This is a genomic window from Jejubacter calystegiae (assembly GCF_005671395.1).
In the GTDB taxonomy this organism is placed as follows: domain Bacteria; phylum Pseudomonadota; class Gammaproteobacteria; order Enterobacterales; family Enterobacteriaceae; genus Jejubacter; species Jejubacter calystegiae.
On the sequence record NZ_CP040428.1, the window covers coordinates 402,967 to 512,406 of the forward strand.

General features: G+C 55.5%; 130 protein-coding genes, 1 tRNA gene, 2 pseudogenes and 1 riboswitch (2 of these 134 cut by a window edge). Of the genes and pseudogenes, 38 read left to right on the forward strand and 95 right to left on the reverse strand.

What is annotated here, in order from left to right; translation table 11 throughout:
* Nucleotides 1–29, reverse strand: partial view of a TonB system transport protein ExbD gene (gene exbD, locus FEM41_RS01655; RefSeq protein ID WP_138093811.1) — the 5' end (the start) only. The gene continues 394 nt to the left of window position 1, outside the view; 29 of the gene's 423 nt are visible here — the first part of the coding sequence; it begins with the start codon at nt 27–29; its stop codon lies beyond the left edge, outside the window.
* A 6-nt stretch (nt 30–35) separates the two neighbouring features.
* Nucleotides 36–770, reverse strand: coding sequence for a tol-pal system-associated acyl-CoA thioesterase (gene exbB, locus FEM41_RS01660; protein WP_138093812.1), 735 nt, complete (start codon nt 768–770; stop codon nt 36–38).
* Nucleotides 771–1,001: 231 nt separating this feature from the next.
* Between exbB and metC the strand changes: the two genes are divergently transcribed.
* Entirely contained in the window at nt 1,002–2,189 is a 1,188-nt protein-coding gene (gene metC / locus FEM41_RS01665; RefSeq protein WP_138093814.1) for a cystathionine beta-lyase, read from the forward strand.
* A 138-nt stretch (nt 2,190–2,327) separates the two neighbouring features.
* A complete protein-coding gene (locus tag FEM41_RS01670) occupies nt 2,328–2,987 on the forward strand; it encodes a DedA family protein (RefSeq protein ID WP_138093817.1) in 660 nt (219 codons plus the stop codon).
* On the opposite strand, the gene FEM41_RS01675 is transcribed toward FEM41_RS01670, so the two are convergent.
* Nucleotides 2,972–3,916 (reverse strand): AraC family transcriptional regulator, encoded by a 945-nt coding sequence (locus FEM41_RS01675; RefSeq protein WP_138093819.1) that lies wholly within the window; start codon nt 3,914–3,916, stop codon nt 2,972–2,974. The two genes, FEM41_RS01670 and FEM41_RS01675, sit on opposite strands and share 16 nt — an antisense overlap.
* A 175-nt stretch (nt 3,917–4,091) precedes the next feature.
* Here FEM41_RS01675 and yqhD point away from each other — a divergent pair, with 175 nt between their 5' ends.
* Together yqhD and dkgA are read left to right on the forward strand one after the other, a co-directional pair.
* Nucleotides 4,092–5,255 carry an alcohol dehydrogenase gene (yqhD, locus tag FEM41_RS01680; protein WP_138093821.1) on the forward strand — a complete coding sequence of 388 codons (1,164 nt, stop codon included), beginning with the start codon at nt 4,092–4,094 and terminating at the stop codon, nt 5,253–5,255.
* 217 nt (nt 5,256–5,472) lie between these two features.
* Nucleotides 5,473–6,303 (forward strand): 2,5-didehydrogluconate reductase DkgA, encoded by an 831-nt coding sequence (dkgA, locus tag FEM41_RS01685; RefSeq protein ID WP_138093823.1) that lies wholly within the window; start codon nt 5,473–5,475, stop codon nt 6,301–6,303.
* 36 nt (nt 6,304–6,339) lie between these two features.
* Here dkgA and FEM41_RS01690 read toward each other — a convergent pair whose 3' ends face one another.
* The 5 genes from FEM41_RS01690 to parC form a co-directional block, all read right to left on the reverse strand.
* Nucleotides 6,340–6,732, reverse strand: coding sequence for a barstar family protein (locus tag FEM41_RS01690; RefSeq protein ID WP_138093825.1), 393 nt, complete (start codon nt 6,730–6,732; stop codon nt 6,340–6,342).
* Nucleotides 6,733–6,748: 16 nt separating this feature from the next.
* The gene (locus tag FEM41_RS01695; RefSeq protein WP_138093827.1) at nt 6,749–8,893 is read right to left on the reverse strand and encodes a YgiQ family radical SAM protein; all 2,145 of its coding nucleotides are present in this window, start codon (nt 8,891–8,893) and stop codon (nt 6,749–6,751) included.
* A 113-nt stretch (nt 8,894–9,006) separates the two neighbouring features.
* Nucleotides 9,007–10,419, reverse strand: coding sequence for a cell division protein FtsP (gene ftsP / locus FEM41_RS01700; RefSeq protein ID WP_138093829.1), 1,413 nt, complete (start codon nt 10,417–10,419; stop codon nt 9,007–9,009).
* 41 nt (nt 10,420–10,460) lie between these two features.
* The gene (locus FEM41_RS01705) at nt 10,461–11,216 is read right to left on the reverse strand and encodes a 1-acylglycerol-3-phosphate O-acyltransferase (protein WP_138093831.1); all 756 of its coding nucleotides are present in this window, start codon (nt 11,214–11,216) and stop codon (nt 10,461–10,463) included.
* A gap of 218 nt (nt 11,217–11,434) precedes the next feature.
* Nucleotides 11,435–13,705 (reverse strand): DNA topoisomerase IV subunit A, encoded by a 2,271-nt coding sequence (parC, locus tag FEM41_RS01710; protein WP_138093833.1) that lies wholly within the window; start codon nt 13,703–13,705, stop codon nt 11,435–11,437.
* 192 nt (nt 13,706–13,897) lie between these two features.
* On the opposite strand from parC, the gene FEM41_RS01715 reads away from it, so the two are divergent.
* The 3 genes from FEM41_RS01715 to FEM41_RS01725 all read left to right on the forward strand — a co-directional run bounded on the left by FEM41_RS01715 (nt 13,898) and on the right by FEM41_RS01725 (nt 15,408).
* Nucleotides 13,898–14,479 carry an NAD(P)H-dependent oxidoreductase gene (locus FEM41_RS01715; protein WP_138093835.1) on the forward strand — a complete coding sequence of 194 codons (582 nt, stop codon included), beginning with the start codon at nt 13,898–13,900 and terminating at the stop codon, nt 14,477–14,479.
* A 120-nt stretch (nt 14,480–14,599) separates the two neighbouring features.
* Nucleotides 14,600–14,914 (forward strand): putative quinol monooxygenase, encoded by a 315-nt coding sequence (locus FEM41_RS01720; RefSeq protein ID WP_138093837.1) that lies wholly within the window; start codon nt 14,600–14,602, stop codon nt 14,912–14,914.
* A 179-nt stretch (nt 14,915–15,093) separates the two neighbouring features.
* A complete protein-coding gene (locus FEM41_RS01725; protein WP_138093839.1) occupies nt 15,094–15,408 on the forward strand; it encodes a DUF2623 family protein in 315 nt (104 codons plus the stop codon).
* A gap of 26 nt (nt 15,409–15,434) precedes the next feature.
* On the opposite strand, the gene parE is transcribed toward FEM41_RS01725, so the two are convergent.
* The 5 genes from parE to nudF form a co-directional block, all read right to left on the reverse strand.
* Entirely contained in the window at nt 15,435–17,327 is a 1,893-nt protein-coding gene (parE, locus tag FEM41_RS01730; protein ID WP_138099085.1) for a DNA topoisomerase IV subunit B, read from the reverse strand.
* A gap of 43 nt (nt 17,328–17,370) precedes the next feature.
* Complete coding sequence (yqiA, locus tag FEM41_RS01735) at nt 17,371–17,946, reverse strand: esterase YqiA (protein WP_138093841.1); 576 nt, start codon at nt 17,944–17,946, stop codon at nt 17,371–17,373.
* Nucleotides 17,946–18,773, reverse strand: coding sequence for a 3',5'-cyclic-AMP phosphodiesterase (gene cpdA / locus FEM41_RS01740; RefSeq protein WP_138093843.1), 828 nt, complete (start codon nt 18,771–18,773; stop codon nt 17,946–17,948). The genes yqiA and cpdA overlap by 1 nt, the downstream gene beginning before the upstream one ends.
* A gap of 189 nt (nt 18,774–18,962) precedes the next feature.
* Entirely contained in the window at nt 18,963–19,388 is a 426-nt protein-coding gene (locus tag FEM41_RS01745) for a DUF1249 family protein (protein WP_138099086.1), read from the reverse strand.
* A gap of 118 nt (nt 19,389–19,506) precedes the next feature.
* Nucleotides 19,507–20,148: an ADP-ribose diphosphatase gene (gene nudF / locus FEM41_RS01750; RefSeq protein WP_138093845.1), complete on the reverse strand. Its 642-nt coding sequence runs from the start codon at nt 20,146–20,148 to the stop codon at nt 19,507–19,509.
* 208 nt (nt 20,149–20,356) lie between these two features.
* On the opposite strand from nudF, the gene tolC reads away from it, so the two are divergent.
* The 3 genes from tolC to FEM41_RS01765 all read left to right on the forward strand — a co-directional run bounded on the left by tolC (nt 20,357) and on the right by FEM41_RS01765 (nt 23,837).
* Entirely contained in the window at nt 20,357–21,844 is a 1,488-nt protein-coding gene (gene tolC, locus FEM41_RS01755) for an outer membrane channel protein TolC (RefSeq protein WP_138093847.1), read from the forward strand.
* Between the two features lie 160 nt (nt 21,845–22,004).
* Nucleotides 22,005–22,673 (forward strand): DUF1190 family protein, encoded by a 669-nt coding sequence (locus FEM41_RS01760; protein WP_138093849.1) that lies wholly within the window; start codon nt 22,005–22,007, stop codon nt 22,671–22,673.
* Between the two features lie 3 nt (nt 22,674–22,676).
* Complete coding sequence (locus FEM41_RS01765; protein WP_138093851.1) at nt 22,677–23,837, forward strand: glutathionylspermidine synthase family protein; 1,161 nt, start codon at nt 22,677–22,679, stop codon at nt 23,835–23,837.
* A 36-nt stretch (nt 23,838–23,873) separates the two neighbouring features.
* On the opposite strand, the gene ygiD is transcribed toward FEM41_RS01765, so the two are convergent.
* The gene (gene ygiD / locus FEM41_RS01770; protein WP_138093853.1) at nt 23,874–24,665 is read right to left on the reverse strand and encodes a 4,5-DOPA-extradiol-dioxygenase; all 792 of its coding nucleotides are present in this window, start codon (nt 24,663–24,665) and stop codon (nt 23,874–23,876) included.
* 197 nt (nt 24,666–24,862) lie between these two features.
* On the opposite strand from ygiD, the gene zupT reads away from it, so the two are divergent.
* Complete coding sequence (gene zupT / locus FEM41_RS01775; protein ID WP_138093855.1) at nt 24,863–25,630, forward strand: zinc transporter ZupT; 768 nt, start codon at nt 24,863–24,865, stop codon at nt 25,628–25,630.
* 11 nt (nt 25,631–25,641) lie between these two features.
* Here the strand turns inward: zupT and FEM41_RS01780 are convergent, their stop codons facing one another.
* The 3 genes and pseudogenes from FEM41_RS01780 to ribB all read right to left on the reverse strand — a co-directional run bounded on the left by FEM41_RS01780 (nt 25,642) and on the right by ribB (nt 27,072).
* The gene (locus FEM41_RS01780) at nt 25,642–25,935 is read right to left on the reverse strand and encodes a helix-turn-helix domain-containing protein (protein ID WP_138093857.1); all 294 of its coding nucleotides are present in this window, start codon (nt 25,933–25,935) and stop codon (nt 25,642–25,644) included.
* Nucleotides 25,936–26,248 (reverse strand): annotated as a pseudogene (locus FEM41_RS01785) (type II toxin-antitoxin system RelE/ParE family toxin).
* 170 nt (nt 26,249–26,418) lie between these two features.
* Nucleotides 26,419–27,072, reverse strand: coding sequence for a 3,4-dihydroxy-2-butanone-4-phosphate synthase (gene ribB, locus FEM41_RS01790; protein WP_138093859.1), 654 nt, complete (start codon nt 27,070–27,072; stop codon nt 26,419–26,421).
* A 108-nt stretch (nt 27,073–27,180) separates the two neighbouring features.
* Nucleotides 27,181–27,342: riboswitch (FMN riboswitch) on the reverse strand.
* 152 nt (nt 27,343–27,494) lie between these two features.
* Here ribB and ubiK point away from each other — a divergent pair.
* On the forward strand, nt 27,495–27,776 hold the full coding sequence (ubiK, locus tag FEM41_RS01795; RefSeq protein WP_138093861.1) for a ubiquinone biosynthesis accessory factor UbiK: 282 nt from the start codon (nt 27,495–27,497) through the stop codon (nt 27,774–27,776).
* Between the two features lie 35 nt (nt 27,777–27,811).
* On the opposite strand, the gene hldE is transcribed toward ubiK, so the two are convergent.
* The 3 genes from hldE to FEM41_RS01810 all read right to left on the reverse strand — a co-directional run bounded on the left by hldE (nt 27,812) and on the right by FEM41_RS01810 (nt 33,587).
* Nucleotides 27,812–29,248: a bifunctional D-glycero-beta-D-manno-heptose-7-phosphate kinase/D-glycero-beta-D-manno-heptose 1-phosphate adenylyltransferase HldE gene (hldE, locus tag FEM41_RS01800; RefSeq protein WP_138093863.1), complete on the reverse strand. Its 1,437-nt coding sequence runs from the start codon at nt 29,246–29,248 to the stop codon at nt 27,812–27,814.
* A 181-nt stretch (nt 29,249–29,429) separates the two neighbouring features.
* Nucleotides 29,430–32,267 carry a bifunctional [glutamate--ammonia ligase]-adenylyl-L-tyrosine phosphorylase/[glutamate--ammonia-ligase] adenylyltransferase gene (gene glnE / locus FEM41_RS01805; RefSeq protein ID WP_138093865.1) on the reverse strand — a complete coding sequence of 946 codons (2,838 nt, stop codon included), beginning with the start codon at nt 32,265–32,267 and terminating at the stop codon, nt 29,430–29,432.
* Nucleotides 32,268–32,285: 18 nt separating this feature from the next.
* Nucleotides 32,286–33,587, reverse strand: a complete 1,302-nt coding sequence (locus FEM41_RS01810) for a CYTH domain-containing protein (RefSeq protein ID WP_138093867.1) — start codon at nt 33,585–33,587, stop codon at nt 32,286–32,288.
* 292 nt (nt 33,588–33,879) lie between these two features.
* Between FEM41_RS01810 and FEM41_RS01815 the strand changes: the two genes are divergently transcribed.
* Together FEM41_RS01815 and FEM41_RS01820 are read left to right on the forward strand one after the other, a co-directional pair.
* Nucleotides 33,880–34,494 carry a TIGR04211 family SH3 domain-containing protein gene (locus FEM41_RS01815; protein ID WP_138093869.1) on the forward strand — a complete coding sequence of 205 codons (615 nt, stop codon included), beginning with the start codon at nt 33,880–33,882 and terminating at the stop codon, nt 34,492–34,494.
* A 107-nt stretch (nt 34,495–34,601) separates the two neighbouring features.
* Nucleotides 34,602–35,843, forward strand: coding sequence for a multifunctional CCA addition/repair protein (locus FEM41_RS01820; RefSeq protein WP_138093871.1), 1,242 nt, complete (start codon nt 34,602–34,604; stop codon nt 35,841–35,843).
* A gap of 15 nt (nt 35,844–35,858) precedes the next feature.
* Here FEM41_RS01820 and bacA read toward each other — a convergent pair whose 3' ends face one another.
* Together bacA and folB are read right to left on the reverse strand one after the other, a co-directional pair.
* Complete coding sequence (gene bacA, locus FEM41_RS01825) at nt 35,859–36,677, reverse strand: undecaprenyl-diphosphate phosphatase (RefSeq protein ID WP_138093873.1); 819 nt, start codon at nt 36,675–36,677, stop codon at nt 35,859–35,861.
* Nucleotides 36,678–36,791: 114 nt separating this feature from the next.
* Nucleotides 36,792–37,154: a bifunctional dihydroneopterin aldolase/7,8-dihydroneopterin epimerase gene (gene folB, locus FEM41_RS01830; RefSeq protein WP_138093875.1), complete on the reverse strand. Its 363-nt coding sequence runs from the start codon at nt 37,152–37,154 to the stop codon at nt 36,792–36,794.
* A 222-nt stretch (nt 37,155–37,376) separates the two neighbouring features.
* Here folB and plsY point away from each other — a divergent pair, with 222 nt between their 5' ends.
* On the forward strand, nt 37,377–38,009 hold the full coding sequence (plsY, locus tag FEM41_RS01835; RefSeq protein WP_138093877.1) for a glycerol-3-phosphate 1-O-acyltransferase PlsY: 633 nt from the start codon (nt 37,377–37,379) through the stop codon (nt 38,007–38,009).
* A 53-nt stretch (nt 38,010–38,062) separates the two neighbouring features.
* Here the strand turns inward: plsY and tsaD are convergent, their stop codons facing one another.
* Nucleotides 38,063–39,076: a tRNA (adenosine(37)-N6)-threonylcarbamoyltransferase complex transferase subunit TsaD gene (tsaD, locus tag FEM41_RS01840; RefSeq protein ID WP_138093879.1), complete on the reverse strand. Its 1,014-nt coding sequence runs from the start codon at nt 39,074–39,076 to the stop codon at nt 38,063–38,065.
* A 250-nt stretch (nt 39,077–39,326) separates the two neighbouring features.
* Here tsaD and rpsU point away from each other — a divergent pair, with 250 nt between their 5' ends.
* From rpsU to rpoD, 3 genes are all read left to right on the forward strand, one after another.
* Nucleotides 39,327–39,542, forward strand: coding sequence for a 30S ribosomal protein S21 (gene rpsU, locus FEM41_RS01845; RefSeq protein WP_005295814.1), 216 nt, complete (start codon nt 39,327–39,329; stop codon nt 39,540–39,542).
* A 115-nt stretch (nt 39,543–39,657) separates the two neighbouring features.
* Nucleotides 39,658–41,403 (forward strand): DNA primase, encoded by a 1,746-nt coding sequence (gene dnaG, locus FEM41_RS01850; protein ID WP_138093881.1) that lies wholly within the window; start codon nt 39,658–39,660, stop codon nt 41,401–41,403.
* 152 nt (nt 41,404–41,555) lie between these two features.
* Nucleotides 41,556–43,388: an RNA polymerase sigma factor RpoD gene (gene rpoD, locus FEM41_RS01855; RefSeq protein ID WP_138093883.1), complete on the forward strand. Its 1,833-nt coding sequence runs from the start codon at nt 41,556–41,558 to the stop codon at nt 43,386–43,388.
* A 127-nt stretch (nt 43,389–43,515) separates the two neighbouring features.
* Here the strand turns inward: rpoD and mug are convergent, their stop codons facing one another.
* Nucleotides 43,516–44,022, reverse strand: a complete 507-nt coding sequence (gene mug, locus FEM41_RS01860; protein WP_138093885.1) for a G/U mismatch-specific DNA glycosylase — start codon at nt 44,020–44,022, stop codon at nt 43,516–43,518.
* 120 nt (nt 44,023–44,142) lie between these two features.
* On the opposite strand from mug, the gene FEM41_RS01865 reads away from it, so the two are divergent.
* Nucleotides 44,143–44,218, forward strand: a tRNA-Ile gene (locus FEM41_RS01865).
* 681 nt (nt 44,219–44,899) lie between these two features.
* Here the strand turns inward: FEM41_RS01865 and FEM41_RS01870 are convergent.
* Genes FEM41_RS01870 through FEM41_RS01975 form a run of 23 tightly spaced genes read right to left on the reverse strand, consistent with a single transcriptional unit; the run spans nt 44,900 to nt 61,556 of the window.
* Nucleotides 44,900–46,552, reverse strand: a complete 1,653-nt coding sequence (locus tag FEM41_RS01870; protein WP_138093887.1) for a hypothetical protein — start codon at nt 46,550–46,552, stop codon at nt 44,900–44,902.
* Nucleotides 46,539–47,117 (reverse strand): baseplate complex protein, encoded by a 579-nt coding sequence (locus FEM41_RS01875; RefSeq protein ID WP_138093889.1) that lies wholly within the window; start codon nt 47,115–47,117, stop codon nt 46,539–46,541. Before FEM41_RS01875 ends, FEM41_RS01870 begins: the two co-directional genes overlap by 14 nt.
* Entirely contained in the window at nt 47,110–47,811 is a 702-nt protein-coding gene (locus tag FEM41_RS01880; RefSeq protein WP_138093891.1) for a hypothetical protein, read from the reverse strand. The genes FEM41_RS01875 and FEM41_RS01880 overlap by 8 nt, the downstream gene beginning before the upstream one ends.
* Nucleotides 47,801–48,322 (reverse strand): tail fiber assembly protein, encoded by a 522-nt coding sequence (locus FEM41_RS01885; protein WP_138093893.1) that lies wholly within the window; start codon nt 48,320–48,322, stop codon nt 47,801–47,803. The genes FEM41_RS01880 and FEM41_RS01885 overlap by 11 nt, the downstream gene beginning before the upstream one ends.
* A complete protein-coding gene (locus FEM41_RS24795) occupies nt 48,319–50,070 on the reverse strand; it encodes a phage tail-collar fiber domain-containing protein (RefSeq protein WP_138099087.1) in 1,752 nt (583 codons plus the stop codon). The genes FEM41_RS01885 and FEM41_RS24795 overlap by 4 nt, the downstream gene beginning before the upstream one ends.
* Before the next feature lie 4 nt (nt 50,071–50,074).
* Nucleotides 50,075–50,653, reverse strand: a complete 579-nt coding sequence (locus FEM41_RS01895; protein ID WP_138093895.1) for a phage tail protein — start codon at nt 50,651–50,653, stop codon at nt 50,075–50,077.
* Nucleotides 50,646–51,830 (reverse strand): baseplate J/gp47 family protein, encoded by a 1,185-nt coding sequence (locus FEM41_RS01900; protein ID WP_138093897.1) that lies wholly within the window; start codon nt 51,828–51,830, stop codon nt 50,646–50,648. The genes FEM41_RS01895 and FEM41_RS01900 overlap by 8 nt, the downstream gene beginning before the upstream one ends.
* Entirely contained in the window at nt 51,827–52,153 is a 327-nt protein-coding gene (locus tag FEM41_RS01905; protein WP_138093899.1) for a DUF2590 family protein, read from the reverse strand. The genes FEM41_RS01900 and FEM41_RS01905 overlap by 4 nt, the downstream gene beginning before the upstream one ends.
* Complete coding sequence (locus tag FEM41_RS01910; protein WP_138093901.1) at nt 52,150–54,063, reverse strand: phage tail tape measure protein; 1,914 nt, start codon at nt 54,061–54,063, stop codon at nt 52,150–52,152. Before FEM41_RS01910 ends, FEM41_RS01905 begins: the two co-directional genes overlap by 4 nt.
* Complete coding sequence (locus FEM41_RS01915) at nt 54,063–54,200, reverse strand: DUF6890 family protein (RefSeq protein ID WP_241666561.1); 138 nt, start codon at nt 54,198–54,200, stop codon at nt 54,063–54,065. The genes FEM41_RS01910 and FEM41_RS01915 overlap by 1 nt, the downstream gene beginning before the upstream one ends.
* 50 nt (nt 54,201–54,250) lie before the next feature.
* On the reverse strand, nt 54,251–54,520 hold the full coding sequence (locus FEM41_RS01920; RefSeq protein WP_421804807.1) for a putative phage tail assembly chaperone: 270 nt from the start codon (nt 54,518–54,520) through the stop codon (nt 54,251–54,253).
* 1 nt (nt 54,521) lies between these two features.
* Nucleotides 54,522–54,695: a hypothetical protein gene (locus tag FEM41_RS25130; RefSeq protein WP_421804809.1), complete on the reverse strand. Its 174-nt coding sequence runs from the start codon at nt 54,693–54,695 to the stop codon at nt 54,522–54,524.
* On the reverse strand, nt 54,640–55,005 hold the full coding sequence (locus tag FEM41_RS01925; protein ID WP_138093905.1) for a hypothetical protein: 366 nt from the start codon (nt 55,003–55,005) through the stop codon (nt 54,640–54,642). Before FEM41_RS01925 ends, FEM41_RS25130 begins: the two co-directional genes overlap by 56 nt.
* Nucleotides 55,005–55,346: a M15 family metallopeptidase gene (locus tag FEM41_RS01930; protein WP_138093906.1), complete on the reverse strand. Its 342-nt coding sequence runs from the start codon at nt 55,344–55,346 to the stop codon at nt 55,005–55,007. The genes FEM41_RS01925 and FEM41_RS01930 overlap by 1 nt, the downstream gene beginning before the upstream one ends.
* Nucleotides 55,336–55,635 (reverse strand): phage holin family protein, encoded by a 300-nt coding sequence (locus tag FEM41_RS01935; RefSeq protein WP_138093908.1) that lies wholly within the window; start codon nt 55,633–55,635, stop codon nt 55,336–55,338. The genes FEM41_RS01930 and FEM41_RS01935 overlap by 11 nt, the downstream gene beginning before the upstream one ends.
* A gap of 16 nt (nt 55,636–55,651) precedes the next feature.
* Nucleotides 55,652–56,104: a phage protein gene (locus FEM41_RS01940; protein WP_138093910.1), complete on the reverse strand. Its 453-nt coding sequence runs from the start codon at nt 56,102–56,104 to the stop codon at nt 55,652–55,654.
* Nucleotides 56,105–56,106: 2 nt separating this feature from the next.
* Complete coding sequence (locus tag FEM41_RS01945; RefSeq protein WP_138093912.1) at nt 56,107–57,234, reverse strand: DUF2586 domain-containing protein; 1,128 nt, start codon at nt 57,232–57,234, stop codon at nt 56,107–56,109.
* A complete protein-coding gene (locus tag FEM41_RS01950) occupies nt 57,231–57,935 on the reverse strand; it encodes a phage virion morphogenesis protein (protein WP_138093914.1) in 705 nt (234 codons plus the stop codon). Before FEM41_RS01950 ends, FEM41_RS01945 begins: the two co-directional genes overlap by 4 nt.
* Entirely contained in the window at nt 57,932–58,414 is a 483-nt protein-coding gene (locus FEM41_RS01955) for a phage tail protein (RefSeq protein ID WP_138093916.1), read from the reverse strand. Before FEM41_RS01955 ends, FEM41_RS01950 begins: the two co-directional genes overlap by 4 nt.
* Complete coding sequence (locus FEM41_RS01960) at nt 58,411–58,863, reverse strand: head completion/stabilization protein (RefSeq protein ID WP_138093918.1); 453 nt, start codon at nt 58,861–58,863, stop codon at nt 58,411–58,413. Before FEM41_RS01960 ends, FEM41_RS01955 begins: the two co-directional genes overlap by 4 nt.
* Before the next feature lie 46 nt (nt 58,864–58,909).
* Nucleotides 58,910–59,650, reverse strand: a complete 741-nt coding sequence (gene gpM / locus FEM41_RS01965) for a phage terminase small subunit (RefSeq protein ID WP_138093920.1) — start codon at nt 59,648–59,650, stop codon at nt 58,910–58,912.
* Between the two features lie 3 nt (nt 59,651–59,653).
* Entirely contained in the window at nt 59,654–60,679 is a 1,026-nt protein-coding gene (locus FEM41_RS01970; protein WP_138093922.1) for a phage major capsid protein, P2 family, read from the reverse strand.
* Nucleotides 60,680–60,701: 22 nt separating this feature from the next.
* Nucleotides 60,702–61,556 carry a GPO family capsid scaffolding protein gene (locus FEM41_RS01975; RefSeq protein WP_138093924.1) on the reverse strand — a complete coding sequence of 285 codons (855 nt, stop codon included), beginning with the start codon at nt 61,554–61,556 and terminating at the stop codon, nt 60,702–60,704.
* A gap of 145 nt (nt 61,557–61,701) precedes the next feature.
* Between FEM41_RS01975 and FEM41_RS01980 the strand changes: the two genes are divergently transcribed.
* The 3 genes from FEM41_RS01980 to FEM41_RS01990 are packed head-to-tail and all read left to right on the forward strand — an operon-like array spanning nt 61,702 to nt 64,813.
* The gene (locus tag FEM41_RS01980) at nt 61,702–63,474 is read left to right on the forward strand and encodes a terminase large subunit domain-containing protein (RefSeq protein ID WP_138093927.1); all 1,773 of its coding nucleotides are present in this window, start codon (nt 61,702–61,704) and stop codon (nt 63,472–63,474) included.
* Nucleotides 63,471–64,496 (forward strand): phage portal protein, encoded by a 1,026-nt coding sequence (locus FEM41_RS01985; RefSeq protein WP_138093929.1) that lies wholly within the window; start codon nt 63,471–63,473, stop codon nt 64,494–64,496. The genes FEM41_RS01980 and FEM41_RS01985 overlap by 4 nt, the downstream gene beginning before the upstream one ends.
* On the forward strand, nt 64,496–64,813 hold the full coding sequence (locus FEM41_RS01990; protein WP_138093931.1) for an Ogr/Delta-like zinc finger protein: 318 nt from the start codon (nt 64,496–64,498) through the stop codon (nt 64,811–64,813). Before FEM41_RS01985 ends, FEM41_RS01990 begins: the two co-directional genes overlap by 1 nt.
* Before the next feature lie 289 nt (nt 64,814–65,102).
* On the opposite strand, the gene FEM41_RS02000 is transcribed toward FEM41_RS01990, so the two are convergent.
* The gene (locus FEM41_RS02000; protein ID WP_138093933.1) at nt 65,103–67,127 is read right to left on the reverse strand and encodes a replication endonuclease; all 2,025 of its coding nucleotides are present in this window, start codon (nt 67,125–67,127) and stop codon (nt 65,103–65,105) included.
* 34 nt (nt 67,128–67,161) lie between these two features.
* Between FEM41_RS02000 and FEM41_RS02005 the strand changes: the two genes are divergently transcribed.
* Nucleotides 67,162–67,458 carry a hypothetical protein gene (locus tag FEM41_RS02005; RefSeq protein WP_138093935.1) on the forward strand — a complete coding sequence of 99 codons (297 nt, stop codon included), beginning with the start codon at nt 67,162–67,164 and terminating at the stop codon, nt 67,456–67,458.
* Nucleotides 67,459–67,533: 75 nt separating this feature from the next.
* Here the strand turns inward: FEM41_RS02005 and FEM41_RS02010 are convergent, their stop codons facing one another.
* The 9 genes from FEM41_RS02010 to FEM41_RS02050 all read right to left on the reverse strand — a co-directional run bounded on the left by FEM41_RS02010 (nt 67,534) and on the right by FEM41_RS02050 (nt 70,935).
* Complete coding sequence (locus FEM41_RS02010; RefSeq protein WP_138093937.1) at nt 67,534–68,391, reverse strand: DNA adenine methylase; 858 nt, start codon at nt 68,389–68,391, stop codon at nt 67,534–67,536.
* Entirely contained in the window at nt 68,388–68,639 is a 252-nt protein-coding gene (locus FEM41_RS02015; protein ID WP_138093939.1) for a hypothetical protein, read from the reverse strand. The genes FEM41_RS02010 and FEM41_RS02015 overlap by 4 nt, the downstream gene beginning before the upstream one ends.
* Nucleotides 68,630–68,863, reverse strand: a complete 234-nt coding sequence (locus FEM41_RS02020; protein WP_138093941.1) for a DUF2732 family protein — start codon at nt 68,861–68,863, stop codon at nt 68,630–68,632. Before FEM41_RS02020 ends, FEM41_RS02015 begins: the two co-directional genes overlap by 10 nt.
* A gap of 68 nt (nt 68,864–68,931) precedes the next feature.
* Nucleotides 68,932–69,330 carry a hypothetical protein gene (locus FEM41_RS02025; RefSeq protein WP_138093943.1) on the reverse strand — a complete coding sequence of 133 codons (399 nt, stop codon included), beginning with the start codon at nt 69,328–69,330 and terminating at the stop codon, nt 68,932–68,934.
* A 2-nt stretch (nt 69,331–69,332) separates the two neighbouring features.
* Nucleotides 69,333–69,743 carry a hypothetical protein gene (locus tag FEM41_RS02030; protein ID WP_138093945.1) on the reverse strand — a complete coding sequence of 137 codons (411 nt, stop codon included), beginning with the start codon at nt 69,741–69,743 and terminating at the stop codon, nt 69,333–69,335.
* Nucleotides 69,736–69,933 carry a phage filamentation protein Fil family protein gene (locus FEM41_RS02035; protein WP_138093947.1) on the reverse strand — a complete coding sequence of 66 codons (198 nt, stop codon included), beginning with the start codon at nt 69,931–69,933 and terminating at the stop codon, nt 69,736–69,738. Before FEM41_RS02035 ends, FEM41_RS02030 begins: the two co-directional genes overlap by 8 nt.
* The gene (locus FEM41_RS02040) at nt 69,926–70,165 is read right to left on the reverse strand and encodes a hypothetical protein (RefSeq protein ID WP_138093949.1); all 240 of its coding nucleotides are present in this window, start codon (nt 70,163–70,165) and stop codon (nt 69,926–69,928) included. The genes FEM41_RS02035 and FEM41_RS02040 overlap by 8 nt, the downstream gene beginning before the upstream one ends.
* 10 nt (nt 70,166–70,175) lie before the next feature.
* A complete protein-coding gene (locus FEM41_RS02045) occupies nt 70,176–70,682 on the reverse strand; it encodes a phage regulatory CII family protein (protein ID WP_138093951.1) in 507 nt (168 codons plus the stop codon).
* Between the two features lie 31 nt (nt 70,683–70,713).
* On the reverse strand, nt 70,714–70,935 hold the full coding sequence (locus FEM41_RS02050) for a regulator (RefSeq protein WP_138093953.1): 222 nt from the start codon (nt 70,933–70,935) through the stop codon (nt 70,714–70,716).
* Nucleotides 70,936–71,081: 146 nt separating this feature from the next.
* On the opposite strand from FEM41_RS02050, the gene FEM41_RS02055 reads away from it, so the two are divergent.
* From FEM41_RS02055 to FEM41_RS02065, 3 genes are read left to right on the forward strand one after another with little or no spacing between them, the layout of a single operon-like run.
* Nucleotides 71,082–71,663 carry a phage repressor protein CI gene (locus tag FEM41_RS02055; protein WP_138093955.1) on the forward strand — a complete coding sequence of 194 codons (582 nt, stop codon included), beginning with the start codon at nt 71,082–71,084 and terminating at the stop codon, nt 71,661–71,663.
* 15 nt (nt 71,664–71,678) lie between these two features.
* Nucleotides 71,679–72,179 (forward strand): BRCT domain-containing protein, encoded by a 501-nt coding sequence (locus FEM41_RS02060; RefSeq protein WP_138093957.1) that lies wholly within the window; start codon nt 71,679–71,681, stop codon nt 72,177–72,179.
* Nucleotides 72,176–73,228, forward strand: coding sequence for a phage integrase (locus FEM41_RS02065; protein WP_138093959.1), 1,053 nt, complete (start codon nt 72,176–72,178; stop codon nt 73,226–73,228). Before FEM41_RS02060 ends, FEM41_RS02065 begins: the two co-directional genes overlap by 4 nt.
* 270 nt (nt 73,229–73,498) lie before the next feature.
* On the opposite strand, the gene FEM41_RS02070 is transcribed toward FEM41_RS02065, so the two are convergent.
* The 14 genes from FEM41_RS02070 to FEM41_RS02135 all read right to left on the reverse strand — a co-directional run bounded on the left by FEM41_RS02070 (nt 73,499) and on the right by FEM41_RS02135 (nt 84,238).
* Nucleotides 73,499–73,720, reverse strand: coding sequence for an ogr/Delta-like zinc finger family protein (locus tag FEM41_RS02070; RefSeq protein ID WP_138093961.1), 222 nt, complete (start codon nt 73,718–73,720; stop codon nt 73,499–73,501).
* Nucleotides 73,721–73,788: 68 nt separating this feature from the next.
* A complete protein-coding gene (locus tag FEM41_RS02075) occupies nt 73,789–74,874 on the reverse strand; it encodes a phage late control D family protein (RefSeq protein WP_138093964.1) in 1,086 nt (361 codons plus the stop codon).
* Complete coding sequence (locus FEM41_RS02080; RefSeq protein WP_138093966.1) at nt 74,871–75,356, reverse strand: phage tail protein; 486 nt, start codon at nt 75,354–75,356, stop codon at nt 74,871–74,873. Before FEM41_RS02080 ends, FEM41_RS02075 begins: the two co-directional genes overlap by 4 nt.
* Nucleotides 75,353–78,031 (reverse strand): phage tail tape measure protein, encoded by a 2,679-nt coding sequence (locus FEM41_RS02085; protein ID WP_138093969.1) that lies wholly within the window; start codon nt 78,029–78,031, stop codon nt 75,353–75,355. The genes FEM41_RS02080 and FEM41_RS02085 overlap by 4 nt, the downstream gene beginning before the upstream one ends.
* Complete coding sequence (locus FEM41_RS02090) at nt 78,024–78,143, reverse strand: GpE family phage tail protein (protein ID WP_138093971.1); 120 nt, start codon at nt 78,141–78,143, stop codon at nt 78,024–78,026. Before FEM41_RS02090 ends, FEM41_RS02085 begins: the two co-directional genes overlap by 8 nt.
* 14 nt (nt 78,144–78,157) lie before the next feature.
* The gene (locus FEM41_RS02095) at nt 78,158–78,460 is read right to left on the reverse strand and encodes a phage tail assembly protein (protein WP_138093973.1); all 303 of its coding nucleotides are present in this window, start codon (nt 78,458–78,460) and stop codon (nt 78,158–78,160) included.
* A gap of 53 nt (nt 78,461–78,513) precedes the next feature.
* Nucleotides 78,514–79,029 carry a phage major tail tube protein gene (locus FEM41_RS02100; RefSeq protein ID WP_138093975.1) on the reverse strand — a complete coding sequence of 172 codons (516 nt, stop codon included), beginning with the start codon at nt 79,027–79,029 and terminating at the stop codon, nt 78,514–78,516.
* Nucleotides 79,030–79,038: 9 nt separating this feature from the next.
* Nucleotides 79,039–80,211 carry a phage tail sheath protein gene (locus tag FEM41_RS02105; RefSeq protein ID WP_138093977.1) on the reverse strand — a complete coding sequence of 391 codons (1,173 nt, stop codon included), beginning with the start codon at nt 80,209–80,211 and terminating at the stop codon, nt 79,039–79,041.
* Nucleotides 80,212–80,364: 153 nt separating this feature from the next.
* Nucleotides 80,365–80,586 (reverse strand): hypothetical protein, encoded by a 222-nt coding sequence (locus tag FEM41_RS02110; protein WP_138093979.1) that lies wholly within the window; start codon nt 80,584–80,586, stop codon nt 80,365–80,367.
* Nucleotides 80,587–80,598: 12 nt separating this feature from the next.
* Nucleotides 80,599–81,810: a phage tail protein gene (locus FEM41_RS02115; RefSeq protein WP_138093981.1), complete on the reverse strand. Its 1,212-nt coding sequence runs from the start codon at nt 81,808–81,810 to the stop codon at nt 80,599–80,601.
* A complete protein-coding gene (locus FEM41_RS02120; protein WP_138093983.1) occupies nt 81,807–82,412 on the reverse strand; it encodes a phage tail protein I in 606 nt (201 codons plus the stop codon). The genes FEM41_RS02115 and FEM41_RS02120 overlap by 4 nt, the downstream gene beginning before the upstream one ends.
* On the reverse strand, nt 82,405–83,313 hold the full coding sequence (locus FEM41_RS02125; protein WP_138093985.1) for a baseplate assembly protein: 909 nt from the start codon (nt 83,311–83,313) through the stop codon (nt 82,405–82,407). The genes FEM41_RS02120 and FEM41_RS02125 overlap by 8 nt, the downstream gene beginning before the upstream one ends.
* On the reverse strand, nt 83,313–83,663 hold the full coding sequence (locus FEM41_RS02130; protein ID WP_138093987.1) for a GPW/gp25 family protein: 351 nt from the start codon (nt 83,661–83,663) through the stop codon (nt 83,313–83,315). The genes FEM41_RS02125 and FEM41_RS02130 overlap by 1 nt, the downstream gene beginning before the upstream one ends.
* Nucleotides 83,660–84,238: a phage baseplate assembly protein V gene (locus tag FEM41_RS02135; RefSeq protein ID WP_138093989.1), complete on the reverse strand. Its 579-nt coding sequence runs from the start codon at nt 84,236–84,238 to the stop codon at nt 83,660–83,662. The genes FEM41_RS02130 and FEM41_RS02135 overlap by 4 nt, the downstream gene beginning before the upstream one ends.
* Nucleotides 84,239–84,345: 107 nt before the next feature.
* Here FEM41_RS02135 and FEM41_RS02140 point away from each other — a divergent pair, with 107 nt between their 5' ends.
* The gene (locus tag FEM41_RS02140) at nt 84,346–85,038 is read left to right on the forward strand and encodes a DUF6216 family protein (RefSeq protein ID WP_138093991.1); all 693 of its coding nucleotides are present in this window, start codon (nt 84,346–84,348) and stop codon (nt 85,036–85,038) included.
* Between the two features lie 2 nt (nt 85,039–85,040).
* On the opposite strand, the gene FEM41_RS02145 is transcribed toward FEM41_RS02140, so the two are convergent.
* From FEM41_RS02145 to FEM41_RS02195, 11 genes are all read right to left on the reverse strand, one after another.
* Nucleotides 85,041–85,487 carry a phage virion morphogenesis protein gene (locus FEM41_RS02145; protein WP_138093993.1) on the reverse strand — a complete coding sequence of 149 codons (447 nt, stop codon included), beginning with the start codon at nt 85,485–85,487 and terminating at the stop codon, nt 85,041–85,043.
* Nucleotides 85,480–85,911, reverse strand: coding sequence for a phage tail protein (locus tag FEM41_RS02150; RefSeq protein ID WP_138093995.1), 432 nt, complete (start codon nt 85,909–85,911; stop codon nt 85,480–85,482). Before FEM41_RS02150 ends, FEM41_RS02145 begins: the two co-directional genes overlap by 8 nt.
* Nucleotides 85,874–86,122: an Rz1-like lysis system protein LysC gene (gene lysC / locus FEM41_RS24800; RefSeq protein WP_241666606.1), complete on the reverse strand. Its 249-nt coding sequence runs from the start codon at nt 86,120–86,122 to the stop codon at nt 85,874–85,876. The genes FEM41_RS02150 and lysC overlap by 38 nt, the downstream gene beginning before the upstream one ends.
* On the reverse strand, nt 86,007–86,435 hold the full coding sequence (lysB, locus tag FEM41_RS02160; RefSeq protein WP_168198861.1) for an Rz-like lysis system protein LysB: 429 nt from the start codon (nt 86,433–86,435) through the stop codon (nt 86,007–86,009). The genes lysC and lysB overlap by 116 nt, the downstream gene beginning before the upstream one ends.
* A complete protein-coding gene (locus tag FEM41_RS02165) occupies nt 86,432–86,947 on the reverse strand; it encodes a lysozyme (protein ID WP_138093999.1) in 516 nt (171 codons plus the stop codon). The genes lysB and FEM41_RS02165 overlap by 4 nt, the downstream gene beginning before the upstream one ends.
* Nucleotides 86,928–87,143 carry an HP1 family phage holin gene (locus FEM41_RS02170; protein WP_138094001.1) on the reverse strand — a complete coding sequence of 72 codons (216 nt, stop codon included), beginning with the start codon at nt 87,141–87,143 and terminating at the stop codon, nt 86,928–86,930. Before FEM41_RS02170 ends, FEM41_RS02165 begins: the two co-directional genes overlap by 20 nt.
* Before the next feature lie 3 nt (nt 87,144–87,146).
* On the reverse strand, nt 87,147–87,350 hold the full coding sequence (locus FEM41_RS02175; RefSeq protein WP_138094003.1) for a tail protein X: 204 nt from the start codon (nt 87,348–87,350) through the stop codon (nt 87,147–87,149).
* Nucleotides 87,350–87,814 (reverse strand): head completion/stabilization protein, encoded by a 465-nt coding sequence (locus FEM41_RS02180; RefSeq protein WP_138094005.1) that lies wholly within the window; start codon nt 87,812–87,814, stop codon nt 87,350–87,352. The genes FEM41_RS02175 and FEM41_RS02180 overlap by 1 nt, the downstream gene beginning before the upstream one ends.
* Nucleotides 87,815–87,910: 96 nt before the next feature.
* The gene (locus tag FEM41_RS02185; protein ID WP_138094007.1) at nt 87,911–88,558 is read right to left on the reverse strand and encodes a phage terminase small subunit; all 648 of its coding nucleotides are present in this window, start codon (nt 88,556–88,558) and stop codon (nt 87,911–87,913) included.
* Between the two features lie 3 nt (nt 88,559–88,561).
* Nucleotides 88,562–89,653 (reverse strand): phage major capsid protein, P2 family, encoded by a 1,092-nt coding sequence (locus tag FEM41_RS02190; RefSeq protein ID WP_138094009.1) that lies wholly within the window; start codon nt 89,651–89,653, stop codon nt 88,562–88,564.
* A gap of 16 nt (nt 89,654–89,669) precedes the next feature.
* Nucleotides 89,670–90,500, reverse strand: coding sequence for a GPO family capsid scaffolding protein (locus FEM41_RS02195; RefSeq protein ID WP_138094011.1), 831 nt, complete (start codon nt 90,498–90,500; stop codon nt 89,670–89,672).
* Between the two features lie 142 nt (nt 90,501–90,642).
* On the opposite strand from FEM41_RS02195, the gene FEM41_RS02200 reads away from it, so the two are divergent.
* Together FEM41_RS02200 and FEM41_RS02205 are read left to right on the forward strand one after the other, a co-directional pair.
* Nucleotides 90,643–92,409, forward strand: coding sequence for a terminase ATPase subunit family protein (locus tag FEM41_RS02200; protein WP_138094013.1), 1,767 nt, complete (start codon nt 90,643–90,645; stop codon nt 92,407–92,409).
* Complete coding sequence (locus tag FEM41_RS02205) at nt 92,409–93,443, forward strand: phage portal protein (protein WP_138094015.1); 1,035 nt, start codon at nt 92,409–92,411, stop codon at nt 93,441–93,443. The genes FEM41_RS02200 and FEM41_RS02205 overlap by 1 nt, the downstream gene beginning before the upstream one ends.
* Here FEM41_RS02205 and FEM41_RS02210 read toward each other — a convergent pair.
* The 11 genes from FEM41_RS02210 to FEM41_RS02255 form a co-directional block, all read right to left on the reverse strand.
* A complete protein-coding gene (locus FEM41_RS02210) occupies nt 93,422–94,198 on the reverse strand; it encodes an MAE_28990/MAE_18760 family HEPN-like nuclease (RefSeq protein ID WP_241666562.1) in 777 nt (258 codons plus the stop codon). The two genes, FEM41_RS02205 and FEM41_RS02210, sit on opposite strands and share 22 nt — an antisense overlap.
* 25 nt (nt 94,199–94,223) lie before the next feature.
* Nucleotides 94,224–95,372 (reverse strand): DUF262 domain-containing protein, encoded by a 1,149-nt coding sequence (locus FEM41_RS02215; RefSeq protein WP_138094019.1) that lies wholly within the window; start codon nt 95,370–95,372, stop codon nt 94,224–94,226.
* Nucleotides 95,373–95,724: 352 nt separating this feature from the next.
* Nucleotides 95,725–95,901, reverse strand: coding sequence for a hypothetical protein (locus FEM41_RS24470; protein WP_168198752.1), 177 nt, complete (start codon nt 95,899–95,901; stop codon nt 95,725–95,727).
* A gap of 122 nt (nt 95,902–96,023) precedes the next feature.
* Nucleotides 96,024–98,252: a replication endonuclease gene (locus FEM41_RS02220; protein ID WP_138094021.1), complete on the reverse strand. Its 2,229-nt coding sequence runs from the start codon at nt 98,250–98,252 to the stop codon at nt 96,024–96,026.
* Nucleotides 98,245–99,099, reverse strand: coding sequence for a DNA adenine methylase (locus FEM41_RS02225; RefSeq protein ID WP_138094023.1), 855 nt, complete (start codon nt 99,097–99,099; stop codon nt 98,245–98,247). Before FEM41_RS02225 ends, FEM41_RS02220 begins: the two co-directional genes overlap by 8 nt.
* Nucleotides 99,096–99,323, reverse strand: a complete 228-nt coding sequence (locus tag FEM41_RS02230) for a TraR/DksA family transcriptional regulator (protein WP_138094025.1) — start codon at nt 99,321–99,323, stop codon at nt 99,096–99,098. The genes FEM41_RS02225 and FEM41_RS02230 overlap by 4 nt, the downstream gene beginning before the upstream one ends.
* Nucleotides 99,323–99,553, reverse strand: coding sequence for a DUF2732 family protein (locus FEM41_RS02235; RefSeq protein WP_138094027.1), 231 nt, complete (start codon nt 99,551–99,553; stop codon nt 99,323–99,325). Before FEM41_RS02235 ends, FEM41_RS02230 begins: the two co-directional genes overlap by 1 nt.
* Nucleotides 99,554–99,621: 68 nt before the next feature.
* The gene (locus tag FEM41_RS02240; RefSeq protein WP_138094029.1) at nt 99,622–99,963 is read right to left on the reverse strand and encodes a DUF5347 domain-containing protein; all 342 of its coding nucleotides are present in this window, start codon (nt 99,961–99,963) and stop codon (nt 99,622–99,624) included.
* The gene (locus FEM41_RS02245; protein WP_138094031.1) at nt 99,927–100,124 is read right to left on the reverse strand and encodes a phage filamentation protein Fil family protein; all 198 of its coding nucleotides are present in this window, start codon (nt 100,122–100,124) and stop codon (nt 99,927–99,929) included. The genes FEM41_RS02240 and FEM41_RS02245 overlap by 37 nt, the downstream gene beginning before the upstream one ends.
* 7 nt (nt 100,125–100,131) lie before the next feature.
* Nucleotides 100,132–100,641 carry a phage regulatory CII family protein gene (locus tag FEM41_RS02250; protein WP_138094033.1) on the reverse strand — a complete coding sequence of 170 codons (510 nt, stop codon included), beginning with the start codon at nt 100,639–100,641 and terminating at the stop codon, nt 100,132–100,134.
* A 34-nt stretch (nt 100,642–100,675) separates the two neighbouring features.
* Nucleotides 100,676–100,912: a regulator gene (locus tag FEM41_RS02255; protein WP_138094035.1), complete on the reverse strand. Its 237-nt coding sequence runs from the start codon at nt 100,910–100,912 to the stop codon at nt 100,676–100,678.
* Between the two features lie 99 nt (nt 100,913–101,011).
* On the opposite strand from FEM41_RS02255, the gene FEM41_RS02260 reads away from it, so the two are divergent.
* Genes FEM41_RS02260 through FEM41_RS02275 form a run of 4 tightly spaced genes read left to right on the forward strand, consistent with a single transcriptional unit; the run spans nt 101,012 to nt 103,899 of the window.
* Complete coding sequence (locus FEM41_RS02260) at nt 101,012–101,638, forward strand: phage repressor protein CI (protein WP_138094037.1); 627 nt, start codon at nt 101,012–101,014, stop codon at nt 101,636–101,638.
* Between the two features lie 17 nt (nt 101,639–101,655).
* Complete coding sequence (locus FEM41_RS02265; RefSeq protein ID WP_138094039.1) at nt 101,656–102,309, forward strand: WYL domain-containing protein; 654 nt, start codon at nt 101,656–101,658, stop codon at nt 102,307–102,309.
* The gene (locus tag FEM41_RS02270) at nt 102,299–103,315 is read left to right on the forward strand and encodes a phage integrase (RefSeq protein WP_138094041.1); all 1,017 of its coding nucleotides are present in this window, start codon (nt 102,299–102,301) and stop codon (nt 103,313–103,315) included. Before FEM41_RS02265 ends, FEM41_RS02270 begins: the two co-directional genes overlap by 11 nt.
* Before the next feature lie 8 nt (nt 103,316–103,323).
* Entirely contained in the window at nt 103,324–103,899 is a 576-nt protein-coding gene (locus tag FEM41_RS02275; protein WP_138094043.1) for a hypothetical protein, read from the forward strand.
* A gap of 1,135 nt (nt 103,900–105,034) precedes the next feature.
* Here FEM41_RS02275 and FEM41_RS02280 read toward each other — a convergent pair.
* Entirely contained in the window at nt 105,035–105,262 is a 228-nt protein-coding gene (locus FEM41_RS02280; RefSeq protein WP_138094045.1) for a hypothetical protein, read from the reverse strand.
* A gap of 163 nt (nt 105,263–105,425) precedes the next feature.
* Between FEM41_RS02280 and FEM41_RS02285 the strand changes: the two genes are divergently transcribed.
* The 3 genes from FEM41_RS02285 (at nt 105,426) to FEM41_RS02295 (ending at nt 106,803) form a co-directional block, all read left to right on the forward strand.
* Complete coding sequence (locus tag FEM41_RS02285) at nt 105,426–105,905, forward strand: Hcp family type VI secretion system effector (protein ID WP_138094047.1); 480 nt, start codon at nt 105,426–105,428, stop codon at nt 105,903–105,905.
* A gap of 107 nt (nt 105,906–106,012) precedes the next feature.
* The gene (locus FEM41_RS02290; protein ID WP_241666608.1) at nt 106,013–106,309 is read left to right on the forward strand and encodes a tlde1 domain-containing protein; all 297 of its coding nucleotides are present in this window, start codon (nt 106,013–106,015) and stop codon (nt 106,307–106,309) included.
* Complete coding sequence (locus tag FEM41_RS02295; protein WP_138094051.1) at nt 106,306–106,803, forward strand: hypothetical protein; 498 nt, start codon at nt 106,306–106,308, stop codon at nt 106,801–106,803. Before FEM41_RS02290 ends, FEM41_RS02295 begins: the two co-directional genes overlap by 4 nt.
* 470 nt (nt 106,804–107,273) lie before the next feature.
* Here the strand turns inward: FEM41_RS02295 and FEM41_RS24805 are convergent.
* A pseudogene (locus FEM41_RS24805) lies at nt 107,274–107,423 on the reverse strand (Fic family protein); the annotation flags it as partial.
* Between the two features lie 271 nt (nt 107,424–107,694).
* Between FEM41_RS24805 and FEM41_RS02305 the strand changes: the two are divergent.
* The gene (locus FEM41_RS02305; protein ID WP_138094055.1) at nt 107,695–109,074 is read left to right on the forward strand and encodes an MFS transporter; all 1,380 of its coding nucleotides are present in this window, start codon (nt 107,695–107,697) and stop codon (nt 109,072–109,074) included.
* A 13-nt stretch (nt 109,075–109,087) separates the two neighbouring features.
* Nucleotides 109,088–109,440 carry the 5' portion of a sugar phosphate isomerase/epimerase family protein gene (locus FEM41_RS02310; protein WP_138094057.1) on the forward strand. The gene runs 493 nt beyond the window's last position, so the window shows 353 of its 846 coding nt (coding positions 1–353); the start codon lies at nt 109,088–109,090; the stop codon falls past the right edge of the window.

The window sequence follows — 109,440 nt, forward strand, 5'->3', positions numbered from 1 at the left end:
TCGACGTTTTCGTTAAAGTGCATCGCCATAGCGCATCAACCTACACGCAGTTTACGGGCGGACTGTACCGGACGATTTGCCGCGGTGGCCTCCAGGTCAAGGTCACGGCTTTGCAGCAGCAGAACCTGCGCCGCCACGTCACCCAGCGAGGCTTTAAAACCACCGATGACGCGGGCGAAGATGTTGTAGATAACCACCGCCGGAATCGCCGCCACCAGGCCAATGGCCGTAGCCAGCAGCGCTTCCGCGATACCCGGTGCCACGACGGCCAGGTTGGTGGTCTGGGTCTGGGCGATACCGATGAAGCTGTTCATGATTCCCCATACAGTACCGAACAGCCCGACAAACGGAGAGATAGCGCCGATAGTGGCAAGGTAGCCATTGCCGCGCCCCATCAGGCGGCCAACGGAAGCCACGCGACGTTCCAGACGAAAGCCGGTACGCTCTTTAATCCCTTCGTTATCTTCACTGCCCGCGGAGAGTTCGAGCTCATTCTGCGCTTCCTGAAGCAGCAGAGCAGAGAGACTGCCGTTTCCGAAAGAGGCCGATTTTTCATTCGCTTCTTCCAGTGAACGAACCCCATCCAGAGCCTGCTGTTCACGCTTAAGGCGGCTCTTCTGCTTCAGCATGGTCACACCCTTGCTAAAGAAGATGGCCCAGGTGACCACTGACGCCAGAATCAGGCCGATCATCACTATCTTCACAACGATATCGGCATGATGATACATACCCATGACGGAGAGATCCGTCTGCATCAAATTCTCTGTCACACTAACTCTCCAGGACGAAATTTAGAGAAAAACTGTTCGTAATAATACCAAAACGGCTTCGAATTGATAGTCGTTCTCATTAGTATTTACATGCTGACGCACTTTGTCCTCATTTTCCTTGCGTTTACGCAGTAAAAAAAGAGAGGCGTTCACCCTTTCGACTTCTTGCCCATTGCGCTAAGAGGCCCAGTGGCTTATTTTGGACATCCAGACGTAAAGATGGGGATGACAATGACAAAGCAGCATATCGAAACTACCCTGGTGCATGCCGGTCGGCGTAAACGCTATACCCAGGGCTCGGTCAACAGCGTGATTCAGCGCGCATCGTCGCTGGTTTTCGACAGCGTCGAAGAGAAAAAACGCGCCACCAAAGGCCGGGCCAGCGGCGAACTGTTCTATGGCCGTCGCGGCACCCTGACCCACTTTTCGCTCCAGGAAGCGATGTGCGAGCTGGAAGGGGGCGCAGGCTGCGCGCTGTTTCCCTGCGGCGCAGCGGCGGTAGCCAATACGGTTCTCGCCTTTGTGGAACAGGGCGACCATATTCTGGTGACCAACAGCGCCTATGAGCCCACTCAGGACCTGTGTACCCGAATTCTGGCGAAGCTGGGGGTGACTACCAGCTGGTTTGATCCCATGGTAGGGGAAAACATCGCCGATCTGGTCCAGCCCAACACCCGCATCGTCTTCCTGGAATCCCCTGGCTCTATCACCATGGAAGTGCAGGACATCCCCGCGATTGTACGCGCCGTACGCAGCAAAGCGCCGGACGCCATCATTATGATCGACAATACCTGGTCCGCCGGGGTGCTGTTTAAGGCGCTGGAGTTCGGAATCGATATCTCGATTCAGGCCGGGACCAAATATCTGGTGGGCCATTCGGATGCCATGATCGGTACGGCGGTAGCGAACGAGCGCTGCTGGGAGCAACTGCGGGAAAACGCCTATCTGATGGGTCAGATGGTGGATGCCGATACCGCCTACGTTACCAGTCGCGGTCTGCGTACCCTGGCGGTGCGCCTGCGCCAGCATCAGGAGAGCAGCATCGCCGTGGCGCAGTGGCTGGCCGAACAGCCCCTGGTGGCGCGGGTGAACCACCCTGCCCTGCCGCAAAGCCCAGGCCATGAGTTCTGGAAGCGCGACTTCCTGGGCTGTAGCGGCCTGTTCTCCTTCGTACTGAACAAGCGGCTCGATGATGCCGCCATGGCGCAGTTCCTCGACCACTTCCAGCACTTTTCAATGGCCTACTCCTGGGGCGGTTTTGAATCGCTGATTCTCGCCAATCAGCCGGAAGAACTGGCAGCTATTCGCCCGGGTGGTCAGCCAGACTTCAACGGAACTCTGGTCAGATTACACATCGGTTTAGAAAACGTTGAAGATTTAATTGCGGATTTAGCAGCGGGATTCGCCCGTATCGCGTAAGGTTTCCGGCGGTGGACGCGGTGATGAACACTCTGGGTCAAAGTTTCTGCATTTTATTGCCCCAGGGCCACCGCTCCCGGGGTTTTTCCGGTTACAATAGCCCCCGATACGCAGTTCGCTCTTTCCACAGGAACACCCATGACCGTTATAGAGAATATCGTCGCCGCGCTCTGGCAACATGACTTCACCGCGCTCGCGGATCCCCACGTGGTGGGTTTCGTTTATTTCGTCATGTTTGTCACGCTGTTTCTGGAAAACGGTCTGCTGCCCGCTTCCTTCCTGCCGGGCGATAGCCTGCTGATTCTGGCGGGCGCCCTGATAAGCCAGGGCGTCATGGGCTTTATTCCTACGATTATGCTGCTGACCATTGCCGCCAGCCTGGGCTGCTGGCTGAGCTATTTTCAGGGACGCTGGCTGGGGAATACCCGCCTCGTCCAGAGCTGGCTGGAACAATTACCTCTGCACTACCACCAGCGCGCCACCCGAATGTTTGACAGGCACGGGCTGCTGGCGCTGTTGGTGGGTCGTTTTCTGGCTTTCGTCCGTACTCTGTTGCCAACCCTGGCGGGGCTTTCTGGTCTGCCGAACCGCCGTTTCCAGCTTTTTAACTGGCTGAGCGGCCTGCTGTGGGTGGTGTCTGTCACCAGTTTCGGTTATGCGCTGGGTCTGGTGCCCTTCGTACAGCGTCATGAAGAGCAGGTGATGACCTTCCTGATGGTACTGCCGGTGATACTGCTGGTCGCAGGCCTGGTCAGCGCTCTGGCGGTGGTTCTGAAAAAACGCTACGCCCGTTCCTGACGGCCTCTGCCTGCCGTCGCTTCGCCTTCCGGCAGCGGCGGCAGGCTGCGCATCTTTTCCACTTCCCGCTGCGGCGTGGCGCCAAAATAGCGCTTAAATTCACGACTGAACTGGGAAGGACTTTCATAGCCCACCTGTATTGCCGCCGCGCTGGCCTTCACGCCATCGTGCAGCATCAGCATTCGCGCCTTATGCAATCGCCAGCTCTTCAGATACTGAAGCGGCGACGTGCTGGTTACCGCCTTAAAGTTGTGGTGAAACGCCGAGATGCTCATATTGGCCTCCGCCGCCATCTGATCGACGCTCAAACTTTCCATATAGTGGGTTTCTATCCGCCGCAGTACCCGACCAATCAGACTGAAATGGCTCTGACGGCTGGAAAGTTGGATCAGCGCCCCGCCGCTGGGGCCAGTCAGCACATAGAACAGGATTTCACGGATAATCTGGCGCCCCAGAACCCGGGCCTGCAGCGGATTTTCCAGCACGTCCAGCAGTCGCTCCGCGGCGCAGAGAATATCTTCGGTGAGCGGGGTCGGATTAATACCGCTAACTACCGGCCGTGGCTGGAAAGCCGTGTCTTCGCCAATCTCGATCAACAACTCCTGGAGCTGGGCAATATCCACGTTGATACGCATTCCCGCCAGGGGCTGTTCCGGCGTGGCCTGAGTTTCACATTCAAACGGCAGCGGCACTGTTAGCAGCAGGTAGTCGCTGGCGCTGTACTGAAACACCCTACCATTGAGATAGCCTGTTTTATGTCCGGAAAAGAGAAAAATGATACCGGGCTGATACACGACCGGCGCCCTGGGATGCGGCGCAGTACCGTACATCAGCGAAAGCCCTGGCACGCTATCTTCAATTATTTTTTCATTTTGTTTCAGTCTATTAATTCTTTCCGTCAGTTGCTGACAGATTGCCATATGCGCCATTGCCATCCCCCCTTTACCGCCGTTCATTCTCGATAGCCATTGTGCATAACTCCAGACACTTTCTCCACAATTATGGAGAAACAGGCAAGACAAAGGCAGGAATGAGCATTGAGGCTCGGGGGCCCGTCGTCGCAGAATAATGCCATACCCTTTTTGAACCAGACGGAGTTCACCCATGAATAATTTTAACCTTCATACCCCGACCCGCATCCTGTTCGGCAAAGGCGCTATTGCCGACCTGCGCGAACAGATTCCGGCCGACGCCCGGGTGCTGATTACCTACGGCGGCGGCAGCGTGAAGAAGAACGGCGTGCTCGATCAGGTGTACGATGCGCTGACAGGGATGGAAGTCCACGAGTTTAGCGGTATTGAACCGAACCCAACCTATGAGACGCTGATGAAAGCCGTGGATCAGGTCCGCCAGCAAAAGATCGACTTCCTGCTGGCGGTGGGCGGTGGTTCGGTGCTGGACGGCACTAAATTTATCGCTGCCGCGGCTCGCTACCCGGAAAATGTCGATCCGTGGCAGATTCTGGAAAACTCTGGCAGTGAGATCCACAGCGCCATTGCGCTGGGTTCCGTTCTGACGCTGCCAGCCACCGGCTCTGAATCCAACCAGGGGGCGGTTATTTCACGGCGCACGACCGGAGATAAGCAGGCCTTTAAGTCACCGTATGTACAACCACGCTTCGCTGTGCTCGATCCGGTCTACACTTATACTCTGCCGCCGCGCCAGGTTGCCAACGGCGTGGTGGATGCCTTCGTTCACACCGTGGAGCAGTATCTGACCTGGCCTGTGAACGCGAAAATCCAGGATCGCTTCGCCGAAGGTATTCTGCAGACGCTGGTCGAAGAAGGCCCACGCGCGCTTGACGAGCCGGAAAACTACGATGTACGCGCCAACCTGATGTGGGGCGCCACCATGGCGCTGAACGGTCTGATCGGCGCCGGGGTTCCCCAGGACTGGGCCACCCATATGCTGGGCCACGAACTGACCGCCATGCACGGGCTGGATCACGCCCAGACTCTGGCTGTCGTATTGCCGTCGCTGCTGAATGAAAAACGCGACAGCAAGCACGCCAAACTGCTGCAGTACGCAGAGCGAGTCTGGAATATCCGCGAAGGTAGCGACGAACAGCGTATTGATGCCGCTATCGCCGCCACCCGCGACTTCTTCGAGCGGATGGGCGTTCCAACCCGGATGCGCGACTACGATCTGGACGGTAGCAGCATCCCGGCACTGCTGGCAAAGCTGGAAGAACACGGTATGACCGGGCTTGGCGAGCATGGCGATATCACCCTGGATGTCAGCCGCCGTATCTATGAGGCGGCCCGTTAAGATACTTTCGTTTTTGGGTATTTGGTCCAGAATTAATAATCAGGCAGGTATGTTTCCCCTCACCCTTGTGGAGAGAAGGAACTCACTGGTTTTCCTCTCACCCTTGTGGGGAGTGGGAACTCACTGTTTTTCCCCCTCTCCCTTCGGGAGAGGGCCGGGGTGAGGGGAAATCCTGCCGCCGGACACCTTCCGGCTCCGATGCTTACAGGAGGAACAGATGGCAAATCCAACCCTAATCAAACTAAAGGACGGGAATCTGATGCCGCAGTTGGGGCTCGGCGTATGGAAAGCGAGCAACGACGAGGTAATCACGGCCATACATAAGGCGCTGGAGGTCGGCTATCGCTCCATCGATACCGCTGCCGCCTATCACAACGAGGAAGGCGTGGGGCAAGCTCTGAAGAGCGCTGACGTAGCGCGTGATGAACTGTTCATCACCACCAAACTGTGGAACGCCGACCAGCAGGATCCCAAACAGGCGCTGGAGACGAGTCTGGAAAAGTTACAGCTCGACTATCTCGATCTGTATCTGATGCACTGGCCGGTTCCGGCAAAAGACCATTACGTCAGCGCCTGGAAAGGCATGATCGACCTGCAAAAACAGGGTCTGGTGAAAAGCATTGGCGTCTGCAACTTTAATATCCCGCATCTGCAGCGGCTGAAAAAAGAGACCGGAATACTGCCGGTCATCAACCAGATTGAGCTGCATCCTCTGCTCCAGCAGCGCGAGCTGAACACCTGGAACGCCACGCACAATATTCAGACCGAATCCTGGAGTCCGCTGGCTCAGGGCGGCGAAGGAGTCTTCGACAAGAAGGTCATTATCGACCTTGCGAAAAAGTACGGTAAGTCGCCGGCACAGATTGTGATTCGCTGGCACCTGGATAACGGGCTGGTGGTGATTCCCAAATCGGTCACGCCGTCGCGCATCGCCGATAACTTCGACGTCTGGGACTTCCGGCTGGATAAAGACGAACTGGGCGATATCGCACAGCTCGATAGCGGCAAGCGACTGGGCCCGGATCCCGATACCTTTAGCGTCCAGTAACCCTCACGGCCCGGCTTCCCGCCGGGCTTTTACCACTCAGGCCGGAACCAGCGTGATGTTGGGATGGTCAGCGATAATTTCCAGGATGATATCGAAGTAAGTCGGACCTTCGCCACGCTCCAGTAAGGCCAGCTCCTGCCTGATACGCGCCTGATGATAACGCTGCGGCTGGGCCAGTTTATCCTGGTAGTAACGACGGGTGGCGTCACGCCCCAGGGCCGCCCTGCTCTGCGCTATATCCCGCCATATCAGCGTTAGCGGTTCATTGCCCTGCAGGACACCGAAACCGCCGTACAGCAGATCGTTCAGGGCATCCAGGCTCGGCCCAAGCTGCCAGCTCTCATCCGCCATAAACAGGCCGTTAATCTGGTCGTAGAAGCTGCCGATATCGTGAATCCGACTGCCTTCCAGGATCAGTGTCTTACTCATTCGGCCTCCTCACGAATTAGCGGGCGCGCGGTTTCGGCTTGCGATGCTGTTTGTTCATTGGCGTATGACGGGTCAGCGCCGCCTGACCGCGTGGCGCCTTACGCTGAGCGTTGCGCAGTTCATCTACCGTGGGGGCCGGAACCAGGCAGCCCGGGCGGGCGCCTATCAGATGTTTTTTACCCATCGCTTCCAGCGCGCTGCGAATCAGCGCCCAGTTGGCAGGATCGTGGTAGCGCAGCAGCGCCTTATGCAGACGACGCTGGCGATCGCCGCGCGGCACCACCACCTCTTCGCTCTTATAGCCTACTTTGGTCAGCGGGTTTTTACCGGTGTGATACATCGTGGTGGCATTGGCCAGCGGCGACGGATAGAAGTTCTGCACCTGATCCAGACGGAAGCGGTGTTCCTTCAGCCACAGCGCCAGATTCACCATATCTTCATCCCGGGTGCCGGGGTGGGCCGAAATAAAATAGGGGATCAGATACTGCTCTTTTCCGGCCTCGCGCGAATATTTATCGAACAGGTCACGAAAACGGTGATAGCTGCCCATACCCGGCTTCATCATCTTCGACAGCGGCCCCGATTCGGTATGTTCCGGTGCGATCTTCAGGTAGCCTCCCACATGGTGGGTCACCAGCTCTTTAATATAGCGCGGATCTTCTACCGCCAGATCGTAGCGCACCCCGGAGGCGATCAGGATCTTTTTGACCCCCTTAAGCGCCCGGGCGCGGCGGTACAGATCGATAGTCGGCTGATGATCGGTATCCATGTGCCGACAGATATCCGGATAAACGCAGGAGAGACGGCGGCAGGTCTCCTCGGCCCGTGGCGACTTGCATCCCAGCATATACATATTGGCAGTCGGGCCGCCAAGATCGGAGACAACACCGGTAAAGCCCGGCACGCTATCGCGGATCGCTTCGATCTCATTGATTATCGAATCTTCGGATCGACTCTGAATGATCCGCCCTTCATGCTCGGTGATCGAACAGAACGAACAGCCGCCAAAGCAGCCGCGCATGATATTGATCGAGAAACGGATCATATCGTATGCCGGGATCTTTCTGCGGCCATAGGAAGGATGCGGCACCCGCTGGTACGGCAGGCCGAAGACGCCGTCCATCTCTTCGGTGGAAAGCGGAATCGCAGGCGGGTTAAGCCAGATATAGCGATCGCCATGCTTCTGCATCAGCGCCCTGGCGCAGCCGGGGTTGGTTTCATGGTGCAGAATGCGCGAGGCATGCGCGTACAACACCTTATCGTTTTGTACCTTCTCGTAAGAGGGCAGCAGCACGTAGGTGCGATCCCAGGGTTTGGGGCGCGGCGGCTGTATCGTGACCGGCTGAGCTTCATCCGGCTGAACCGGCACTGCGCCATCGGCACAGGGCAGATCCTCGCCATAAGGATGCGCAATGGGATCGATACGCCCCGGCGTATCAAGGCGTGTGGAATCAACGCCGGTCCAGCCCGGCAGCGCTGTCTTACAGATAAAGGCGGTATTACGCACATCGGTGATATCGGTAATGGATTCCCCCGCCGCCAGGCGGTGTGCCACTTCAACCAGCGGGCGTTCACCGTTGCCGAACACCAGCATATCCGCCTTGGCGTCAATCAGCACCGATCGCCGAACTTTATCCGACCAGTAATCATAGTGGGCGATGCGCCGCAGGCTGGCCTCGATACCGCCCAACAGGACAGGTACATCGCTCCAGGCCTCTTTACAGCGCTGGGTGTAGACCAGCGTGGCGCGATCGGGCCGCTTGCCCCCTTCGTTACCCGGGGTGTAGGCGTCGTCTTTTCGCAGTTTACGGTCCGCGGTGTAGCGGTTGATCATCGAATCCATATTGCCGGCGGTCACGCCAAAAAACAGATTCGGTTTACCAAGCCGCATAAAATCCTGCTTACTCTGCCAGTCCGGCTGAGCGATGATACCCACCCGGAAGCCCTGAGATTCCAGCATTCGCCCGACAATCGCCATCCCGAAGCTCGGGTGATCGACGTAGGCATCCCCGGTCACGATGATAATGTCGCAACTGTCCCAACCCAGTTTATCCATCTCGGCCCGGGACATTGGCATAAAGGGCGCGGGCGTATGGTCATCCCGGTAGCGGGGCCAGGAGAAAAGCGTGCGTTCAGGCTGGATCAGGGTGGTACGGGACATGGGGATTCCGGGCAACAAAAAGGGCGGAAATTATACGCCGTATTCCGGCAAAACCAGAAGGGATATTGTCAGGGATTGCGGCCTCCCCCGGAATCGGGGAAGGCCATAGCGCATCAGGGGGCCGGGTTTGCCAGGATCTGGCCAATGGAGCCGCGATCCGCCAGCTCCAGGGTCTGGCTGGAATAGAGGAACGGGAAATGCGGCCAGGAGGGCTGCTCGAAGTAAACCAGCAGCTCGACCTGGCCATCCACCCACACGGTATCTTTCCAGCCGCGATCCTCGCCAAACGGCAGCGCGCCATTAACATCCTGAATCAGGAAGCGCGCTCCTTCCACATGGAAGGACTGGGGAGAATCGGCGCGTACCGTCCAGCGCTCCCAACTGCCTTGCTGGGTAGTGATATCAATACGCTTCATATCCCACAGCTGGCCATTAATGCCCGGATCGCTGCCCAGCGCGATATCGCGGCTGCGCACCGCTGCGCCGTTGAGAATCTCATCCGGCAGCAGGCGCATCGGCAGGTTATCGGTCACCAGAGGCAGCAGCCCGGTGGGGCGCAGCGTCAGTACCAGGCTGGAGACCAGAATCGACGAGGGCTCGAAGAAGCCGCGAATGCGATCCATAATGCCGGCCGCCTCGCCGCAGGTCAGGGAGACCTCATCGCCATCGGTCATATCCACCAGCACCTCGCGCCGTTCACCAGGCGCGAGCGACAGCTGACGCACCGACACCGGCGCCGGTAAAAAGCCCTGATCGCCAGCAATGACGTGCAGCGGACGGCCATCGCTCAGTTGCAGCTGATAGCGTCGGGCGTTAGAGGCATTCAACAGGCGCAGACGTACCCAGCCGCGGGAAACTTCGACATAAGGGCCCTGTACGCCATTCACCAGCAGGCGATCGCCCACAAAGCCGCCGCTGCCGGGTTCGCTGTATTCCGGCGCGCCAAAGTTATCCAGTCGCTTGTCCTGAATGATGACCGGGAAGTCGTCCACCCCATAATGATTAGGGATGGGCAAAGACTTGCTGACTTCGTCCTCCACCAGCCACATGCCCGCCAGACCGTTATACACATGGCGCGCCGAGCGATTCGGCGTGTTGGCGTGATACCAGAGGGTCGCCGCCTGCTGGCGAACCGGCAACACCGGCGCCCAGTCGGCATTGGGGCCCATCATACGCGGCGCGCCCCCCATCAGGGGACCAGGCACCAGCAGACCACTGACCGTCATCGCCACATTTTCCTGCAGACGATTGCTGTAGATAAGTTTGACATCGTCGCCGTTCCAGACCCGAACGGTCGGCCCCATATAGCGGCCGTTAAAGCCCCATACGGATACCTTGCTTCCGCCGGTGAAGGACCAGTGGGTACGCTGTAGCGTTAAGAAAAGCGGTTGTCCGCGGCGGGATTCCAGCAGCGGCGGAACCGGCAACACAGGCTGTTTCCCTTCCGCTTGTGCCCTCAGTGGCACCGCACCCGCACAAAGTGCTATTCCGGATGCCTGAATAAACTGACGCCGACTGAGTGACATATTTGCTCCCTGTAAAACCCGGCAAAATCGTCCGGTAAAAGTTAATTCGTCTGTTTCTTTTCCACAGTCCCGGCGCGCTCCCGCTCCGCAACCTCTTTATTCAGTTCGTCGATCTTCGCCTGCATCAGCGCACGGCAGTGATCGGAAAGTTCACGCACCTGATCTTTGCCATACTGGCTGACATCCACCGGCGGCAGCATTTCGACGATCACCAGACCGTTATTCCAGCGATTCAGCTTAACCTTATCATTGGTATTGGAAACGCAGACCGGAATAACGGGCACCCCCGCAGCAATAGCGGCGTGGAAAGCGCCGGTCTTAAAGGGCAACAGGCCGCGCCCGCGGCTACGGGTGCCTTCCGGAAACATCCAGATAGAGATTTTACGTTTATGGATCTGGCGCACCATTTCAGCGATGGTGCCATGGGCCCTGGCCCGGTTATTACGATCAATCAACAAGTTACCCGTCAGCCAGTAAATCGGGCCGAAGAAGGGGATCCAGACCAGGCTCTTTTTCCCAACCGTTACCGTCGGCGGCTGCACAATATAGGCGGCCGTGACCATATCGTAGTTATTCTGGTGGTTGGCAATATAGACCGCATTACCGTAGTTTTCCGCGCCTTCGGGTTTACGGGTTTCCACTTTCAGGCCAAAAACGCAGGAAAGCCGGGCGAACAGGTGGCCAAAAGTCGCCACGTGGCGCGGGTTACGCGGGCTGAACAGGCACCAGATCGAACCGAATATGCATACCAGGATGCTGTAAACGACAACGATAATAAAGCGAAAAATAAATAACATAACAACCTCTGAAACCGCAGCCACTGACAAGTCATACCGACAAATGCCGACTGACGTATGATGAATGGCGCGTTAGAACCAGGTTCTTAGAGTGGGAATCCCAGGGCCACTATTGTTATGCGCATTGCGCCAACAAACAATGGCCCTGTCAGGAAAAATAGTAAGCGAGATTTGCGCGGGGAAACAAGACCTTCCCCGCACAACACGGCGCACGCGAACTACTTCTCGCCGCTGGTATCCTGCCTACCCGCAGGCGCATCCACCTCAATGCGGTCGATGCGTTGCAGACCACGCATCAGCGTACCGCGGCGACCCCGCTCGGCGCGCACCTTCTGCAGCTCTTCCGGGCGCAGTTTCAGCTTACGTTTGCCGACATGAATGGTCACCCCGCTCTGCGGCGGCAGAATCAAAAGGTGTGCCAGACGATCTGCCCCCTTCGCCGCGTCAGCGGCAGGAATGGAGATGATTTTGTTCCCCTTGCCGCGAGACAATTCGGGCAGATCGCCGACCGGGAACATCAGCATACGGCCCGCGGCAGTGATCGCCAGCAGCATATCATCCTGACGGGCCACCTCCAGTGGCGACATCACGCGCGCGTTTTCCGGTAGCGTAATCAAGGCTTTACCAGCCCGGTTACGCGCGACCAGATCGCCGAAGGTACAGATAAAGCCGTAGCCAGCATCCGATGACATCAGCAGCTTCTGGTCGTCTCCGGCCATCAGCACCTGTTCCACGAACGCCCCTGGCGGCAACGTCACCTTACCGGTCAGCGGCTCGCCCTGACTACGCGCCGACGGCAGCGTGATGGGATCGATAGCATAGCTGCGTCCGGCAGAGTCCAGGAACACAGCCGGTTGGTTGCTCTTGCCCTGAGCCGATGCCAGATATTCATCACCGGCCTTATAGTTCAGCCCCGTGGGGTCGATATCATGCCCTTTGGCGCTACGCACCCAGCCCATCTTCGACAGCACCACGGTAATCGGCTCGGAAGGCAGCATATCGTGTTCGCTCATGGCCTTCGCTTCTTCGCGTTCATGGAGCGGCGAACGACGATCGTCACCGAAGGCCTCGGCATCGGCCTGAATCTCTTTCTTCAGCAGGGTGTTCATCCGACGCTCGGAGCCCAGAATCGCCTGCAACTGGTCGCGCTCTTTTTCCAGTTCGCTCTGCTCGCCGCGGATCTTCACCTCTTCGAGCTTCGCCAGGTGGCGCAGTTTCAGTTCCAGAATCGCTTCGGCCTGAGTTTCGCTGAGTTCAAAGCGTGACATCAGCACCGGCTTCGGTTCGTCTTCACTGCGGATGATGTGAATCACCTCATCGATATTGAGGAAGGCAACCAGCAAACCTTCCAGAATATGCAGACGATTCAGCACTTTCTCCAGACGATAGTTCAGGCGGCGACGCACGGTATCGCGACGGTAGACCAGCCACTCGCTCAGAATCTCCAGCAAATTCTTCACCGCAGGACGGTTATCGAGCCCGATCATATTGAGGTTAACGCGGTAACTTTTTTCCAGATCGGTAGTAGCGAACAGGTGGTTCATGACCTGCACCATGTCCACGCGATTGGATCGCGGCACAATCACCAGACGAGTCGGGTTTTCGTGGTCTGATTCATCGCGCAGATCGTCCACCATCGGCAGCTTTTTGGCGCGCATCTGGCTGGCAATCTGCTCCAGTACCCGGGCGCCGGAAACCTGGTGCGGCAGCGCGTTAATGACTACCGCGCCGTCTTCTTTGCTCCACACCGCGCGCATACGCACCGAGCCACGGCCGGTCTGGTAGATTTTGCGGATGTCGGCACGCGAGGTGATGATTTCTGCCTCGGTAGGATAGTCCGGCCCCTGGATGATATCCAGTAGCTGATCGAGCGTGGTTTTCGGCTGCTCAATAAGCGTAATGGCTGCCTGCGCTACCTCTTTCAGGTTGTGGGGCGGGATATCGGTCGCCATCCCCACCGCAATACCGGTGGTGCCGTTCAGCAGAATATTGGGCAGACGCGCTGGTAGCATCTTCGGTTCGCGCATCGTGCCGTCGAAGTTGGGCACGAAATCCACCGTCCCCTGTCCCAGCTCGCCCAGTAGCACTTCCGCGTACTTAGAGAGTCGCGATTCGGTATAACGCATCGCCGCAAAGGATTTGGGATCGTCCGGCGCCCCCCAGTTCCCCTGGCCGTCCACCAGCGGGTAGCGGTAGGAGAAAGGCTGCGCCATCAGCACCATGGCTTCATAGCAGGCGCTATCGCCGTGGGGATGATATTTACCCAGCACGTCACCCACGGTGCGCGCCGACTTTTTGAATTTCGCGCTGGCGCTCAACCCCAGTTCCGACATGGCATAGACGATACGGCGCTGTACCGGCTTAAGGCCATCGCCGATGAACGGCAGCGCACGGTCCATGATGACGTACATGGAGTAGTTCAGATAGGCGTTTTCCGTGAATTCATGCAGGGCAAGACGCTCTGCGCCATCATGAGTCAGATCGCTCATTAATAATCCTCAGACTGGCTTTCCATGAGTGAAGCGGGACAATGGCGGTGATAATACAGTATCTCGCGCTCAGGGTCACAAGGAAGCCAGATTGTTGCTTAAAACGCAAAAGTCTTTGCCGATTTTGGCTGTTTTTCCGTGATTCATATCACTATATGATCGTTTTCAAACATGACAGTTCAGGAACAAATTATGAGCAACATTCTTATTATCAACGGGGCCAAAAAATTTGCCCATTCCAACGGCCAGCTTAACGATACCCTGACCGAGGTGGCAGACGGTTTCCTGCGCGATGCCGGTCACAACGTGAAAGTCAGCCGCGCCGATGCAGATTACGACATTAAAGCCGAAGTGGAGAAATTCCAGTGGGCTGACGTCATCATCTGGCAGATGCCTGGCTGGTGGATGGGCGCGCCCTGGACGGTGAAAAAATATATGGATGATGTCTTTACCGAAGGACACAGCACCCTGTACGCCAGCGATGGCCGCACTCGCTCCGATGCCTCGAAGAAATACGGTTCCGGCGGCCTGATGCAGGGCACCCGTTATATGCTCTCGCTGACCTGGAACGCCCCGATGGAAGCCTTTACCGACGAAGAGCAGTTCTTCCACGGCGTTGGAGTGGATGGCGTTTACCTACCGTTCCACAAGGCTAATCAGTTCCTCGGCATGGAAAGCCTGCCGACCTTTATCGCCAATGACGTCATCAAAATGCCCGATGTTCCACGTTATATCGCAGAATACCGCAAGCATCTGAGCGAAATTTTTGCTTAACTGTATCCCGGTATTCATTCCAACGTTGCAGTTGCCAGGCCGCCATAGCGCGGCCTGACGTGTGATGAATTCAGGATAAGAGCCTGTTTTGCAACACAGGCATTAAGGAGTTAATCAAACATGCTAACTATCATTGCCGACATCCGTACCCGCCCCGGCCAGCACCATCGCCAGGCGGTACTGGACGCCTTCAGGGAAATCATTCCGACCGTGCTGAAAGAGGACGGTTGTCACGGCTATGCGCCGCTGGTGGATACTCATGCCCAGGTCGATTTCCAGACCTGCGCGCCGGATTCCATCACCATGGTGGAAAAGTGGGAAAGCGTCGCTCATCTACAGGCCCACCTGCAGACTCCACACATGAAGGCCTGGTCTGAAAAGGTGAAAGAGGACGTGCTGGAAACCCGTATTCGCATCCTCGAAGAGGGCGTATAAGCCCTGCTGCAAACCAAAAGCGATGCCTGGCATCGCTTTTTCTCTTCCCGGTTTAGTCCGAAAGTTCCCCCTTCGCTCTTCGCTATAAAAAAGAGATGCCGCTCTTATTCTAAGGTAGATATATTCTCACACCTTCGTTATATATATAACTATACAGCGAATAAGGGGAGGCAACAGAGATGAAAAATGAATTTGCCAGGGGCGTTATGGACGGAATGAAGAGCCAACATCCCCAGGAGATTGCCGCTTTCACCGACTATCGGGCCGACTACAAACGCGGTTTTATTTTGGGTTACTGCCATCAGCTGGAACGGCGGTATGGTGAAATGGCGCTGGCAGCCTGGAAGGCGGGAATTCTAACCCGACGTTACGGGCTGGATCAGGCCCTGATGAGAGAATTTTTTACCGATTTTCGTTCAGAACGTCTGGTGCGCAGCTTTAATCGGGGCTATCAGGAAGCCGCAGCACTGCCTGCGCCAGGCGCTGCCGCATAATCGCGACAGCGCCCGCAGAACATGGCTTAGACGTCGATATCCGCCAGGTCGCCCTTCTCCTGCAACCAGTGGCGGCGATCTTCGGCGCGCTTCTTGGCCAGCAGCATATCCATCACTGCGCGGGTGCGCTCATCGTCATCGTCACTGATGGTTAGCTGCACCAGACGACGGGTGTTAGGATCGAGAGTGGTTTCCCGTAGCTGCATCGGGTTCATCTCACCCAACCCTTTAAAGCGCTGTACGCCCGGCTTACCGCGCTTACGCTTAAGCTGCTCCAGGATACCGGCTTTCTCCTCTTCATCCAGCGCATAATAAACCTCTTTCCCCAGGTCGATACGGTACAACGGCGGCATCGCCACATACACATGACCGCCCTTCACCAGCGCGCGGAAATGACGCACAAAGAGCGCGCACAGCAGCGTGGCGATGTGCAGACCGTCCGAGTCGGCGTCCGCCAGGATACAAACCTTGCCGTAGCGCAGTTGACTCAGATCCTCGCTGTCGGGATCGATGCCGATAGCCACCGAAATATCGTGCACCTCCTGAGAGGCCAACACTTCGTCGGAAGAGACTTCCCAGGTGTTCAGGATCTTACCCTTAAGCGGCATGATCGCCTGATATTCACGATCGCGCGCCTGCTTGGCAGAGCCGCCCGCCGAGTCCCCTTCCACCAGGAACAGTTCGGTACGGCTCAGGTCCTGCGCAGTGCAGTCTGCCAGCTTGCCTGGCAGCGCCGGGCCGCTGGTCAGCTTTTTACGCACCACTTTTTTGGCCGCACGCAGGCGGCGCTGGGCGCTGGAGATCGCCATTTCGGCCAGTTGCTCCGCAGCCTGGACGTTCTGGTTGAGCCATAACGAGAAAGCATCTTTCACTACGCCGGAAACAAAGGCCGCGCACTGGCGCGAAGAGAGACGCTCTTTGGTCTGACCGGCGAACTGCGGATCCTGCATTTTCACCGAAAGCACATAGGCGCAGCGTTCCCAGATATCCTCCGCGGTCAGCTTCACGCCGCGTGGCAGGATGTTGCGGTATTCGCAGAATTCGCGCATCGCGTCCAGCAGCCCTTGTCGCAGCCCGTTAACGTGGGTTCCCCCCTGCATGGTGGGAATCAGGTTCACGTAGCTTTCGGTCAGCAGCTCGCCCCCTTCCGGCAGCCAGAGCAGCGCCCAGTCCACCGCTTCGGTTTCGCCGTGGAAGTCACCGATAAAGGGCTGTTCCGGCAGAGTGATCAGGCCATTTACCGCTTCGCACAGATAGTCTTTCAGACCGTCCAGGTAACACCAGCGCTGTTCGGTTTGATTTACTTCGTCCTTAAAGACGATCTCCACGCCGGGGCACAGTACTGCCTTCGCTTTCAGCAGATGCGACAGGCGCGAAACGGAAAAACGCGGGCTGTCGAAGAACTGTTCGTCCGGCCAGAAGTGCACGCTGGTGCCGGTGTTGCGCTTGCCACAGGTACCAATCACTTCCAGATCCTGCACCTTATCGCCATTTTCAAACGCAATCCGCCATACCTGCGCATCGCGCTTCACGGTCACTTCCACCCGTTTTGACAGGGCGTTAACCACCGAGATCCCGACCCCGTGCAGGCCGCCAGAAAACTGGTAGTTCTTGTTGGAAAATTTGCCCCCGGCGTGCAGCCGACAGAGGATCAGCTCAACGGCCGGAACCCCCTCTTCCGGGTGAATATCCACCGGCATGCCGCGACCGTCGTCAATCACTTCCAGCGACTGGTCAGCATGCAGGATAACCTCCACGCGCTTTGCGTGGCCCGCCAGCGCTTCGTCCACGCTGTTATCGATAACCTCCTGACCCAGATGGTTAGGGCGAGTGGTATCGGTGTACATGCCCGGGCGGCGGCGCACAGGCTCCAGCCCGGTCAGTACCTCAATGGCATCTGCGTTATAGGATTGCGTCATGGTCTGTTCGTTCAGGTAGTCAAGCGTCGTGCTTTCCAGGAACTCAATGGAGCCCCAGAAAATCGACAATCTGTGTGAAATAACGCTCAAAGCCCACAAAAGCGTGGTTACCGCCCTCTTCCACGCTCTGGCGGCAGGCATCGTAATATGCCACGGCCTGGCGGTAATCCAGTACCTCATCACCGGTCTGCTGTAGCAGCCAGATGAGGTCCGGCGCCTCAAGCGGGTCGATCTGCATGACTTTAAGATCGTAAATATGGCGAGACTCTAGCACATATTGCTGCCCCGTCCACGGGTTCTCGTTATTCCCCAGGAAGTTAGTCAGCAGCTCGAACGGACGTACTGCCGGGTTGATCACCACGGCAGGCAACATAAAACACTGGGACAGCCAGGTGGCGTAATAACCGCCAAGGGAAGAGCCGACAAGGCCAAGATTTTCCCCTCCGTGGGCAAGAACCAGACTTTCCATGAGCTGTGCCGCCTCTTCGGGGTAAGGAGGCAGTTCAGGCACCAGCATCTCGATATCGGGATGCTGTTCCGCCAGCCACGCCGACAACGCCATCGCCTTGGCGGAATGCGGCGAACTGTTGAAGCCGTGCAAATAAAGCAGCTTAGCCATCAGTAGCCTTCTGACTCGGTATCCGGGCTGAAGTCCTGGGTCTCAAGACGGCAGACTTCGGTGGTGAGTGTACCGTCCGGCGCCAGCTCCAGCCATCGCCAGCCGGGGGGAATGGTATCCAGCGTAAAGTTGGCGCAGTGCGGCTTGAACTGTACGCAGGTGGAAGGCGTCGCCAGCAGACGACGACCGTTCCAGTCAAGATCCAGTTCCTGGTGAATATGGCCGCACAGTAGCGTCTTGACCCGCGGCCAGCGCGCCAGTACGTCGTCCAGCGCCGGAGAGTTGCGCAGGCTGTGTTGATCGAGCCAGCTACAGCCCGACGGCAAAGGATGATGGTGCAGCAGAAGCAGGGTATGGCGTTCCGGCGCCCTTGAGAGTTGACGCTCCAGCCATTCGAGCTGGTAGTCGCTGAGTTCGCCGTGGGGCACACCAAATACCTGGCTGTCCAGCAGCAGGATTTGCCAGGCATCACCAGCGTAAACCACCTTCGCAGGTGAAATACCCGCATCCTGCAACGCGCTGTACATTGCAGGCTGAAAATCGTGATTGCCGGGCAGCCAGACGCAGGGCACGGAAAAACCCGCAATACCATCAGCGAAGTGCTGGTAAGCCTGGGCGCTCTGATCCTGCGCCAGATCGCCGGTCGCCACAATCAGATCCCAGGAGTTCTGCCGGGCATGAATAGCCGCGACGACCGCCTGATAACTCTCCCAGGTATTTACCCCTAACAGGGTGCCGCTCTTGTCGGCAAACAGGTGAGTATCGGTAATTTGTAAAATCCTGATGCTGGCCCCACCGGCCACAGGAAGGTTTAACTGGCTTTCCAAATGGTGTCCTTCAGCTTTCACGACGCTAACATACCCGTCATACTTCAGGCCGCATACTCGTTGGCACTGTCCTCATACCCAGGACCTGCCCTTTCAGGGTTGCTACCAGCAGCGTTATCTCCGCGCCCCCCCTGATATAAGGTAGTGAATCACCTTAACCACATCGCTGCCCCAATATCCCCAAACCCGTTAGGGTAACACCGGCACCGCCATCGCTCCATGTGCCAGGCAGTAACGTAACCAGTCAGCAAGGAACTGATTAATCTGATGCTTTTCGTCGCGTTGGTGCAACCTGTTATTAGGATAATCATAACGTGCTTTAAAGCGGAAGATCTGCTGACTCGAACACACTTCCGCGACCATGGCGTCATGATACAGTCGCACCGTCATCGATGGCAGGCTCCAGTAACTGACCGCCGGCCACGTCTGATCGATTTCCACCAGCGTAGTGTAGCGGGTGGATTCAAGAATCGTTATCCGATATTGCGCATCCTTTACCCGGTAGCTAACGGTCTCGCCAGGCGAGTCCTGGCGCGGGAGCAGGCGCCGCAGCTGAGCGAAGTTGGTTTCGTTCAGCCTCATCATTTCCGGAAAATCAGGCACATAGCGCTTCATACCTGGGGGTAACCTCTTTTTGTATAGCCGCATTGCCGCCCCCTGTCGGTAACAGTGGGCTAACAGCGCGGAAAACTCAACGTCACTGCTGAAGCGACCGTCGCGATATCGCGCACGATTAATGCGCACCGCTATTCCAGTCGGCTTTCAGCGTCTCGTGGTGCAGTTGCAACCACTGCAAGGCAATGATCGAAGCTGCGTTATCGATAACTCCCTCATTGACCCATTGATAAGCCTGCTCCCGACTTACCACATGGACGCGAATATCCTCATTTTCTTCCGCCAGGCCGTGAATACCTTTCGCCGTGGAAGCGTCCACTTCGCCGACCAGCACCGACAGACGTTCACTGGTTCCGCCCGGACTTGCCAGATAGCTCATCACCGAACGCACCTGGCCGACGCTTAATCCGGCTTCTTCCTGCGCCTCGCGGCGGGCCACGTCTTCATGACTTTCACCCTCTTCGATCATACCCGCCACCAGTTCCAGTAGCCATGGACTGTCACTGGTGTCATATGCGGCGATGCGAATTTGTTCGATCAACACCACTTCATCACGCACAGGGTCATAGGGTAGCAAGACCACGGCATGACCGCGCTCAAAAATTTCACGCGCAATCTCTTCGCTCATACCGCCGCTGAACAAGCGATGACGGAAACGGTACCTCTTTAACGAAAAAAAGCCGCTGTATGCCGTTTCGCGTGCAATAATTTCTACATCGTTTTTACCAAAAGAGACTGCCGGTTTTGTCGGTTTACTCATGATGTCGTCCGCATGTAATGGTGGTTAAATGATCGTTTTGCAACCGGATAGCTACCGTTTCCGCCATGCTATGGTAGATTGACGGGTATTAGTGACCGATGGCACATTACGCCAAGCCCGTCCGCAGGCGGGCTCTGTTAGAATCTGCGATCATTTTCGGCACTTGTCAGCGCTAACAAAAAATTCAGCTTCACAACAAGGAATGCAAATGAAGAAACTGCTCCCCATTCTTATCGGCCTGAGTCTGACAGGATTCAGCGCCATGAGCCAGGCTGAAAACCTGCTTCAGGTTTATCAGCAGGCTCGTCTGAGTAACCCGGACCTGCGTAAATCCGCCGCTGACCGTGACGCAGCGTTCGAGAAGATCAATGAAGCACGCAGCCCGCTGCTGCCTCAGCTTGGTCTGGGTGCGGATTATAGCTACAACTCCGGGTACCGTGACAACAACGGCGTTAACTATAACTCGACCAGCGCGTCGCTTCAGTTAACCCAGGTAATTTTCGATATGTCGAAATGGCGTTCGCTGACGCTGCAGGAAAAAACCGCTGGTATACAGGATGTGACCTGGCAGGTTGACCAGCAGGAGCTGATCCTCAATACCGCCACCGCCTACTTTAAAGTACTGAGCGCCATCGATTCGCTCTCCTACATTGAAGCAGAGAAAAAGGCGATCTATCGCCAGTTGGATCAGACTACCCAGCGGTTTAATGTGGGCCTGGTGGCAATTACCGACGTACAGAACGCCCGTGCTCAGTACGACAGCGTACTGGCTAACGAAGTGACGGCCCGTAACGATCTGGACAACGCGCTGGAAGATCTGCGCCAGATCACCGGTAATTTCTACCCGGAACTGGCATCGCTGAATGTCGATCGCTTTAGCTCCGCGAAGCCCGATACGGTCAATAATCTGCTGAAGGAAGCGGAAAAACGTAACCTGTCGCTGCTGCAGGCACGTCTGAACCAGGATCTGGCCCGCGAGCAGATCCGCTACTACCAGGCCGGCCATATGCCGACTGTCGATCTGAATGCCTCTTCCAGCGTATCCGATCAGGACTACAATGCCAAAGGTCGTCAGCTTGGCGGTAATAACTCTCATACAGGTCAGAACCAGATCGGTCTGAGCTTCAACCTGCCGCTGTATAGCGGCGGCGCGGTCACCTCCCAGGTGAAACAGGCGCAGTACGCCTTTGTGGGCGCCAGCGAGCAGTTGGAAGGCGCACACCGCAGCATGGTGCAGACCGTTCGTTCCTCCTGGAACAACGTGAATGCCTCTATCAGCAACGTGAAGGCCTATGAGCAACTGGTTGTCTCTTCCCAGAGCTCTCTGGATGCCATGGAAGCCGGCTATTCGGTGGGTACCCGTACCATCGTCGATGTGCTGGATGCCACCACCACGCTGTATAACGCCAAGCAGCAGCTGTCCAACGCGCGTTATAACTACCTGATTAACCAGTTGAACATCAAGTATGCGCTCGGCACCCTGAACGAACAGGATCTGCAGACGCTGAACAATACGCTGGGTAAACCGGTTGCTACCAGCCCCCAGAGCCTGGCGCCGGATAATCAGCAGCAGAACGCCTATGCCGACGGTTACAATACCGCCAGCGCAAGCGCCTCTGCGCCCGCCGCGCAGCCAGTTGCCCGCCCGGCGACGGCCACCAACAGTACCAGCGGTCGCAACCCGTTCCGCAACTAGTACTGATACAGGGGCGCCGCACGGCGCCCCTGTTACGTAAGGCAACGTAAAGATCCCGTCTCCGCTCACTCCTCACGCTGCTTGCGCTTTAAATTCAACCAGTCATCCTCTATCCTTTAGCCCACAATATTGTGTATACCTCGGGATTCAGGAAGACAGGATGAAACGGACAAAAACAATTAATCACGCCGCTTTCCGTAAGAACTGGCGTGCGCGCCATTTAACGCCGGTCGCACTGGCCGTCGGCGCGGTCTTTATGCTGGCTGGCTGCGAGCAGAGCGATGAAACTGTCTCGCTCTATCAGAACGCCGATCAGTGTGCACAGGCCAATCCCGGCAAGAACGCCGAATGCACCACGGCTTATAACAATGCCGTGAAGGAAGCCGAACGTACCGCGCCTAAATATGCCACTCGCGAAGACTGCGTGGCGGAATTTGGCGAAAACCAGTGTCAGCAGACCCCAGCTCAGGCCTCTATGGCTGGCAGTGGTGAAAATCAGGCCGAAGCACAGTCCAGCGGCAGTTTCTGGATGCCGCTGATGGCGGGCTACATGATGGGCCGAATGATGAGCGGCGGCGCAGCCCAACAGCCGCTGTTCTCTTCCCGTAACCCGGCCAGCCCGGCCTATGGCCAGTACACCGACGCCAGTGGTAAAAATTACGGCGCTGCGCGCCCCGGCCGCACTATGACGGTACCGAAAACTGCCATGGCGCCGAAACCGGCCACCACCTCCACCATTACCCGCGGCGGCTTTGGTGAATCCGTGGCGAAGCAGTCCGCAATGCAGCGTAGCGCGACCGGCACCTCCAGCCGCTCCATGGGCGGCTGATCCATGGAAAGAGTCGCCATTAGCGAGCGCCCGGACTGGCGCGAGAAAGCCACCGAGTACGGCTTCAACTTTCACACCATGCACGGCGAGCCCTACTGGAGCGAAGAGGCATACTACCGATTGACGCTGGCTCAGGTCGAAAAGCTGGAAGAGGTCACCGCAGAGCTGCACCAGATGTGTCTGCAGGTTGCGGAGCGGGTTGTGGCAAGCGATGCGCTAATGGATCGCTTCCGCATTCCAAAGCACGTGCGCGAATTTGTCCGCCAGTCCTGGAACAGTCGCCAGCCTTCGCTCTATTCGCGTCTGGATCTGGCCTGGGACGGCACCGGCGAACCCAAACTGCTGGAAAACAACGCCGACACGCCAACCTCGCTGTACGAAGCCGCCTTCTTTCAGTGGATCTGGCTGGAGGATCAGATCGCGGCCGGTAACCTGCCGGCTGACAGCGATCAATTCAATAGCCTGCAAGAGAAGCTAATTGAACGCTTTGCACAGCTTAAAGCCCAGCACGGCTTTAACCTGCTTCACTTCACCTGCTGTCGCGACACGATCGAGGATCGCGGCACCGTGCAGTATCTTCAGGATTGCGCCAACGAAGCCGACGTTGCCAGCGAGTTTCTCTATATCGAAGACATCGGTCTGGGAGAAAAGGGCCAGTTTACGGATATGCAGGATCAGGTGATCGGTAACCTGTTCAAGCTCTATCCGTGGGAATTTATGCTGCGTGAGATGTTCTCTACCAAGCTGGAAGACGCTGGCGTTCGCTGGCTGGAACCTGCCTGGAAGAGCATTCTGTCCAATAAAGCGCTGCTGCCGATGCTCTGGGAAATGTTCCCCAATCACCCGAACCTGCTACCGGCGTACTTCGCCGACGAGGATCATCCGGAACTGGAAAAATACGTGGTGAAACCGATCTTTTCCCGAGAAGGCGCCAACGTGCGCATTATCGAGAAAGGCCAGGAGATAGCCCGGGTGGACGGCCCCTACGGGGAAGAAGGCTATATTATCCAGCAGTTCCAGCCGCTACCGAAGTTTGGCGATAGCTACACCCTGATCGGCAGCTGGCTGGTGGACTCTCAACCCGCCGGAATCGGCATCCGTGAAGACAGAGAGCTGATCACCCAGGATCTGTCGCGCTTCTATCCTCACAGCTTTACCGGCTAGTAAGCCCTGGTGCCGGAGGAGGAGAGTCCTCCGGCGCTATTCGCCTATCTGTACCGACAGCATACTCAAAGACCCCATCTCCATGCCTTCTATCGGTAGCGTCACCGGCTCTTCGCCGTTCCAGGCCCCCAAAATATAGAGCAGCGGCAGGAAATGTTCCGGCGTCGGGTTCGCCAGCGCGCCCCCTTCATGTTCCAGATAATGCGCCAGCGGGTGCTGAGCCGCGGGTCCGCGCCAGGTCAGGTTCTGTTTGACAAACTGGTTAAAAGATTCGGCCCAGGGATAAGCCGTTTCCCCCTCCTGACGGCGCGCCATCCGCAGGTTATGCACCACGTTGCCGCTGGCCACCAGCAGAATCCCCTGCTCGCGCAGGCCCGCCAGTCGTTTCCCCATCTCCAGATGCCATTCCGGAGGCTGAGTAGCATCGATACTTAGCTGCACCACCGGTATATCCGCTGCGGGGTACATCTTAATCAACACGCCCCAACTGCCGTGGTCGAAACCCCAGGCTTCTTCATCAAGCATGACGGGAACCGGCGCCAGCCGCGCCGCAATCTCACGCGCCAGAGCCGGACTACCGGGAGCCGGATATTGAGTATCGTACAGCGCCTGCGGGAAACCGCCGAAATCATGAATGGTGCGTGGCTGTTCCATGGCTGTCACCCCCGTACCACGGGTGTACCAGTGGGCGGAGATCGCCACAATAGCTTTGGGACGCGGCAATATCTCTGCCAGTTGACGCCAGCAGCGAGTATATTGGTTATCTTCCAGCACGTTCATCGGGCTGCCGTGGCCAAGAAAAAGTGCCGGCATTGGGCGAATCGTCATAAACAGACATCCTGAAAATGGTAAGGTTGTTATTAACACCTTACCCATTTTCGGCCAGTGAAGATGCCGGAGAAGCGTGATGGAGACTGTCAGGAAATTTGAATGTAAGCGTTCTGTAAAACACCGGCCGCGGTGTCGCTTTTTGTGCGGCCTCCCGATAATATGAATAAGAATCATTATCATCAAGGAGCTTTGAGATGTCTGCCCCTCTGATCCTGACCCTGCTGGCGGGTGGCGCTACCTTCATTGGCGCTTTCTTCGGCGTGATCGGCCAGAAGCCTTCCAATCGGGTACTGGCTTTTTCACTCGGCTTCGCCGCCGGAATTATGCTGTTAATATCCCTGATGGAGATGCTGCCAGCCGCGCTGGATACGCCGGGAATGTCGCCGGTTATCGGCTACGGCATGTTTATGCTGGGGCTGCTGGGCTACTTTGCGCTGGATCGCACCCTGCCCCACGCCCATCCTCAGGATCTGCTCGACGGCACCCTCAAGAAGCGCAACCTTAAACGCACCGCGCTGCTGCTGACCTTGGGCATCAGCCTGCACAACTTTCCCGAAGGTATCGCCACCTTTGTGACCGCCAGCAGCGATCTGGAACTGGGCGCGGGCATCGCTCTGGCCGTGGCGCTGCATAATATTCCTGAGGGATTAGCGGTGGCTGGCCCGGTCTATGCCGCCACGGGGTCGCGGCGTAAGGCTATTTTCTGGTCAGGCATTTCGGGCTGCGCCGAAATTCTGGGCGGGGTACTGGCCTGGCTTATCCTCGGCAGCCTGGTCTCACCGGTGGTGATGGCCGCGATTATGGCCGCCGTGGCCGGTATTATGGTGGCGCTGTCGGTAGATGAACTGATGCCGCTGGCCAAAGAGATCGATCCGCATAACAACCCAAGCTATGGCGTGCTGTGCGGTATGTCGGTCATGGGATTCAGCCTGACGCTGTTACAGAGCACCGGCATCAGCTGAATTCAGGATGATTATTCGGCAGCCAGCGCCAGAAGCACATGTTCAGGGTCCCGCTCAATGGCACGCAGCAATGCCCGGGCGGGGCCAGTCGGCTCACGTCTTCCCTGTTCCCAGTTCCGTAAGGTACCGATATTGACGGAGATAAGCCGGGCAAAACCACTTTGCGATAAGCCGGTCGCCTGACGTATTTTTTTCACCTGTACCGCAGCCACCATAGCTTCCCGGGAAGGGCATGCCTTTCCTTCCAGGATATCATTCATCTGAGCCATGCTTTCAGTTAACCGATTGAATAATTTCTCGTCCATTTACCACCTCTCATTCATGGCCCGTAAAATTTGCTTCTCTTTTGCGCTCAGATCGTCTTTTACGCCTTTCTTATAAATCAACAGTAGCCGAATTTGTAAATCACTCACTTTATAGTAATAAATAATCCGCACACCACCCCGTCGCCCCTTACCGCCACAGGCCCAGCGTACTTTCCGTAGTCCGCCTGTATCCTGAATCACTTCACCTGAATGTCGGGTTGTCCGCCAGGTACTGCTGAAACCGACGATACTCATCATCGCTCAGCAGTATCTGAACATCCTCGGTAAAGACAGGCGTCTCAATAAATAACATCGATGTGCGTCCGTGGCGTATGTTATTGCCGTAGTGTATCCGGCACAGCGAATGTACGTCAATGACGCATGATGGGAGATTAAAGAGGACAAAGAAAAACAGCTTCCGGAGATGGAAGCTGTTTTTAGCGCCACCACGCTTTCGGGCAACGTAATCAATAACAACGCAGGTTAGCTGGCCTTGCGCTCATGTTCCCGGCGGTATGCCACCAGATCTTCGATAGTGACCACGGCCATATTGTGCTGGCGGGCAAAGGCTACACACTCCGGCGCGCGCGCCATAGAGCCATCATCATTGGTCAGTTCACACAGCACGCCTGACGGCTTCAGGCCTGCCAGGGTCACCAGATCGATGGTCGCCTCAGTATGGCCGCCGCGAGTCAGCACTCCGCCTTCGCGAGCGCGCAGCGGGAACACATGGCCCGGGCGATGAAGATCGGAGGGTTTGGCGTTATCGGCAGTGGCGGCGCGTACCGTGGTCAGACGGTCGGCGGCGGAAACCCCGGTCGTTACGCCTTCGGCAGCTTCGATGGTCACGGTGAACCCCGTACCATAGGCGCTGGTGTTATTTTCCACCATCATAGGCAGATCAAGCTGCTGACGACGCTCTTCGGTCAGGCACAGGCAGACAATACCGCTACCGTGACGGATGGTCAGCGCCATCTGCTCCACGGTCATATTTTCAGCGGCAAAGATCATATCGCCTTCGTTTTCGCGATCTTCATCATCCAGCACCATCGCGCCACGCCCTTCGCGCAGTGCGGCCAGTGCATTTTCGACACGCTGGAAAGGAGTGCCAAATTCGGAAAGCAGAGTCTGATTCATGGTAAGTTAACCTCATTAAAATTATGGATTACCAGAACCAGGGCTGTCTTAGGAGTGTGCCGAAAAATCGGCAATACAATAACGTGAGCGGGTAGCGCCCGACAGAATCGTTATCCTCTCCCATCCGGACTTTAACCGTCGGCTCCGGAATTACACCGGATCTGCTAACCTCCGGATGGTATCCGGAGTGCTCGCGGGCTTTCAGTCATCCTGCTGGATTCGAACTGATTTACCGCCGGTGGGGAATTTCGCCCCGCCCTGAGAATAAGCAGGATCACTATAACGCTAATTACCGTACCCGGCAACGACGTTTCGGGATCGCGGTTTGCGGTTAATGGCGAAAGCATGATTATTGGTTTATCCGCCGCGCATCAGGCATTACAATTAACGCAATACACCTTATTTACCTCAGGGAAACCGCTATGATTGACCCGAAAAAAATTGAACAGATCGCCCGCCAGGTCCATGAGTCGATGCCGAAAGGGATTCGCGAATTCGGGGAAGATGTGGAAAAGAAAATCCGTCAGGTCCTGCAGTCACAGCTGAATCGCCTGGATTTGGTCAGCCGCGAAGAGTTTGATGTGCAGACTCAGGTACTGCTGCGTACCCGCGAGAAACTGACCGCGCTGGAGCAGCGCCTGAATGAGCTGGAAAACAAGGATAAGGCGCCTGCCGCCGACGACCAGCAGGCGCCTCAGGCCTGAATCTATAAGCGGGAGGAGCGCCTCCCGCCATTAGCTTATTCGCCTTTTGCGTCCTGCTGAATCCGGCGAATGATGTTGGTTGTGGAACAGCCATCTTCGAAGTTCAGAACCTTCACTTCACCGCCGTTAGCCCACACCTCTTTACTGCCCGCAATCTCTTCCGGCTTGTAATCGCCGCCTTTCACCAGCAGATCCGGCAGGATCTCCGCGATCAGGCGCTGCGGGGTATCCTCTTCAAAAGGCACCACCCAGTCTACCGCCTCCAGCGCGGCCAGAACGTCCATTCGCTGATCCTGCGGGTTCACCGGGCGGCTGTCGCCTTTCAGACTACGGGTGGAGGCATCGCTGTTCACCGCCACAATCAGCCGATCCCCCAGCTTACGGGCATTGGCCAGATAGGAAACATGGCCGGCGTGCAGAATGTCGAACACGCCGTTGGTCATCACCACCTTCTCGCCGCGCTTGCGGGCATCGGCAACGGCATGTTTCAGCCCCGCTTCGCTCATGACGCCGAATCCGGTTTCCGAACGACCACGCACCGCGTTTTCCAGTTCGACCGGTGATACGGTGGAGGTGCCCAGCTTGCCGACCACGACGCCCGCCGCCGCATTGGCGAAGAAGCAGGCCTCTTCCAGCGAGTTCCCTGCCGCAAGTGTCGCCGCCAGCACGCCGATAACCGTATCTCCGGCGCCGGTCACGTCATACACTTCCTGCGCCTGGGTTGGCAGATGCAGCGGCGCCTTACCAGGCTGCAGCAGCGTCATGCCCTGCTCGGAGCGAGTCACCAGCAGCGCTGAAAGCTCAAAATCGCTGATAAGCTTCATGCCCCGTTCGACGATCTCCTCCACGCTGCGGCACTTACCTGTCACCGCTTCAAATTCAGAGAGATTCGGCGTCAGTAGCGTCGCCCCGCGATAACGTTCAAAATCGGCCCCTTTCGGGTCGATCAGCACCGGAACCCCTGCCTTACGCGCCAGCTGAATCATCTGCTGAACGCTGCACAGCGCCCCTTTGGCGTAGTCGGACAGCACCAGCGCGCCAATCTGCGGCAGCGCCTGATTGATGCGTTCATGCATCGGCTCGGCGTCCACCCCTTCGAATCCCTCTTCAAAATCCAGACGGATCAGTTGCTGGTTGCGCGACAGCACCCGCAGTTTGGTAATGGTGGGATGGGTCGGAACCGAGACGAAATCACACTTCACATTAACATCGGCCAGCGCTTTGCTCAGAGCGCGGGCCGCGTCGTCGATCCCCGTCAGACCCACCAGCCGCGAAGAAGCGCCAAGCGAGGCAATGTTCATCGCCACGTTGGCCGCGCCGCCGGGGCGCTCTTCAATCGTATTCACCTTCACCACCGGGACCGGGGCCTCCGGGGATATACGGCTGGTGGGGCCATACCAGTAGCGATCCAGCATGACATCCCCAACCACCATGACGCCTGCGCGTGTGAATTCGGGCAGCGTTACTTTCATTTCTGACTCTCCAGCGAGAAACTTCGAATCTGGCGCGATAATAGCATATACCCTAAATAATTCGAGTTGCAGGAAGGCGGCAAGCGAGTGAATCCCCGGGAGCATAGCCGTACTATGTGACCGGGGTGAGCGAGCGTAGCCAACGCATCTGCAGCTTGAAGTATGACGGGTATTTACACCATCAGGCCCCCAACCACCTCTGCCAGCAGGCAGCAACCTGCGCCCGTTCGCGTTCGAAAAGCGCAGGCTCCACGTGGCCGGGCAACTCCTGCAACGCCAGGTGATGCAGCTCGTCGCGCAGATGCGTATATGCATTGGTCAGCGCCTGCGCCTCTTCCTGCTCCATGACCCCGCTTCTGGCCAGCAGCTCCAGAATTCGCACGTTGTCGGACCAGCGCGTTAACAGCGGCTGGGTATGGGCATGGGCCAGTACCAGGTACTGAGTGATAAATTCGATATCGGTGATACCGCCTTCATCGGCTTTGATATCGAAGCGGCCCCGATGCTTATTGCCCAGATGAGCGCGCATTTTTTCCCGCATGTTGCGTACTTCTTCACGCAGGGCGGCGGGATCGCGCGGCTTTTCCAGCACCTGACGGCGGATCGCGTCGAAACCGCCAGCCAGGGTAGAGTCGCTCCAGACCGTTCTGGCGCGCACCAGCGCCTGATGTTCCCAGGTCCAGGCCTCGTTCTGCTGGTAGTCGCTAAAAGCGTCCAGGGGAGTGACCAGCATGCCCGCCGATCCGGAAGGCCGCAGCCTGGCGTCCACCTCGTACAGCACGCCGGATGAGGTACGGGTGCTGAACAGATGCATCACGCGCTGAGCCAGTCGCAGGTAGAACTGACGCCCGTCGATCTCCCGCTCGCCATCGGTCATCACCGTCGCCGGGCAGTCGTGCAGAAACACCAGATCGAGATCGGAGCCGTAGCCCAGTTCCCAGCCGCCCAGCTTGCCATACCCCACCACCGCAAAGCCACGCCCATCGCGATCGCGCAGGTGGGTGGGCTGACCATAGCGTGCCACCATCTGATTCCAGGCCATACGCACCACTGAATCGATCATCGCCTCGGCCAGCCAGGTTAGATGATCGCTCACCTTCATGACCGGCAGCGTGCCGGCGATATCGGCGGCAGCCACCCGCAGTAGCTGAGCCTGCTTAAACTGGCGCAGCGCTTCGAGCTGCTGCTCTTCATCCTCTTCCGGTACCCGCAGCAGATACTGACGCAGCTCGTCGCGATAGGCGTCGGTGGCGGTGGGTTGATAGAGGGTGTTGGGATCCAGCAGTTCGTCGAGCAACAGCGGGTAGCGCCCCAGCTTGTTGGCCACCATCGGCGATGCGGCACACAGCCGAATCAGATGCTTCAGGGCGCCGGGAAACTCGGTCAGCAGCTCCAGATAGGTGGTACGCGAAACGATGCCGCTCAATAGCGGCGTGATGCGCGCCAGGGTCGGCGCCGCATCATCGCGCACGCAGATCTCGCTTAACAGGCGCGGCATCAGCTGATCCAGCACCTGACGCCCCCGTGGGCCGATGGTACGCTTATCCGTTTCGCGCCGGAAACCTGCCAGTTGCTCAAGCAACTGATGACGCGCCTCTTCGCTCAGATGCGCCAGCTCCGGCATGCCGTCATCGGCGTCCAGCGCATCCAACCACAGCCCACGCCAGCACTCGGCCACCGTCTCTTCTTCGCCATTAGGTTCATCATCGCCAATCAGCGCATCGAAAATACGGCGTACCGCAGCCATATGCAGTTCCAGACGGGCGTGCAGGGTCTGCCAGTCATCCATGCCCATCCCCCAGGCCAGACGGGCGCGATTCAGCGCATCCTGCGGCAGGGTCTGGGTCTGCTCATCGTTGATACTCTGTAACAGGTTTTCAAGACGCCGCAGGAACAGGTAGGCTTCGCGCAGCGCTTCAACGCTTGCAGGCTCCAGCAGATGTAGGCAGCCAATGGCCGTCAGGGTGGGCAACAGGGAACGCTGCTGCAACTGCGGCTCCCGACCGCCGCGAATCAACTGGAAAACCTGGGCGATAAACTCAATCTCACGGATGCCGCCCGCCCCCAGTTTGATGTTATCGGTCAGGCCACGGCGCCGCACTTCACGGGCGATCATCCCCTTCATGCTGCGCAGGGATTGGATCACGCTAAAGTCGATATATCGCCGGAATACGAAGGGCCGCAGCATGGCACGCAGCTCCTGGCTGGCGGAATCGTCACGATCGCCCATCACCCGGGCCTTCACCATGGCATAGCGCTCCCAGTCGCGCCCCTGCTCCTGGTAGTAATCCTCCAGCGCCGCGAAGCTTAGTACCAGCGGGCCACTGTCGCCAAAGGGGCGCAGCCGCATATCCACCCGGTAGACAAAGCCATCCGCCGTAGGTTGATCCAACGCTTTAATCAAACGCTGCCCCATACGGGTAAAAAACTGGGCGTTATCCAGCTCCCGCCGACCGCCCTGAGTCACGCCGCCTTCCGGCCAGGCAAAGATCAGATCGATATCCGACGAGAAGTTAAGCTCGCCGCCCCCCAGTTTCCCCATGCCCAGCACCAGCAGCGGCTGAGGCTCGCCACTGGCGTTGCAGGGCGTTCCCCACTCCCGGCAGCAGGCGGCGTACAGCCACTCGCGGGCGCTGACAATCAGGCATTCCGCCAGTTCGCTCAACTGGGTCAGGGTTTGCTCAGTGCTGGCGTGATGCAGAATCTGGCTCCAGGCGATGCGGGTCAGTATCCGGCGCCGAAAACGGCGCAGCTCGCGCATCAGCCCGGCTTCGTCTTCCACACCCGCAAGCCCGGCGGCCAGCCAGTCGCCATATTCCCGCCACTCATCGGGCCGGGGCGGCGACTGCTGTAGCTCAGCCAGTAGCGGCGGTTCCGCCATCAGGCTGTTAAACAGAAAGTCACTAAAAATCAGCGCTCCCCGGGTCTCTTCGTTAAGAGATTCGGGATCGATATCCTGAGGGAAAAGCGCCGTCAGAGTCTGCCAGTGTTGCTGCAAAATGGGGGAAAGCGGCGTCATAACGTGGTCCTTGTCCGGTTAGTGTTGCCCGCTATGGTTCCAGAACGGCGCCTGAGCCAGCGCCTGTCTGCGTGTGTGTTCAATATCGCCCACCCGACCGTGGGAGATGGCATCCGCCAGCGCCTGCCAGCTCCCCACCCACGGCTGCCAGCGAACTTCTTTATAGCCGCCAGCCAATATTCGAGCCATATCCAGGCAGCGCTCCAGGCGAAGTAACTGCTCACCAGCCTGTTCGTTTCCGCTACGGGAAAAAGCCGTTTTCAGCTCCGCCGCCAGCCGGGAGAAGTGGGTATCCGCAAAGCGCTTGAAGGAGCCGTCCAGCTTATTGCGCATTTTGGTATCCAGCCAGGGGCGCCAGCCGCGGGTCGCCAGCCACTCGGTTAGCGCCAGCTGGGCGCTGCTGCTCTTCAGACTCCAGGGCAGAGATGTATCCAGCGGCCGTGCCGCCAGCGCTTCTTCCAGCTGACTTAACTTGTCACGTAAGTGGGTACTTGCTTTTCTTGGGATCGCGCCGCCAAACAGCGCCAGGGTATGACGCACCAGCGCAACGCTATGTAACACCTGACGCGCCGCGCCGTCGTGACCCCGAGCCCACAGCTCTTCGTGATACTGCCAGTGGCAAAGCGCCAGCGTCAGCGCTGCTTCCAGCCCCTGCTCAAGGCTGGCCTTCGGTAGCCATGCCATCCCCGGCAGTTCGCGCACCTCGCGCAGGGCATTCCCGCGCGCCAGGTGGTAACCCCGGGCCGCTTTGCTCAGGCTTCCCTGACGTAAACCCTCACGCAATAGCTTTTCACGGGCCAGGCTCAGTACGTCCTCCACTCGCCCCTCCAGCAGTTCCAGTTCCAGCTCGCACAGCGGTTCCTGATGCTCGCCAGCGACGATATCGCCCTGATCGAGTGCAACCTCAATGCGGCTTTCCCCGTAAGTGACCACCCACTTTTCACGCTGAAAATCGGTGCGGAATAACGGCTCCAGCATTTCTGACAGCGCATCAACATTCAGCCCCTGGGGCCACATCTCCGTCGGGAAGCGCGCCAGTTCCAGTTCGGGGCTTTCCAGCGCCACATTATACTCCGGGCGCTGATGCAGGCCGCCAATGGTCTGCCCCGCCGTCTTCATGGTCATCTCATAACGCCCATTGTCGCCGCGCACCCGCAGTCCCATATCGTGGCGACGCAGCTGTAAATCCGGGGTTTCATAATAGATATTCAATAGATTACGAGCGCTGGCGTGTTCACCTTCCAGCGTATCCAGCGCCGTGCGCAGCGGCGCCAGTGCATCCTGATGAACGATAAATTTTAATTCGATTTCCTGGGACATAATCTGTTCCGTCACCCTGCTGTTAGTCGCTGGCAAAATACCTGCGAACTTGTGATTCAATTACTTGTCTTTTAGAAAGGCTGCATTCCGTCATTATACATGGCAGGATACAGCCTGACATTTTGCGCCAAATTGCCGCGTTATGCGCGATTTGACGGGCGTAAAACCTGAGGCGGTGACAGCGGTCGCGGGGCAAACACACCAGGATAATTCTCATTCAGGTTTGTCATCCGCCTCGTCAGACTGATGTCACCATAACTTTTTCACGTTCTATGACAATAACGACGATCTAATGCAGAAATTACGCCTGATTAGCCTGATTTTGCTCTCTTTGAGCGCAGCCACAGCGGCCCATGCGGAGGAAAAACGCTTCGTCTCTGACGAGCTGACAACCTGGATCCGCAGCGGCCCCGGAGACAACTACCGTCTGGTGGGCACTGTTAATGCCGGCGATGAGGTTGCGCTGCTTCAGACCAACGGCAAATATGCTCAGATCCGCGAAGCTGACGGGCGTACCGCCTGGATCCCGGTGGACCAGCTCAAGAGCGAACCCAGTCTGCGTACCCGGGTTCCGGACCTGGAAAACCAGGTGAAGACGCTGACCGACAAGCTTAACAATATCGACACGACCTGGAACCAGCGTACCGCCGATATGCAGCAAAAAGTCGCGAAAAGCGACGGCATTATCAACGGCCTGAAAGATGAGAATCAGCAGTTGAAAAATCAGCTGGTTGTCGCCCAGAAGAAGGTCAATGCCGCAAATATTCAGCTGGATGATAAGCAGCGCACCATCATTATGCAGTGGTTTATGTACGGCGGCGGCGTCGCCGGCGTCGGTCTGCTGTTGGGTCTGCTGCTCCCGCATATGATCCCCAGCCGTAAACGCAAAGACCGCTGGATGAACTAATCCTTACCAAACGGGCGCCCTACGGCGCCCGTTGCTCAGCTTTCCTTAGCCTTCTCCTCTACACTTACGTATCATCGGCTGAACAACAGCGGTAAGGAGAATGGCAGGTGAAGATTTATCTGGTCGGTGGCGCGGTACGTGATGGGTTGTTAGGTCTGCCGGTCAAAGACAGAGACTGGGTGGTGACCGGCGCTACGCCGCAGCAGATGCTGGACGCCAGCTACCAGCAGGTCGGTCGCGATTTTCCCGTCTTTCTTCATCCGGATACCCACGAGGAGTATGCCCTGGCGCGTACCGAGCGCAAAGCCGGGCATGGCTATACCGGTTTTATCTGCCACGCCGCGCCAGATGTCACCCTGGAGCAGGATCTTAAGCGCCGCGATCTGACCATTAACGCTATCGCCATGGATCAGTACGGAGAGATTATCGATCCCTGGGGGGGGCGTGAGGATATCGAACGCCGCGTGCTGCGCCATGTCTCCCCCGCTTTTAATGAAGATCCGCTACGGGTGCTGCGGGTCGCGCGCTTCGCTGCCCGATATGCCCATCTGAATTTCCGCATTGCCGACGAAACCCTGGCGCTGATGCGCTCAATGACCGATAACGGCGAACTGGCGCATCTGACGCCGGAACGAGTGTGGAAAGAGACCGAAGGCGCCCTGACCAGCCGTAATCCTCAGGTCTATTTCCAGGTGCTGCGTGACTGCGGCGCGCTGGCGGTGCTGTTTCCAGAAGTGGATGCCCTGTTTGGCGTACCGGCGCCGGAAAAGTGGCACCCGGAGATCGATACCGGCGTTCATACCCTCATGACTCTGTCCATCGCCGCCCAGCTCAGTCCAGAAGTGGATGTACGCTTCGCCGCCCTGACCCACGATTTAGGTAAAGGGTTAACCCCAAAGCACCTATGGCCGCGCCACCACGGACACGGTCCGGCGGGCGTTAAGCTGGTCGAACAACTGTGCCTGCGTCTGCGGGTACCGAATGAGATTCGCGACCTGGCAAAGCTGGTGGCCCGCTATCACGATCTGATCCACACGCTGCCGATACTGCGACCCGAAACTCTGGTGAAGCTGTTTGACGATATCGATGCCTGGCGTAAACCCCAGCGCGTGGAGCAGGTCGCTCTGACCAGCGAAGCAGACGCTCGCGGGCGTACCGGATTTGAGTCGAGCGACTATCCGCAAGGACGGCTGCTGCGTGACGCCTGGCAGGTCGCTCAGGCGGTACCGACCAAAGCGGTAGTCGAGGCGGGCTTTAAAGGGGCGGAGATTCGCGATGAACTAACGCGCCGCCGCATTCAGGCGGTCGCGCAGTGGAAGGCGCAGACCTGCCCTCAGCCCGCAGGCTGAGGGCAAAGCACGGTCTTACATAAAGACTGCCCAGACCGCCGCCGCAACGATAAAGCGGTAGATGGCGAACGGGATAAACGAAATGCGCTTAATCAGCTGCAGGAAGGTCTTAATGGCGATCAGCGCCACGATAAAGGCGGTAACGAATCCCACCGCAAACATCGGCAGATCGCCCATGCTCAGGAATCCCCAGCTCTTGTAGAGATCCAGCACCGTCGCCCCCATCATCATCGGCACAGCCAGGATGAAGGAGAACTCAGAGGCGGCGTAGCGGCTCACGCCCATCAGCATACCGCCGGAGATAGTGGCGCCGGAGCGCGAAAAGCCGGGCCATAGCGCCAGGCACTGGAAGCAGCCGATGATAAAGGCCTGGCGATACGTCATATCGTCGATACCCACGGCGCGCGGCTGCTTTGGCTTCAGGCATTCGGCGGCAATCAACAACAGCCCCCCCACCACCAGGGCATACATCACATTCACCGGATTAAACAACGACTTGATGGTATCGTGGAAGACCAGCCCCAGCACCACGGCCGGGATCATCCCCAGCAGAATATGGATAAGCGTCAGCCGCCCGCTGCCTTCGCCTTCGTGGGGCGGCTTACCGAAGTGAATGCCGATAAGTCCGAACAGGCGGCGCCAGAACATCACCACCACGGCCAGGATCGATCCCAGTTGAATAACCACCTCGAAGGTTTCCGCCTTGTCGCCCTCAAAACCCAGCAGGTGGCCCACAATAATCATATGCCCGGTGCTGGAGACCGGCAGAAACTCAGTCAGCCCCTCCACCACCCCCAGAATGGCGGCAATCACCAGCGAATGAACATCGCCCATCAGCATTAACCCTCTAAATGATAAACAATAAAATAGCCGCAACCCGCAGCTCAAAAAAGGTGCACGCAGTATGACCTGTCATACCGCGTTTGGTTTACCCGAATAACCCTAAAATTAGCCTTTCAGATTTGTGCCACGCTCGATAACCACCCCGACGCTGGCGGCTCTGGCCACGGCGCCGGGCTTGCTGACTTTAATGCGCACCCAGGGCGAGTTAAAGCGGCTCAGCAGTAATTGAGCCACCTCTTCCGCCACCCGTTCGACCAGCGCAAAACGCCCCCCTTCAACGTGGGCGACTATCGCATCGCTGACGTCTGCATAGCTCAGGCAGTCATTCACATCATCACTTGCCGCCGCCTTTCGGTTATCCCAGCCCATTTCGATATCGAAAATCAGCTTCTGCTCAATGGTCTGTTCCCAGTCGTAAACGCCAATGGTGGTAATTACCGAAAGTTGCTCTATAAATACAATATCCATCACGACCTGCCCGTTACGTTGTTCGCACCATAAATAATTTATGTTACAGAGAAGCGACAAGCGCCACCCCTTTTATCCCGCTCCGCGGCTGGTTTCAGGCCGGTCCGGTGCTATCAGAAGCCCGGCGCAGGGAGCATCATCGGGGATACCACTTGCAGCGAAATATGCGTATTATCCACAGATGCAGAAAATAAAACGACATTTTCACAACGGAACAGCGTTATGAGTGCAATCGCGCTTGGGATGATCATCCTCGCGTATCTTTGCGGCTCAATTTCCAGCGCCATTCTGGTCTGCCGACTTGCCGGCCTGCCGGATCCCCGCCAGAGCGGCTCCCATAATCCGGGAGCCACTAATGTGCTACGCACCGGCGGCAAGGGCGCTGCCGCAGTGGTACTGGTTTTCGATATTCTGAAAGGTATGCTGCCGGTGTGGGCCGCCTGGGGACTGGGCGTTCCCCCTTTCTGGTTGGGCATTGTGGCGATTGCCGCCTGTCTGGGCCATATCTGGCCGGTCTTCTTCGGTTTTCGCGGCGGTAAAGGCGTTGCTACCGCCCTTGGCGCCATCGCCCCCATCGGCTGGGATCTGACCGGCGTCATGACCGGTACCTGGCTGCTGACGGTGCTGCTGAGCGGCTACTCTTCGCTGGGCGCTATCGTCAGCGCGCTGATCGCTCCCTTCTATGTCTGGTGGTTCAAACCGCAGTTCACCTTCCCGGTGGCGATGCTTTCCTGCCTGATCCTGATGCGTCATCACGACAATATTCAGCGCCTGTGGCGGGGGCAGGAGACAAAGATCTGGAAGAAGCTGAAGAAAGGGAAGAAAGAAAAGGACGAGGAACAGCAGCCGAAGTAACCGTCTGTTCCTCACCCCGTCCCTCTCCCTGAGGGAGAAGGAGAGGCATGAAGTCAGGCGGCGGGTAATTCCGCCAGCGGCCAGCGCGGCCGTACGCTCACGCTCAGATCCGCCACGCAATCCGCCTTTAGACGCACCATGCCAGCATAGGCGATCATCGCCCCGTTATCGGTACAGAATTCAGGGCGCGCGTAGAAGACTTCGCCATTGCGTTTGGTCATCATCTCCGCCAGCTTTGCCCGCAGGGTACGGTTGGCGCTCACGCCGCCCGCCATCACCAGGCGCTTAAAACCGGTCTGATCCAGCGCCCGACGGCATTTAATCATCAGGGTATCCACCACCGCATCCTCGAAGGCGCGAGCGATATCGGCGCGAGCCTGCTCGTCACCGGCGTGGTCACGAATGGTATTGGCCGCAAAGGTCTTTAAACCCGAGAAGCTAAAATCCAGCCCCGGGCGATCGGTCATTGGCCGCGGGAAGGTAAAACGTCCCGGGGTGCCCTGAAGCGCCAGCTTAGAGAGCATCGGCCCGCCGGGGTAGTCGAGCCCCAGCAACTTGGCGGTCTTATCGAAGGCTTCACCTGCCGCATCGTCAATAGATTCGCCCAGCAGCTGATACTGACCGATGCCGGTCACGCTAATCAGCTGGGTATGACCGCCGGAAACCAGCAGCGCCACAAAGGGGAACTCCGGCGGCGTCTCTTCCAGCATCGGCGCCAGCAGATGCCCTTCCATATGGTGAACCGCAATAGCCGGAACCTGCCATGCGAAGGCCAGCGAACGGCCAACGGTAGCGCCAACCAGCAGCGCCCCAACCAGTCCGGGCCCGGCGGTATAGGCCACGGCGTCGATATCTTTTGCCGTTAACCCCGCCTCGCTCAGCGCCGCCTGAATAAGGGGCACCGTCTTGCGCACGTGGTCGCGGGAGGCCAGCTCCGGCACCACGCCGCCGTAGTCGGCGTGCAATTTCACCTGACTATACAGCTGGTTGGCTAACAGCCCCTGGCTGTCGTCGTAAATGGCGATGCCGGTCTCATCGCAGGATGTCTCTATACCCAGTACACGCATGGTCTTTACTTTTACCTCTGTTGATAGCGCGCAGTGTATGCCCCAGGGCGCCCGAAGTAAAACTTTGCTCAACTTCTGTCCGCCCATGGTGTATACTCTTGCCCCTTGCGAGTAATGCCTGTAAAAGGCAGCATTCTGCCGTTGGCGGTGCTTTACAAAGCAGCAGCGGTTGCAGTAAAATTCCGCACCATTTTGAAACAAGCTGGCGAGCTGCCAGCGGCAAACCGAATTAATCAAAGGTGAGAGGCACATGCCGGTAATTAAAGTACGTGAAAACGAGCCGTTCGACGTAGCACTGCGTCGCTTCAAACGTTCCTGCGAAAAAGCGGGCATCCTGGCGGAAGTTCGTCGTCGTGAGTTCTACGAGAAACCGACCACCGAACGTAAGCGCGCTAAAGCTTCTGCAGTGAAACGTCACGCGAAGAAACTGGCTCGCGAAAACGCACGCCGCACTCGTCTGTACTAATTAGTCTTTGAGGGTGCGCTACCCTCATAATCAGACAGAGTTATTGTTGTAAGGCCGTGCTTCCGAAAGGAATGCGCGGCTTATTCTCGTTTATGAGCTGACAAACCGGGGGCCTATGGCTGGACGAATCCCACGCGTCTTTATCAATGACTTGCTGGCTCGTACCGACATCGTCGACCTCATCGACGCGCGGGTAAAGCTGAAGAAGCAGGGCAAGAACTATCACGCGTGCTGTCCATTCCATAACGAGAAAACCCCGTCATTCACCGTAAACGGCGATAAACAGTTTTACCACTGCTTCGGCTGCGGGGCGCACGGTAACGCCATCGACTTCCTGATGAACTACGACAAACTGGAGTTCGTCGAATCTGTGGAAGAGCTGGCCTCCATGCACAACCTGGAGATCCCCTATGAAGCGGGGAACGGGCCGAGTCAGATTGAACGCCATCAGCGCCAGAGCCTGTACCAGTTGCTCGATGGCCTGAACGGCTTCTACCAGCAGGCGCTAACGCAGCCTGGCGCTGATAAAGCGCGAGTCTATCTGCAGCGCCGCGGCTTGAGTCAGCAGGTTATCGATCGCTTTGCTATCGGCTATGCGCCGGAAGGCTGGGATAACGTGCTGAAACGCTTTGGAAAAGACAGCGAAAATCGCAAGTCTTTGACCGACGCCGGTATGCTGGTAACGAACGATCGCGGTCGCAGCTATGACCGCTTCCGTGAACGGGTGATGTTCCCGATTCGCGACAAACGGGGCCGGGTTATCGGCTTTGGCGGCCGCGTATTAGGCGACGGTCAGCCAAAATATCTGAACTCCCCCGAAACCGAGATCTTCCATAAGGGCCGCCAGCTGTATGGCCTTTATGAAGCCAGGCAGGATACGTCGGATCCGGCGCGCCTGCTGGTGGTGGAAGGCTATATGGACGTGGTAGCCCTGGCGCAATACGACATTAACTATGCCGTTGCTTCTCTGGGCACCTCCACGACCGCCGACCACATTCAACTGCTGTTTCGCGTGACGAACACGGTTATCTGCTGCTATGACGGCGACCGCGCCGGGCGGGACGCGGCATGGCGCGCGCTGGAAACGGCGCTACCCTATATGACGGATGGTCGTCAGCTGCGTTTTATGTTCCTTCCGGATGGCGAAGACCCCGATACTCTGGTGCGTAAAGAGGGTAAAACCGCATTCGAAGCGCGGATGGATGAGGCAATGCCCCTCTCCGCCTTCCTGTTTAACACGCTGATGCCTCAGGTGGATCTGAGTACCCCCGACGGACGCGCGCGGCTAAGTACCCTTGCGCTGCCGCTGATCGGCCAGGTACCAGGTGAAACCCTGCGTATTTATCTGCGCCAGGAGCTGGGCAATAAGCTCGGTATCCTGGACGATGCCCAGTTGGAAAAGCTGTTACCAAAACAGGCGGATCAAGGAAGCGTGCGTCCGGCGCCCCAGCTAAAACGCACAACCATGCGTATACTGATAGGGTTACTGATACAAAATCCCGATCTGGCGCCGCTGGTGCCGTCGCTTGAAGGTCTGGACCGCAGCAAAATCCCCGGCCTTGGGCTGTTCAGCGAACTGGTGGGACAGTGTCTGGCTCAGCCAGGTCTGACGACAGGGCAGCTTCTGGAGCATTATCGCGACACAAAAGAGGCCGCTACCCTTGAAAAACTCGCAACCTGGGACGATATAGCAGATAAGGACATTGCGGAAAAAACGTTCACTGACGCGCTGGATCACATGTTTGATTCGGTGCTTGAACTACGACTGACAGAATTGATCGCCCGTGCACGCACCCAGGGGTTAACCCCGGCGGAGCGGGAAGAAGTCCGCGTGATTACTGAAGCACGCGCCAGGAAGTAATTTTGAGCGGCTTAAATGCCGAAATGTCATCGGGTGAGCCCGAAAGCCGCGCAGACGGGCAGCGGCAAGAGAAACAAATCAGCCCGCATACGTTATTGTTGGCGGTTTCGCCGACCGACACCAACCCTAATATACAGTGTGGATACCGTCTTATGGAGCAAAACCCGCAGTCACAGCTGAAACTTCTTGTCACCCGTGGTAAGGAGCAAGGCTATCTGACCTATGCCGAGGTCAATGACCATCTGCCGGAAGATATCATCGACTCCGATCAGATCGAAGACATCATCCAAATGATCAACGACATGGGAATCCAGGTGATGGAAGAAGCACCGGATGCCGATGATCTGATGCTGGCTGAGAACTCCGCGGATGAAGATGCCGCCGAAGCTGCTGCTCAGGTGCTCTCCAGCGTAGAATCGGAAATCGGGCGTACCACCGACCCGGTGCGCATGTATATGCGCGAAATGGGTACCGTTGAGCTGCTCACCCGTGAAGGTGAAATCGATATCGCCAAGCGTATCGAAGACGGTATCAATCAGGTGCAGTGTTCCGTTGCCGAATACCCGGAAGCCATCACCTACCTGATGGAGCAGTACGATCGCGTAGAGGCGGGCGAAAGCCGCCTTTCCGACCTGATCACCGGTTTTGTCGATCCTAATGCTGAAGAAGATCTCGCCCCTACCGCCACTCACGTTGGATCCGAACTCTCGCAGGAAGAGATGGACGACGATGATGACGACGATGACGATGACGACAGCAGCGACGACGACAACAGCATCGACCCGGAAGTGGCCCGCGAGAAATTCGCCGCGCTGCGTACCCAGTATGAAGTGGCCCGTGGCGTCATCAAGAGTAAGGGTCGCAGCCACGCCGACGCGCAGGCAGAGATTCATAAACTCTCTGAAGTTTTCAAAGAGTTCCGCCTGGTACCGAAACAGTTCGACTATCTGGTCAACAGCATGCGCGTCATGATGGACCGCGTCCGTACTCAGGAACGCATCATCATGAAGCTGTGCGTTGAACAGTGCAAAATGCCGAAGAAAAACTTCATCACGCTGTTTACCGGCAACGAAACCAGCGATACCTGGTTCAATGCCGCCATCGCGATGAATAAGCCGTGGTCCGAAAAGCTGCACAACGTGGCGGACGACGTGCATCGCGGCCTGCAGAAACTGCAGCAGATTGAAGAAGAGACCGGCCTGACTATCGAGCAGGTGAAGGACATCAACCGCCGTATGTCCATTGGCGAAGCCAAAGCGCGCCGCGCCAAGAAAGAGATGGTGGAAGCGAACCTGCGTCTGGTTATCTCCATCGCCAAGAAGTACACCAACCGCGGTTTGCAGTTCCTGGATCTGATTCAGGAAGGCAACATCGGCCTGATGAAGGCGGTGGACAAGTTCGAATACCGCCGTGGCTACAAGTTTTCAACTTACGCCACCTGGTGGATTCGCCAGGCCATCACCCGCTCTATCGCGGACCAGGCGCGTACCATCCGTATTCCGGTGCATATGATTGAGACCATCAACAAACTCAACCGTATTTCGCGCCAGATGCTGCAGGAGATGGGCCGTGAGCCAACGCCGGAAGAGCTGGCCGAGCGGATGCTGATGCCGGAAGATAAGATCCGTAAGGTACTGAAGATCGCCAAAGAGCCGATCTCCATGGAAACGCCGATCGGTGACGATGAAGATTCGCATCTGGGCGACTTTATCGAGGATACCACCCTCGAACTGCCGCTGGATTCCGCCACCACCGAAAGCCTGCGCGCCGCCACTCACGACGTGCTGGCCGGCCTGACCGCCCGTGAAGCTAAAGTGCTGCGTATGCGTTTCGGTATCGATATGAATACCGACCACACCCTGGAAGAGGTCGGTAAACAGTTCGACGTCACCCGTGAACGTATTCGTCAGATCGAAGCCAAGGCCCTGCGTAAGCTGCGTCACCCGAGCCGTTCGGAAGTGCTGCGTAGCTTCCTGGACGACTAACTGGCAGTGCATAAAATGCTAAAGGCTCCCTTCGGGGAGCTTTTTTTTTACCCTCTCCCTGTGGGAGAGGGCCAGGGTGAGGGCATCAAACCGCAGGTGCTCAACAGAATCCGCCCCCAGAAGACACTTAAAGCCCCCTGCCCCTGAGCGCCTCATCTAACTCACGATACGCCGCCGCCAGCTCATCCAGCGACGCGCGGTTCAGCCCGCTGGGATTAGGCAGAACCCAGACTTCGGTTTCCCCCACGCCCTGAGGCTGTCTGCCCCACTGCACATTGCGCACGCCAAACGCCTGGGCATATGCCTGCTTACCCAGCACCGCCAGCGCACCGGGCTGATAGCGGGATATCTTCTCCACCACCGCCTGCCCCCCGGCACGTAGCTCGTCGCGTTTCACTTCGCTGGCCTGCACCGTAGGCCGCGCCACCAGCATAGTGATCCCACAGCCGGTATCCAGCAGATGCTGCTCTTCCGCCGGCTTCAACTGGCGTTCGGTAAAACCCGCCAGATAAATCACCTGCCAGAAACGGTTGCCGGGATGGGCAAAATGAAACCCGGTGTGGGCCGATGATTTACCCGGATTAATGCCGCAAAACACCACCCGCAGCCCCGGCGCCAGAATATCCTCGATCATGGCACTCCCTTACGTAAAAAAGTCCATTATAAAGCCTTTGCAATCCGCTGGTTACAAAATCGGCATATCACTGCGTAACGCTGGATTGCCGCAAAGAGTTACTTTATAATCCACCGTCATGGCCCCTTAGCTCAGTGGTTAGAGCAGGCGACTCATAATCGCTTGGTCGCTGGTTCAAGTCCAGCAGGGGCCACCAAATTTTAGCTTTAGAATCATATAATTAAGCCACTCGAAAGAGTGGCTTTTTTGTTGGCCTCGCATCCAGTGTCGCAAAAGTGTCGCACGCATTTTATTTTGCCCTTCTTTCCACCACGTCTCTTGACGTGCAAATTGCCTGAGAAGTCACTATTTCACCTTCCGATAATTTCACTTTTACATCCGGCACTAATCTCGTTCAGACCTGCGCCGTCTCTGTGGTTTTGCCTTTTGTGCTCTCTGTGCGAAATCTCCGCCTCAGATCCAAATCTTCCACGTAAAACACAAAAAACCTTTAATTTTCTGTTTGTTATGCTTTTAAACAGATCCACCGTAGATCCTTTTTACTGTAAAAAACTGCAATCCGTTTCAATCATTTCAGTTTGGGTTTTCCGGCAAAGCCCCGGCAGCGGCGCGGGCTGGCGGGATGTTTTGTAATAATCGAAAACTGAAATAACTTTTCAATACGAAAACCGCAGGCGGGTGCGGTGTAGTGCCGTTTTCTTCACTTCCCCGGTTATTTCGTGGCACCGTCGCCACGCAGGCGCGCCCCTGCCGCTACGATCTTTTTTCACCGTGTCCGGCACTGTCCTGAATTGCGCGCCGCTCTGCGGGCGTCCTGTCGCGTTTTACGGGCATAAAAAAACCCGCACAGGGCGGGTAATGATGGGATGTCAGCCAGTCAGCCGATCACAGGGTCATATTTATTTTTCAGGGTGACGGCACTGGTGCCGGTGGCGGTGATAGCTGCTGCGTTGGTCGGTGCGCCGGTATTACTGTGCGTATGGCTCGCGGTCTGCGCCGCCAGCGCCTGGACAACGTCAAGCGTATCAAGCATTAGCTGCATAACGTTGATTGTGGAACTACCCACCCACACAACCGGGGCGATCATCTCCTGCCGTGCACCTGCGATACTCTGCCGTAGCTGGGCGATTTTCTCCGACAGATTACCGCCCACGGCCAGCGTGGAATCTTTGGCCACGTTAGCCACCAGACTGCCGCCGGTGGCCACGCTGTAATCTCCGGTGGCCACATGCTGTACGGCACCGGCCATCAGACTGGTTGTGCCCAGTACCGTGGTTTTATCCGTGGCCTGAATAGTGGTTTCTCTGGCCACCAGACTGCGGCGTTCATCATCCGCGCTGACTTCCCGGCTCATTGACGTTTCGCGGATAGCCTGGTCGGTCTGGCGCTCCCAGTCTCCGGCCACGGTCACGCGCTGTGAAACGCCTTCGCGCTGCTGTTGTAGCTGTTCCCCGGGTTTCACATCCGGCAGGCTGTTACCCTGCGCCAGCGTCTGACGAATAAACGGCTTATCCGGGCGCCCGCCGGTAAACGCCAGTTCCACCAGGGTACCGGCAGGAGGAAACTGGAACATCCCAGAATCATTCCCGGCCATTGGTACCGGCAGCGGCACGGCAGGATACTCCGGCGTATTAGCTTCCGGGTTGCCGTCCACGTCCAGCAACTGGACGTGTACCGCATAGCGCGGACGAAACGGATCGGCAATATTTCCGCTGGCCACATCTTCCACCGGCCCGATAACCCGTGCCAGTTTCGGCAGGTGTTGGCCGGATGCCAGTTCGGGAAATGCCGCCTCAGCCTGCCGCACAAACGGGCTTTTCGTCACGGCCTTGCCATTGCTGCCGCGAACTGCCCAGGTCAGCGTCATATCATCGTTATTCAGCCGGATCGATGTAATGCGCTGACCGTTCACCTCTGCACCGGGACGCAGGGCCGGAACCAGCGCCAGGGTCATGGAATCACCGGCGGCAGTAGCGCGGCTAAACTCCGCCGGAATGGTCACCGGCTTACCGGCAAACATACCGTGCGCAGCGCTACCGGCGAACACATCCCCGCCCGGGGTCTGATACCAGATATAGTCCTCAACCCCAAACGCCGCCCCCAGGCTGGCCAGCAACTGATACCCGGTGCCGCTATGCGTGAAGTGGGGGATCGCTTTGCTGGCGTAGCTGGCACCATCAGGCACGATAAAGGTTAATCCGCTCTGCTCTGCCAGCCAGTCCAGCACAGTGCGTAATGTCGGGTGTTGAAAGCTGCACGCCCAGGGCTTATCGAAAATACCAACAAGCTCGCGAACAAAAAGCCGCTGGCTCCCGTTCTCCGCCGGTTGCGAGCGTTCAACATATCCGGTAAACCAGCGGTAAAGCTGATCCGTATAACCCGCGTCCAGGCGCACCACCTTGCCGGTGTAGTCAGTATCCGTCTGTGCCGTGATAAAACCCCGCCCGCAGGCGTTCAGCTCCAGCACCAGGTTAACGTCAGACACATGCACTTCATCGGATGACAGATAAAGTCGGTTAAGCGGCCGCATCGCTACCCCCCGTCAGTTTCCCCAGGGCTTCATCAGTGGGCTTTAATACCCGGCGTTCAAACCACGTCATTTTTTCCGCGTCTGCGTCTGTACTGGTCGTCGTTGTTGATGCTCCGGCACCGGTCTGCCCCTGGGTTTTTGCCCCCGTTCTGGCAGCGGCGCGGGCCTGTTTTTTCTCCGGTACGCTCAGATGCTCGCGTAGTGTGAACGTGACCAGCCATGCCATTTGTCCATCCTGCTGCGGTGCATCGATTGTGCCGCTAAATGTCACTTCGCGCAGATTGATGGCCTGAGCCGTCATATTGGCCACGCGGTAAACATGCAGCTTGCCCGCGTTATCCATTGCCGATCCCAGCTCAAAAATGCGCGTCAACAACTCCGGCTTGCTGAATGGAATCAGGCCAGAGATCCGCAGCTCTTTGGCTTTCACGCCCTGCTCTGCCTTATCCGTGCTGGATGTCTGCCCGCTCTGGTCTTTCTCCTGAAACTGCATCGTTGCGGTTATTTTCATATCCGCCAGCTGGATGGCCTCTCCATCCAGCGCCAGGGTGATAATCTTACTCACCGATCATAGCCTCCACTGCTTCCACATCACCGACAAACATCACCGCCGCGCTATAAACGGCTGACGGTGCCGGAATATCCCTGACCAGCTCCGCCGCTGTCGTATTGAAATCCCCACGGCGAGCGAATGCCCATACCGTGGCGCTTTTACCTTTTAACTCATTCAGCCCCTGAGCTATCGCGGTCAGCGCTGCATCGCGGGCCGTAGTAAAGCTTTTCATCAACTCCGCCAGCCCCTCCGGGCTACTGGCGGCGCTGGCCTGCTCATGGGCGGCGGCAATACGCTGCGCATTAAGCGCCTGGCGGCTGGTCATAGCCGACACCGGCGCTACTGATGGCAGCGCGGCACCTGGCCGCGCCGGGATCTGCATCCTGGTGGTGGCCAGCTCTGCGGCAGATTGCGCCAGGCGTCGCACCTGAGTAACAGAGGGCAGCGGTAAGACCCCGGCCAGTTCATCAAGGTGGGCAATAAAATCCGCGTATGTCTCTGCGGCAACCATCAGCACGACCACCCCGCCGGAATCCGACGAGCCAGACAATCGTCCAGCCAGCCATGGTATGGCGCTGCCGGGGCTTAAATAGGCGCCGCTATCCATAATCTGCCCCAGGCCATATACCCACGGATGCGCTGCTACGGTGGCGCACGTCAGTGACTGAGCGCTATCACCAAAGGCCAGGCGGGCTTTACGCCACATTGCCGGGCACCTCCGGCCACTCGATATCAGGTGCCACGCTGGTATCCACCCGATTAAGCAGGACGCGGTATTTTTTCCACGCCTTCAGCAATTCCGCCTCTTCATCAGTGGCGATATCCAAATCGATGGCATCCTGAAGCGGAGCAATTGACGCAGTAGCCACAGATAACAATCGTGCTTTTTCCGCTTCCGCATTCGCGACATTATCAACCGGTACAGGGGTTATTTTCCCCGCTGCATACTGCCACTGACCATTTACCGCAAAGCCTGCAGGAATATTATCTGCATCCACCTCAACAACAGAACAACCCAACGGCCAAAGCCCGGACGCATCTTTCTCGGCACTACAAATAACACCACGATTATCAAAGACAACTTTCAATGTTTCTTCTGAAAACCGCTGCTGAACTTCATACCAGTCTGCGCCATTATCCGACCTGAGGAACAATACACCATCAGGAAGAGCATCATCCTCTGGATAATAGAGAGAAAAATCATTAAAAATTTTCATACCTGAGATACCGTATACCATGTTCCGTTTATATTCTTCTGTAGAGGGCGTAAAACTATATAGTCGTTCGTTCCATCTACTTCGCCTTCAATCTGTAGCCCCGTAACAACATTCCCCGCCACCTCATAATTCACCGCATATTTCATCAGTTGCCTGTTTCTGGCTCCCAGGCGCATATCACGAACGTGATTTTCACTGACCCATGATTTAGTGGCTAATTCAATTACCGTATTGCTGGTAGTGTGTCGCATGTATGGTAACGTACTGTTACCGCTTCTGAATCCAGCCATGCTACATACATCCTGGGCTATAAAATTCCCTTTAGGCTGAAAAGTTTCATTAGTCCACGCCCTTGTCGCCAATTCAATAACATCCCCGCTTGAGGTATGGCGCATATAGGGTAACTCACTATTACCGCTTCTAAATCCTGCGATATGGCATCCGTCCTGGGCTATAGCACTAATATCATTAGCGGATGGCTTATATTCTGTACTATAGAATCTTGTACTGCTCCACACCCCCATTCCGCTCTGAATGTGCAGCGCTAACCCGCAATCACTACCAATTTCCAACAGCGAGCCATATTTGCCATCCGTTCCGTGCTGAGTCCAGATAGCATTTAGCCAACCAGACGTTAATCGGTCATCCTTCGAACCTGCTCCGTAATGTCCGCCAGGCTTTCCCGGAAAAAAGTCATACAGGCCGGAAGAACTAACTTCTATGCGATTACCACCAAGCCCAAAAGCACCAACACGCATTAATCTATTTATGGTAGTGTCAGTAACTGATATTTGTGCATCAACAGTAGCAGCACTACCCAATCCCATATTTCGGCGGGCATCTGAGACACTGAATAAATCAGAAAGATTCTTATCCCTGCGGACAAAGTCACTATTCCCCTGCTGTTCTGCCAGACTGCCTTTCGGGCGCAAATCAGTGATATTGCCGTCTGCGTCAATCTCCGCCAGGGCAAACACATAATGCTGAATACCGTCTTTTACATAGTCCACCTGAGCCGGGGAAACAGCAATCTTATGAGCGACATCCCAGACGCTGGTCAGCGTGCCCTGCCAGCTCACATCAAGCCAGACCTTAACCGGCTTCGTGGTGACGGTGATATCCTGATTCTGTGCCAGCTCCGCACGCAGCCCCGCCACATATCCCGTACCGCCAGTAACATGGTACTGAGCGCCGTCTCTGGCAACCAGCCAGCCATCGCCAAAAAAGGCGGCGGCTCCGTATATATCCACGTTTTCCAGGCGCTGGCGTTCATCCATTCCGGCCATGCGCGCCGCGAAATCAATCTGCCAGGTTTCCGCCGGGGTGTTGATCTGGGTTTCTTCCGCTGCACCGCTGTACTCCATCAAAAAGGAGCGGGTTAACACGTTCCCCTGCTGTCCTTCAACAGTGGCAATCTTCTTCTGGGTCGGGGCATGTACAATCATAGCCAGGGTGCCGCTGGCCTTATTCATCAGGCCAATCCAGTTAAATTCGAAATCACCCACTTTGGCACCCAGCACAACCGAATAGACCACGGCATTATCATTCACCCGGCCTGTGCGAGTAACCGCCTCGCGATGCACAATCAGGCTGGTATCCGGTACGCCTTCGTCCCGGTCAATCGGATCGGTAATATTGAGATCCGGCACATTGGCAAAAACAAATTCATCCAGCGTAACGGGGCTGTTATCGGCTCCCTGCTGCGCTTTCAGCGCTTCAAACGCTTTCGTAATAACAGTCTGTGACATCCCTTCATCCCTGTAATTTTGCGCCATAGCTGGCGGCTTCTTCCGGCTCCGCCAGGCGTGCCGGATAACAAACATATTCCCCCTGATCCCATCCGGCCCGGATAGCCAGGTTTTCAGAAGTCATAACCTCAAACTGGTAGCGGCGGCATGTGCGGCCATACTGCCGGATTATCTGCAACAGCAGATCGGGGTTATCGGATACCTGGCTGTCCGTCACACGAACCAGAATCACATCCCAGTCAATATCTGGCTGGCGTTCCCGCAGTTCCACATAGCCAATGCCCAGGCGGTCAAAAATGCGGATAAACCCGGCCACGCCGCCCGCGTCCTGCGCGTTAACGAACGCATACGCCACACGCTTGCGGTAAAGCGCCAGCGGCTCACCATTAAAGCGGGATATATCCCGTTCCCACGCCAGCAAATTAAGTAGCGGCTCGCTACAGGTCAGCGGGTCAAACTGGCGCAGCGGCCACTGAATCCAGTCATTAACCCGGCCCCAGAATGTGGCGCAAGCCCGCAGCAGCGCGGCAGGCTCTCCCCTGTCCATCCATGACGGCAACTTCATCTTGCTGAAATCAGGCATTTTCGATCACCACCTTCAGAGACTTCAGGCGCGGCACAGCCAGATCGCTGACGATATCGCCCAGGGAGAATTCCAGGGAGTCGATGGCGACAAACGCGGCGTGCAACTCCTTACCCAGCCGGGAAAATGAAAAGCGGCTGTATGGCCACGTTTTCACCACGTCATAGTCGCTATTCTCCCTGAATGCGCAGCGCACCAGGTTTTCAATCCCCGACAACAGGGCGGCTTCCTCTTCCTCCGCCAGGTTATCGCGATTGACCACGTAGGCCGTCACCGTCAGATCGTGCAGCGTTTCCGGCATCGCATAGCACTGCATATCGTCACCGTGGCCATGGTGGCCCTGGTCATTGATGTACTGGTTTACGGCATCAACGAACGGCTGCGACGCTTCGCCGCTGTCCAGCAGCAGATAAGCATTGGCCGTGCCCGGGCCGCGTGGAGCATCATGCTCGAAGAAAATGCGGTCAACGCTCAGACCGACCACCGCTGCAATGGCGCTACGGTATACCGCATCAATGTGATAGCTCCCCACCACGTTAAACTGATTGCGCACCCTGTCGCGCAAATCGTCGTCGCTCTCTTCGTCAGCCCCCGGGGATAACAGCCAGCCATCTTCATTTGCCGCATGAGAGATCCCGCTGACCGCCACGGGCAAAATCCGGTAATAGCCTGGCGCCAGGTTATAAGCGCCGCCGGTGCCGGTCGCCTCCACAGGCACCAGTCCCGACACATCGCCCGCGACAATTTGAGTATCTGCCGTCACCCGCAGCGCGTAGACCGCGCCGTTAATCCTGGCGGTCTGGATCAGCGTACCGGCATTCACCGTCACCGCCTGCTTTTCATCTGTTTTATAGAAGCGCACCACCCCGCTGGCCGCCGCTGCGGGCTTGGCCGTGATGTTAACGCCCCAGGCCAGCAGCCGCAGCATGGCACCGGAGGCCGTGGCCACAAACATATTGGCCAGCACGGTGTTAACCATCGCATCCTTAATCCACATGACCGGCGTTGTCACAATCGCCGTAATCAGACGCCAGAACGGTGACATTTTGCTGGTATTGGTGATCAACCCTTCAGCTTTCACAATGGCCTGAAACTGCGCCTTTACCGCTTCTTCCGTGACCGGCATTCCGCTGTCAGACAGCACCTTTTCAAAATCCACTACCGGCTTTCCGCTCATACATCAGCCCCCAGAGATACCCGGCCAAAATCCCAGGTTTCCGCCTCCACCCACAGTTTGACCGGGGATTCCTCGGTGATTTTCACCGTTCCCGGAATAATGCGTTCATCCTCTTCCACCAACAGCACCAGTTGCGTGATAACGTCCGCACGCATCGTCGGGCTGCGCTCCGCCACCAGGCGAGTGGCCAGCCCGCTTTCAATAATCGCGTGGACAATGTCCTGGCCAATGCTGACCCGGTTATTGCACAGTACCGGTTCACTCCCGGCGTTCAGGGTGAAATCCCTGTCAGTGATCAGCAGATCGATATACTTTTCCGTCATGCCTGGAGTTCCTGCCATTCCCTTAGCTGCTCCGGCGTCATACCCCGATCCGCATTGATGGTCACATTGCCAATAGTGCGACGGTTATCGGTGTACGACTGAGATTTAGTGTTGATGTCCCGCGAAATTCCACCACGCGGCACCCCTTTAAGTTGTCCGCCGGTCAGCCCCTGCGGGCCCGGCGACGGAGCCGGAGATTCAGCCGTGGCCATGGCCTCAATATTGACGCCCGGCAGCAGATTCAGCTTTTCGACGATCCAGTTATACGTCCCGGCAAACTGGCGCTTCATGGTGGCCCACAGGCCGCTGAACAGATTGCCTATACTGCCCGCCAGCCCGGCCAGCGAATCCATAGGCGAAATCGCCGCGAACTGGTCACAAAGCCATGTCCAGCCATCTGCAATAGCCTGCCAGGTCTTTGCGGCCGCCTCTTTCACCGCCCCCCAGTGCTTAATCAGCTGCCAGCAACCGACAGCCAGCAGCGCGATAGCCCCCACAACCAGGAGGATCGGCCAACTCATAAAGTTAATCGCAGCCCCGGTAAGCATTGCCTGCATTCGAAGTGCCATCAGGACACCACGCAGGGACTTCATAACAGAGGCCCAGGCCAGCTTCGCTTTCGTATTCAGCCACGTCCATGCAGTATCAATCTTTGTTACCGCCGTCAGCAGCTTCCAGACACCTACCCAGCCCAGCATCACGAACTTGCCAACACCCATCATGATATTGGCCACCGCACCCACCGCCGCGAACGACAGCAGGGCCACAGCGGCATACCCGATAACGCGGGCGATGTTCGGAAACATTTCCATCCAGCGGGCGAAGCGCTGGCCGCCATCGGCCAGGGTATCAATCAGCGGGTACAGCACCGGCAGCAGAGTCAGTCCAATGGCCACGCGAATGGCGTTCCAGATAGCCATCAGACGATCCCATGGTTTGGTCATTTTCTGGGCCATTTCCTGGGTACGCCGCAGGCCATCATTACCGCCCAGCTCAGTGATATGGCGCTGGAGCGTGCCGACGTTACCGTAAAGCTGCTTAATCACCGCCGAACTGTCACCAAATGCCGCATCCAGTTCGGCCTGGGCCTTCAGGTTTCCGGCAATGCTGGCGCCATATTTGCCCTGGAGTTTTTCCAGCATGGCAGGCATCGACAGGATTTTGCCGGTGGCGTCCGTGAACGACAGCCCCAGCTTTTTGGCCCCCTCCACCGCCGTGGACATAAAGCCTTCATAGCTGCTGCTGGCCTCCGTTCCCAGGGTTTTGCGTAGCTCCCCCATCACGGCCAGCTGCTCTTCCAGGCTGCGCCCGTAGTTGATACCGACACCGCGAGCCCCTTCCATCAGGTCTTTAATGTCAGCCATTCCGGCACCGAACTCTTTGCGCATATAGGTGACCTTTCCGGCCAGCTGCTCCGCAAACTGCACCTTGCCCATGGCGTCAGCCTGTTCCCGGAAGTTGCCGAACATCTGACTAAAGAACTCCGTAGACTCCGCCGCCGTGGTATTCAGTGCTTTGGCCACCGTGCTGGCCACACCGGTGATCCGCGTCAGCTCGCTATCGGATAGCCCGTTGATTGAATTGCGGATATCCGCAGAGGCGCCGATAAACTCTTCCGCCGCCGTGCCGTATTTCATTGAGAACTTCAGCGCATCGGCTGAAATCTGCTTCATGGCTTTATCGCTGACGCCGCGTGCCGATGCCTCCTGCATTGCATCAAACATCTGCATTGCCGGGCCCAGCGCACCACGCACAGCCATACCCGCACCAACCACGCCCGCAATGCCGACCCCTATCTGGCCAAAGGCCTGGCGGCTGGTATCAGCGAACTGCGTAACCGATGCCTGCGCCTGCTTCAGCGGGCGGGTAATCCGGTCAATCAGGCTTAATGTAAAATCCAGCTGTTTCATTATTCGCCTTTAATAGCCAGCGCAATGCCATTCGCCACAGCAATGCGGAAGTTTTCCCAGTAACGATTATCAAGCCAGGCGGCGCGGGCCAGATTTTCCGGGGCGTCATTTTCGCCCGGTAAATAATAACGCCGCAAAGTTAAATACTGCTCCAGCCCGTTATTTTCGATAGCGCGTATCCGCGCCGTTAGTTTTTTACTTCAATCTCCAGCTTGGGTGCGAAGATTTTATTTACCTCTTCAACCAGCTGAAGCGCAGCGCCCGGAAGAACCAGAATAGTATCCAGCGCCTCTTTAGTGTCCTGGCTGGCGATACGTCGCAGATAGTTATTGGCCGGAGCCACTTTATTATCCATCGACATTTCATTAATAAACTGGTTATACGCGGTGTAATTTGGTTCAAAGACCAGATCCACACCATTAACAGCCAGTTTCACCTGGTTAATTTTCATTGCCATTTTAAATTCCTTCTCGCTTATTAATTTCATCGACCAGTGCATTATGCCGGGCCGCACATTCCGTATAGATATCCCGATAGATTAATAACGGTTCTGCTAAATCTCTTCCGGTATTCCCGTTAATTCTGGGCAGGTTTTCCGGGCATTTTGTTTTCAGGTTTTCCTGAAAGGGCACGTTCAGCCTGACCGGCGGCGGCGTTGTACATGCGGACAAACTCATCAGACACGCAAACGTGAGTAAAAACCGGCTTAACCATTTCCGTGCGAATCTCCTTTGGTCGGGCATTTTTCAGCGCCTCCAGTTTCGCTTCCAGCCCCCGGGCTGATTCTCCCGCCTGCGCCAGGGCGGCGGCTGTCGCCTCCCTGCCCGCCTGACCGGCGGCGCGTTCAACAACCAATTGCAGGCTATCCCGCCGCCAGTCACTGACCAGCCACCCCGCCGCGAAAGCCAGCGCCATCAATACCAGCCAGCGCCCTGCGGCCATCAGCGCACCCCGTTATGCTCAATGCTAAAGTGATTGCCATCCGGGCGGCTTTTAAAGCGCCCTCCCCAGCTGCCGCCCAGCGACTCCCAGTATTCACCCAAGGGGAGATAAGCGGCAGTGTCGGTCTGATACCGTCCATTGATGAACAGGTTAAAATCCACGGCCAGCCGCTGGGTATGCAGGCTGTGAGTAATACCGCTACCCTTTTTCGCATTCAGCGCCGCCTGCTCCGGCGTGCGGTATGCCTCGCCAAACGTCAGGCGATAGCCCTTTTCATCAGCCCAGTGGATCAGGTTTGCGATCATCACCGTAAACAGTGCCTGTTTTTCGCTAAGCGTCATGTGCATTACTCCCGTTTTTCTTCCCCGCTGCGCGCCTGCGCAACCAGACTTCTACAGCCTGATAACCGGCAATTCCCAGCGCCGCACCCAGCCCCTGGATAGCCAGCGGGCTGGCGTCCGGGATCTGGATAAGTGCCGCCCCGGCCACCACCGAAACCAGACTCCCCAGAATCACGCGCCCGGCGAACAGGCGCAGCGTGATGGGGTCATTACTGGTCAGCACATTGCCAATCGCAATCAGCCCACCAATGATCAGCAGTGAATAAAGGCTTTTTTCATGTTCCTGCATTATTTTTCTTCCGTGATTACCCGATTAAATCCCGCGTATCATCGGCGCTCAGGTAGGGCACGCCGTTGATATGAACAAAATCCGTGCCGGTGACGAGGTACTTAACTTTGTGCGTCAGCGTGCTGCCGCCCTTCGGGTCATTGTCCAGCACGTTGCTAGGTACCAGCTTGCAGGCGAAGGCCTCCACCTTCAGTTCCTCATTGCCCGCCTTCGCGTACCACATCAAATCCACCGTTGGCAGGCCACGCCACGAACCGGCAGCGCGGGCTTTGGTGGTCAGTTGCTGAAAAGCCTTACTGGTGAGTTCAATCTCACCTTCGGCGGCCACATCCCCCGATACCCAGCCATCCGGCACCCCTCGGGTCTGGGCGGTGGCGGTGTTATCAGTAATATCCAGCGTGACCTTTTCGGCGTGGATCAGGTCACCATCCATGCGGAAATCAACGCTCTGCCCTGAAATCCTCTGCATTGTTATTCACTCCCTGCCAGGCTGGTATCCAGCACGATGCTGACCGTGATGCCCTTCGGACACTCATACGGGCGCACCACAATATAAATTTCCACCTGCGTGGATGACTTCCAGACGATCGTCACGTCACCGTCCTGCGGCGGCTTCACCTCGCCCGGGAAGGTCACCCCGTTAATCTGGGAGGTAACGGCCATTTCCCGCAGCGTTTTCGCAAAGTAAGACTGGTGTGCAGCAATGCTGCCCGGTGTGCTGTTCAGCGAACGATCGCCCAGTTTAGCAATCGCCTGGAGGCGAACGCGGCGCGCCACTTTGTCCACAATGCGCAGATATTCAATGGCCTGATAGTCGCCGCCTTCCACGTCCAGCGTGCGCCCGTCTGCCCAGTAATAGCCGTCATAGTCTGGATACCACATCGGCACGCTGTAGCGCTGCGATTCCAGCGCCTGAAGCGTCGCCAGTTCCAGAGTGGCGCCAGTACCATCCACCGGCAGATCATCCGCCCCCATATCGACCAGGGCGCCGGTGGCAACGCGGCAGGGGCTGTCGGCAATGGTCACCGCACGGCTACAGAGGCGCCCGGCCAGCACACCCGGTTCATTTCCCCACAGACGCGGCACCAGTTGCACCGACTCCGCCGCAATCCCGCTCTGAAGTGTTGACAGCCGTTCGAGATAATCCGCCCAGGCTTCGCCATCCTGCGGCCCCTGTACTGCCAGGATGAACCACACCCAGCGCCCGTACTTAGCCAGCAACTCCGCACGTAATTTCGCGGCCTCGTTAATCGCGGCTTTATCCGCGATATCATCAGCAAATACCACGCCTTCCACTGACGCCACCTGCTGCGCTGCGCGCACAGCATCTACCCACGATTCCGGCTCTTCGCCACTGGCCAGCACCCGAATAAAGCCGCTCCAGTTCTGCCCGGCATTCAGCATCGCCGCACTGACCATGCCCTTTAACGGGCTGGCATCGGCACCCAGCAGGGCATCCAGATCGCTCTGGGTATTAACCGCCAGCGTCTTGCCGGTGTTGGTGTCGCCGGTACCGACGAACAGCAATACGCGCTCGATCTCGTCGGTTTCCCCCTGCAACTGGTTAACCTGATTAATTTGCACAACAGGCCAGGTCATGTTTTCCCCTTAATATCCTGCGCGTTAACGTTCCAGCCGAACCCGATAGCCTGAAGCTGTCGGGCCAGCGCCTTGTTAAAGTCCTGCTCACCAATCCCCAGAAACGCCCTGGCGGGTAACTCCACCTGCCAGGATGGTTTCGCGGGCTTATCCTCCAGGATGCGGATAAGCAGGCCCGCCTTACGGGCGGTCAGACTCTCCTGGATTTCCTTATAGCCGGGCTTGCGCCAGCGCTTCCCGCGCCTGACCTTATACCCGGCCTTACGCAGGCGCTTCGCCTGCCGCAGCGTGGCCGGGCTGTCGCCCTGGGCCTTCTGCTGCATCTGACGGCGGTTTATCGTCACGCTCATACCGTTTTGTTGCGCGTATCCGACGACACCTGCCGCCACTTTCCCCTTGCCGTTGCGATAATTTCCGCCCGACAGATAAAGCCTGACTGACCCGGTTTCCGGCATCTCCCGAATGCGGATCAGCTTTGGCATATTGCGCAGCATCTTGCCGCGCCGCTTTGTCGCCCTGCCGGGCCACTTCTGGCCATCCGGCGCCTGCTGATTCCTGACGTTGCGCTTTGCCGCAGCCTCCACTCCATATTTGGCCATCCGCCACAGCAGGCGCCGTCGCTTTGCCGGGGGGAGATCCAGCTTTTTCAGCGCCTCCCGAAATACTGCCAGTTGCGCCTTATCCAGCTCCCCGCGAATCACAGTGAATCCTCACGGTGCGGAATAACTTCCGCCGCCTCTGCCGTCCAGATCTCCGGACTTTCCAGCCGCCAGCGCCTGCCGTCATGCGGGATTGATCCGTTTTCATCCGGCACCAGATTCAGTTCTTCAGCCATCGGCAGGCTAACCACCACAATGGCCGTTTCCGGGTCAATCACGTCGATATCAAAATCCGGCAGGTCGTTATCAATACCAATTTCTTCGAACAGACTGCGATCGGCCTGCGCCAGCCAGGCAATAAACAGCGCCATCAGTATCTTGGGGTCATACTCCCGGTACGGGTAACGCTCCCAGGACAACACGGCGTTATATTTAATGATGGCCAGCCGGTACTGGTTCAGTCCCAGATCCCGCTGCGCCGGGATGAACTCCACGCCATCCATCTGGCTGTCAAATCCCTGCATCGCACGGGTCGGCATGTTTTCCGCCAGAAACCGGGTCAGTGCATCCAGCTGGCTCATATCATCGCCACCGTGATACGCGGCAACCCCTTGATGCGTCGTACCGCCAGGGTTGATTCAGCGATCAGGCTGGAGCGGGTCTGGTCACTCTCCTGGCCGGGGTGACTCTCCCGGCGCCCCAGGCTTGCAAACTCACCCAGCAGGTCACCTTTGGCCCGCGCAAAGACCGCTTTCCGGTAGCGGGAGCACAGCAGGTTTTCCCCATCCAGCACCACGCCAGGCACATCCTGGGCCCGCTGGTACCCCTGCCCCCGGTATCTGGCCGCAATGCTGGTCAGATCGTCGTTAATCTCCCCGGCGGCGGTTATCAGCGCATCGCGCACGGTTCCCGGGGCGACATCCGGCGGGATACTGCGCTGGCGCTGAAAGTCCGCGACGCTCAGATCCGGCCAGAATCCGTCATTTTTCAGCCCGGCATCGTCGTAATTAATCGGTGAACCGCTAAACATTCAGCCTCCGGAAAAAAGGTGGCGGGCTGACCGGTTTCCACGGGCATCAGGCATCTGCCGATCCCTCCACCGCGCCCGCCTGGCTTGCGGTAGTCTTATCCAGTGCCCGCAGACGCTGGGCAATCCTGCCCAGCATCGTGCCGACACCGCATTTATGGTCGCGTCCCTGCGCCTTCTCCAGCCACTCCCTGGCCTGAAGAAGGGTTTCCCTGTCCTCTGTGGCCGCCGCGCGTGGCTCTCCGTTTTCATCGCGCAGCAGTTGCAACCCCTGAAACTTCAGGTATTTGGCGCAAAGTGCCTCCGGCACTGTCCAACGCTGCATCACATTTTCCAGCGTGCGGCTAAAGTACGGCTCTACCGGCTGCCCCTGGCAGGCTTCCCGCTCTGCCCAGGCCAGCACCGTATCTGCCACAAATACCGGAAAACGACTGCGGAACGGCTCCGGGGTATCCTGCCCCTGCTCAATAGCCCGATCCGCCCAGTCCAGTGCCTGGTCAAACTGCTCCGTGTCGAACAACCACACGACGCACCAGGCAAAGACCGGATTCTGGAAAACCGCATCACCGGACAGATACTGCTCCACCGTCGGCAGCCAGCGCGGCAACAGCTCGTCACGCTTAAAACGCGTTCGCTCTGCCCGCTCCATGCCTGCCGCCGTGGCCACATCCCTGTTAAGCGCCACAATCAGGGTATGAAGGCTGGCATCTGCGCCAGCAGACTGCCCCGCCTTTAACCTGCGCTCCGCCTCAATCCTGGCGGTATGTCTCTGTGCCGGTGATAGCGCCATCCGTTATTCCTCCGGCGGCGGCACCGGGGCGCCGATAGTCACTGCGCTTTCATCAATTGCGGCGTATAACTCCGGGTATTCCACGGCGTAGCCTTCATTGCGCAGGTATTTGTTTTCGTACTGCTTACGATCTTCAACAAACTCCGCCTTACGCTGGCGGGTACCACGCTGGGTATAAATATGGAGATTCGGCAGCGTGGTCACGATCATGCGCTTGCCCGGCATAAACGGAGGTACATACGCCGTACGCCCGGCGATACTGTCCGACAGCAGCTGCGCCGCGATTTTCTCCGTGGGCCTGTCCGCCTTCTGATACAGCCGGAACGACTCCGCCGCCACCAGGTCAGAGCCAACCAGCACAACCAGGCGCGGGTCGCTGCGATACTGGGCCGGAATCTTGCTGTTAATCAGATCGGAGGCCATGGCATCCAGAGAGACATAATCCCCTTTCCCATCGCCATCCAGCACCACCGGATCGGTGATAATCTGCTGGCCTTCTTTCCATTCCTTGACGATTTGATGCCAGCCTTTGTTAACGTCCTCTCCGTTGGGGTTTGCCACCGGATCGGTGGTATCTGCAACGCTGGTTCCGTTAAAACCAATACGCAGCATATCCAGCGCAAACGACAGATTGGTGAACTCCTGGACACGCTGGAAAAACTCGTTTTCATCCCCGGCGTTCGCCCACACCGACAGCAATTGCCACGTCAGCGCGGCACAGGAATCGGTTTCGACCAGCTTGTAATCGTTGCCGCTAACGCCCACCTTTTTGCGAAAACGCCCATCAGCCACACGCCCGGTATACAGGCCAGAGCCACCCACCGGCACCACCTGCCCCTGAAGCTGATCAACATCAGCAACGGTCAGCATCTTGAGAAAGTCGGCAGACTCCAGCAGCGCGTCACGCAACTGCGTTTCTTTGGGGTCAGTCAGCGCAAACCATCGACCCGCGTCCTGCTGGTCGTAGGAGCTGCACAGACCCGCGTGATACTGGTTCAGAAACTCGCGGGCTTTTGCATTTAACTGCATAATTCGTCCTTAAATCAGTTAATCAGAGGAAATTAAAACCTTTTTTGGTCTTATTAAATTTCCGCTCCGGCAGCGTGGTAATCTTTTCATCCAGCTTGCCGAATGCCTTAACCAGTCGGGGCGCGTTCTTGACCAGAGTTGCAAAGTCGGCGTTATCAACCGCGTCTTTAACGGTATCAACATCGGACTGCACATCCTCAACGGCCTGATCGGTCTGCTCCTGGCTGGACTCCAGTTTGGTGACACGCTCTTCCAGCGCAGACAGTGCCTGAGCCAGGGCCGCCAGTTTTTCATCGCCGGAATCTCCGTTATCGTCCTGCGGGTCAGTTGCCGGATCGTTCTGCGGCTCTTCAATATTGAACAGGTGGCGCCAGCTTTTTTTCTTTGCTGCCATATCCTTTTCCCTTTTAATTTCCCTTACTTCATCAAACACCACGGGCTTATATGCTCCGTAGCGTCTCCCTTTATTGCGGCTGAACCGCAGGCGAGTGGTACTTACGCTGGCCGGGCTATCCGTTACCCCCAGTCCTTCAAGATAGGTTTTCCCCGTATTGCGAAAATTCCCGTCCGGCGTAAACTCAGCAGATAAAAAAATTAACTGCCCTTTCATATTGGCTTCAATCAGCGAAATATTGGGGCAAAGACGCGCATAGAGTTTCAGCACTCCCTCTTCATCGCGTTGCTTCATTAGCTCCAGCACTTCCCCCATATTTCCATAGTTTCGGGAATGCTCCGGCCACAGCAACGCGGTATATAAGTTGGGGCTATATAACTCCACAGCGTCATTTATCCACTGTTCTTTTATTTCCCTCCCGTCTACCGTATCCCCCGCAGCGGCTATACAAATCCAGTTGGTTGCCAGTTGAGAGCCTGACATTAATTTGCCTCCTTTCCTGCTGCGATTTGAATTATTGCGCATTCCATTTCTGGCCGCACTTCGTTTAATTCGGATATACCCATTAGCCGAACACAACCGAATTAAAGCGCAATCGTTGTTTAAATCAGGCTGGCATAATTAGCGCATGGCTAAATACAGTGAAGAATTAAAAGGTGTGGCGCGGGCGCTGTATCTGAAACGATATACCCCGCAGGAAATTGCCACAGAATTAAATCTGCCGAACAGGCGGATCGTTTACTACTGGGCGGAAAAATATAAATGGTCTGAATTACTCAGCCATGAATCCACAGAGGAAGCACTGAACCGGCGCATTCAGTGTTTAACCCTGCGCGAAGGAAAAAGCGATCTTGAATTAAAGGAACTGGATAACCTGGTCGGCCATCTTGTGAAGCTGCGCGCCCAGACCAATAAGCACAAGGAAAAGCTGGCGCAGGCACGGGAATCATCCGGCGATACCGGACGCCATGATGGCGACGAAAAGCCCCGCAAACGCGGCAAATACAAAAAGAACGACATCAGCCACTTAACGAAAGAGGATTTCGATAAGTTCTCGGAAGAGCACTTTTTCGGGTATCAGAAGCACCTGCGCGCCAATCTGTCGCAGCAGATCCGCAATATTTTGAAGAGCCGACAGATAGGCGCGACCTGGTATTTCTCTATTGAGGCCTTCGAAGATGCCGTGCTGTCCGGTGACCCGCAGATATTCCTGTCAGCCTCAAAGGCCCAGGCGGAGGTATTCCGGTCTTATATCGTCAACATTGCAGAGCAATATTTCGGCGTAACCCTGACTGGTAACCCGATCCGACTGTCAAACGGCGCAGAGATGCGCTTTCTGTCAACCAACAAGAACACCGCCCAGAGCTACAGCGGCCACCTGTACTGTGATGAATATTTCTGGGTACCTAACTTCGCGAAGCTTAACGAAGTGGCCAGCGCCATGGCCACACATGATAAGTGGCGCACCACCTACTTTTCCACGCCATCCAGCAAGACCCACCAGGCTTACCCTTTCTGGACGGGCGAAGAATGGAAGCGCGGCAGCAAGAAACGCGCACGGGTGGCGTTCCCGTCATTCGACGAGCTGCGCGACGGCGGGCGGCTGTGCCCGGATGGCCAGTGGCGCTATGTCATTACTCTGGTCGATGCCATCGCCGGAGGCTTTAACCTGGCCAGCATCGACAAGCTGCGCAACCGCTACAACCCCGACACGTTCAACATGCTGTATATGTGCGTCTTTGTGGACAGCAAAGACAGCGTATTCAGCTTCGCGGACGTTGAGCGTTGCTGTACTGACCCGGCCACCTGGCAGGATCACGACCCCACCGCAGCGCGACCATTCGGCAATCGTGAAGTGTGGGCAGGTTATGACCCGGCCCGCAGCGGTGACACCAGCACCTTTGTGATTGTCGCCCCGCCGCTTTACCCCGGCGAAAAATTCCGGGTGCTGCGCGTCGAGCACTGGCAGGGGGTGAACTGGGCATATCAGGCCGCACAGATTAAGAAGCTGTTCAGCCAGTACAACATGACGTATATCGGCGTTGATATTACCGGCCTGGGCAGCGGCGTCTTTGAGAAAATCCAGAACTTTGCCATTCGCCAGGCAACAGCCATCCGCTACGGCGTCGAAACCAAAAACCGGCTGGTGATGAAGATGATCGACGTGGTGGAGAGCCAGCGCCTGGAGTGGGACAAGGACAAAACCGAAATAGCGGCCAGCTTTATGGCAATACGCAAAACGGCGACAAGCAGCGGCAACGCCATGACATTTGTTGCAGATCGCAGCGCCGAAACCGGCCACGCGGACAGCTTTTTTGCCATCTCACACGCAATTGATAACGAGCCGCTGGACTACCAGCACAAACGCAAATCCACCTGGGCAATACAGAAGGCAGCATGAAAAAACGGAAATATCACGCAGGGAAGCGCGGGCCGACCAGTCCGGCGCGCAAAATGAGCATTATCACCCTGGGCAAACCTGAGCCGATCCTGACCACCGGCACCAATTATAGCGATGTCTGGTACGACAACGAGGCGGAGCACTGGACGCTACCCATTGACCGCCTGGCGCTGGCGCAACTGGTTAACCTCAACGCCCAGCACGGCGGCGTGTTGTACGCCCGCCGAAATATGGTGGCAGCAGACTATCAGGGAGGCGGCCTGACGCATGAAGAACTGAAAGCGGCCATTTTTGACTATCTGGTATTTGGCGATATCGCCCTGGTTAAAATCCGCAACGGCTGGGGTGAAGTCGTGGGACTGGCCCCCATGCCTGCCCTGTACACCCGAATCCGTAAAAGTGGAGAATTCGCCGTTCTACAGGAAGGCGAGCCGCTGATTTATCCGCCGGAAGATGTCATTTTCCTGAAGCAGTACGATCCGCAGCAGGGCATTTACGGCCTGCCAGACTACATCAGCGGAATTCACTCCGCCCTGTTAAACGGTGAAGCGACCATTTTCCGCCGCCGCTATTACCATAACGGTGCCCATACCGGCGGCATTATCTATTCCAATGATGAAAATATGACGGATGAAGTGGAGCAGGAAATTATTGGTAAGCTGGAACAGTCAAAAGGGATTGGCAACTTTTCAACCATGTTCGTTAACATCCCCAAAGGCAACCCGGAGGGAATCAAATTTATTCCCATTGGTGATATCAGCGCCAAAGATGAATTTCAGAACGTAAAAAGCATCAGCGCCCAGGACGTATTAACCGCGCACCGATTCCCGGCAGGGATGGCGGGCATTATCCCGACCAACGGATCGATAATGGGAGATATTGAAAAAATCAGCAGAACCTACCAGAGAGCGGAGGTTGCCCCCATTCAGAACCTGTTCAAAGCCGCCGTGAAAGACGATCGGGAAATTCCGCCACATTTATGGCTAAATTTCCCGGATAGTTCCGGGTCTGGGGATGAATAATGCGCCATAAAAAGCTAAAATCCGGGGGTCACCTTTCCCCCGGAGCTATTAACATGCGCGTAATGAAAATACAGTGCCCTGAATGTGGTGAAAACGCCATCATAAAAAAGACTGCCCGCAAACATCGCGAATTATCAGACCTGTATTGCGCCTGCACTGACGTGGAGTGTGGTCACACATTTGTTATGAATGTAACGTTTTCGCATACCATCAGCCCCAGCGCCAAAAATAAAGAAAAGCTGCTAAAAAGCCTGGTCGATAATATACAGAGTGACGATCGTCAGATACTGCTGGACCTGCTGCAAAAATCCGCCTGATAAGCCCCCGCTACGGGGGTTTTTACTACCAGTCCCGCCCGCTGGGCCCGCCCGACTTTTTCTGCTATCTCACCGATCCAGATTAAGGCCACCTGTCGTTCCCTGGTGCTGCTCTCGTCAACGCAAACGTATTTTGCCAGCAATTCAATACGTTCCACGGCCTCAGCCAGGTCAAGTAAATCCATCAGCTACCCCCATAAAACAACTGTATATCTATACAGTATACAAATTAAATCAGGCAAGGAAACTCCCGACTGTCGGATTTTTGATATCACGACCGGTTTCCTTGCTACTTTTTTTCACCCCAACCCGGCCAGCACTGCGCCAGGGGATCATCACGCTGCTCTATCAGCCGCCCGTTCCGGTACACCAGGCGGCCACCGGCGCCAATATCCAGCGCCCCGCCGCTGGTCAGCACCTGAATATCCCTGGCGGTGGCCTCCACCCCCCGTTTTTTCAACGCCAGTTTTAACCGTCTCCGGGTTCCCTCCGTACAGTTATTGACAGAACTCCAAGGGGCGGCTGCGCCGCCAGAAAAACCCGCCTCCGCTGACGCTTCGGCCAGTTTGGGAACCTTTTCCCACCGTACCAGCCGGGTGGCCACTTCGGAGCCGGAGATCAGCGGAGAATAAACCCCCTGCACGCGCTGGACGTCTTCGGCATACTCATTGCCACAGGCGGTAATTTCATACGCCAGGCGTACCACCAGATCCCGGCGGGCGACCAGCGGGCCGCCCTGGTGCATGGTGTATGCTGCCCAGTCGCCCACATCGGCGGCGGCCAGCACGGCATCCATGCGGCCATCCGGTAGCGTCTTATCACGCAGGCGCCGCAGCTCCCGCCATACTGTCACCGGCGCACCACCAATCTGCTGAAACTGACGGATGCGCCAGCGGGAAGCCCAGGCCGATACGGCTTTAGCCATGTCGCGCAGACTCTCACCGGTTTCCCCGTCCTTCTCGCCATCCAACTGGAAGCCGTCGATATTCTTTGAAATGTATTTAGCGATGTAGCCCGTGGCGCTGCCCTTCTCGGGATCGATAGGCTCAACATGAAAGCGCGCCTTCAGCGCCTTCGGGGTCTGCAACTCTTCAGAATCAGCAATGCGGGCGTGATAACACAGGATATCGCGCACTGCCTCCACGTCCTGCGGGCGCATAAATAGCAGCATGTGCCAGTGCGGCGTCCCGTCGTGGTGAGGCTCCACCACCCGGAAGCCAAAAACGTGAATACCGGCGCGGGATAATGCAGCGCGGGCTTTCGACCAGACGCCGCACAGATATTTTTGCGTATCTCTGGGGCTGGCCCCGTTCCACTGACTGACAAAACCGCCGCGGCTGTGCACGGAGTGAAAGCGCGACGGCGCGGTAATTGTATAAAACTCACCGGCCAGATTCATTTCGTTGGCCATATCTTCAAACCCCCTCATGCGTACCATCAGTTCGCAGCGCCGGATCGCCGGATTGGCGACGCTGCCATAAACCATGTCGGCCAGTGCAATGCGCTGGCCATCTTCATTAATGAGATCGAACTTCTTAAAAAACTCAGTGTTGCGGCGCTTCTGCTCTACCCATTCCCCCAGAGTGGCGCGGGAGACATAAGCGCTGGCCGCCTTCTGCACCTGCCCCACCGCAATGGCCATATGCTCCCGCTGGATATCGCGCTGGCGCTTCAGCTTGATGGCCCACCAGTCGGGCGCCATCATGCGCAAAATGCCGGATTCAGCTTTGGGCCCAGGCAGATAATCACTGGCGGAATACTCGGCCTGGTATGGCGGGGTGATGTTCAGCAGCTGCGCCAGGCCGCACAGGTGCCGATAAGCCGCCAGGGTACGGCGGTGCATCTCTGCTGCACTGGTTGCAGCGCCCTTAAATTCGGTATCGGTGAAATCACAAAGCGCCTGAGCCGCCCAGGTGGACACCTGATTAGCCAGTCGCTTTATTTCCCGGCGGCCCAGCGTGGGCAGACGTTCCAGCGCCTTACCAAAGGGGAGATCGATAACTTCAGGTGTGTATGCATAGTGCGCCGTGACTTTCCGCAGGCGTGGCAATACATTCTGGCCAATAGTTTTGCGCAAAAATGTATTGGCACGGCGGCGGCCGCCAGTGCCCTGGTGCAATTTTTCGTATCGGTTTCCAAAATACCCGGCCAGCCAGTCGGGTATCTCGTGGATATACTGAGAGCGCCAGGCATGATCGGCAGGGTTCACCTGCCACAACCGGCGCTCTGTGATGGTTACATCGCGGGGAATGCCTGGCGCGAAATGCTCACGCCGCCAGGCATTGACGGTATGGTGTTTGCCATTAGAATCCATTCTTTCTGTAAAACTATTGATTGTGAGATCTGTCATGAAAAGCCGCTATTTAACCGAAACAGAACGTCCTGAATATGACGCGCTCATTACGCGCTGGCTTGATGAGCAATCCACAGACGTGGACTCTATCCCCTACAAAATCGCCCTGTACCATGATGGTTATATGTACCGCTCTATCACATGTTCAGGGCTGGGTGAATACTCATCTGCCTCTAGTTTTTTGGAGTCTCAGGGGCTGGTAAACGCTCTAAAACCTGACGAAACCTGTCGCGGTTACGATGCTCTGTTTGTAACTGCTCAGGAGTATAAAAAAGCCTTTCCAGCTCGCTAAAAGCCTCTTCTACGCTCGTTTTTTTCGCACACTTCAGCACAGCACAAGCGAGCGTATAAGCTTCCCGTGATATGTTCATGCAAACACCCCCTTCTCTACTGTTTTCTTTGGTTCTGGTAGCGGGTTGGACAGTATCGCCAGAATCTCATTAACCGTGCTGATTCCCCCACGGGCGGCGCCAATGCTGCGTTGCGAGGATAATTCCCGCACCTGAAACGACGAATACAGCGAAAGAGCCTGAGTGGTATTACTGTTAGAGGCGATAACAGGAATCCCGGCGGCAGCCACCTTTTTAAGCTCATGAGCCAGACGCCACTGATCGTCCTGGGTAAAACCATCGGTGTGATACTGGGTAAAGCTGGCCGTAGGGGTTACAGGTATGTATGGCGGATCGCAGTACACCACATCACCGGCCCGCACCATGCCCAGCGTTTCTTCATAGCTGGCGCAAACGAAAGTTGCCCGTTTGGCCTTCTCCGCAAAAGCGCGAATTTCCGCTTCAGGGAAGTAAGGTTTCTGGTATTGCCCGTATGGCGTATTGAAATGGCCGCGCTTGTTATAGCGGCACACGCCGCCGTAGCAATGGCGATTCAGATACAGGAAAAGCGCGGCACGCCACTCCAGATCAGAGTCATGGTTAAAGGAGAAGCGACTATCGTAATAACCATCAGCACTATTAAATGTTTCAAACAAGTGTCTGGCCCTGTCAATTAGATCAATAGGGTCGGCAGCCACAGCCCGATAAAATGCGATTAGGTCTGGATTCACATCAGCGATCAGATACTCGTCATAATCCGTATTCATCATGACCGCGCAGGAGCCCGCGAAGGGTTCCACCAGGCGTTTACCGGCAGGAAGATTCGGCAGAAGCTGCGGCATAAGGCGGGATTTACTGCCTACCCATTTAAGCGGGGATTTGATGATTTTTTTCATGCCGCACCGCCTTTATTACAAATGGGGCCACGCATTACGCGAATCATCTCAATGATCCGTTCCCCCTCAAACGTTAGAACCCAGCGATTCACCCCCCAATGAAATGCCACCAAACCCTTTTTAGCCAAAGCACCACCCGTGCGGTTGGAGGGGTAGCGCGGAACATATAAACCCTTCTCACCAGACACGCCGCGCATAAAAGCGATCTGCGCCTCCGACAACTTTAGACGCTTAATATTCAGTTCCATGCTGCACCGCCTTTGCTGTTAATGGCCTCTGACTCATGGCGGATCAGTTCGATGATTTCGGCGGAGGTTAGGCCTTCGTTTACGGCGTAGGTGGCCAGTTTCTCCAAACGGGTAGCGCACAAATCAGCGGCGGCCGCCTTCCCCTCCCGGGTAGCCCTGGCCAGCATGGCCAGCAGGTCGGTGCCTGTGTTCGCAGTGGGTAAATCCTGTCGTGTCATTCTCATGGGTACGGCTCCTTTTGAGCGTAAAAGGCCTGGCCACCCGGCAGGTGACCAGCATTTTTCAGGTTGAATTAGTGGAAAGAAGGTGTATTTGGCGCCGTGTAACTGGGGGCCGGTAACTGGTGTAAGTCGAACGTAATCCGCCACCAGTGGCTAATCATTGCTGACAACTCACCCTGTCCCAGCGCCCCGGCGGTGTAATAGGTCGCGCTGATTGCCCCCAGTGCCCGCGCCATATCGACTTCCGAAGTGGCCTCACGGTAAACCCGGCACCAGAAAGCGGCGCAGGCCGCCACCCAGTGGCGGTTATTGGTAAGGTGATCGGTATCATTGAAAAAGAACGGTGGCACTGCGACGCCGTTGCCCCGGTTAATCATTTTCCCCAGGAATGCCGCTGCGTATTCATCCGGCACCCCCCAGTCACGCAAATCAGAAATCAGACCGCTTTTACTCACAGAAAAAACCGACATTGTTATCCCTCCTGGTTAAGTTGCTGCCGCGCATCAAACGCGGCGAGGATATCTGGTGCGATCACCATCTCGATGCCGCGCTTTTGTGCTGGTTCTGGCTTCCGGTCGCGCTTTGCTGTACGGGCCGAAAAATCAGAATCCCGCAGGGAACCAAACCCGGCGAAAACCCGGCGACCATGCTGTATGCCCCGGCGAATCTGCAAAATGGTGCGTGGATCGGTTCGGGTGAACAGCTCCGCCCAGGTGCAACGCGCCAGCGAAGGCTTCAACTCCCGGCGCCCACAAATCGCGGCAGCATGAAGAACCAGCCCGCGCCATTCCGGCGTCAGTGAATCCCAGTAATCAGCGGCGTCGCTGTGATTCGGGCAAACCTGCTCCCGAATCTTCTGTAGCCAGAAATCCGTATCAGCCACGACGCCCCCTTACGGCATTAAGCAGCCGCCGCCAGAAAGGCGGGCGCGGTGCCTGACCGTTAAACTTGACGGAAAGGCCCGGATTCCAGCGCCTGCCATCCGGCAATTCGATCCAGCCATTGCCCCAGGCTTTCAGTTGCGGCGTGGGTGATTGTTCAGTCAGCCAGGTAACAAACGCTCTGTTATCCATTGTTTTTGCCCTCCAGCTGAAAGCGGCGTGAAACGGCATAATCGCTATAGTGGGTGTCCCCTAAATCATCCTCGCCATGCAGCCCCGCATACCCATCAACGCGAACGATGCAATATGCTGGCTTACCGTAATAACGCGGAACCCTGCGAATAAACGTTCCGCGCTCAACTTCAGTCCCAAACTCAGGCGCAATAACAACCCTCTGTCCGGGTTTAAGGCTGGTAGGTTTCATCAGTATTCCCTCACATCAGGCCCGGAATCTGGCCACTTGAAATCGCATCAAACGCGGCGGCCATAACGGGGGTGGAATTAAAGCGGGACTCAACAGCGACCAGCAGCAACGAAAGGTTGCGGATCGCGTTATTGGCCCGGTCAAAGATCGCGGTGCGGCGTGCCGCCGTCATATGGGCAGGTGATACGGCTTCCCCGGCAATCGCCCCCACGTCAGCGGTGGCGCTCAGGGCACAAATCTGGAGGTTTTCGGCGGTGGCGTTATTCACCGGTACGGATGGCAGGCAATTAATCTGAGCCAGAAGGCCATCCAACAGACGCGCATCTTCCGTCGCGTCAGTGATGGCCAGCAACTCCATACAGTTCAACTGGTGCGGCTGATCTGGGTTCAGCTTATTGCGCAGAACCTGGGGACGCATCCCCACAGCGCGGGCCAGCTCCTCCAGGTTATGCCCCTGCGCGAATGCCCGGCAAGCAGCATCAAAATGGGCATGTTTAGAAGTCAGATAATCAAACATGATTCGCCCTACCCTAATTGATACCCTGGTGTCACGCCTGAAGCGAAACGTCGCATTCACTAAGCGCCTGTATAGTCAGCGCGGCCATGTTGACTTCAACCAGCCCGCGCTTCTGCTTACCTTTGGGCTTAATGGGTAATTTTCCGTATTCAATCAGGTTCTTAGCTGTTTCTTTGTTGGTGCCGGTACGGCGGCAATACTCATCCAGCGGTAGGTAAGGCTCTGGGATGACAATTGTAATGTTAGGTCGCATAAGGCAAACTCCCGTTAGTGCTGCGTAGGGCTATACGCGGCAATATAAGCAAATATTCGTAAATAACTACAACACTGGAGAGCTTAGATCGTAAAAAACGACAATGCAACATCGATTTCGTTTTTTGCGAGAGAGCTGATTAATAAATGACCAAATTTTCATTTGAGCAAATCAGCCACAGTAGCGAAGTGCTCGATCGGATCATTGATGCATATGGCTTTACTTCGAAGCTAATGCTGGCTGATCACTTTGGGATGGCCTCCAGCAGCCTAGCCGGACGCTACAAACGCGGCGGCTTCCCGGCAGATATGGTTGTTAGGTGTGTTGCAGAAACAGGGGCGAATCTTGAATGGATAGCTACTGGTAATGGAACCAAATTTAATGACGAAGAACTGGATATCCTTAGAGTCCCCCGAAAAAAAATAATTGATGGGCAACTTCGTGATGCAGGTATCCTTATGCTCGATCAAGTTATTTTCCCTAAAGGAAAACCTACCCCCAAAAAACCAATATGTGTTGTTGATGAAACTTCGCAATACATCATCGAGCAACAGTACCCGGAAATTTATGACGGTGAATGGCTTGTAGATATTGAGGGCAAAGTAAGTATTCGGACACTTACCCGAATCCCGGTCAAAAAAGTCCGGGTTAGCGGTATTGGTATGGCCTTTGATTGCAGTATTGAAGATATAAATATTATTGGCAAGGTTATAGTTACAATAAATTAATGAAAGGTGAATACAATGGAAGGTAAAGTCTTTTACTTTATTTATATTAACTCAAGAAATGCCATTTCCGTGCAAGCTATAGCCAATGGCTCACACAACGAAACTTATATTCAGGGCGTCAGCCTGTTGGATGGCGAGCAAGGAAAAATAAAAACCTTTAGAAAGGATAGAGTAATAAACTTCTTCGATTCATATGAAGAAGCATCAAGAGAACTGGCTGATATAGCGGATAAGATAGATAGCAGCATTTACACACTGAAACCCTTGAAGCCAAGTAGCTTTGACATCCACTTCACTGGCTTCAAGAAAGACACAAAACTCGAACTTGAAGATCTAGCCGTAAAATCCGGAATGGTTATCAGAAAATCTGTCACCAAAAGTCTTAAGTTACTTTGTTATGGCTATAATGCCAGTCAAAAAAAAATGGATACAGCAAGGGGAATGGGAATAATAATACTAAATGAAGCTCTATTTAGGCAGTTTCTCGAAACAGGTGATTTTACCGAAAGCTTATGAGTGTCAGAAAATTACCCGATGGACGCTGGGTTGCCGACTTCTATACCGTAGATCGCAGCAGCGGCAAAGATGGTCGGCGGGTTCGCAAAAAGTTTGCGACGAAAGGCGAGGCGTTAGCGTTCGAAAACTATACGCTGGAAAAGGTGGATAACTCCCCCTGGCTGGGTTCAGGCAAAGATACTCGCCGTCTGTCAGACTTAATACACCTATGGTTTGATCGTCACGGCATAACATTAAGCGACGGGGAAAAGCGTAAAAGCGCCATGCTTTGGGCTGCTGAATGTATGGGCTCACCTTTAGCCACTGAGTTTAACGCCCAACTATTCACTGTCTACCGGGCAAAGCGCCTTGATGGACATCTCAGCCGAACGAAACGAGTTGATAAGGTTTCCCCGCGCACGGTCAACCTTGAGCACGCTTATTTTTTGGCTGTATTTAACGAACTAAAGCGGCTGGGTGAATGGGAAGGAGCTAACCCTCTCGACAGCATTCGCCAGTTTCGTACCGATGAATCCGAGATGGCCTACCTAACCAGCGAACAGATAGATTTATTGCTGGACGAGTGCCAAAAAAGCTCCGCCGCAGACCTGCCCGTTATCGTTAAGTTATGCCTGGCAACGGGCGCGCGATGGAGTGAAGCGCAAAATCTGCGCGGCTCACAGATTACCGGCAGTGACAAGGCAGGATATCGGGTGACTTTCGTAAAGACAAAGGGTAAAAAAAACAGGTCTATCCCCATTAGTACGGAGCTAGCGAAAGAGCTACCCAGGAAGAGCGGCCCAATTTTTCAGCAATGCTATTATGCTTTCAGATCCGCTATTAAACGCACTGGCATATACTTGCCTGACGGGCAGATGACGCACGTTCTACGGCACACCTTTGCATCTCACTTTATGATGAACGGAGGAAATATATTGGTGTTGCAGCGCATCCTTGGGCATACAGATATCAAGATGACTATGCGCTATTCTCACTTTTCCCCTAACCACCTGGAAGAGGCGGTGAAGCTCAACCCGCTGGAATGTCGCAAAAGTGTCGCACAAACTTAGAAACATTGCCCCTTATCGCCCTTTATTAACTTTATAACACACTGATTTATCACCAAGTTATTGTTTTTCGGTTGCCTCTAATGGTTCTCATAATCGCTTGGTCGCTGGTTCAAGTCCAGCAGGGGCCACCAAATTTTAGCTTTATAATCATATAATTAAGCCACTCAGATGAGTGGCTTTTTTGTTGGCCCCAATGCCAATTGGCAGCAAAATGGCAGCAGTTATTTTAAAAAGAAGCCCGCAAAGGCGGGCATTTTCGGTGTTCAGCAACTAAAACCACGGCATCGATACCTGACCGGAACGGCCCGGATGTGGTGGAACTGACTGAATTATGTGCGGCTCTGAGATTATCCCAGCCACCGTCTCAAGTGATTTAAAGGTGCACCCACAGTTTATGTTCTGGCACTGGTTGTAACGCTCTTTTGTCGTATTTGATACCTGGTAACTACTTCGCGTGTGGGCCGCCGATCCACATTTCGGGCAATTCATCATCTTCTAACTCTCCGCCTCTCTCCCCAAGTGCAATTATCATACACCATCAATTCCATTTTGTGATTATTTCACCCCATTTGCGATTCATCTAATTTGACTTCCAGATCCATACTGGTGGTGAATCCACTGTCCGGGCTGACGGTGTGCGTCAGAGTTGTGATGGTCCACTCCGCATCATCGATCTGCTGCTTGAATCCGCTGACCTTCACCGGCATTTCTGTATAGAGATCTGCACGCCCCTCGGCCAGTTGCAGGGAAAACGACGCCACCCCGCGCTGCAATCGCTCCCACTGCATTTTTGCCGCCCGTTCTGCGTTGCCGCGATTGGCATAGGTACGGTTGAGAACCAGCACGTTTTCATCCGTTCCCACCAGGTAGTCGCCCTGTTTCGCCTCCGGTGTTTTCTTCTTCGCCGTCTTTTTCCGGCGCCGGGTCGTGGTGGTCGGCTTTTTCGCAGGCTCCCGCGTGTTCAGCCAGCTGGCAATTACACCGGTATATGCGCCCCGGTCAGCCAGGGAAAACCGGTGGCTGTCTCCGACACCGCGGGTGATGGTCACCACCGGCAGCGGCTTCCCGCTGGCCGTTCTTCCCTGCCCCTGGCGGATAAACAGCAAATTGCCATCCTTCACGGACGCAATAGCGCCATGCTGGCGTGCCAGCCGCATCAGGAAACTGGCATCGCTCTCGTTGGTCTGGTCCATGTGATCCAGCGCCTGCGCGGTCAGAGCCGTATCCAGCGCCGGTTTCAGCTTATGCTGGGTGGCTATCTCCTGTACCACGGCGCCGACGGTAGTCTGATGCCATGATTTTTCCCGCCGGGTGTTCAGGGTTTCCCGGAAATCGGCACTACGGGCACGCACCGTCAGCCGGTCCGGTGCGCCGGAATGCTCGATTTCATCCACGGTAAAGGTGCCTTTAGGGAAAAGCGGTTGCCCCTTCCAGCCCAGCGCCAGGGTGATTCTGGCACCGCGACGCGGCAGGACGATCAGCCCGTCGGCGTCGTCCAGTTCCAGATCGAGCTGATCAGCCTCAAATCCCCGGTTATCTGTCAGGGTCAGACTCATCAGACGCCCATCAAGCACCGTCGTGATATCCTTCCCCTCGATAGTGATACTGAACGCAGGCGATCTGCTGTCCTGAAATGCGGAATTCACTGTAACAGCCCTCCCACCGCATTGCGGATACCGCCCGCCGCCGACATAGCCGAATCCTGCAGGTTGCTCAGCTGCCCGGCCGGATCGCCAAACATATCCGACAGCGAATCATCCACCCGCTTAAGCACCAGGGAGAACTCAATACGGCGGGCGGTGCCATCTTCAAAAAATTCCGTTTTGGTCTGGCTCAGGCTTTCAATCATATACATGCCGTAAATCGTCCCGCTCCCCTCGATCAACGGCCATGCCTTCCCCTGCTCGGCCATCTGTTCCAGCGCCAGCAGCGACATCCTGCCGCCGGTCAGTGACGGCATCAGAACACCGGACAGCGTCAGCGGATCACTGTCCTGGCCGAGAAACTGCACCGACGGGCGGCGGTTTACCCGGCTGTTTGTCGCCAGGCGCCAGTTGCGCTGATACTGCAGCTCCTGATACGGCACCGTGCGCAGCATAAAGACGTACAACCCCAGTACCATCATCATGATTCATATCCCCCCTGATCGCTGTAGTTACTGCGTGCCCGCGCCCTGGCGCGTCGCTCCCGTTCATCAAGCTGGCGCGCCACTTCCCGTGCAATATCCTGCGGGCTCTGCCCGGGTGCAGCGTGAATAGTGATGGGCGCGTGCGTTTCAAGATGCAGCACCGGCACCGGGGCAACTGTTCGCCCTGACTGTGCAGAGGCTTTAACCGGCAGGCTCATGGGGTGCAGTGGTGCGGCCTCTGCCGGGGCGGCGGCCACACCCATCATTCCAGCCACTGCAGCCGCCAGGGAAGCAGTGCGACGCCTGCTGGTTATACTGGCCGGGCCGTGGATGATTTCCGGACCATTCTCCCCGGCAATACCAAACTGGCCGCGTGGAATGGTGCCGCCACTGTCAAACATACCGGCGAACCGGTCCCACAGCCCGCCGCCTCCCCGCTCTCCCTGTTGCCCGGGACGGGGGATTTTGTTGTCATCGCCGCCAGGTTTCATCCAGTCCGGCAAAAAATCCGTAATGGCTGACAGCCGGGCCTTAAGCGCCTCCCACTTTTCGTTAATTCCGTTCAGCACACCGTCAATAATCGCAGCACCTGCAGCCTTAAAGCGGTCCGCCAGTGAGGAAAAGCCATTCACCAGCGCATCCCATTTTGCGCTGATGGCGTTTCTGATCCCTTCCCAGGCTGACGAAACACCATTGCGGATACCGTCCCACAGGGCTTTGAATTTCGGGCCCAGCGTGTCCCAGTTCTGCCAGATAAGCAGCGCCCCGGCGGCAATCAACCCGATAACCGCCAGGATGGGATTGGCAAACATCAGACGCCCCAGCCACACAATCCCCTGCCCCATACCGCTGATGGCCCGGGTAATCAGCCCGAAAGCGCCTGCCCCCTTGATCCCCAGCACGGTAAAACTCAGCTTCATCAGCGCCAGCGGCCCCAGTACCGCCGCCACGGCCACCATCAGCGTACCGGTCACCACCATAATTGCCGCCACCGCAGCGGCCACCTTCATCAGCGCACCCGCCAGCGGTTTATTCTGCTCAACCCAGCGCCGGGTGGCACCGGTGATTTTCTTCACAACATTCATGATATCCATCAGCGGCTGGCGCAAGGTTTCTCCCAGGCTGCTGAACGTATTCTGGGCGCCGGTTTTGACCAGCATCCACTGCGCAGAGAGCGAGTCCGCGTTAATATCGGATTCCCGCTGCATGGAGCCGTTCGCCCCATTCCCCGCCGTCAGGCCCAGCTGCCGTTTCAGCTCCGGCAGGTTGTTGGCAAGCTTCGCCGCATCATCGCCAAACTCTTTACCAAAAATCATCGTCATGACAGACAGGCGCTGGTCCTGCGGCAGGTTGTTGACCTTCTCCAGCACGCGCTGAATGGTCCCCATAGCATCCTTTGTCATCTGCCGTTGTACATCGGCAGGCTTGAGCCCCAGCATATTCATGCCCAGGAAAAAATCTTTGCTCTGCCGGGTAGCGGTCGATAGTTCCCGCACCATGGCATTGGCCGCACTGGCCGCCACTTCCGGTGCGGTCCCAAGGGAAAGGAAGGTGGAGCCAAGCGCCGCCGCCTTACGATAGTCCAGCCGGTCAGCCACGCCGCCCAGACGCTGCAGCACGTTGATGATATCGCCACCTTTTGACATGGCGTTATCGTCCAGGTAGTTCAGCACGTCGCCCAGTTGTTCAATATTGCGGGTCGGTACTTTATAGAGCTGGGCAATTTTCCCCATACTTTCTGAAAGCTCATCTGCGGGCATCTCAAACGCGGTGGAGGCTTTAGCCGCCGTTGCCGCAAATGCCAGTAAGTCACGCTTCTGGTCCTCCCAACTGTCATTGGGGTTTGCCACATTCATACGGGCGCCACCCTCAACCAGTGCGGCAAAATCAACGGCTCCGTATTCCATCGGCAGTCGTTCACTGGCCGCCTTGATGGCGTCCTGCATTTCATAAAACCGGGCCGTGCGGTTGCCATTGTCATCACGCAGATCGTTAACCTGCTTTGCCACGCCTTTCATGGCATCTTCCAGGCTGACGTAGCTTTTTACCGAAGCCATCACCGGCGCGCCCAGCGCCACTCCTGCCGCCATGGTGGTGGCGCCCGCCCCGGCCACACGGTCACGCACTTCCAGACGGCGGGCATACTGCTCCCGGGCTGCTGCCAGCTTGCGCTGCTGTTCACCCAGGCGTCTGAGGGTCTGCTGCTGGCGGTCCAGTGACCGGCGGGCCTCGTCGGCATTTTGCCGCAATTCCCGCTGCGTACTGCTTAACCTTCTGGTGTCAATTCCGGCATCATTGAGCGCCAGGCGCTGACGCTGAACCGACTGGCGCAGCCCGTTATATTTGCCCTGCAGCTCGTTAACGCGGTTTCTCGCCTGTTCCAGCAGCCGCGCCTGGGCTGCCGTGGGCCGATTGGTAGCGGCAAACTGCGTGGCAAGTCTCGCGGCTTCTTCGCGGGCGGCCTTAAGGTTATTGCCGGTAACAGCCAATTGAGCGTTGGCTTTGCGGAAACCATCGATACGGCCCGCCTGATTGTCCAGTTCTTTAAGCCTGGCCCGGCTCTGCTGAATAGCGGCAGCCAGCTCCCGGGAGCTGGCCTGCGCGGCTCTGAAAGGGCGGGTGATTTTATCAACCGCATTAAGAATCACCTGCAGACGCAGGCTGTTATCACTCATTGCTGGCCCCGTTTCTCTGAATCGCTTTGTGCCGCCACTCCAGCACCTCGGTCAGCGGCATAACGTCAGTGACGGACGGCGGCCAGTGAAAGACGGCGGCAATATCCGCCACCAGATCGTCAACCGTCAGGCTTTCTGTAAATCGGCAAGCACCGACTTCTTCAACAAAAAAGTGACCACCTCCACGGACATCGCGGTAAGGTCCGCCGGGTCCATTTCTGCCATTTCCTGCGCCGTCAGCGCCGGGGTGGAGATACGGGGGATCACGGTCATCATCGCCGCCACGTCCATATCCATAATCGCCTGCAGGCGGGTGCCGCGCAGGGCCCCGGACTGCGGCTTACGCAGCACCACTTCAGTGATTTCGGTCTTACCGCGTTTAATCGGGGTATCCAGTTCCACGGTGCGCTCTGTCAGTTTGTCGGTCATGCTCGTTTCCTTAAAATCGGGCAATGGCGCGGCCATCCCGCGCCGTTAAAGGGTTACAGGCCAATAGCCTTGCGGTGCTCTTCCATCAGGTCGGTGCCGTCAACAATTTCAATCATGTTGACCAGATCGACCTCATAGAGCACCTCGCCATTGATGGTCAGCTTCGCGTAGCTGTTGGTGCTGCTGACTTTGGTGGTATTGCTTTCGCCGGTTTTCCACTCGCCGGAATCCAGCTCTTTATGGCGCCCGCGCACGACCAGCTCCACGGCCTGCACTTCGCCGGTGTCGTCGCGCTGGATGGAGCCGGTAAAGCGCAACTGAACACCGTCAACCGTGGCCTTACCCATCTGCTTAAACAGCAGCGCTTCGGTGCCCCCGGCGGTAAATTCGGTATCCAGTGCGCCATCATCCAGCCCCAGATCGATATCCACCGCACCGGGCATCCCGCCGCCGCGATATTTCTCATATTTACGGGTGAATTTCGGCAGGGTCAGGGACTCAACCAGCCCCTGCCAGTTGTTGCCATCGTTGAACAGATTCAGATGTTTCAGTTTGCGTGGTAAAGCCATGTATCCCCCTTATGCACTGACACGGCTGGCGAAATCGACCAGGTAACGATCGGTGATACGCTGGCGCAGCAGCAGGTTTTCCAGCGGCGGCACCGGCGTATAGTCGTAATCAATTGTGAGCTTCCCGGCCTTGAGCGTGTCCTTATCGTTTACGGACTCATCCAGCCAGCAGTCCCCACCAATGAGATAGCCCTGCGTCACCAGGCTGCGCATTTTGGCGCGCAGACCTTCGATAATGTCGCGGGCCAGCGACGGGTTCAGCACACCATCCACCGCCCACATATGGGCTTCGGCCATGGTGTCTGCCAGCACCTGGGCGGTGCGGGTGTAGTTCTCAAACTGGAACAGTGGATCGTCACTCAGGCAGCGGGAGCCCCAGAAGCGGAAGCCGTCCTTTCTGATAAGCGTGGTGACGTCGTTCTGGTTCAGCAGACCGGCATCAGTGGCCGGGTCCTGTAGATCCCAGAACACATCGGCGGAAATGCCGGAAACGCCATTTACGCCCACGTTTGACAAAGATTTATGCCAGCCGGTCTGCTCGTCGATTTTGGCGCGCAGGCCCAGCGCCCGGGCGGTGGCGTAGGCCGTGGCGTCAGCATTCAACACGGTGTCAAAATTGATGAAGTCCGGCCAGATCAGCATCCCCTCGCGCTGGCTGAAATTAGCGCGGTAGTCGATGGCCTCTGATACCGTTTTGCACCCGTAGGCGGACAGATAAGCAAAGCCGCGCAACTGCTGCGCCACACTCAGCAATTCCGTGGCAACTGCCTGGGTATCGTGGCCCGGCACGCCCAGGATGCGCGGTTTAACGCCGAGCTGACTTTGCGCGGCCAGCAGCGCCTTAATACCGGTTTTCTTACCCTCGGCAGTGACGCCGCCGATGATGTTGGTGGTGGTTTCCGCCTCGGTTTCACCCTGGGGAACGCGTACAACAACGGTCACGGGTTTGGTCTGGTCAGCAATCGCATCCAGCGAGCGGGCCAGGGTGCCGGACTCGCCCGCCTTGCCGCTGGCGGTCAGTACGTCGGTGAGCAACACCGGCTTGTTTAGGGGAAAGGTTGCGGCGTCGGCATCGTCGCCGGTGCAGACCATCCCCACAATGGCAGTGCTCACCGTGGTAATGGTGCGGGTGCCCTCGTTGATTTCCTCAACGCGCACCCCGTGGTGGTAATCCTGAGCCATAAGGCGTTATCTCCGGTTTACAGGGGTAACGCCTATGTTCAGGATGATGCGCCCGCAGCGCACGCGCTTGCGGTTGTGTGGGCGCTGGCACAATAACGGGGGTAAAAAAATCCCCGCGACTGCGGGAATAATGACAAAGTGGCACGAATGAACTTATCCCTGACTGCCATTCTGTATTAATACCGTTTGCGTTAATTCAGCATCATAATAAAAAACACCATTAGCTTTATTATAAAACATCCCTGGCTGACAGATTACCTGCTCATTCAGCTTAAGCAGCATATTTCCTTTAAACGAAAATCTCTCAGGAGCAATGATAACATTTTTTACTTTATTGCTACCATTCTCAAGTATCGCGTAGCGGGCACTATTCATTTTGAAACTCCTTTATGAATACTCATAAATAATGACGACACCACTCATCCCATTCCCACCCAAATATGATGCTGTGGCGCCATTGGTATTCAGCGCGCCTGTTCCACCGGTACCATATCCAACGCTACCCTCCATAGCACCGTTGCCTGGCCCGTTGGTTGAGCGGTTAAGAATAACAGAACCCAGAGGGTTGCATCCCCCAACACCACTACATCCAGCCTTAGTACTTAAAATAAAAGTATCATCGCCATCACTACCATTCAGATTGAGAATGTTTCCGCCCGTAGAGATACAAACTTCACTCGCATTCCAGCCAACAAATGGTGGTGTTTCCATCGCTCCCGCCGCCCCATGCCCTCCCTGGCATAAAATAAGATCGCCAAACATCGTATCCCCACCGGCTCCATTTTTTTGTCCATTGGCAACAAACTCTACGGAAATACCTCCGGCTCCCACAATAACAGGGATATTTTCACCCAGCTCTTCACGTGTATAAAAGGATTTTGCATAGGCACCGGACTGACCGCCCGCGCCACCACATGCCTGACCACTCGTAGCAGGTCCTACAGATCCCCCTGCTCCACCTCCACCACAGGCCTCAACAATGACACTTCCTACATCATCGGCCGGTGTATATGCCCCTGACATCTCAAATTTAATCACGCGCAGAAGACGACCAGCCTGATACTGCGGATGCGGGTTCTTCTCCTCCAGATGGGCTTTTAGTTGTTTATCAATATCTACTTTCAGCTCCAGCACCTTGTCATCCACATACTGGCGGGTCGCCAGCACCACGGAGGGGTCAATTTTCAGGGTGATATTGTCAGTGCTACTGGTGATCAGCACCATGCGCACGGTCTGGGTGCAGCCACTCCCCTCGGCCAGTTGCGGCTTGTAGCTCTCCGGGCAGTTCCCCACCGCAATCAGCGCGCCGGACTCGTCGAACAGCCCGACTTCGCGGATCCACCAACCGCCTTCCTTTTCCGGGATCACCTGCTCGGCAATAATCTGGCTGCTGTTATCCGGATCGATATACAGCGCATTCAGGGCCGCCCGGCGCTGCTCACCAATCAGCGACGTCTGCGCCGAATTGGGCGTTGGCAGGGTTCCGCCACCGTCACCCACCGCCATCCAGGTAATATTCAACGGCACGCCCAGCGCAGCGGCATTTGCCAGCTTCGCCGCGCCAATATCCGTCAGCAGGGTATAAAATTTTGTGCTCATGGGTTCACTCTCAGGGTATCAATAATATGGGTGGCCGTGCCGGTGTAGCCCGCGCCACCGGAAACGATGGTTTCGTTGATATACGGATAAATCGTGATTTCCTCGCCGCTGTAGCTGGCGGCGCCGACAAAATACGGCCCACTGGTCTGCAGGTTGATGGACATACCGACCAGGTGACGGCTACAGGGTTTGGCATCACTAATCAGGCGCTCCAGCTCCCGATAGGTTTCCTCCGTAATCCCCTGGTCATTGACGCCAATATCCAGCCGGAAGGTGCCCGGCACACCGCCGGTTTTCCACCACTCAATGATGCGGATCAGGAAGCCGAACGGCTCCACTACACGCCGGATTGCGCTGGCGGTCCCCTTGTGCTGATGAATATAGAATGCATCCTGTACCACCTGGCGCTTTGTCGCCACCGGCCAGCTTTCATCCCACCGGTCCACGGAGAACGCCCAGGCCAGATACGGCAGAAAGCGGGCCGGACAGGTCGCCGGGTTCCACAGGTCACGCAGCGGCACCTGTAGATCGGAAATACCGCTGCAGCTCTGCGCCAGGCGGTGCTCCAGTGCCGACGAGCCCGGCGGTAACAGGCTATTCATCCGTTCCCCCGACACTCACCGACCAGCCACTGCAGGAGGCGGCCTGGGTCCTGTCCAGCACCATATCCTGCGTGGGGGACACCAGCTCTACGCGCTGGACGCCTTCGACGTGCAGCGCCGCATAGATGGCGCTCAGCCGGATATCACGCCCCAGCCGGGTCTGGCTGGCTATATAGGTTTGCAGGCTCTTTCGGGCGGCGGCCAGGATCGGCTCTGATTCCGGGCCCGGGTACAGAAACAGCGTGGCGTTCACGGTATAGGGGATAATCTCCGCGCTGCGCACCGTCAGCCGGTCCGCCACCGGGCGGACGCTTTCACTGTTCAGGGCCGCGTCAACCACGGCCAGCAGGTCAGCGTCCGCCGTTCCGTCATTCTCCCGGCTCAACACGGTCAGCACCACCTCCGCCGGGGCCGGGCTGGTTGCGCTGGCGTCAGCCACCCGCCCGTCTGCGCTGCGGGCATGGAACTCATAGGCTGCTGTCGGGCCTGCCACGGATAATCCCTCGAATGCCGCAGGTACGCGCAGGCGTAGCGCCTCGTCGCTCTCTCTGACCTCAGCAACCGGCGGCACGGCATCCGGATCGGCGGGCGTGATAGTCAGGCGGGGAACGTTGTAGTTTGCCGCCAGCTGGTCCAGGTCACTGCCAGTGGCATAGGCCACCATTACCGCCTGGGCCGCCTCATTGATGCGCTGGCGCAGCAGCACCTCACGGTAAGTGCTCTCCTGCAGCTGTTTGGTGACGGGCTCCGATTCCAGCGCCAGCGTGCGCCGCACGGCCTCCTGTTCATCCGCCGGATACAGGGCGATAAAGGCCGCCTTACGCTCAGACAGCAGCGTCTCAAAGTCGGGTACGTCCACAATCTGCGGTGCGGGCAACTGGGAAAGGTCAATAACGGGCATCAGTTATCAGCTCCTGTTGATACAGAAAGGGAAACCGGCACTCCGTCATTGCGCTGGCCGGTCAGTTCCACCACCATCGCGCCGTCGTAGCTGCTGTTGATAGTGATAGCATCCAGCGTCAGGCGCGGCTCCCAGCGACTCAGCGCGGTATAGACTGCCGCCATCACCTGCAGGCGTAACGCCGGATTCTGGGGCTGATCGATCAGCGCGGACAGCAGCGAACCATATTCACGACGGGCAATGCGGCTGCCCTGTGGGGTCATCAGAATGTCTCGCACCGACTGGCGCAGATGTTCGGTGTCGGTTAGTGTCTGGCCGGTGGTGCGGCTCATGCCGCTATACAGCGTCATACCGGCCCCCCGGACGTATCGCTACCCGCCTTCACGCCGGTATGTTTATGTGCATCCACCACAATGCCGTTAGAGCTCATCGCCCCGCCGCCCTGGGTAACGCCGCCATTAATCGCCACTTCGCTGTTAATGCGGGTACGCCCGGCCTCCACCACAAACTCCCCGGTTTTCAGAGTGATGTTATCGGCGGCCTCAATGACCATGGATTTAATCCCCTTCACATACCAGCGACCGGTGGCTGGTTCATACTCAAACCAGCCGCCGTCCGGGTACGCGGTCACGCTCCCGGCCTCAGAATCCGACGGCGCCGCAAACTGATCGGAGTAAATCGCAGGCAGGGCAAAGGCGGTTTCCAGATTGCCGCCCATCGATAACAGCACCACCTGCTCCCCGGGAGACGGACACCACCAGGTGCGGGCGCCACCGGCGCGCAGCGTCAGCCAGCTAATCCAGTTAGTTTCGAGATCGCCTGTTTTCACCCGGCACAGCCAGTTTTTCCGGTCCACCTCCAGCACAATGCCGGTACGGATCAGATTAGTGATAAGGCGCATGATTTCGGTTAGTTGTGTGTTCATGAGAAAAGCATGCCTTGCCATTTATAGACATGAAACAAAACATCGTTGTATCGTCAACGACACTAATACGATGGACACCCAGTCCCCCAGGAAAGGAGATATCCCAAATGCTAACTCAGTTAAATACCTTTCTCGCCACAGCAATCGGCGGACTAGTTTTTACGCTATTAACAGCCTTAATAAAATCAATTTATCGGTGGCTTACTCAAGTAAAAGAAAAAAATAAATTCTTGGTTGATGAGTTAAAGATCCCTCCCATAAAAATAAACATAACGTTATCAGAATACAGAAAAAACACTTTGGAGTCCTCACTAAAAGACAAGATAATGATATACATTGGCGCAGCGATAACATTATTAATCGGCATAATTATGCTTTTCTCATCGATATATCTATTTAGACAAGATGACACTTATCAGATAAAGCTAACCAACAAAAGGACAGAAGATGCCTTCCTGATAAAATCAGGTTCAGCCTTAAGTGCAACATCAAAAGACAGATGGATAATAACACTAAATACATGCAATACCCCCGATGAACTTCAGAGCATCACAGAAATATCAAAGGAAGCTAAAAAATATATTTGCCGGGCTTTATCAATTGAAGATAAATCAGGGAGTCTCCCTTTTTATATAACAAAATACATCTGGGAAAACATCATACTTGCAACCATTTTATTACTAGCTTCAGCATGGATAATCACTGTCGGAATTGGATTATTCTTTCACATGGAAATAATAAAAAAAATATCAGATAAACACAAAAAAGAAATAGAAAAGAGCTATGATTATATAACATAAACCTATCCTATAAACCAGCGTAACAGAATATCCCGGATGTTCACTTCCGTCTCATTGTTAACGCCCAACAGACGGCGCTCAGGGTAGCGAACCTCCGGGCCATTTCGGGTAACGCGATCCCGCAGGCCGTAGTGGTGAACGCGGGCGATACGCTGCACCTTACTGGCAAACTCCACACTCGCCGCGTCCGCGCTGGCGGTAGTTTTCAGATACCTGGCCGTGCGCATTTTCGCGAACATCTGACGCCTGATGCGCCCCTTCTTGCTGCGCGCCGTCATTCGCCGCGGCTCCCAGACACTTCCGTCAGGATTGCGCTGTCGCTGTATATTCTTCTGCTGGATGCGGCGCAGCTGCTGCGCCACTTCCCGCATCATACGGTTTCTCGCGGCGGGCTCCAGATTTGCCAGCAGTGCCGCCAGCCAAGCGTCAACGTTCTGCAGTTCAGCCACGCTTCACCGTCCACATTTCTTCCGGCACATCCGGCTCCGGCACGGCCTCGACGCGGGAAACCCCGCCGTCAGCGCTGACCAGCACACGCTCCGTCAGTTGCAGATTGATGCTGATATCGCAGACGTCATTGCGCAGAATATCCACCTGAAACGTGAACAGCTTTTCCCGCAGCTGCGGATTATTGATGGCGTCAGGCTGGTTATCACTGAGCCACAGCAGCACCGGCGCCATCAGCAGGTTCTGGTCGCCGCTGAAATCCTCAATCACCAGATTCAGGGTATAGCGATATTCCCACGACATGGAGCTGGCGCCGGTCGCCACCAGGGCGCCATCATCCACAAACAGGTGCAGCTTGTCCGGGTTATCCCGGACATAGGGAACGGCATCACTCAGGGCGCGGCGTAAGGACTGCGGCTTGTTCACTGTCTCGCTCCTGACACGCAATGATCGTGTCCACTTTATCGGCACAGGCCGCCCAGGCGGCCTCGGTTTCATCCAGCAGTGCGTTCAGATCGCCGTTAGTGTGTGGCGCTGACTGTTCCAGACGGCACTGCGTCACTGCCGGACAGCCACTCACGGTAAGCTGCACCTCCTGCAATGGCCGGTCGCTCCCGCAACCTGATAATGTCAGCAGGCAGGGAAGCATCAGCCCAGCGGCGTAAATCCTCATTTTCACGTTTCAGTTCCTCGATCCGGCGCTGGCGGCTTCGCAGCAGTGCGGCAGCCTGTTCCGCTGCCGCATAGAGCCGCATCTGCTCCCGGCTGTTGGTTTCGGTCAGAATGGACAGGCTGATTAGCTGGCTGTTGGCCTTCACCAGCTTTTCCTCCCGGCTTTTCAGAGTCTCCCCCTGGCGCTCGATAGTCTGCCGGGCATCACTGAGCCGCCACGACTGCCAGCCCAGCGCAGCCAGCACCAGGATCAGCGCGACGGCCAGCGCACGCATCACTGCGGCACCCCTTTCAGACACCAGGCCAGCTCCCGCGTCCGGCGGTTATCCAGCCCCTTATTGAACACGCCATTCACATAAACCCAGCGAGGTAGCTGGTCACAGGCCTGCCACCACTGCTGGCGGTTGATATAGGCGACCATGGTTGACCGGCAGATAGCGCCAGTCCCCACGTTAAATCCGATACTTACCAGCGCGTCATAGACATGCTGCGGCGGCTTCACCGCCAGGCAGGCATCCAGCCGTTTCTCCGTCATCAGCACATTGGTGATCAGCCCCTGCGCCGCCTGGCGCTCTGTGATGGTTTTGCCCGGCACCACGCCGGACGTGTTACCAATTCCGTCGGTCCACACGCCCGCGCTGCACTGATACGGCTGCAGGCGGCAGCCCTCAAAATCGGCAATCAGTTTCAGCCCTTCCACGGAGGTGTGGAGCAACTGAAATCCCGGCAGCGTGGCGGCAATCGCCAGCACCACACCCACGGCACAGCGTTTAACGACCTGCAGACTCATATTGCCCCCTGGTTATTTGCCCGCTCTCCAGCAGCCGGTAAGCCTTGCGACGGTAATACCAGCTCACCAGGAACATCGCGATCCCCAGCAACATACCGGTGATGGTTGCCACGTCCTGCAGATCAAACTTTCCCAGCTTCGCCATCAGCACAGCGATGCAGTACGTGATAAAGGCGCTGATTCGCTCAAGTGTCATTGTTCAGTCCCATAGCTGGACGGTCTGCGCGATAACGGCATCCGGAAGATCCGGCATTTCGACCTGCAAACCGTGAGGTAAAAAGGGGCCATACTCTGCCAGCCCCGGATTCGCCCGCAGCACCTGCTCGGTGACGCCCTGCGTGCGCCCGTAGTGACGCCAGCAGAGCGCGTCCACCGTGTCAGACTGGTGCGCACGCACTTTCATCAGATCAGCTCCACCGTGCAGTGCGGCGCATCCTGCACCCGGCGAATGGCCCAGCGGGCATCGCGCCACAGCTCCCCGCAGGCCTCCGCCAGCTCTTCACCGCGTTTGACGCCTGACGATGTGGCGTCATAGTCCTGGTAGCGTTCATTGAGCACCGCCCGCGCCCAGCACCACACCGCACTGGTGTAGTGGTGGATTCGCTGACTCTCTCCGGCCAGCCGTTCGGCGGGCACATCCGCCAGACTGTTATATCCCCGCAGCTCCTGCCGTTCCCGCCAGGGGTACAGCTCGGCATTCACCTCCGCCATGGCCGTCAGCACCACCTGGCGCAGCCGCGCCGGGGTGACGGTGCCATCCACCCGCATCGCCTCGCGAAACTTCGCCAGATCGAGATCGGGCCAGAAAGAATTATTGGGAATGACCTCCGCCGTGGTCGGCGCCTGCTCCGGCGCTACAAATTTCATGCGGCTTTTCTCCTGAATGGGTGGGCGGTGGACGGGGTTTTGATGCGGCCAGCGGCCTGTCGCCACCCCGTGCCGCCCGTGCGCGGGGCACGTTCGTTAACAGCCATTGCGCAGTCTGCGCTCCAGCCGCTCTTTGTCTTTTTTCACACCGCAGCGTGAATCGAGCTGCAGCGCATGATTAAGGTGGTTCAGCGCTGCCGCCGGGCTGTGCTCCGTCAGCACCAGGCCAATGGCTTTATGCAACCGGGCGCGGGACTGGTCCGGCATATCGTGATCGGCGGTCAGGTCCAGGGTCTGCAGCAGCAGCGCCGGGTCAAACCCGACAGCGGCCAGCAACGACGACTGCGCGGCGTCGGCCATCTCTTCGGCCAGCACCGTCGGCACGGTACGATTGCCCAGCGGCATCACCCAGCCCTGGCTCAGCGCATGGCGCCCGATTTCCAGCGCACCGGCATAGTCTCCGGCGTCCAGGCGCCACAGCATTACGTACATCACCACGTCATCCTGGTGTGCGCTCCCGGCGGCCAGTACCCCGGATACCCAGGCGGCATACTTCGGCAGCAGCTCCACCTTGATTTGCGCCTTCTTCACCGTGGACTGGATGCCCTTAAGACGGCGGCGATCCTCTCCCAACTGCATCAGCATCAGGTCATAGCCCGATGCATGGCGGGCACTGCCGCCCTGCCGGGCGGCCTGCTCTGCCTGAATGCGCTGGCGGTGCTGTCGTGCAGGACTCAGGCGCATGGATTACTCCCCGCTACCCGGGTTTTCTTCCGGGGTTTCCGGCGTGCTGAAATCACCGAGCTCGATGTTTTCCACCAGAGCCGCGCAGCGGTAATCCTCCACCACATAGGCCTCGTTGACGGATTCAAAGTTTTCGATGCGGTCACGCTTCGGGTTATCGATAACCGAACGGCGGCGGGTTTCCTCCTGCCAGTAGATAGAGAGGTTATCCAGGCGGGTGATCAGCAGCGCATTAGCCGGGAAGAACGGCGCCCGGACGGCCTTTAATCCCCCCATGCGTTTCTGGCTGATAATGAGATCGGCGGCCAGCTTTTCACTGTTTTCCTGCTTCTTGTTCACCAGCGGGAAATACTTGTCCGACAGCAACTGGCGGCCACAAATCACCACCAGATCGTCATCGTCCTGGAATACTGGGTCGATCAGCTCGTCAATGGCATCCATCACCACGGCGTCCAGGTTTTCATAGCCGCCGCCCTCCAGTTCAGAGGCGCCGTTACCCACCTTGACGGGTTTGGCCGTGGTCGTGCCGTCTGCGGTGCTGCTGCCCAGTACGCGGTCCGGCGCATCCTCACGGATTTTCTGCAGCCAGCCCTTATTGACGTCCTGCAGCAGCGGGTTTTTGGTGCGATCTGACGTTTTTTCACGCTTCACGCCATTAAAGCCAATCATGATACGGTCCAGCGCCTGGCGCTGAATAATGTGGTTGCGGATACGGATCTGGAAGTCCTGAAATTTCGCCCACAGGTCCAGCTTCGCGTAGGTCAGCGTGGTGTCGAAGTTGGTCTGCTCACACTTAAATTCCACGTCCGACATGTCGGTTGGATCGGTCGGCTCACGCTCTTTCGATGAGGTGTCCGTGGTTCCGGCAATGGTGCCACCGATACCCAGCCCCAGCAGCTGGCCGGACTGCTCCGGCACGCCCACGATATTGATACAGGTGAGAAACGCGGCGGACTGCTGGATCTCATCTTCCAGCGTCTGCGCCACGGATGGCTCGACGGTGAACTTGCTCGACAGCTCATCCACCGGCACGCCATTGATTTTTGCCAGCTGCACCAGGTAGGCGTTAAAGGCAAAACGGGTATTCTTTTTCATCAGTTCAGGTGCTCCATCAGCAATTTGTCAGGGTGCCAGCCGGGGCATCACCGCCCGGGGCGCGCTGGCGATAATCGGCGCGGCTGTCCTCGCGACTCAGTTTGTCCTGCAGTTCCGCAAAGGCGGTCTGCTGCGCCTTAAGGTCAGCTTCCAGTCGGGTCAGGCGTTCGCCCTGGTCGCTCAGGGATTTGTCGGCGCGTTCACTCAGGCTCTGCTGTTCGGTGGCGATCAGCTCCACGGCCTGGTTCACATCAGAGAAGCGCGCATCATCGGACTGCGCTTTTTTGCCGAGCAACGCGGTGACGCGGGCAAAGAGAGAGGGCTTATCGTCCACCTCTTCCAGTTCGATCTGCGTTTCTTCGGCGGCGGTGAACAGGTTATCCGGCGCCTGCTTACGTTTCGCCAGCGGGTTGTGTGAGGCGCTGGCGCTGAATGCCAGCATTTCGGTGCCGAGGCTCGCCGGGTCGTCGGTGGCGGCCAGGCCCACCAGGTAGGCTTTGCCGGTGTCGGCAAATTTCGGGCTAACCTCCATGGAGGTGAAAAGCTTCTGGCCCTTCTTCACCAGTTCCACCAAGGCGCTGGTCGGTTCAACGTCGGCATACAGCGCCATCTTGCCCGTCAGCGGCCCGTCCTTGATTTCTTCTGCAACCAGCGCCGTTACCTTTCCGTAGCGGTTAAAGGTGCTGTCCGGCAGATAAGACTTGATGTGCTCCAGGTTAATCAGAGCGGTATAGACCGCCGGGTTGTAGCTGGCTGCCATCTGTACCAGCCACTCGCGCTGGATCTCGCGCCCGTCCGTGGTGGCACCTTCCACCCCGATACGAAAACGCTTTGCTTTTACTGTCATGAGCAGGGCTCCGTTAGAAAAAACTCTGTGAAACCCTATGTTTGCGGTGAGAGGGGGCATGAAACAACGTGCGGGCCTTGTGCCCTGAACCACACAACGCCCCGGCGGAGAAAGCGTCCCGGTCAGGCCGTATGTTTGGGCCATGGAAAACACACTGACACCCGCAGACCTCGATCCCCGACGGCAGGCCATGCTGCTGTACTTTCAGGGATACCGCGTAGCCCGCATTGCCGAAATGCTGGGCGAGAAAGTTGCAACTGTTCACAGTTGGAAGAAGCGCGACAGGTGGGGCGAATACGGCCCGCTGGACCAGATGCAGCTCACCACGGCGGCGCGTTACTGCCAGCTCATCATGAAGGAGCACAAGGAAGGGAAAGACTTTAAGGAGATTGACCTGCTGGCGCGCCAGTCTGAGCGTCACGCCCGGATCGGGAAATTCAGTAACGGCGGCAATGAAGCCGACCTGAACCCCAACGTGGCCAACCGCAATAAAGGGCCGCGTAAAAAGCCGGAAAAGAACGCCATCAGCGACGAGCAGATCGCGCAGCTGGAAACCCTGTTCCGCAACGGGATGTTTGACTACCAGCGCCACTGGTGGGAAGCCGGGAAACTCCACCGCATCCGCAACCTGCTGAAATCACGCCAGATCGGAGCCACCTACTATTTTGCCCGGGAAGCGCTGATCGATGCACTGCTGACCGGTCGTAATCAGATTTTCCTTTCAGCCAGTAAGTCGCAGGCCTACGTGTTTAAGCAGTACATCGTGGAGTTCGCCAAAGAAGTCGATGTGGAACTGAAAGGCGATCCAATGGTGTTACCCAACGGCGCCACGCTCTACTTTCTCGGCACCAATGCCCGCACCGCGCAGAGCTATCACGGCAATTTGTACCTTGATGAATATTTCTGGATACCCAAATTTCAGGAGCTGCGCAAGGTCGCTTCCGGGATGGCGCTGCACAAGAAGTGGCGCCAGACCTACTTTTCCACGCCGTCCAGCCTGACACACAGCGCTTACCCGTTCTGGTCCGGCGCGCTGTTCAACCGGGGCCGTGCCAAAGCAGACAAAGTGGATATCGATATCAGCCACAGCAGCCTGGCCGGTGGCCTTCTGTGCGCTGACGGCCAGTACCGCCAGATCGTCACCGTCGAGGATGCGGTGCGCGGCGGCTGCAACTTGTTCGACCTCAACCAGCTGCGCCTGGAGTACAGCCCGGACGAATACCAGAACCTGCTGATGTGTGAATTCATGGACGATCTGGCCTCGGTGTTCCCGCTGGCCGACCTGCAGGCGTGCATGGTGGATAGCTGGGAAGTGTGGGAGGACTTCCAGGCGCTGGCGCTGCGCCCGTTTGGCTGGCGTGAAGTCTGGATCGGCTATGACCCGGCCAAAGGCACCCAGAACGGCGACAGCGCCGGTTGCGTGGTGGTGGCACCGCCTGCCGTATCGGGCGGCAAGTTCCGCATTCTGGAGCGTCACCAGTGGCGCGGCATGGACTTCCGCGCCCAGGCGGACGCCATCAAAAAGCTGACGGAACAGTACAACGTGACCTACATCGGTATTGACTCCACCGGCGTCGGCCACGGCGTCTATGAGAACGTTAAAGCCTTTTTCCCGGCGGTCCGGGAGTTTGTCTATAACCCCAACGTGAAAAATGCCCTGGTACTCAAGGCGTGGGACATTATCAGCCACCGGCGCCTGGAATTCGACGCCGGTCATACCGACATTGCGCAGTCCTTCATGGCAATCCGCCGTTCCACCACCGCCAGCGGCAACCGCCCGACATACGAAGCCAGCCGCAGCGAAGAAGCCAGCCATGCCGACCTGGCCTGGGCGACGATGCACGCCCTGTACAAAGAGCCGCTGCAGGGCGAAACCGCAAACACCAGTAATATCGTGGAGATTTTTTAATGGGTAAACGTAACAAGCGCAACCGCCAGGCCGCGGCAACGCAACAGGCACAGCAGGAAACCAGCAAGGCCGAGGCGTTCAGCTTTGGCGACCCGGTGCCGGTGCTGGACCGCCGCGAGCTGCTGGATTATGTGGAATGCGTACAGATGGACAGGTGGTATGAACCGCCGGTCAGCTTCGACGGACTGGCGCGCACCTACCGCTCCGCCGTGCATCATAGCTCACCAATTGCCGTTAAGCGTGATATTCTCAGCAGTACCTATATCCCACATCGCCTGCTCAGCCAGCAGGCGTTCAGCCGTTTTGTGCAGGATTATCTGGTGTTTGGTAACGCCTACCTGGAGAAACGCACCAACCGGCTCGGCGGAATCCTCTCACTGGAGCCCGCGCTGGCAAAGTACACCCGCCGCGGCGTGGACCTCGACACCTACTGGTTTGTGCAGTACGGCATGACCACCCAGCCCTATGAATTCACCAAAGGCAGCGTTTTTCACCTGATGGAGCCGGACATTAACCAGGAGATTTACGGCCTGCCCGGCTACCTGTCCGCCATCCCGTCCGCGCTGCTGAACGAATCCGCGACCCTGTTCCGCCGTAAGTACTACATTAACGGCAGCCATGCCGGATTTATCATGTACATGACCGACGCGGCGCAGAACCAGGAAGACGTGGACAACATCCGCAAGGCGATGAAAAGCGCCAAAGGCCCGGGTAACTTCCGCAATCTGTTTATGTACAGTCCGAACGGCAAGAAGGACGGCATCCAGATCATTCCGCTGTCCGAGGTCGCGGCAAAGGACGAGTTTCTGAACATCAAGAACGTGAGCCGCGACGATATGATGGCGGCTCACCGCGTGCCGCCGCAGATGATGGGGATTATGCCAAGTAATGTTGGCGGCTTTGGTGATGTGGAAAAGGCCAGTAAAGTCTTTGTCAGAAATGAATTAACCCCTCTACAAAAATGCTTATGTGAACTTAACAAGTGGGCTGACGAAGAAATCATTACCTTTAGTCAATATTCACTAGAGGTTTGATATGTCATTTCAGCAAGTTTCGCCGTCAACTTACTAATCAAACCATCACACAATTTGGTTATTTGTCTAGTGGCCTCTTTAAGCTCTTGAGGGGTCACTGAATCAAACCCCTCACCATGAGCAATTCTATTTCTCTTTTTTAATAACTCATCAATAATATTGAGGTACCCCACACGCCTACGTTTCTTTTTTGGCCTCCATCTAGATTCAATAATATTAATCACATCGATTCCCTTTACTGAATCATCATCTACAGCCCGCAATATCGTTCTCCTCAATGAATCACCTATTTGAGACTCGATATTATACATTTCAGAAACATCAAAGTCATTAATTGACAACTCATCCAAAACTAAAGGAATGTCAAATACATTAAATATACGTTCAATTGTATCAACTGTTGGATTTGCATTTGTAGAAGACAATTTATCGCTATCAAACTGTATTGGCAAAGACCGTTCAACATTCATTATAAAATCAGAAAAAGATTGACATTTATTATTTCTAACCTTATCAGAACAAGTAACAACATGTTCTGATAGCATCCGAATTGGTACTAACGAAGGTGCAATCTCTAACTCATTCAGTTCATCAACAAATTCTTTGCACATTTCACGAACAAAACCTTCAAAATAACCGCAAAGTAAAACCAAACCAGAGCGAGTCAAAGCATTTATGGCCGTAATATTCCCTCCTGGCTCAGTGTTTTTCTCTGCCATATTTGCAAGGAGGATTATCTCATCAAATCTCTTCATGTAAACAGATCTGCACTCCATGCCGTTACCCCATCAATGCTTCAGTCAGGATCGTGCTCCTACTTAATGCCGAATTCTTTTTAGAAGTCCCCTGAAATAGATTTTTCCAGTACCCATCATTCTGAAATACACTAAATGCTTTATCAGCAAGTTTATCTCGCCATCCATTCTCAAATGCCCTAGAGAAAGCTACCATTTGAGACTCATAAATAGATCCATTAATTCTATTTTGAAAAAAACCTTCTTTCGGATCGACTTGATTCTTGGGTTTTCTAAAAGCAGTCCCTGGTCCCAATTCGTTATAAATCAAATCAACCGTACCATAGAAAAGAGTTTTAATATACTCAGCCCTAGAGCTTGATATTTCACGATTATCTTCCATATGTAAATTCAAATATTCCGAGTAATTATCAGAATAGTCAGAGGTACTAGTTAACTCTCTATATGCCATAAACCTTAAAACTAATTCAACAGCTTTCATTGATTTAGCATCTTGTTCAGGCAAGGAAATCAAATCTTCAAATTTTTTGTATCTTGCCAAATCCTTTAAAAGCTCATTATAACTCCCCCTATATACACAATTACGAACCTCTTGATCAGAAAGCGATGCGCTTCCAGTGTTCAGTCGCTCAAACACTTCAAACTTCAAAGCCTCATCAGACTCATTAAGGACCACAATACATCTAATTGCTCTTTTGGCTATATTTGAGCGAAGAACCCGGTCTAATTGAAGATACTCCTTACCATTAATCTCAGAGATTATTTTCAGACCACTAAGTTTAAGTGGAGTCAATCCAGAATCAGGAAATAGATTTTCTATCTCAGTTGCTTTAATGAATCTAAAAAGAGAGGTTAAGCGCTGCTGCCCATCGATAACACTAAATGTACCGTCTTTTTCCTCAGCCAAATAAACAACAGGCACAGGTATATTAAGAGCAATAGATTCAATAAACCTAGAAGCTTTAACATCATCCCATTGATATTTCCTTTGATAATCAGGTTCTAGAATCAAATCTCCCTCAATTATCATATCAACAAGTGTACGCACCGCGTAATCATACGGCTGTATCACCACTTTTCTTTCTTTTATATGTTCATAGGGTTCAATTTCGTTTTCAACGTCAAAATCATCATTTGGTTCAACAGGTATTTGTTGCTCATTCATCTCAGTCATTCTCATCTCCTCCTTCTCTTACAGTTCCTTTGGAAAACTTAAACTACCGTTGATTCAAACTATAGATAATTACAGTAAACAATACCATAGATAACATAAGCGCGCGCTCGTATCCCCGCCACGCCTGCCCGCTTTGTGTAGTGGTTTTCATGCACCTGCATGACCAGAACCAGACCCCGCCAGTCATGGCAGGACTCAGCAAAAACGATCCTCAAACGATCATGCGATTTCATGCAGCATAGACATGCACAACAGCGCTAACGCCTCGCGAAGCTCGTTGTTCAACCCTGCGAGCGGTAAAAACCAGTTTTATCGCCCGCACGGTTTCCAGATATCCATCCCGAATGAGGGCTTAGTGAAGCTCATCCGGCTCGTTTTGTAGCTGCCGCTTTAGCAGCCTGGTTGTCAGTTCCGCAATCCAGCAAAGCGCCAGATCTTTATCCTCTGCACCGCAATGGCTGTCAGCTACCAGCCGCGCCACCAGGTCAATTCGCTGCAATGTGAGCGATTCAAAAAGGCGATCGTTCACTCTTCCCCCCTCAAGGAAAAATACTGTACATTAATACAGTATCACAAGTAGCGAAAAACAGGAAAGCCCCCTATATTGCGGACCGCTATTTACCACACTGATATAAAATAACTTTTTTATATTTATGGTGTTTCCTGAGCTAAAGCTGATGTACGCAAGGCCATAAATCTGGAAAGTATTTTCTCTTTGGTAATCGGTGCCCGCGCCCCAAAAACAGCACCACTGGCCGATCCCCGGCACCAGTGCCCGGCAATGCACGTTCGCGTACCGGCCATCAGATGCAGAGCTTCCCCGCGGCTAATAGTTTCCCCGGTCAGATCGTGAATTTCTCCGATGGTCCTGGTGATCGCCCGCTCCTGCCGATCATCACCGTGCCTGAATTTCCGCCGCTTCGGCGGTTTTTCCGCCTTTAACCGGCCAATCAGCGCCCGCCTTTGCTTTCGGGTCAGCGGCCTGGTGAAATCAATCTCAGGATCTTGCGCCGGTGGCTCCGTACAGTTATTGACAGAACTCCGAGAGGCCGCTGACGCGGCCTTAAGGTCAAAACCTTCGGCCTGCGGCCGCTTTGGTACAATCTTCCATTGCACCAGACGGGTTAAGATGGGGGTATCCGCTCCCACCACGGAGTCATAAACCCCCCTGATGCGGATAGTCTCTTCCCCGTATTCGTTGCAGCTATCGGTTGGCTCATACCAGGTACGCACCTGCAGCTCATCACGGCGCACAAACGGGCCGCCCTGCGCATTCACATAGGCCGCCCAGTCACCACCATCAGCAGCGTCATGCACCGCCGCAAATTCCACGCTCAGACCATGCGCAGTTTCTGTATCCGCCATGCGGCGCAGTTCTCGGTATACCGTGACCGGGGCACCACCGATAAACTGAAACTGACGGATACGCCAGCGGGCCGCCCAGGCAGACACCGCCGGAGCCGTCTCTTTCAGCAGTTCACCGCTTTCATCGTCACGCTCATCGTCCAGGGCATAGCCATCAATATTTTTGCTGATGTACTTCGCCACATATCCGGTGGCGCTGCCTTTATCCGGATCGATGGCCTCGGCATGAAAACGCGCCTTTCTGGCCTTGTCGCTTTTCAGCTCGACATAGTCCTCCCGCCAGGCATAATCCCGGATAACCTGACGCACATAGTCAACATCTTCCGGACGCATGAACATCAGCATATGCCAGTGCGGGGTTGCGTCGTGATGAGGCTCAGCCACCCGGATACCAAACACCCGAACGTCATCGCGGTGCAGTTTGGCGCGGATTCTGGCCCACAGGGAGGTGAGGTAACGCTGGGTGTCCGCCGGGCTGGCGCCACACCACTTATGATTGCGGTAGCCCGCCCGGGTAGTGGCGTGATAGCGGGAAGGTGCGGTCAGGGTATAAAACTCACCAACAAACCCCAGATCGTTGCAGATATTCTCAAAGCCACGGATGCGGGTCATCAGCTCACAGCGGCGAATGGCGGGATTAGCCACGCTGCCGTCATACTTGTCGATCAGGCTGATGCGGTTGCCCTCTTCATCTTCCAGCTCCATCCCTTTCAGAAACTCCCGGGTGCGCCGCTTCTGCTCCCGCCAGTCAGTAATACAACCGACGCTGGCATACACATGGCCTTTTTTGCTGACATTGCCCATAGCGATCTGCAGGTGCTCCTGCCATTCCGCCGCAACCCGGCGCAGGTGCCCACGCCACCACTTTTCATTCATCATGCGGCGGATCGATGGATAGACTTCATCGCCATCAACGAACCGGCCAGAGATACGCTCCCAAAGCGGCGGAGTGGTGTTGAAATGATGGGTAATCAACGCGGCGCGCATATAGAGCAGATACAGCGTTTGCAGGTCGCTGGCTCCCTCCAGGCTGGTGTCGTACTCGGCCAGCTCGCTGATGATGAAATTCGCGATATCCCCGGCCAGCAGTTCTATATCCGATTTTGACATGTCCTGCAGACGGTTATAACGGGCGGTCAGGTTCACCATCCTGGAAGCCATATAGCGAATATCAGCCTGGTCAAACTGCCCCCGGAATACCCCGGCAGATAGTTCCCGACCAATCCCGGCCAACTGGTATTTCTTTGCCACCTTCTCAAGGCGTGGCAATGCCCTCTGACAGAAATTAATCAAAAAGGCATTGGCTCGCTTTGCACCGTGCTCACGCTCCAGCGTGTTATAGCGCCGGTTGATATCCCGGCTTACGCTCTCAGGCTGTTTCGCCAGCACCTCGCGTGAATGCAGCAACGCCGCGATCAGATGATCACGGCGGCGCTGTTCTTCATAGGTCATATACGGGCTGGGAATAGCCTCTTTTGGGGCGTTCCAGTCGTACTGATATACGGCATTAGCCATGAGCAACTACTACCGACCAATCCCGCCCCTTGCCCGGCTCAACAGCAACCCATGGCGTACCACCAGATACTGCGATAATTTCGCGGGCGGCCTTCCCTTCACCAGCGGCCACGCCCATGCTGCGCGGGGCGGAGATATGGTGGCGGGTAAAATCACGGTACAGAGAGCGCACCAGATGCGTGTCACTATTGGACGCTATGACCGGATACCCTTCTGATGACCGACGCTTAAGAATCGACGCCAGATGATACTGATCGTCCTCGGTAAAACCGGCAGTGTGATAATTGCTAAATGTGCCGTCGTATGGCGGATCGCAGTAAACCACGTCACCGGGACGTAGCATTTTCAGCGTTTCGTCATAGCTGGCGCAGATGAAGGTGGCACGCTGCGCCTTTTCTGCAAATGCCCGGATCTCTGCTTCTGGGAAATACGGATTTTTATAATTACCGTAAGGGACGTTGAACTGACCACTCAGGTTATAGCGGCACAATCCGCGATAGCAATGGCGATTGAGATACAAAAACATTGCCGCCTTTTCAACTGCTGAAATTGACGTCAGATAATTAAATAACTCCCGTACAACATAATATCTATCAGGGGTATTATCTTTTTCAAAATGCTCACGGGCAGCATTTATAAACCATTCTGTATTTTCTTTTACCTGGCGATACAGATTAATCAGGTCAGTATTAATATCCGCAACAAGATAATAAGGATAGTCTGTTGCCATCATGACAGCACAGGAACCGGCGAACGGCTCCACCAGGCGCTGGCCTGCGGGCAGATGCTTAATCAGTTCCGGCATAATGGCAGTTTTATTGCCCGCCCATTTCAGGATAGAGCTCATACAGCACCTCCGTTGTAGTGCTTCCCTTTCAGTTCAGCGATTTCCTGACAGGTGACGCAGCACTGCACGCCCGGGATGGCACGGCGGCGTGCTGGCGGGATAGGTGCATCACACTCAATGCAGAGAACACGAGAAACACCCGGCTTTCTGGCGCGGGCGGTGTGGATGTGGCGCTGACGTTCTTCTTCAACGCGCTGTTGTACAAGATCCATTGCGTCGGCCATTAGTGGATCTCCCCGGCTTCGTTCAGATAGCGGGCCGCCTCTTCCCTCAGTAATTCCGCCGCCTCTGCGTGACTGAGCTGACGGGATGTAATGCGGATCGCCAGACTATCCATCCGGGCAGCCACTGCCTCAGCCCGAGCGCGGCGTTCCTCAAGTCGTGCTTTGCTCAGCAGCGCATTAATTGCTGCTTCATCGTTAATTCTGAATTTCCTGACTTCGGTATTTCTCATAGTTGTTTCTCCTGATTTCGGGCAATAAGAGGCCCGGCGGGTTTACGCCATTAATTTCGGTTAATTGTTTAAATCGGCATTGTCAGCCGTTTGGGAAATAAGCTCACCACTGCACGAAAATGATTCATCGCCTGTACAAGCGCCCGTCTTTCGTCAGTCGTCAGCTCATTAATTTTGACGCTGTGACGATCTGCCGGGATTTTTGCCATATAAAAAATGGCCGCCAGTGCACGTTCATTCTGCTGATAACTTGAATCCCTCAAATCGCGCATGTCGTTAATAAAACGCTCCAGTTCCGGTTCAATATTCAGCCCGAACACCTTCGCCCTTAATTCGGCTATATGATTCAGACCGTCCACCCGTTCGCCCGGGCTTAGCGGAGTAGTTGCCGCAGTGCCTTCAATAGCCATACTTTCCCCTGCTTTCTTGTGGTCAGGGCTGCCAGCAGTTCATCCTGAGAGCGGGACGGATGCCAGCGACCATTCCGGACAGCAATCCAGCCGTGGCCGTAGTGCATATTCGGGCTCTGCCGGGTGAGTAGCGATGCCAGTGACGGTTCATTTTTCAGCATACGCACCTCACATCAGCCCAAACGAGGCACCCTGGCCTGTGACGGTATCGACGGCGCTGGTCATTGCAGGGTTAGCCTGCAGCCTGGCTTGCAACGTGACAGCGGTCAGGGCCATCAGGCGCGTAACGGAGTTGATGCTGTCGATCACTGCGCGGCGTGCTGCGGTAGTTTTTACATCACCAGATACTGCAGCACCGGCCACCTTGCCGATCTCCGCCGTCGCGCTCATGACGTAATGCGGCATTTTTTCTTTAGCCACTTCATTCAGCGGCACGCACGGCAGACAATGTATCTGTGCCAAGAAGCCATCGACCAGCGTCGGGTCTTCGGTGATATCGGTCAGCGCCCAGATCTCTCGCGGGGTGAGCTGGTGAGGCTGTTCCGGGTTCAGTTTGTTATAAAGCGTGTGCGGCCTGATACCAGCCTGCTTTGCCAGTTCTGCTACATTATGAGCTGCTGCAAACTTCCGGCAGGCATCATCAAAATGAGCATGTGAGGAAACGCGGTAATCTAACATGTCACAAATCCTTTTTTATCCCAAAATGGAACTATCAGGCCTGCATTGCGACTTCGCAGCCCTGGGCTGCTTCCATCGTTAGCGCGAACATGTTCACTTCGATCAGGCTGTTAACCCCCTGTTTTTTCCTGATAGGCAGGCGGTTTTCACGGATCATCTGGCGGGCATAGCTTGGCTTATAACCGGTGCGGCGGCAGAACTCATCCAGGGTTATGAATGGCTCAGACACCACAAGATTGATGCTGGGGCGCATTGAAAAATTGCGATTCATGATGCACTATTCCTCAGTTTTGGTACTAACCACACTATTCAGTAATGTTCACAACTATAAATAAGTTCACAACCCGGAGAATAGGATCACAAAACGCCAATGTCAACTTTAAACATCACAAATCGCCACATCAGCGATGAGCTGAAATCTGCGATCATGCATAACACTGGTGGGCAGAAAGTTATCGAACGTATCCTGAAAGCCTACGGATTCAGTTCCCGACAGGCTTTTTGCAATCATCTTGGGGTTTCGCAAAGCACCATGGCTAATCGTTACGCCCGTAATACGTTCCCTTCGGATTGGGTCATCATCTGCAGCATGGAAACCGGGGCATCAATTAAATGGCTAAGTTCCGGTGAAGGAATGATGTTTGAGGACGGTCATGATGAAAAAGCGGTGATGTTGCAACACCAAAAAATCACAAATGGGGTTTTGAATTCACAAAATGACATAATCTGCGACAAAAGCGAAATTCCTGAAGGGCTTAACTCACCCTTTATAGTCACAGCCGATAAATCCCGATTTTTGGTTGATGCATATGAAGGTGAGATTACAGATGGGCTGTGGCTGGTACAGATCGATTCGCTTGTTAGCATTAGAGAAATCTACAGGTTCCCTGGTGGGCGCGTGCGAGTCGAAAACGGCAAAGCTTCGTTTGAATGCTCAGTTTCGGATGTAAAAGTTTTGGGGAAAGTAGTCACTAAAACAGACTTCGTAGAATTATAGATTAAAGGGATAAAGAAATGGAAATAGCAATCCCATTGGCTTTTATGTGTCTGGCAATATTATCTTTTGTCATTTATATAAAATCCCCAAGCTCGCTAATTGCAAGGATTCTTAAAGCATTCACAGCATTCCTTTATGCATTTATTGCACTAGGTGCTTATCTAACTGCGGATTATTTTTTTTCAATTATCATCGCTATCACTTTAATTTTCGTGGTCGTTCGGCGCGCAAAATTGACAAGAAAAGGTGTTGAGACTTCCCCTCAGCAAACATCACAGGTTAGTACAGTCGAATCTTTAATCAAAGCTAAGTCACATCCAATAAAAGCCAGTGATGACAACAAATCTAATAAAAACATAAACCTACCATCTAATAGACACCCTCACACCCAAAGCAAAAAAAAACCTCGTATAGCGAATGTTGCCCTAAAAAATATTTCATTCAGCTATACAAACTCTAACGGTGATTTTTCATATCGAGAGGTGGATGTTAGCAAAGTTGATGAAGATTATATTTTCGGTTACTGCCATATGCGCCGACAATTACGAACGTTTAGATTGGACCGCATAGAAAATGAGGAAGTTATAGTTCGAGAGTCGGGCGAAATACTTAATGTCTACGATTGGATTGTGGAACTGTATCCGCTTCCGGGAAAAGAATATGGCAGTTAATAAATTAACCAATGGAAAGTGGCAAGCGCAGGTTTTCCCCAATGGGCGCGACGGGCGGCGAATACGCCGCCAGTTTGCAACTAAGGGCGAGGCGTTAGCTTTCGAACGCTACACAAAAGAGCAAGCGCAGGAAAAACCCTGGCTCGGGGAGAAAGCAGATAAGCGACGGGTTACTGACCTTGTGGAAACCTGGTTCAACGCTCACGGCGTCACACTCTCTGATGGCCTTAAGCGTAAGGGCTCGATGGCATTTGCCTGCTTTGCTATGGGAAACCCTCTTGCTACTGAATTTAATGCCCGACTTTTTGCAACCTACCGCGAGCAACGTTTGAGCGGGAAAATCACACGTTCCGATCGGGTAAAAGCCGTAACCCCTCGTACAGTCAACCTTGAACTGGCATATTTCCGCGCCATGTTCAACGAACTGAAAAGGCTGGGCGACTGGAACGCACCTAACCCACTCGAAAAAGTCCGGGAATTTAAAATTGATGAGGCGGAACTAGCCTGGCTGACGGTTGAAGAAGTTAAGCAACTGCTGGCTGAGTGCGAAAAAAGCAAAGCGAAAGATTTAGTAACCATCGTAAAAATATGCCTTGCGACCGGCGCACGATGGGGTGAAGCAGAATCACTAACAGGTAAACAAATCAGCCCAGGGAAAATCACTTATATCAAAACCAAAGGCAAGAAGAACCGCGCAGTTCCAATTAGTGATGAGCTATACGAGATTCTCCCCAAAGTAAGAACTTCAAAGCCGCTATTCACAGGATGTTATTCTGCGTTCCGAGGAGCGATTAAGCGAGCGGGAATTGAACTGCCTGACGGACAGCTTTCACACGTACTACGGCACACCTTTGCCTCTCATTTTATGATGCGCGGGGGCAATATTCTTGTACTGCAGCGCATCCTTGGACACACTGATATCAAAGTAACGATGCGTTATGCTCACTTTGCACCAGACCATCTCAACGAAGCTATGCTGTTGAATCCTCTAAACAACATGGATTAAATGATGTTATGGAAAATAAATATAAACATGACTTATACGAAATACTTTGTTTGAAAACGTTTGGTGAAGTTTTCGAAGCTTATCGTGTCGATGATTACGACAAAATGATCATTGAATGGGCAGAAAGAGAGTTAATCTTCGGTAATGGTTCTGAAAAATTGTTAATTTTAGCCTCTCTCAATTTAGATAAACATCCTGATTCAGATGAAATCGATCGTTACCTTCGTGATTATATGCTTGAAACAAACATGGTTATGCCTAGCATCAGCGCGAGTTCAATTACATGGCTAAGGATCAAAGCTTGGTTTCTGATGCATGCCGATACCTCCAAAGAAGTAGAGTTACGGCTGCATCAGATCCCGGCATTTCACCCATCTCCGAATTCCCGTATCGTCAGCAACATTTGCTGGCAGTTTTACGGCATATTCAACGAACTCTATGATGATTGGGGGCCTGATTATCCCTCTAAGGCCTCAGCGATGAGCGAAGCAGACATTCTTGATTTTGTGAGATGCCGAGTGAAGCCATTCTATCGCATTCTTTGCAACCCCGATTGGGCTTGGGTTCTGGCCCGCACAGTATAAGCAATCTAATGGCAGCAAAATGGCAGCAGACCTATTTACTATGCTTCCATATTCCCCACTATTCTACCGTGTAAGACATTGATAATTAATTAAATTATTGTTTTGTAAGCTCAAAGATTGGGACTCATAATCGCTTGGTCGCTGGTTCAAGTCCAGCAGGGGCCACCAAAAAAATCAAGGGCTTGCGAGAAATCGCAGGCCCTTAGTCTTTTCCAGGATACCTATAGGATACCGCAGGGGAGTATTAGCAGGTATTTTAGCGCCTTAGCTTATCCGGCTTCTGCCACTGGTACGGCCCCGCATTCATGCGTCTGAATTATGCGCACCATGATTTCCCCCTAAAAACCCCAGCCGTTGTTCTTTTCTGCTGGGGCCTCCTTTTCTCTTCGGGCCACCACAAGAAAATCACTCACGATTTCTGATGCGTCAATACACGCTTCAATTGCCAGGGCCTGATCGTGGGAGACTCAGGCGTATGCCTTCACCGACTTACCATTATGGCTGCCTGACAGCATATCGCCTCCTTTGTGGGTGACACTTTTATAAGCGTTTCCCCGTTATCAGTGACAAGTGTCACCCAGCAGCACCGGCAGAGGTAAAAAAGCCGGGTGAGTCGGAAAAAACGGCGACAGGTCCGGCAGGTCTTAAGACAGGTAAAATTCATCAACGCCAGAAATAAAGCAGCGCTACAGGTGTACACGTGGTGAGGAACGTGCCGAACAGAATATTTCACCATGAATAAGGCCATCTCAGTTTAAAATGCCAATAGGCGATATCTTTTACTGCATACAGATCATGCGTTTTTCGCACACCTTTACATTCAACGACATGATATACAATGATTTTCTTTACCGTCTGCCGATGAATGCCCGGCACTCTGGCAATCTCACTGATGCTGAATACGTATTCGCCATTTTAGACACTAATCGCAGCCTCATTAGCCTTAAGATAACGTAACCTCATAATTAATAACCTCTGATTCAAAAGTAAGTGATGATGATGGTGGTGTCGCATGAAAACCCAAAAATCAGCCGTCCTCCGCGCGCCGCTGCCCCCACGATCACCCGCCCAGGAGTACCTTTAAAAAAGGCGACCCGAAGGCCGCCAAATGCCACAATATGCCTCAAGTAAGGGATTACGCGCCGCCGGTAGACTTCACCATGCCGCGCCAGGCACCGTTCTTCTGCATACACATGGCCTTACGCGCAGCACTCAGGCCGGGAATGTCCAGCCCCAGATCCCCCATGGTACAGCGGGCAGCCGCTCCCATCTTCTGCGGAACAGACGTTAACGCGCTCATATCATCGTTAATAATATGGCCTGTATAGACACACAGCATTGATAAAAATGCAATGATTATCAAATTCATTCCATCTTGTGCAAGACTAATTTTCAGAATTGGATACAAGTCAGGAGTGGCAGGGCTTACAGGCCAGATGAACACACAAGAACACAAATATTTACATTTTGATAAAAAATAACGCATTAACTTTGTATTTCCATATAAAGATAAGGGGTTTTTAACTATGGCTATACCGGCTTATATGTGGCTTAAAGATGATGGTGGCGCGGATATCAAAGGCTCTGTTGATGTTCAGGATCGAGAAGGCAGCATCGAGATTCTTAGCTTTATGCACGGACTGAGTATCCCCACCGATGATCACACCGGAAAACTTACCGGAACCCGCATCCACAGCGCTATGGAGTTTGAGAAAGAGTTTGATTCATCAAGCCCCTATCTTTATAAGGCCGTGTCATCCGGCCAGACACTAAAAAGCGCTGAGTTCAAATGGTACAGAATTAATCACGCAGGACAGGAGGAAGAATATTTTAATATGTTCCTGGAAGGCGTGAAGGTCGTCTCTGTCTGCCCGTTAATGCATAACATTAAGACCATCGAGAACCAGAATCACCTTGAATCTGTTACCCTTCGCTATGAAAAAATCACCTGGAAGTATTGCGACGGAAATATCCAGCACTCTGATAGCTGGAAAGAGCGGGCATAATAACAAGGCACTCCGGCGCCTTTTAATAAGGACATAATAATATGACCTGGGTTTATGACGTAAGAAAAAGAACGTTCACCCATAATGGCGAATACAAGTTTACAGCGATGTATGCAGGAGCCCCCGACTACAAAAACAACCCAGACTTACAGTGCGTAGTGAACAAAGGCCCACTCCCCAGAGGGAAATATACTATTGGCAGACCAATAGCCCATCATCCAACAGCCGGGCGTTTTGTTCTTCGGTTAACCCCCTATGCAAGTAATAATATGTGTGGTCGAGCCGGATTCCTTATACATGGCGATAATGGCCGTGGCACCGCCTCTAATGGCTGTATTGTTGCCTCTTTCGATATCAGGCGACAAATAGCAGAAAGTGCCGACAGGGAGTTAATCGTAAAATGAAGCGAGTAATTATTACATCTCTATTTTTTCTTATTAGTGCCTGTTCCCCTCATAAGGTTCATACCTCTGAGCAATTGTTACTTGAAAAAGTACAAACGGCAATAAAGACCCAGAATGCAGATCCACTATCTGAGCGGGACTATGACAGGATTTCTTTTTATATTTCCGAAGGGAAAAATCATTGGATAGATCTCTATCCCAGGCTTAACAAAAAGCCATTTCTTGGCATGACATCCTTTCAGGAAGGCCTGAACATTTCCATGGCCTACGCCCTGTCTGAAAACCCGGAAGAAACATTAAAGTTTATTGATGGTAGCAATGTAGGTGAGATCTGCGGCGTTCCATTCATCGAGCCAACAGACGATGAGATACAGGCCTATTATGTAAAAACCCGAACAGCCCTCATCACACATGGAACCAGCAGGCAGTGGGGGAAAAAGTGCTTATCCGTACTGGAGGATACTGTAAACCCCCTCCATCCATCTCAGGACTGATATCCACCAGCCACAGCATGCCAGGTAGCCGTGGCGCTTTCCTGCAACTCCACTCTTCCAGAAAACTGGGGCAAAACACATAAAAATAAAAAATATACGTTTAAGTGTTCACCTGTTCACCCTTACTGATTTTCTCTTTATATTCATTATGTTAAATGGTAAAGGCTTTAATCTAAAGTATTCACTGGTGTTCACCCTGCCCCTTCACCCCAAAAGCAATAAAGGTGAACAGATGAATACCTGGTGAATACTTAATAAATAAGTGCCCCCTTAACATACTGTTACTTAATGATTTTTCAGTATAGTGAACAGTGGTGAACACTTAATCCATTACTTTTAATTTTATCCGTTATCCGCTAATACGTCGGAACATGCTGGCATCCATTCCCCGGAATCTTCGTTCAAGGTGACGTTTGACCGTATTCCGTGCTTTGTCTTCCGCTTCTGGCACTCCTTCCCGTACTCCGCCATTGCCCCGCCATAACCGACAGTGCATCGCAAAGTAGCCGCGACAGACGCCCGTTACCTTCTCTGAATGGGTGGATCAAAATAAACTCCACATGGCATTCAGCCAGATAACTAACCAGCTCCGGACGAGTCATGGATTTCAGCCCACCAGAGAGATCTTTAACGCTCCCAGCCACGCACGCGCTACATAACAAAAGTTCACAGTATATATATATGAGCATTCAATAAATTGGCTAAATGACGCTGTACCACTATTAATTCAAGGGGAAAATACGTAATCATCTCTTTTTGAACATGCTCACATTTTCATCACAAGCACATTTGTATCGTTCTTTTGAAATGATAGCGTGCATTTGAAACATCACAGAACAGCCCTTGTGACAGGGCCAATAACATCACCTGCCCGAATTTTCCGGCGCCCGTATGCGGCCAGGAAGGAGATTTATCGTGACAACGACCACTGCACCCGCCGTGTCCGAAATCGAGAAGTCTACGATTCGTAAAATCTGTGTTCGCCTTGTGCCCTTTATGGCGCTGATGTTCTTTATTAATTTCCTGGATCGCACGGCCATCTCTTTTGCGGGCCCCAATGGGATGATGGAAGATCTTGGGCTGCACGTGGTGCAGTTCGGGCTGGCTTCAGGAATCTTCTTTATTGGCTATATTTTGCTGGAAGTGCCCAGTAACCTGGCGCTGCATCGTTATGGCGCCCGCCGCTGGCTGGCCCGCATTATGGTGTCATGGGGCATCGTTTCACTGCTGTTCACCTGGGTCAGCAGCGTCGAAGGGCTATACACGCTGCGGCTACTGCTGGGGATTGCCGAAGCGGGCTTCTTCCCCGGAGCTATCTTCTTTTTGAGCCTGTGGGTTCCGGCACGCTATCGCAGCAAAATCCTCTCGCTTTTCTATATCGCACAGCCGCTTACCGTCGTGTTTGGCGCCCCCCTGGCGGCCTGGCTAATAAGCCACCATGGCCTTTTTGGCCTTGAGGGGTGGCGCGTGATGTTCCTTGGCGTCTCTGTTCCCGCCATTGTGATTGGCATCGTCGCCTGGTTCTATTTGATCGATAAGCCCGGGGATGCGAAGTGGCTAACGGATGAAGAGAAAGAGTGGCTGACTCACGAACTGGAACAGGAAGAGGCCGCCAAACAGTCTCATACGGCAAACCACAGCCTGTCATCCGTTATCACTAACGGTCGGGTCTGGGGGCTGTGTCTGATCTACTTCGGCTTTGTCTATGGCCTGTATGCCCTGGCCTTCTTCCTGCCAACCATCATTAATGGCTTTCAGGGCCAGTTCAACACCACCTTTGGCGTCATGGAAAAAGGGCTTATCACCGGAGCCCCCTACCTGGTCGCTACCCTGGTGATGTATTTCTGGTCGCGGGACGTCACCCATCGGGGCTGCAAAACCTGGCATATCGCATTACCTGCCGCCGTTGGTGCCATCAGCATTCCTCTGGCGCTATTTATGGAAACGCCGTTTATGACCATGCTGACGATTTCTGTCACCGCCAGCGCCATCTTCGCGGCCCTGCCCAGTTTCTGGACCCTGCCGACCCAGTTCCTTAGCGGAGCCTCTGCGGCGGCGGCCGTCGCCTTAATCAACACGCTGGGAAACGTGGCCGGATTCTCTGCCGGCTATATCACCGGCGTTCTCCATGACGCCACTGGCGATTACCTTGCTCCAATGATGACGGTCGGCGCGTTTATGCTGCTTTCCGCCATTCTGATGGTGGTACTGAGTCGCCTGCGCCAGCCGCCATCCGCCGCCCCCCGGGAAGCGGGGCGCCAGACCACTTAATGGAGGACTGCTAATGAAAACAGGATTAAGTAGCTATGCATACTTCTGGCGTCTGCATGACCAGAACCCTTCGCCAGTCTCACTGTATGACGCACTCGACGACAGCGCGCAACTGGGCGCGGATGTCTTCCAGATTTGCGACTACCCACAGATTGAGTCCTGGTCAGACGGCCAGCTTGCTGCGCTTTATCAGCACGCCAGCCGGTTGGGGATAACCCTGGAGTTAGGCACCAAAGGCATTGCGCCCGCACACTTACGTCGCTACCTGCACATTGCTGGTGAACTGGACTGTCGATTATTGCGAACTATGGTGAACACTCCGGATCACCGGCCGTCCCAGGCCCAGGCTCTCGACTACCTGACAGA

Coding starts and splice junctions, on each gene's coding strand:
- metC (WP_138093814.1), top strand. CDS start 1,002: ATGACAAAGCAGCATATCGAAACTACCCTGGTGCATGCCGGTCGGCGT.
- FEM41_RS01670 (WP_138093817.1), top strand. CDS start 2,328: ATGACCGTTATAGAGAATATCGTCGCCGCGCTCTGGCAACATGACTTC.
- FEM41_RS01675 (WP_138093819.1), bottom strand. CDS start 3,916: ATGGCGCATATGGCAATCTGTCAGCAACTGACGGAAAGAATTAATAGA.
- yqhD (WP_138093821.1), top strand. CDS start 4,092: ATGAATAATTTTAACCTTCATACCCCGACCCGCATCCTGTTCGGCAAA.
- dkgA (WP_138093823.1), top strand. CDS start 5,473: ATGGCAAATCCAACCCTAATCAAACTAAAGGACGGGAATCTGATGCCG.
- FEM41_RS01690 (WP_138093825.1), bottom strand. CDS start 6,732: ATGAGTAAGACACTGATCCTGGAAGGCAGTCGGATTCACGATATCGGC.
- FEM41_RS01695 (WP_138093827.1), bottom strand. CDS start 8,893: ATGTCCCGTACCACCCTGATCCAGCCTGAACGCACGCTTTTCTCCTGG.
- ftsP (WP_138093829.1), bottom strand. CDS start 10,419: ATGTCACTCAGTCGGCGTCAGTTTATTCAGGCATCCGGAATAGCACTT.
- FEM41_RS01705 (WP_138093831.1), bottom strand. CDS start 11,216: ATGTTATTTATTTTTCGCTTTATTATCGTTGTCGTTTACAGCATCCTG.
- parC (WP_138093833.1), bottom strand. CDS start 13,705: ATGAGCGATCTGACTCATGATGGCGCAGAGCGTCTTGCCCTGCATGAA.
- FEM41_RS01715 (WP_138093835.1), top strand. CDS start 13,898: ATGAGCAACATTCTTATTATCAACGGGGCCAAAAAATTTGCCCATTCC.
- FEM41_RS01720 (WP_138093837.1), top strand. CDS start 14,600: ATGCTAACTATCATTGCCGACATCCGTACCCGCCCCGGCCAGCACCAT.
- FEM41_RS01725 (WP_138093839.1), top strand. CDS start 15,094: ATGAAAAATGAATTTGCCAGGGGCGTTATGGACGGAATGAAGAGCCAA.
- parE (WP_138099085.1), bottom strand. CDS start 17,327: ATGACGCAATCCTATAACGCAGATGCCATTGAGGTACTGACCGGGCTG.
- yqiA (WP_138093841.1), bottom strand. CDS start 17,946: ATGGCTAAGCTGCTTTATTTGCACGGCTTCAACAGTTCGCCGCATTCC.
- FEM41_RS01745 (WP_138099086.1), bottom strand. CDS start 19,388: ATGAAGCGCTATGTGCCTGATTTTCCGGAAATGATGAGGCTGAACGAA.
- nudF (WP_138093845.1), bottom strand. CDS start 20,148: ATGAGTAAACCGACAAAACCGGCAGTCTCTTTTGGTAAAAACGATGTA.
- tolC (WP_138093847.1), top strand. CDS start 20,357: ATGAAGAAACTGCTCCCCATTCTTATCGGCCTGAGTCTGACAGGATTC.
- FEM41_RS01760 (WP_138093849.1), top strand. CDS start 22,005: ATGAAACGGACAAAAACAATTAATCACGCCGCTTTCCGTAAGAACTGG.
- FEM41_RS01765 (WP_138093851.1), top strand. CDS start 22,677: ATGGAAAGAGTCGCCATTAGCGAGCGCCCGGACTGGCGCGAGAAAGCC.
- ygiD (WP_138093853.1), bottom strand. CDS start 24,665: ATGACGATTCGCCCAATGCCGGCACTTTTTCTTGGCCACGGCAGCCCG.
- zupT (WP_138093855.1), top strand. CDS start 24,863: ATGTCTGCCCCTCTGATCCTGACCCTGCTGGCGGGTGGCGCTACCTTC.
- FEM41_RS01780 (WP_138093857.1), bottom strand. CDS start 25,935: ATGGACGAGAAATTATTCAATCGGTTAACTGAAAGCATGGCTCAGATG.
- ribB (WP_138093859.1), bottom strand. CDS start 27,072: ATGAATCAGACTCTGCTTTCCGAATTTGGCACTCCTTTCCAGCGTGTC.
- ubiK (WP_138093861.1), top strand. CDS start 27,495: ATGATTGACCCGAAAAAAATTGAACAGATCGCCCGCCAGGTCCATGAG.
- hldE (WP_138093863.1), bottom strand. CDS start 29,248: ATGAAAGTAACGCTGCCCGAATTCACACGCGCAGGCGTCATGGTGGTT.
- glnE (WP_138093865.1), bottom strand. CDS start 32,267: ATGACGCCGCTTTCCCCCATTTTGCAGCAACACTGGCAGACTCTGACG.
- FEM41_RS01810 (WP_138093867.1), bottom strand. CDS start 33,587: ATGTCCCAGGAAATCGAATTAAAATTTATCGTTCATCAGGATGCACTG.
- FEM41_RS01815 (WP_138093869.1), top strand. CDS start 33,880: ATGCAGAAATTACGCCTGATTAGCCTGATTTTGCTCTCTTTGAGCGCA.
- bacA (WP_138093873.1), bottom strand. CDS start 36,677: ATGGGCGATGTTCATTCGCTGGTGATTGCCGCCATTCTGGGGGTGGTG.
- folB (WP_138093875.1), bottom strand. CDS start 37,154: ATGGATATTGTATTTATAGAGCAACTTTCGGTAATTACCACCATTGGC.
- plsY (WP_138093877.1), top strand. CDS start 37,377: ATGAGTGCAATCGCGCTTGGGATGATCATCCTCGCGTATCTTTGCGGC.
- tsaD (WP_138093879.1), bottom strand. CDS start 39,076: ATGCGTGTACTGGGTATAGAGACATCCTGCGATGAGACCGGCATCGCC.
- rpsU (WP_005295814.1), top strand. CDS start 39,327: ATGCCGGTAATTAAAGTACGTGAAAACGAGCCGTTCGACGTAGCACTG.
- dnaG (WP_138093881.1), top strand. CDS start 39,658: ATGGCTGGACGAATCCCACGCGTCTTTATCAATGACTTGCTGGCTCGT.
- rpoD (WP_138093883.1), top strand. CDS start 41,556: ATGGAGCAAAACCCGCAGTCACAGCTGAAACTTCTTGTCACCCGTGGT.
- mug (WP_138093885.1), bottom strand. CDS start 44,022: ATGATCGAGGATATTCTGGCGCCGGGGCTGCGGGTGGTGTTTTGCGGC.
- FEM41_RS01870 (WP_138093887.1), bottom strand. CDS start 46,552: ATGCGGCCGCTTAACCGACTTTATCTGTCATCCGATGAAGTGCATGTG.
- FEM41_RS01880 (WP_138093891.1), bottom strand. CDS start 47,811: ATGTGGCGTAAAGCCCGCCTGGCCTTTGGTGATAGCGCTCAGTCACTG.
- FEM41_RS01885 (WP_138093893.1), bottom strand. CDS start 48,322: ATGAAAATTTTTAATGATTTTTCTCTCTATTATCCAGAGGATGATGCT.
- FEM41_RS24795 (WP_138099087.1), bottom strand. CDS start 50,070: ATGTCACAGACTGTTATTACGAAAGCGTTTGAAGCGCTGAAAGCGCAG.
- FEM41_RS01895 (WP_138093895.1), bottom strand. CDS start 50,653: ATGCCTGATTTCAGCAAGATGAAGTTGCCGTCATGGATGGACAGGGGA.
- FEM41_RS01900 (WP_138093897.1), bottom strand. CDS start 51,830: ATGAGCGGAAAGCCGGTAGTGGATTTTGAAAAGGTGCTGTCTGACAGC.
- FEM41_RS01905 (WP_138093899.1), bottom strand. CDS start 52,153: ATGACGGAAAAGTATATCGATCTGCTGATCACTGACAGGGATTTCACC.
- FEM41_RS01910 (WP_138093901.1), bottom strand. CDS start 54,063: ATGAAACAGCTGGATTTTACATTAAGCCTGATTGACCGGATTACCCGC.
- FEM41_RS01920 (WP_421804807.1), bottom strand. CDS start 54,520: ATGGCAATGAAAATTAACCAGGTGAAACTGGCTGTTAATGGTGTGGAT.
- FEM41_RS01925 (WP_138093905.1), bottom strand. CDS start 55,005: ATGGCCGCAGGGCGCTGGCTGGTATTGATGGCGCTGGCTTTCGCGGCG.
- FEM41_RS01930 (WP_138093906.1), bottom strand. CDS start 55,346: ATGACGCTTAGCGAAAAACAGGCACTGTTTACGGTGATGATCGCAAAC.
- FEM41_RS01935 (WP_138093908.1), bottom strand. CDS start 55,635: ATGCAGGAACATGAAAAAAGCCTTTATTCACTGCTGATCATTGGTGGG.
- FEM41_RS01940 (WP_138093910.1), bottom strand. CDS start 56,104: ATGCAGAGGATTTCAGGGCAGAGCGTTGATTTCCGCATGGATGGTGAC.
- FEM41_RS01945 (WP_138093912.1), bottom strand. CDS start 57,234: ATGACCTGGCCTGTTGTGCAAATTAATCAGGTTAACCAGTTGCAGGGG.
- FEM41_RS01955 (WP_138093916.1), bottom strand. CDS start 58,414: ATGAGCCAGCTGGATGCACTGACCCGGTTTCTGGCGGAAAACATGCCG.
- FEM41_RS01960 (WP_138093918.1), bottom strand. CDS start 58,863: ATGTTTAGCGGTTCACCGATTAATTACGACGATGCCGGGCTGAAAAAT.
- gpM (WP_138093920.1), bottom strand. CDS start 59,650: ATGGCGCTATCACCGGCACAGAGACATACCGCCAGGATTGAGGCGGAG.
- FEM41_RS01970 (WP_138093922.1), bottom strand. CDS start 60,679: ATGCAGTTAAATGCAAAAGCCCGCGAGTTTCTGAACCAGTATCACGCG.
- FEM41_RS01975 (WP_138093924.1), bottom strand. CDS start 61,556: ATGTCAGGCTCTCAACTGGCAACCAACTGGATTTGTATAGCCGCTGCG.
- FEM41_RS01980 (WP_138093927.1), top strand. CDS start 61,702: ATGGCTAAATACAGTGAAGAATTAAAAGGTGTGGCGCGGGCGCTGTAT.
- FEM41_RS01985 (WP_138093929.1), top strand. CDS start 63,471: ATGAAAAAACGGAAATATCACGCAGGGAAGCGCGGGCCGACCAGTCCG.
- FEM41_RS01990 (WP_138093931.1), top strand. CDS start 64,496: ATGCGCCATAAAAAGCTAAAATCCGGGGGTCACCTTTCCCCCGGAGCT.
- FEM41_RS02000 (WP_138093933.1), bottom strand. CDS start 67,127: ATGGATTCTAATGGCAAACACCATACCGTCAATGCCTGGCGGCGTGAG.
- FEM41_RS02005 (WP_138093935.1), top strand. CDS start 67,162: ATGAAAAGCCGCTATTTAACCGAAACAGAACGTCCTGAATATGACGCG.
- FEM41_RS02010 (WP_138093937.1), bottom strand. CDS start 68,391: ATGAAAAAAATCATCAAATCCCCGCTTAAATGGGTAGGCAGTAAATCC.
- FEM41_RS02015 (WP_138093939.1), bottom strand. CDS start 68,639: ATGGAACTGAATATTAAGCGTCTAAAGTTGTCGGAGGCGCAGATCGCT.
- FEM41_RS02020 (WP_138093941.1), bottom strand. CDS start 68,863: ATGAGAATGACACGACAGGATTTACCCACTGCGAACACAGGCACCGAC.
- FEM41_RS02025 (WP_138093943.1), bottom strand. CDS start 69,330: ATGTCGGTTTTTTCTGTGAGTAAAAGCGGTCTGATTTCTGATTTGCGT.
- FEM41_RS02035 (WP_138093947.1), bottom strand. CDS start 69,933: ATGGATAACAGAGCGTTTGTTACCTGGCTGACTGAACAATCACCCACG.
- FEM41_RS02040 (WP_138093949.1), bottom strand. CDS start 70,165: ATGAAACCTACCAGCCTTAAACCCGGACAGAGGGTTGTTATTGCGCCT.
- FEM41_RS02045 (WP_138093951.1), bottom strand. CDS start 70,682: ATGTTTGATTATCTGACTTCTAAACATGCCCATTTTGATGCTGCTTGC.
- FEM41_RS02050 (WP_138093953.1), bottom strand. CDS start 70,935: ATGCGACCTAACATTACAATTGTCATCCCAGAGCCTTACCTACCGCTG.
- FEM41_RS02055 (WP_138093955.1), top strand. CDS start 71,082: ATGACCAAATTTTCATTTGAGCAAATCAGCCACAGTAGCGAAGTGCTC.
- FEM41_RS02060 (WP_138093957.1), top strand. CDS start 71,679: ATGGAAGGTAAAGTCTTTTACTTTATTTATATTAACTCAAGAAATGCC.
- FEM41_RS02065 (WP_138093959.1), top strand. CDS start 72,176: ATGAGTGTCAGAAAATTACCCGATGGACGCTGGGTTGCCGACTTCTAT.
- FEM41_RS02070 (WP_138093961.1), bottom strand. CDS start 73,720: ATGATGAATTGCCCGAAATGTGGATCGGCGGCCCACACGCGAAGTAGT.
- FEM41_RS02080 (WP_138093966.1), bottom strand. CDS start 75,356: ATGATGATGGTACTGGGGTTGTACGTCTTTATGCTGCGCACGGTGCCG.
- FEM41_RS02085 (WP_138093969.1), bottom strand. CDS start 78,031: ATGAGTGATAACAGCCTGCGTCTGCAGGTGATTCTTAATGCGGTTGAT.
- FEM41_RS02095 (WP_138093973.1), bottom strand. CDS start 78,460: ATGACCGACAAACTGACAGAGCGCACCGTGGAACTGGATACCCCGATT.
- FEM41_RS02100 (WP_138093975.1), bottom strand. CDS start 79,029: ATGGCTTTACCACGCAAACTGAAACATCTGAATCTGTTCAACGATGGC.
- FEM41_RS02105 (WP_138093977.1), bottom strand. CDS start 80,211: ATGGCTCAGGATTACCACCACGGGGTGCGCGTTGAGGAAATCAACGAG.
- FEM41_RS02110 (WP_138093979.1), bottom strand. CDS start 80,586: ATGAATAGTGCCCGCTACGCGATACTTGAGAATGGTAGCAATAAAGTA.
- FEM41_RS02115 (WP_138093981.1), bottom strand. CDS start 81,810: ATGAGCACAAAATTTTATACCCTGCTGACGGATATTGGCGCGGCGAAG.
- FEM41_RS02120 (WP_138093983.1), bottom strand. CDS start 82,412: ATGAATAGCCTGTTACCGCCGGGCTCGTCGGCACTGGAGCACCGCCTG.
- FEM41_RS02125 (WP_138093985.1), bottom strand. CDS start 83,313: ATGCCCGTTATTGACCTTTCCCAGTTGCCCGCACCGCAGATTGTGGAC.
- FEM41_RS02130 (WP_138093987.1), bottom strand. CDS start 83,663: ATGACGCTGTATAGCGGCATGAGCCGCACCACCGGCCAGACACTAACC.
- FEM41_RS02135 (WP_138093989.1), bottom strand. CDS start 84,238: ATGAACACACAACTAACCGAAATCATGCGCCTTATCACTAATCTGATC.
- FEM41_RS02140 (WP_138093991.1), top strand. CDS start 84,346: ATGCTAACTCAGTTAAATACCTTTCTCGCCACAGCAATCGGCGGACTA.
- FEM41_RS02165 (WP_138093999.1), bottom strand. CDS start 86,947: ATGAGTCTGCAGGTCGTTAAACGCTGTGCCGTGGGTGTGGTGCTGGCG.
- FEM41_RS02170 (WP_138094001.1), bottom strand. CDS start 87,143: ATGACACTTGAGCGAATCAGCGCCTTTATCACGTACTGCATCGCTGTG.
- FEM41_RS02175 (WP_138094003.1), bottom strand. CDS start 87,350: ATGAAAGTGCGTGCGCACCAGTCTGACACGGTGGACGCGCTCTGCTGG.
- FEM41_RS02180 (WP_138094005.1), bottom strand. CDS start 87,814: ATGAAATTTGTAGCGCCGGAGCAGGCGCCGACCACGGCGGAGGTCATT.
- FEM41_RS02185 (WP_138094007.1), bottom strand. CDS start 88,558: ATGCGCCTGAGTCCTGCACGACAGCACCGCCAGCGCATTCAGGCAGAG.
- FEM41_RS02190 (WP_138094009.1), bottom strand. CDS start 89,653: ATGAAAAAGAATACCCGTTTTGCCTTTAACGCCTACCTGGTGCAGCTG.
- FEM41_RS02195 (WP_138094011.1), bottom strand. CDS start 90,500: ATGACAGTAAAAGCAAAGCGTTTTCGTATCGGGGTGGAAGGTGCCACC.
- FEM41_RS02200 (WP_138094013.1), top strand. CDS start 90,643: ATGGAAAACACACTGACACCCGCAGACCTCGATCCCCGACGGCAGGCC.
- FEM41_RS02205 (WP_138094015.1), top strand. CDS start 92,409: ATGGGTAAACGTAACAAGCGCAACCGCCAGGCCGCGGCAACGCAACAG.
- FEM41_RS02210 (WP_241666562.1), bottom strand. CDS start 94,198: ATGAAGAGATTTGATGAGATAATCCTCCTTGCAAATATGGCAGAGAAA.
- FEM41_RS02215 (WP_138094019.1), bottom strand. CDS start 95,372: ATGACTGAGATGAATGAGCAACAAATACCTGTTGAACCAAATGATGAT.
- FEM41_RS02220 (WP_138094021.1), bottom strand. CDS start 98,252: ATGGCTAATGCCGTATATCAGTACGACTGGAACGCCCCAAAAGAGGCT.
- FEM41_RS02225 (WP_138094023.1), bottom strand. CDS start 99,099: ATGAGCTCTATCCTGAAATGGGCGGGCAATAAAACTGCCATTATGCCG.
- FEM41_RS02230 (WP_138094025.1), bottom strand. CDS start 99,323: ATGGCCGACGCAATGGATCTTGTACAACAGCGCGTTGAAGAAGAACGT.
- FEM41_RS02235 (WP_138094027.1), bottom strand. CDS start 99,553: ATGAGAAATACCGAAGTCAGGAAATTCAGAATTAACGATGAAGCAGCA.
- FEM41_RS02240 (WP_138094029.1), bottom strand. CDS start 99,963: ATGGCTATTGAAGGCACTGCGGCAACTACTCCGCTAAGCCCGGGCGAA.
- FEM41_RS02245 (WP_138094031.1), bottom strand. CDS start 100,124: ATGCTGAAAAATGAACCGTCACTGGCATCGCTACTCACCCGGCAGAGC.
- FEM41_RS02250 (WP_138094033.1), bottom strand. CDS start 100,641: ATGTTAGATTACCGCGTTTCCTCACATGCTCATTTTGATGATGCCTGC.
- FEM41_RS02255 (WP_138094035.1), bottom strand. CDS start 100,912: ATGAATCGCAATTTTTCAATGCGCCCCAGCATCAATCTTGTGGTGTCT.
- FEM41_RS02260 (WP_138094037.1), top strand. CDS start 101,012: ATGTCAACTTTAAACATCACAAATCGCCACATCAGCGATGAGCTGAAA.
- FEM41_RS02265 (WP_138094039.1), top strand. CDS start 101,656: ATGGAAATAGCAATCCCATTGGCTTTTATGTGTCTGGCAATATTATCT.
- FEM41_RS02270 (WP_138094041.1), top strand. CDS start 102,299: ATGGCAGTTAATAAATTAACCAATGGAAAGTGGCAAGCGCAGGTTTTC.
- FEM41_RS02275 (WP_138094043.1), top strand. CDS start 103,324: ATGGAAAATAAATATAAACATGACTTATACGAAATACTTTGTTTGAAA.
- FEM41_RS02285 (WP_138094047.1), top strand. CDS start 105,426: ATGGCTATACCGGCTTATATGTGGCTTAAAGATGATGGTGGCGCGGAT.
- FEM41_RS02290 (WP_241666608.1), top strand. CDS start 106,013: ATGTATGCAGGAGCCCCCGACTACAAAAACAACCCAGACTTACAGTGC.
- FEM41_RS02295 (WP_138094051.1), top strand. CDS start 106,306: ATGAAGCGAGTAATTATTACATCTCTATTTTTTCTTATTAGTGCCTGT.
- FEM41_RS02305 (WP_138094055.1), top strand. CDS start 107,695: ATGCGGCCAGGAAGGAGATTTATCGTGACAACGACCACTGCACCCGCC.